This window comes from Massilia sp. UMI-21, from assembly GCA_015277795.1.
Classification (GTDB): domain Bacteria; phylum Pseudomonadota; class Gammaproteobacteria; order Burkholderiales; family Burkholderiaceae_D; genus Telluria.
This window is the reverse complement of record CP063848.1, coordinates 3,328,702-3,444,044: the sequence shown is the minus strand read 5'-3', so window position 1 is coordinate 3,444,044 and position 115,343 is coordinate 3,328,702. Positions and strand designations below refer to the sequence as shown.

General features: G+C 65.7%; 95 protein-coding genes, 1 tRNA gene, 2 pseudogenes and 2 riboswitches (2 of these 100 only partly in view). Of the genes and pseudogenes, 61 read left to right on the top strand and 37 right to left on the bottom strand.

The annotated features are described in order from the left end of the window. Window positions 1-46, top strand: the 3' portion of a protein-coding gene (locus IM543_15155) for a transporter substrate-binding domain-containing protein (GenBank protein ID QOY92929.1). 767 nt of this gene lie to the left of the window's left edge; only the last 46 of its 813 coding nucleotides appear in the window; its start codon lies beyond the left edge, outside the window; it ends in the stop codon at window positions 44-46. Window positions 47-95: 49 nt separating this feature from the next. After that, window positions 96-758 (top strand): amino acid ABC transporter permease, encoded by a 663-nt coding sequence (locus IM543_15150; protein QOY92928.1) that lies wholly within the window; start codon window positions 96-98, stop codon window positions 756-758. 37 nt (window positions 759-795) lie between these two features. On the opposite strand, the gene IM543_15145 is transcribed toward IM543_15150, so the two are convergent. The 5 genes from IM543_15145 to IM543_15125 form a co-directional block, all read right to left on the bottom strand. Next, on the bottom strand, window positions 796-1,146 hold the full coding sequence (locus IM543_15145; GenBank protein ID QOY92927.1) for a hypothetical protein: 351 nt from the start codon (window positions 1,144-1,146) through the stop codon (window positions 796-798). Between the two features lie 200 nt (window positions 1,147-1,346). Next, the gene (locus IM543_15140; protein ID QOY92926.1) at window positions 1,347-1,637 is read right to left on the bottom strand and encodes a hypothetical protein; all 291 of its coding nucleotides are present in this window, start codon (window positions 1,635-1,637) and stop codon (window positions 1,347-1,349) included. Window positions 1,638-1,921: 284 nt separating this feature from the next. Continuing rightward, entirely contained in the window at window positions 1,922-2,098 is a 177-nt protein-coding gene (locus IM543_15135) for a hypothetical protein (GenBank protein ID QOY92925.1), read from the bottom strand. 98 nt (window positions 2,099-2,196) lie between these two features. Then, complete coding sequence (locus IM543_15130) at window positions 2,197-3,162, bottom strand: alpha/beta hydrolase (protein QOY92924.1); 966 nt, start codon at window positions 3,160-3,162, stop codon at window positions 2,197-2,199. Window positions 3,163-3,167: 5 nt separating this feature from the next. Then, a complete protein-coding gene (locus IM543_15125) occupies window positions 3,168-4,844 on the bottom strand; it encodes an electron transfer flavoprotein-ubiquinone oxidoreductase (protein ID QOY92923.1) in 1,677 nt (558 codons plus the stop codon). 164 nt (window positions 4,845-5,008) lie between these two features. On the opposite strand from IM543_15125, the gene IM543_15120 reads away from it, so the two are divergent. After that, window positions 5,009-5,785, top strand: coding sequence for an SDR family oxidoreductase (locus IM543_15120; protein QOY92922.1), 777 nt, complete (start codon window positions 5,009-5,011; stop codon window positions 5,783-5,785). Window positions 5,786-5,813: 28 nt separating this feature from the next. Beyond that, window positions 5,814-6,254, top strand: a complete 441-nt coding sequence (locus IM543_15115) for an acyl-CoA thioesterase (protein QOY92921.1) — start codon at window positions 5,814-5,816, stop codon at window positions 6,252-6,254. A gap of 13 nt (window positions 6,255-6,267) precedes the next feature. Here IM543_15115 and IM543_15110 read toward each other — a convergent pair whose 3' ends face one another. Next, the gene (locus tag IM543_15110; protein QOY92920.1) at window positions 6,268-6,864 is read right to left on the bottom strand and encodes a PAS and helix-turn-helix domain-containing protein; all 597 of its coding nucleotides are present in this window, start codon (window positions 6,862-6,864) and stop codon (window positions 6,268-6,270) included. A 156-nt stretch (window positions 6,865-7,020) separates the two neighbouring features. Between IM543_15110 and IM543_15105 the strand changes: the two genes are divergently transcribed. Beyond that, a complete protein-coding gene (locus IM543_15105; GenBank protein ID QOY92919.1) occupies window positions 7,021-7,719 on the top strand; it encodes a CoA transferase subunit A in 699 nt (232 codons plus the stop codon). Between the two features lie 20 nt (window positions 7,720-7,739). Continuing rightward, window positions 7,740-8,390: a CoA transferase subunit B gene (locus IM543_15100; protein ID QOY92918.1), complete on the top strand. Its 651-nt coding sequence runs from the start codon at window positions 7,740-7,742 to the stop codon at window positions 8,388-8,390. A gap of 66 nt (window positions 8,391-8,456) precedes the next feature. Here the strand turns inward: IM543_15100 and IM543_15095 are convergent, their stop codons facing one another. From IM543_15095 to IM543_15080, 4 genes are all read right to left on the bottom strand, one after another. Then, window positions 8,457-9,509 (bottom strand): S41 family peptidase, encoded by a 1,053-nt coding sequence (locus tag IM543_15095; GenBank protein QOY92917.1) that lies wholly within the window; start codon window positions 9,507-9,509, stop codon window positions 8,457-8,459. A 75-nt stretch (window positions 9,510-9,584) separates the two neighbouring features. Continuing rightward, window positions 9,585-10,847, bottom strand: coding sequence for a M56 family metallopeptidase (locus tag IM543_15090; protein ID QOY92916.1), 1,263 nt, complete (start codon window positions 10,845-10,847; stop codon window positions 9,585-9,587). Then, window positions 10,844-11,251 (bottom strand): BlaI/MecI/CopY family transcriptional regulator, encoded by a 408-nt coding sequence (locus IM543_15085; GenBank protein ID QOY92915.1) that lies wholly within the window; start codon window positions 11,249-11,251, stop codon window positions 10,844-10,846. The genes IM543_15090 and IM543_15085 overlap by 4 nt, the downstream gene beginning before the upstream one ends. A 187-nt stretch (window positions 11,252-11,438) precedes the next feature. Continuing rightward, window positions 11,439-18,716, bottom strand: coding sequence for a DUF4347 domain-containing protein (locus IM543_15080; protein QOY92914.1), 7,278 nt, complete (start codon window positions 18,714-18,716; stop codon window positions 11,439-11,441). A 229-nt stretch (window positions 18,717-18,945) separates the two neighbouring features. Between IM543_15080 and IM543_15075 the strand changes: the two are divergent. Then, window positions 18,946-19,461, top strand: a pseudogene (locus IM543_15075) (IS1 family transposase). Window positions 19,462-19,523: 62 nt separating this feature from the next. Here IM543_15075 and IM543_15070 read toward each other — a convergent pair. The 5 genes from IM543_15070 to IM543_15050 all read right to left on the bottom strand — a co-directional run bounded on the left by IM543_15070 (window position 19,524) and on the right by IM543_15050 (window position 24,470). Continuing rightward, window positions 19,524-20,837: a dicarboxylate/amino acid:cation symporter gene (locus IM543_15070; GenBank protein QOY92913.1), complete on the bottom strand. Its 1,314-nt coding sequence runs from the start codon at window positions 20,835-20,837 to the stop codon at window positions 19,524-19,526. 139 nt (window positions 20,838-20,976) lie between these two features. Next, entirely contained in the window at window positions 20,977-22,290 is a 1,314-nt protein-coding gene (locus IM543_15065) for an amidohydrolase family protein (GenBank protein QOY92912.1), read from the bottom strand. 107 nt (window positions 22,291-22,397) lie between these two features. Continuing rightward, window positions 22,398-23,045, bottom strand: coding sequence for a PEP-CTERM sorting domain-containing protein (locus IM543_15060; GenBank protein QOY92911.1), 648 nt, complete (start codon window positions 23,043-23,045; stop codon window positions 22,398-22,400). Between the two features lie 241 nt (window positions 23,046-23,286). Next, a complete protein-coding gene (locus tag IM543_15055; GenBank protein QOY92910.1) occupies window positions 23,287-23,667 on the bottom strand; it encodes a hypothetical protein in 381 nt (126 codons plus the stop codon). A gap of 8 nt (window positions 23,668-23,675) precedes the next feature. After that, window positions 23,676-24,470, bottom strand: a complete 795-nt coding sequence (locus IM543_15050) for a 3-hydroxybutyrate dehydrogenase (GenBank protein QOY92909.1) — start codon at window positions 24,468-24,470, stop codon at window positions 23,676-23,678. 138 nt (window positions 24,471-24,608) lie between these two features. Between IM543_15050 and IM543_15045 the strand changes: the two genes are divergently transcribed. The 7 genes from IM543_15045 to IM543_15015 all read left to right on the top strand — a co-directional run bounded on the left by IM543_15045 (window position 24,609) and on the right by IM543_15015 (window position 31,671). Then, window positions 24,609-25,490 (top strand): alpha/beta hydrolase, encoded by an 882-nt coding sequence (locus IM543_15045; protein ID QOY92908.1) that lies wholly within the window; start codon window positions 24,609-24,611, stop codon window positions 25,488-25,490. A gap of 31 nt (window positions 25,491-25,521) precedes the next feature. After that, window positions 25,522-25,872, top strand: a complete 351-nt coding sequence (locus IM543_15040) for a RidA family protein (protein QOY92907.1) — start codon at window positions 25,522-25,524, stop codon at window positions 25,870-25,872. Window positions 25,873-25,891: 19 nt separating this feature from the next. Beyond that, the gene (locus IM543_15035) at window positions 25,892-28,144 is read left to right on the top strand and encodes a bifunctional (p)ppGpp synthetase/guanosine-3',5'-bis(diphosphate) 3'-pyrophosphohydrolase (GenBank protein QOY92906.1); all 2,253 of its coding nucleotides are present in this window, start codon (window positions 25,892-25,894) and stop codon (window positions 28,142-28,144) included. Between the two features lie 90 nt (window positions 28,145-28,234). Beyond that, the gene (locus IM543_15030) at window positions 28,235-29,041 is read left to right on the top strand and encodes an ABC transporter permease (protein ID QOY92905.1); all 807 of its coding nucleotides are present in this window, start codon (window positions 28,235-28,237) and stop codon (window positions 29,039-29,041) included. 25 nt (window positions 29,042-29,066) lie between these two features. Further along, entirely contained in the window at window positions 29,067-29,999 is a 933-nt protein-coding gene (locus IM543_15025; GenBank protein QOY92904.1) for an MCE family protein, read from the top strand. Further along, window positions 29,996-30,622 (top strand): hypothetical protein, encoded by a 627-nt coding sequence (locus tag IM543_15020; protein ID QOY92903.1) that lies wholly within the window; start codon window positions 29,996-29,998, stop codon window positions 30,620-30,622. The genes IM543_15025 and IM543_15020 overlap by 4 nt, the downstream gene beginning before the upstream one ends. A gap of 98 nt (window positions 30,623-30,720) precedes the next feature. Beyond that, window positions 30,721-31,671 (top strand): sensor domain-containing diguanylate cyclase, encoded by a 951-nt coding sequence (locus IM543_15015; protein ID QOY92902.1) that lies wholly within the window; start codon window positions 30,721-30,723, stop codon window positions 31,669-31,671. On the opposite strand, the gene IM543_15010 is transcribed toward IM543_15015, so the two are convergent. Both IM543_15010 and IM543_15005 read right to left on the bottom strand, forming a co-directional pair. Continuing rightward, complete coding sequence (locus IM543_15010) at window positions 31,647-32,612, bottom strand: NAD(P)/FAD-dependent oxidoreductase (GenBank protein QOY92901.1); 966 nt, start codon at window positions 32,610-32,612, stop codon at window positions 31,647-31,649. The two genes, IM543_15015 and IM543_15010, sit on opposite strands and share 25 nt — an antisense overlap. Before the next feature lie 89 nt (window positions 32,613-32,701). Next, complete coding sequence (locus IM543_15005; GenBank protein ID QOY92900.1) at window positions 32,702-33,622, bottom strand: cation transporter; 921 nt, start codon at window positions 33,620-33,622, stop codon at window positions 32,702-32,704. 131 nt (window positions 33,623-33,753) lie between these two features. Here IM543_15005 and IM543_15000 point away from each other — a divergent pair. The 11 genes from IM543_15000 to IM543_14950 all read left to right on the top strand — a co-directional run bounded on the left by IM543_15000 (window position 33,754) and on the right by IM543_14950 (window position 44,933). Then, window positions 33,754-33,830, top strand: a tRNA-Val gene (locus IM543_15000). A 260-nt stretch (window positions 33,831-34,090) separates the two neighbouring features. Further along, entirely contained in the window at window positions 34,091-36,001 is a 1,911-nt protein-coding gene (thrS, locus tag IM543_14995; protein ID QOY92899.1) for a threonine--tRNA ligase, read from the top strand. 47 nt (window positions 36,002-36,048) lie between these two features. After that, window positions 36,049-36,570: a translation initiation factor IF-3 gene (gene infC / locus IM543_14990; protein ID QOY96702.1), complete on the top strand. Its 522-nt coding sequence runs from the start codon at window positions 36,049-36,051 to the stop codon at window positions 36,568-36,570. Window positions 36,571-36,888: 318 nt separating this feature from the next. Continuing rightward, a complete protein-coding gene (gene rpmI, locus IM543_14985; GenBank protein ID QOY92898.1) occupies window positions 36,889-37,086 on the top strand; it encodes a 50S ribosomal protein L35 in 198 nt (65 codons plus the stop codon). 30 nt (window positions 37,087-37,116) lie between these two features. Then, complete coding sequence (gene rplT / locus IM543_14980) at window positions 37,117-37,476, top strand: 50S ribosomal protein L20 (GenBank protein ID QOY92897.1); 360 nt, start codon at window positions 37,117-37,119, stop codon at window positions 37,474-37,476. Window positions 37,477-37,665: 189 nt separating this feature from the next. Then, window positions 37,666-38,682, top strand: coding sequence for a phenylalanine--tRNA ligase subunit alpha (pheS, locus tag IM543_14975; protein QOY92896.1), 1,017 nt, complete (start codon window positions 37,666-37,668; stop codon window positions 38,680-38,682). A gap of 68 nt (window positions 38,683-38,750) precedes the next feature. Continuing rightward, the gene (locus IM543_14970; GenBank protein ID QOY92895.1) at window positions 38,751-41,192 is read left to right on the top strand and encodes a phenylalanine--tRNA ligase subunit beta; all 2,442 of its coding nucleotides are present in this window, start codon (window positions 38,751-38,753) and stop codon (window positions 41,190-41,192) included. Window positions 41,193-41,307: 115 nt separating this feature from the next. Next, complete coding sequence (locus tag IM543_14965) at window positions 41,308-41,733, top strand: integration host factor subunit alpha (protein ID QOY96701.1); 426 nt, start codon at window positions 41,308-41,310, stop codon at window positions 41,731-41,733. A gap of 7 nt (window positions 41,734-41,740) precedes the next feature. Then, window positions 41,741-42,151: a MerR family transcriptional regulator gene (locus IM543_14960; GenBank protein ID QOY92894.1), complete on the top strand. Its 411-nt coding sequence runs from the start codon at window positions 41,741-41,743 to the stop codon at window positions 42,149-42,151. A gap of 262 nt (window positions 42,152-42,413) precedes the next feature. Next, window positions 42,414-43,046, top strand: coding sequence for a response regulator transcription factor (locus tag IM543_14955; GenBank protein ID QOY92893.1), 633 nt, complete (start codon window positions 42,414-42,416; stop codon window positions 43,044-43,046). Window positions 43,047-43,391: 345 nt separating this feature from the next. Beyond that, a complete protein-coding gene (locus IM543_14950; protein QOY92892.1) occupies window positions 43,392-44,933 on the top strand; it encodes a CHASE3 domain-containing protein in 1,542 nt (513 codons plus the stop codon). Here the strand turns inward: IM543_14950 and IM543_14945 are convergent. Then, entirely contained in the window at window positions 44,930-45,730 is an 801-nt protein-coding gene (locus IM543_14945) for a Crp/Fnr family transcriptional regulator (GenBank protein ID QOY92891.1), read from the bottom strand. The two genes, IM543_14950 and IM543_14945, sit on opposite strands and share 4 nt — an antisense overlap. Window positions 45,731-45,988: 258 nt before the next feature. Between IM543_14945 and IM543_14940 the strand changes: the two genes are divergently transcribed. The 9 genes from IM543_14940 to IM543_14900 all read left to right on the top strand — a co-directional run bounded on the left by IM543_14940 (window position 45,989) and on the right by IM543_14900 (window position 57,903). After that, the gene (locus IM543_14940; protein ID QOY92890.1) at window positions 45,989-46,660 is read left to right on the top strand and encodes a response regulator transcription factor; all 672 of its coding nucleotides are present in this window, start codon (window positions 45,989-45,991) and stop codon (window positions 46,658-46,660) included. 21 nt (window positions 46,661-46,681) lie between these two features. Then, entirely contained in the window at window positions 46,682-48,043 is a 1,362-nt protein-coding gene (locus IM543_14935) for a sensor histidine kinase (protein ID QOY92889.1), read from the top strand. 111 nt (window positions 48,044-48,154) lie between these two features. Continuing rightward, on the top strand, window positions 48,155-48,586 hold the full coding sequence (locus tag IM543_14930) for a prepilin-type N-terminal cleavage/methylation domain-containing protein (protein QOY92888.1): 432 nt from the start codon (window positions 48,155-48,157) through the stop codon (window positions 48,584-48,586). Further along, on the top strand, window positions 48,574-49,215 hold the full coding sequence (locus IM543_14925) for a type II secretion system protein (GenBank protein QOY92887.1): 642 nt from the start codon (window positions 48,574-48,576) through the stop codon (window positions 49,213-49,215). The genes IM543_14930 and IM543_14925 overlap by 13 nt, the downstream gene beginning before the upstream one ends. Next, the gene (locus tag IM543_14920) at window positions 49,212-49,646 is read left to right on the top strand and encodes a hypothetical protein (protein ID QOY92886.1); all 435 of its coding nucleotides are present in this window, start codon (window positions 49,212-49,214) and stop codon (window positions 49,644-49,646) included. Before IM543_14925 ends, IM543_14920 begins: the two co-directional genes overlap by 4 nt. Then, complete coding sequence (locus tag IM543_14915; protein QOY92885.1) at window positions 49,643-50,827, top strand: PilW family protein; 1,185 nt, start codon at window positions 49,643-49,645, stop codon at window positions 50,825-50,827. Before IM543_14920 ends, IM543_14915 begins: the two co-directional genes overlap by 4 nt. Beyond that, window positions 50,824-51,423, top strand: coding sequence for a hypothetical protein (locus IM543_14910; protein ID QOY92884.1), 600 nt, complete (start codon window positions 50,824-50,826; stop codon window positions 51,421-51,423). Before IM543_14915 ends, IM543_14910 begins: the two co-directional genes overlap by 4 nt. Window positions 51,424-51,515: 92 nt before the next feature. Next, window positions 51,516-56,084, top strand: coding sequence for a PQQ-binding-like beta-propeller repeat protein (locus tag IM543_14905; GenBank protein QOY96700.1), 4,569 nt, complete (start codon window positions 51,516-51,518; stop codon window positions 56,082-56,084). A gap of 154 nt (window positions 56,085-56,238) precedes the next feature. After that, a complete protein-coding gene (locus tag IM543_14900) occupies window positions 56,239-57,903 on the top strand; it encodes a peptide chain release factor 3 (GenBank protein ID QOY92883.1) in 1,665 nt (554 codons plus the stop codon). 18 nt (window positions 57,904-57,921) lie between these two features. Here the strand turns inward: IM543_14900 and IM543_14895 are convergent, their stop codons facing one another. From IM543_14895 to IM543_14885, 3 genes are all read right to left on the bottom strand, one after another. After that, complete coding sequence (locus IM543_14895) at window positions 57,922-58,890, bottom strand: IS1595 family transposase (protein QOY92882.1); 969 nt, start codon at window positions 58,888-58,890, stop codon at window positions 57,922-57,924. Window positions 58,891-59,000: 110 nt separating this feature from the next. Continuing rightward, the gene (locus IM543_14890; protein QOY92881.1) at window positions 59,001-59,975 is read right to left on the bottom strand and encodes a DUF3108 domain-containing protein; all 975 of its coding nucleotides are present in this window, start codon (window positions 59,973-59,975) and stop codon (window positions 59,001-59,003) included. A gap of 48 nt (window positions 59,976-60,023) precedes the next feature. Further along, on the bottom strand, window positions 60,024-60,713 hold the full coding sequence (locus tag IM543_14885; GenBank protein QOY92880.1) for a porin family protein: 690 nt from the start codon (window positions 60,711-60,713) through the stop codon (window positions 60,024-60,026). A 309-nt stretch (window positions 60,714-61,022) separates the two neighbouring features. Between IM543_14885 and IM543_14880 the strand changes: the two genes are divergently transcribed. Beyond that, on the top strand, window positions 61,023-62,702 hold the full coding sequence (locus IM543_14880) for an MCP four helix bundle domain-containing protein (protein ID QOY92879.1): 1,680 nt from the start codon (window positions 61,023-61,025) through the stop codon (window positions 62,700-62,702). A gap of 61 nt (window positions 62,703-62,763) precedes the next feature. Here the strand turns inward: IM543_14880 and gcvP are convergent, their stop codons facing one another. The 3 genes from gcvP to gcvT all read right to left on the bottom strand — a co-directional run bounded on the left by gcvP (window position 62,764) and on the right by gcvT (window position 67,384). Continuing rightward, complete coding sequence (gene gcvP / locus IM543_14875; protein QOY92878.1) at window positions 62,764-65,643, bottom strand: aminomethyl-transferring glycine dehydrogenase; 2,880 nt, start codon at window positions 65,641-65,643, stop codon at window positions 62,764-62,766. Between the two features lie 184 nt (window positions 65,644-65,827). Next, entirely contained in the window at window positions 65,828-66,208 is a 381-nt protein-coding gene (gene gcvH / locus IM543_14870; GenBank protein ID QOY92877.1) for a glycine cleavage system protein GcvH, read from the bottom strand. Window positions 66,209-66,265: 57 nt separating this feature from the next. Beyond that, entirely contained in the window at window positions 66,266-67,384 is a 1,119-nt protein-coding gene (gene gcvT / locus IM543_14865) for a glycine cleavage system aminomethyltransferase GcvT (GenBank protein ID QOY92876.1), read from the bottom strand. Window positions 67,385-67,430: 46 nt separating this feature from the next. After that, window positions 67,431-67,530, bottom strand: a riboswitch (glycine riboswitch). A 19-nt stretch (window positions 67,531-67,549) separates the two neighbouring features. After that, window positions 67,550-67,635, bottom strand: a riboswitch (glycine riboswitch). A 169-nt stretch (window positions 67,636-67,804) separates the two neighbouring features. Between gcvT and IM543_14860 the strand changes: the two genes are divergently transcribed. Next, window positions 67,805-68,365 (top strand): ATP-dependent Clp protease proteolytic subunit, encoded by a 561-nt coding sequence (locus IM543_14860; GenBank protein ID QOY92875.1) that lies wholly within the window; start codon window positions 67,805-67,807, stop codon window positions 68,363-68,365. 105 nt (window positions 68,366-68,470) lie between these two features. Here IM543_14860 and IM543_14855 read toward each other — a convergent pair whose 3' ends face one another. Continuing rightward, a complete protein-coding gene (locus IM543_14855; GenBank protein ID QOY92874.1) occupies window positions 68,471-68,680 on the bottom strand; it encodes a hypothetical protein in 210 nt (69 codons plus the stop codon). Window positions 68,681-68,962: 282 nt separating this feature from the next. Here IM543_14855 and IM543_14850 point away from each other — a divergent pair, with 282 nt between their 5' ends. The 7 genes from IM543_14850 to IM543_14820 all read left to right on the top strand — a co-directional run bounded on the left by IM543_14850 (window position 68,963) and on the right by IM543_14820 (window position 80,492). Continuing rightward, window positions 68,963-71,257, top strand: coding sequence for a DUF1631 family protein (locus IM543_14850; protein ID QOY92873.1), 2,295 nt, complete (start codon window positions 68,963-68,965; stop codon window positions 71,255-71,257). Window positions 71,258-71,461: 204 nt separating this feature from the next. Continuing rightward, window positions 71,462-74,989 carry a chromosome segregation protein SMC gene (gene smc, locus IM543_14845; GenBank protein QOY92872.1) on the top strand — a complete coding sequence of 1,176 codons (3,528 nt, stop codon included), beginning with the start codon at window positions 71,462-71,464 and terminating at the stop codon, window positions 74,987-74,989. Continuing rightward, a complete protein-coding gene (locus IM543_14840) occupies window positions 74,986-76,218 on the top strand; it encodes a cell division protein (protein QOY92871.1) in 1,233 nt (410 codons plus the stop codon). The genes smc and IM543_14840 overlap by 4 nt, the downstream gene beginning before the upstream one ends. 9 nt (window positions 76,219-76,227) lie before the next feature. Further along, the gene (gene ligA / locus IM543_14835; protein ID QOY92870.1) at window positions 76,228-78,567 is read left to right on the top strand and encodes an NAD-dependent DNA ligase LigA; all 2,340 of its coding nucleotides are present in this window, start codon (window positions 76,228-76,230) and stop codon (window positions 78,565-78,567) included. Between the two features lie 10 nt (window positions 78,568-78,577). Further along, the gene (gene galU, locus IM543_14830; GenBank protein ID QOY92869.1) at window positions 78,578-79,477 is read left to right on the top strand and encodes a UTP--glucose-1-phosphate uridylyltransferase GalU; all 900 of its coding nucleotides are present in this window, start codon (window positions 78,578-78,580) and stop codon (window positions 79,475-79,477) included. Window positions 79,478-79,479: 2 nt separating this feature from the next. Beyond that, the gene (locus IM543_14825; GenBank protein ID QOY96699.1) at window positions 79,480-80,016 is read left to right on the top strand and encodes a peptide deformylase; all 537 of its coding nucleotides are present in this window, start codon (window positions 79,480-79,482) and stop codon (window positions 80,014-80,016) included. After that, complete coding sequence (locus tag IM543_14820; protein QOY92868.1) at window positions 80,016-80,492, top strand: hypothetical protein; 477 nt, start codon at window positions 80,016-80,018, stop codon at window positions 80,490-80,492. Before IM543_14825 ends, IM543_14820 begins: the two co-directional genes overlap by 1 nt. Before the next feature lie 30 nt (window positions 80,493-80,522). Here IM543_14820 and IM543_14815 read toward each other — a convergent pair whose 3' ends face one another. Continuing rightward, window positions 80,523-82,280: a DUF885 family protein gene (locus IM543_14815; GenBank protein ID QOY92867.1), complete on the bottom strand. Its 1,758-nt coding sequence runs from the start codon at window positions 82,278-82,280 to the stop codon at window positions 80,523-80,525. 241 nt (window positions 82,281-82,521) lie between these two features. On the opposite strand from IM543_14815, the gene IM543_14810 reads away from it, so the two are divergent. Genes IM543_14810 through IM543_14800 form a run of 3 tightly spaced genes read left to right on the top strand, consistent with a single transcriptional unit; the run spans window position 82,522 to window position 85,813 of the window. Further along, the gene (locus tag IM543_14810; protein QOY96698.1) at window positions 82,522-82,920 is read left to right on the top strand and encodes a hypothetical protein; all 399 of its coding nucleotides are present in this window, start codon (window positions 82,522-82,524) and stop codon (window positions 82,918-82,920) included. Then, window positions 82,921-84,390: an AAA family ATPase gene (locus IM543_14805; GenBank protein QOY92866.1), complete on the top strand. Its 1,470-nt coding sequence runs from the start codon at window positions 82,921-82,923 to the stop codon at window positions 84,388-84,390. It abuts the gene before it with no gap. A 7-nt stretch (window positions 84,391-84,397) separates the two neighbouring features. Beyond that, window positions 84,398-85,813 (top strand): response regulator, encoded by a 1,416-nt coding sequence (locus IM543_14800; protein QOY92865.1) that lies wholly within the window; start codon window positions 84,398-84,400, stop codon window positions 85,811-85,813. A 16-nt stretch (window positions 85,814-85,829) separates the two neighbouring features. On the opposite strand, the gene IM543_14795 is transcribed toward IM543_14800, so the two are convergent. Both IM543_14795 and IM543_14790 read right to left on the bottom strand, forming a co-directional pair. Next, complete coding sequence (locus IM543_14795) at window positions 85,830-87,047, bottom strand: pyridoxal phosphate-dependent aminotransferase (protein ID QOY92864.1); 1,218 nt, start codon at window positions 87,045-87,047, stop codon at window positions 85,830-85,832. Window positions 87,048-87,117: 70 nt separating this feature from the next. Then, window positions 87,118-88,608, bottom strand: a complete 1,491-nt coding sequence (locus IM543_14790) for an MFS transporter (GenBank protein ID QOY96697.1) — start codon at window positions 88,606-88,608, stop codon at window positions 87,118-87,120. A gap of 216 nt (window positions 88,609-88,824) precedes the next feature. On the opposite strand from IM543_14790, the gene IM543_14785 reads away from it, so the two are divergent. Both IM543_14785 and IM543_14780 read left to right on the top strand, forming a co-directional pair. Continuing rightward, window positions 88,825-89,763 (top strand): amidohydrolase family protein, encoded by a 939-nt coding sequence (locus tag IM543_14785; protein ID QOY92863.1) that lies wholly within the window; start codon window positions 88,825-88,827, stop codon window positions 89,761-89,763. A 215-nt stretch (window positions 89,764-89,978) separates the two neighbouring features. Next, the gene (locus IM543_14780) at window positions 89,979-92,384 is read left to right on the top strand and encodes a DUF5110 domain-containing protein (protein ID QOY92862.1); all 2,406 of its coding nucleotides are present in this window, start codon (window positions 89,979-89,981) and stop codon (window positions 92,382-92,384) included. Between the two features lie 16 nt (window positions 92,385-92,400). Here the strand turns inward: IM543_14780 and IM543_14775 are convergent, their stop codons facing one another. Both IM543_14775 and xth read right to left on the bottom strand, forming a co-directional pair. After that, window positions 92,401-93,036, bottom strand: coding sequence for a LysE family translocator (locus tag IM543_14775; protein ID QOY92861.1), 636 nt, complete (start codon window positions 93,034-93,036; stop codon window positions 92,401-92,403). A 66-nt stretch (window positions 93,037-93,102) separates the two neighbouring features. Next, complete coding sequence (gene xth / locus IM543_14770; GenBank protein ID QOY92860.1) at window positions 93,103-93,906, bottom strand: exodeoxyribonuclease III; 804 nt, start codon at window positions 93,904-93,906, stop codon at window positions 93,103-93,105. Window positions 93,907-94,099: 193 nt separating this feature from the next. Between xth and IM543_14765 the strand changes: the two genes are divergently transcribed. Genes IM543_14765 through IM543_14750 form a run of 4 tightly spaced genes read left to right on the top strand, consistent with a single transcriptional unit; the run spans window position 94,100 to window position 97,122 of the window. Further along, window positions 94,100-94,930: an ABC transporter substrate-binding protein gene (locus IM543_14765; protein QOY92859.1), complete on the top strand. Its 831-nt coding sequence runs from the start codon at window positions 94,100-94,102 to the stop codon at window positions 94,928-94,930. Window positions 94,931-94,949: 19 nt separating this feature from the next. After that, entirely contained in the window at window positions 94,950-95,645 is a 696-nt protein-coding gene (locus IM543_14760; protein QOY92858.1) for an amino acid ABC transporter permease, read from the top strand. A 28-nt stretch (window positions 95,646-95,673) separates the two neighbouring features. Continuing rightward, window positions 95,674-96,366, top strand: a complete 693-nt coding sequence (locus tag IM543_14755; protein ID QOY96696.1) for an amino acid ABC transporter permease — start codon at window positions 95,674-95,676, stop codon at window positions 96,364-96,366. Between the two features lie 15 nt (window positions 96,367-96,381). Further along, complete coding sequence (locus IM543_14750; GenBank protein QOY92857.1) at window positions 96,382-97,122, top strand: amino acid ABC transporter ATP-binding protein; 741 nt, start codon at window positions 96,382-96,384, stop codon at window positions 97,120-97,122. 394 nt (window positions 97,123-97,516) lie between these two features. On the opposite strand, the pseudogene IM543_14745 reads toward IM543_14750, so the two are convergent. After that, window positions 97,517-98,938: pseudogene (locus IM543_14745) on the bottom strand (IS1182 family transposase). Between the two features lie 31 nt (window positions 98,939-98,969). Between IM543_14745 and IM543_14740 the strand changes: the two are divergent. Both IM543_14740 and IM543_14735 read left to right on the top strand, forming a co-directional pair. Further along, window positions 98,970-100,049, top strand: a complete 1,080-nt coding sequence (locus IM543_14740) for an IS21 family transposase (GenBank protein ID QOY92856.1) — start codon at window positions 98,970-98,972, stop codon at window positions 100,047-100,049. Next, on the top strand, window positions 100,046-100,831 hold the full coding sequence (locus tag IM543_14735; protein ID QOY92855.1) for an AAA family ATPase: 786 nt from the start codon (window positions 100,046-100,048) through the stop codon (window positions 100,829-100,831). The genes IM543_14740 and IM543_14735 overlap by 4 nt, the downstream gene beginning before the upstream one ends. A gap of 686 nt (window positions 100,832-101,517) precedes the next feature. Here the strand turns inward: IM543_14735 and IM543_14730 are convergent. Both IM543_14730 and IM543_14725 read right to left on the bottom strand, forming a co-directional pair. Further along, on the bottom strand, window positions 101,518-102,903 hold the full coding sequence (locus tag IM543_14730) for a family 43 glycosylhydrolase (protein ID QOY92854.1): 1,386 nt from the start codon (window positions 102,901-102,903) through the stop codon (window positions 101,518-101,520). Between the two features lie 123 nt (window positions 102,904-103,026). Then, window positions 103,027-103,569, bottom strand: coding sequence for a DUF488 domain-containing protein (locus IM543_14725; GenBank protein ID QOY92853.1), 543 nt, complete (start codon window positions 103,567-103,569; stop codon window positions 103,027-103,029). A 675-nt stretch (window positions 103,570-104,244) separates the two neighbouring features. Between IM543_14725 and IM543_14720 the strand changes: the two genes are divergently transcribed. Next, a complete protein-coding gene (locus IM543_14720; protein ID QOY92852.1) occupies window positions 104,245-104,955 on the top strand; it encodes an RNA-directed DNA polymerase in 711 nt (236 codons plus the stop codon). Window position 104,956: 1 nt separating this feature from the next. Here the strand turns inward: IM543_14720 and IM543_14715 are convergent, their stop codons facing one another. The 4 genes from IM543_14715 to map all read right to left on the bottom strand — a co-directional run bounded on the left by IM543_14715 (window position 104,957) and on the right by map (window position 110,353). Further along, the gene (locus IM543_14715; protein QOY92851.1) at window positions 104,957-106,054 is read right to left on the bottom strand and encodes a hypothetical protein; all 1,098 of its coding nucleotides are present in this window, start codon (window positions 106,052-106,054) and stop codon (window positions 104,957-104,959) included. A gap of 64 nt (window positions 106,055-106,118) precedes the next feature. Then, window positions 106,119-106,865, bottom strand: a complete 747-nt coding sequence (locus IM543_14710; protein ID QOY92850.1) for an rRNA pseudouridine synthase — start codon at window positions 106,863-106,865, stop codon at window positions 106,119-106,121. Between the two features lie 33 nt (window positions 106,866-106,898). Next, window positions 106,899-109,493, bottom strand: a complete 2,595-nt coding sequence (locus tag IM543_14705) for a [protein-PII] uridylyltransferase (protein QOY92849.1) — start codon at window positions 109,491-109,493, stop codon at window positions 106,899-106,901. A 23-nt stretch (window positions 109,494-109,516) separates the two neighbouring features. Further along, window positions 109,517-110,353, bottom strand: a complete 837-nt coding sequence (gene map / locus IM543_14700) for a type I methionyl aminopeptidase (protein ID QOY92848.1) — start codon at window positions 110,351-110,353, stop codon at window positions 109,517-109,519. Between the two features lie 331 nt (window positions 110,354-110,684). Between map and rpsB the strand changes: the two genes are divergently transcribed. The 6 genes from rpsB to IM543_14670 all read left to right on the top strand — a co-directional run. Then, the gene (gene rpsB / locus IM543_14695; GenBank protein QOY92847.1) at window positions 110,685-111,434 is read left to right on the top strand and encodes a 30S ribosomal protein S2; all 750 of its coding nucleotides are present in this window, start codon (window positions 110,685-110,687) and stop codon (window positions 111,432-111,434) included. Window positions 111,435-111,584: 150 nt separating this feature from the next. Continuing rightward, entirely contained in the window at window positions 111,585-112,490 is a 906-nt protein-coding gene (locus IM543_14690; protein QOY92846.1) for an elongation factor Ts, read from the top strand. A gap of 142 nt (window positions 112,491-112,632) precedes the next feature. Then, the gene (locus IM543_14685) at window positions 112,633-113,349 is read left to right on the top strand and encodes a UMP kinase (protein QOY92845.1); all 717 of its coding nucleotides are present in this window, start codon (window positions 112,633-112,635) and stop codon (window positions 113,347-113,349) included. A 72-nt stretch (window positions 113,350-113,421) separates the two neighbouring features. After that, complete coding sequence (frr, locus tag IM543_14680) at window positions 113,422-113,982, top strand: ribosome recycling factor (GenBank protein QOY92844.1); 561 nt, start codon at window positions 113,422-113,424, stop codon at window positions 113,980-113,982. 158 nt (window positions 113,983-114,140) lie between these two features. Next, window positions 114,141-114,905, top strand: coding sequence for a di-trans,poly-cis-decaprenylcistransferase (gene uppS, locus IM543_14675; GenBank protein ID QOY92843.1), 765 nt, complete (start codon window positions 114,141-114,143; stop codon window positions 114,903-114,905). 44 nt (window positions 114,906-114,949) lie between these two features. Further along, window positions 114,950-115,343 carry the 5' portion of a phosphatidate cytidylyltransferase gene (locus IM543_14670; GenBank protein QOY92842.1) on the top strand. Its footprint extends 437 nt past the window's final position, so only the first 394 of its 831 coding nucleotides appear in the window; the start codon lies at window positions 114,950-114,952; its stop codon lies off the right edge, out of view.

Sequence of the window (115,343 nt, the reverse complement as noted above, 5' to 3'; positions counted from 1 at the left end):
GTCGCTCAAGTGGTTCGGCACCGACGCCAGCCGGCCGGCGCCATGATGGCGGCCGCGCCTATGACAGCGACGAGGGCGGCGGGCAAGGCGGCTACGTGGAGCTGATCGCGCTGCTGCGCGACGCGGCCCCGGTCCTGCTCACCGGGGCGGGCTACACCCTGCTGTTCGCGGTGGCCTCGATGATCGGCGGCCTGGCGATCGGCGTGCCGGTGGCCTTGATGCGTATTTCGCCATGGGCGGCGATCCGCCTGCCGGCCAGCCTGTATGTGAGCCTCATGCGCGGCACGCCGCTGCTGGTGCAGATCTTCGTCATCTATTATGGCTTGCCGAGCGTGGGAATCGAATTCACGCCGGTGACCGCGGGCGTACTGGCGCTGTCGCTGAATGCGGGCGCCTATCTGTCCGAAAGCCTGCGTGGTGCGATTCGGGCGGTGAGCGCAGGGCAGTGGCGCGCCAGTTTCAGCCTGGGCCTGGGCTATTGGCAGACCCTGCACCACATCGTCCTGCCGCAGGCGCTGCGCATCGCCGTGCCTTCGATGAGCAATACGCTCATCAGCCTGATCAAGGATACCTCGCTGGTGTCGGTGATCACGATGACCGAGCTGATGCTGGCGACCAAGGAAGTGATCGCGGTAAGCTTCCAGCCGCTGCCCTTGTACCTCGCGGCGGCCGCCATCTACTGGCTGCTCAGCCTGTTTTTCGAGGCGATCCAGCGGCGCGCGGAGCGCCGCCTGAACCGGGCGCACGCCGCGTCCTGAGCGGCGCGGCGCCTGGCCGTCAGCGGCTCGGGCTCGACTAGCGCTTGCCGCCCTGGTCGTCCTGCTGCTTGAAGGCTTCCGATGCTTGCCGGGCGCTTTCGCCCCGCTGCTGGTGATCCAGGTCGTCCAGTGCCGGCGTGCCACCGGAAGCGTGCTGGCCACCGTGCTGCTGGCTACCTTGCTGCTGGCCTTGTTGCTGGCTGCCGGATCGCTGGCCCGATTGCTGTCCGGATTGCTGGCTGCCCGATTGCTGGCTGCCCGACTGGCGGCTGCCCGACTGCTGGTTACCCTCGCGCTGGCCCTGGCCGGCGGCAGGGACCAGCTCCTGGCCCTGGTCGGCCTGCGAATTGTCCGCTTTCGACTGCTTCTGGTTCGGCTGCTTGTTCATTATCGTCTCCTCGTCGAAGATTGGTGAGCCACCATCTTAGTCCTCCTGCTGACCGCGGCAATCGGAATCCGTGCGGCGCGGACGTAGGACGGCTCGCACGAGATTGCACCAAGGAAGGAAGCGGTTCGTGCGGCGCAAGGAAAACGCGCACCGCGGCAAGCCTGCTGGCTGCCCCGGTGCGCGCCGATGCCGCTTGAACACTAACGATTGCCGCGCCCCTGGTCGCCGTCGTTTTGGCTCCAGGCCTGCGAAGCATCCTGGGCGGACTCGCCCTGGCGCGCACCCAGGCCGTCGAGCGCCGGGGTGCCGCCGGAAGCGTGTTGCCCTCCCGATTGCTTGTTACCTTGTTGCTGCTGTCCCGCCTGCGGCCTGTCGCCCTGGGCGCTCTTGCCGCTCGCGGTGTTGGTGGTGTTCGTGGTGTATATGCCGAACTCGTCTACGTCATTGTCGTGACGCGGACCCTTGATGCCATGTCCCTTGTTTTCACCCATACCTGTCTCCTTGCGCAAGTGTCGATGGTCCGATGATAGACCTCCCGCCGCAAGCGGCAATCGGAATCGGCGCGGAGCTGCCGTAGGACGGCTCGTACAAAGTCATCGGTAAAAACCGGGAGACGGCTAGTAATGCCGTTCAGTTAAGCGTAGGGTGGCCGGGTTTCCCGGCCGCGCGTTCAACTACATTGTGCTCTGCCACAGTGCATTGGTGACTTGAATGCGCGGTCGGCGAAGCCGACCACCCTACATTTTTACGCTAACTGAACGGCATTAGGAGTCGGCTAGTGCTTTTCTTGCTTCTGCGATGGCTCAGCGGATTGTTGCGAGCCGGTCTGCCGGTCCGATTGCAGGTGGTCCGGCCGGCTGTGTTCCAGCCGGTCGCGCTGGCGCTTGACGTCGAAGTCGTCGAGCTGGATGTCGCTCAGGCTTTTGTCCCCGGAATCCTTGTTTTCGGGCATGACTGCCTCCTTGCGTCGAAAGTGATGGAAACCACATCTTAGGCGCTTCGAACGAAAGGCGGCGCGGCTGCCGGCGTGCGCCGGCAGCCTTCAGTGGATCAGGGCTGGACCGGTGCGATGCCGAGACCGCGCAGGAAGCCGTGCACCGCTTCATAGGCGCCCACGTGCTGCTCGGCGGTGAATCCGCCATGGCCGCCGCCCCTGACGGTATGAAGCACGTTGTTGACCCCGGCCTTGTCGAGTGCGGACTGCAGGCGCAGGCCGTGTGCGTAGGGAACCAGGGGATCGGCATCACCGTGGATCGTCAACACGGCCGGCCCGCCGGGGCGCACGTGGTTCAGCGGCGAGACCGAGCGCGCGAGCGCGAGTCGGTCCGGGTCGCGCATGCCGCCGAACCAGGCCACTGCATACGAGCGGATGTTCGGGCCCTGCAGCATGTCGGCCACGTCGGTGATGCCGTACCAGTTGACCACGGCGGCCACCTTCGGCGCCGCGTTCCGGTACGGACCGCTCCAGCCGGGCTCGTTGGCCGCGCACTGATGGGTGAGCGGCGAATCGGCGGGGACCATGGCCGTCGCCAGCGCCAGGTGGCCACCCGCCGAATCGCCGGTCGTCACGACCTTCGACAGGTCGAAGTTGTATTTCTTCGCATTGCGGCCGATCCACTGCAGTGCGCACAGCGTGTCCTCGAGCGCCGCGGGGGCGGGCGCCACCTTGGCCAGGCGGTAGCTGACGTTGACGAACGCAAAGCCCATTTCCATGTAAGGCATGGCGGACAGCGCTGCGCCCTCGCGGCTCCCCGCCACCCAGCCGCCGCCGTGGAAGTACATCACCACCGGCAGCGGCTGAGCGCTCTTTTTCACCGGCAGGTAGACATCGAGCTTGAGGTCCTGGCCGCTGGCGGTCAGGTAGGTGACGTTCGCGTCGATCCACCAGCCATGGTCGAGCAGGGCGGCACTGCGCAGGCCCGCGTCGGCCGCGGCCGCGGCGAACGGCAGGGCGAGGGCAGCGCCCACGGCGCAGGACATCGCGGCGGCGCGCAGCCGCCAGGCAAGGGGCCGCATCCCGATCACATGTTCGGGTAGTTGGGTCCGCCGCCACCTTCCGGCGTCACCCAGACGATGTTCTGGGTCGGGTCCTTGATGTCGCAGGTCTTGCAGTGCACGCAGTTCTGCGCGTTGATCTGCAGGCGATCCTGGCCTTCGTCGGTCTTGACGAACTCGTACACGCCGGCCGGGCAGTAGCGCTGTTCCGGGCCCGCGTACTTGGCCAGGTTGACCTCCACCGGGATGGCCGGATTCTTCAGCGTCAGGTGCACCGGCTGGTCTTCGGTGTGGTTGGTGTTCGAGATGAACACCGAGGACAGGCGGTCGAAGGTCAGCTTGCCGTCCGGTTTCGGGTAGGCGATCGGCTTGAACTGCGCGGCCGGTTTCAGGCACTCGTGGTCGGCGTGCTTGTGGTGCAGCGTCCACGGCGCCTTGCCGCGGAAGATCATCTGGTCGATACCGGTCATGATGGTGCCGAGATACAGGCCCTTGCTCATCCACGGCTTGAAGTTACGGGCCACGTGCAGTTCCTCGTGCAGCCAGGACTGTTCGAAAGCGGCCGGGTAGGCCGCCAGTTCGTCGTGCTGGCGGCCTTCGCCCAGCGCCGCAAAGGCGGCGTCCGCGGCCAGCATGCCGGTCTTGATCGCGGCGTGGCTGCCCTTGATGCGGCTGGTGTTCAGGAAGCCGGCGTCGCAGCCGATCAGGGCGCCGCCCGGGAACACGGTCTTCGGCAAGGATTGCAGGCCGCCCGCGGTAATCGCGCGCGCGCCGTAGGAAATGCGCTTGCCGCCTTCGAAGAACTTGCGGATTTCCGGGTGCGTCTTGTAGCGCTGGAATTCCTCGTAGGGCGACAGGTAGGGGTTCTGGTAGGCCAGGCCCACCACGAAGCCGACCGCGACCTGGTTGTTCTCCAGGTGGTACAGGAAGGAGCCGCCGTAGGTGTCCTTGTCCAGCGGCCAGCCGGCGGTGTGGATCACCAGGCCCGGCTTGTGCAGGGCCGGGTCGATCTCCCACAGTTCCTTGATGCCGATGCCGTAGGTTTGCGGGTCCTTGCCCTTGTTCAGGTCGTACTTGGCCATCAGCTCCTTGCCGAGATGGCCGCGCGAGCCTTCCGCGAAGAAGGTGTACTTGGCATGCAATTCCATGCCGAGCTGGAAATCGCCGCCCGCCTCGCCGTCGCGCTTGACGCCCATGTTGCCGGTGGCGACACCCTTGACCGAGCCGTCCTCGTGGTACAGCACTTCGGCGGCCGGGAAGCCCGGGAAGATCTCGACGCCCAGGCTTTCGGCCTGCGTACCCATCCAGCGCACCACGTTGGCCAGCGAGACGATGTAGTTGCCGTGGTTGGTCAGCATCTTCGGAACCATGAAGTTCGGCGTGGCCATGGCCTTTGTCTCAGTCAGGAACAGCACGCGGTCTTCCGTCACGGGCGTGTTCAGCGGCGCGCCTTTTTCCTTCCAGTCCGGCATCAGCTCGTCGAGGGCGATCGGGTCCATGACCGCGCCGGACAGGATGTGCGCACCCAGCTCGCCGCCTTTTTCGAGCACGCAGACCGACACTTCCCGGCCTTTTTCCGTGGCCAGCTGCTTGAGCCGGATCGCTGCCGCCAGGCCGGCAGGGCCGCCGCCGACGATGACCACGTCGTACTCCATGGCTTCACGCGGTCCGTATTGTTCGAGAAGTTTGCTTGGCTCAGTCATGGTTTTTTTAATATAGTTGGAAAATTTAAGCACGAGTGTGCACTTTTTCACTGCCGAATGCAATGTTGGCCGCCATTTTACGGACATTATTAGATGGGGCAATCTAATACTGGTGATTTGTGTAATCATGCACACTTCGCAATTGGACAAGGAAGGGGAGCCGCGTGGGCATCGAAGTCAATTACGAAGGAAAAATCGCCATGGTCACCGGCGCGTCCAGCGGGCTCGGCGCGCGCTTCGCCAAGGCGCTGGCCGGCGCCGGCGCCCAGGTGGTGCTGGCCTCGCGCCGGGTCGAACGGCTCAAGGAGCTGCGCGCCGAGATCGAGGCCGACGGCGGCGCCGCCCATGTGGTGCGGCTGGACGTCACCGACCTGGGGTCGATCAAGGCAGCCATCGCGCACGCCGAGACCGAGGCCGGCCCGATCGACATCCTGGTCAACAACTCGGGCGTCTCGAATACCCAGCGCCTGCTGGACGTCACCGAGGACGACTACAACTACATCATGGACACCAACCTGCGCGGCGCCTTCTTCGTCGCGCAGCAGACCGCCAAGCGCATGATCCAGCGCGCCAAGGGCGACCCGCGCAAGCAGCACCGCATCATCAACATCGCCTCGGTCGCCGGCCTGCGCGTGCTGCCCCAGATCGCCGTGTATTGCATGAGCAAGGCCGGCGTGATCCAGATGACCAAGGCGATGGCGGTGGAGTGGGGCAAGTACGGCATCAACGTCAATGCCATCTGCCCGGGCTACATCGCCACCGAAATGAACGAGGACTATTTCGACACCGAGCAGGGGCGCAAGCTGATCGACATGCTGCCTCGCAAGCGTCCGGGCCGCCCGGAAGACCTCGACGGCCTGCTCCTGCTGCTGGCGGCGGAGGAAGCCCATTTCATCAACGGCGCCATCATCACGGCCGACGACGGCATGACGGCGCAGTAGTGTTTTTGTTTGTCACAGTAAGGAAGCAATGAGCAGCAAGCAGTCGATCCCGCAACCGGTCCATACGATGAGAATTCCCATCCGCTGGGGCGACATGGACGCGATGGGACACGTCAACAACACCGTCTATTTCCGCTACATCGAGTCGGCCCGCATCGCCTGGCTGGAGCAGGCCGGCGCGCTGCCCGACCCGGATCTTCCCGGCGAAGGGCCGGTCGTCGTCAACGCCTATTGCAGCTTTCTCAAGCAGCTGACCTATCCAGGCGAGATCGAAGTCACGACCTTCGTCGGTCCGCCGGGGCGCTCGAGCATCGAGGTCACGCACCAGATCCGCCTGGTCGACCCGGACGGGCAGGCCGGCGCGCTGCATGCCGAAGGCGGCGCGAAGGTAGTTTGGATCGATTTCAAGGCCGAGAAGTCGCGGCCGCTGCCGGCCAAGTTGCGCGCGCTGTTGCCCGCGGCAAGCTGATCCCGGTGCGGCTTCAGCCCGCCCCCACCAGCTTGTGCACCAGTTCCGACGAGGTCGACGCGGCGAACTTGCGCATCAGGCTGGCCCGGTGCATCTCCACGGTGCGCGGACTCAGGCCGGTGTCGCGCGCGATCATCTTGCTGGTCTTGCCCTCGACCAGCAGGGCGGCGATCTCGCGCTCGCGCGGGGTCAGTTGGGCCGACACCGGCCGCTTCTCGCTGACGTCCTCGAAGGTCCATACGCCGGCCCCCAGCGGTTGCGATGGATCGAGCGCGCGCCCGGTCACGTGGCACCAGAACAGCTCGCCGTCGGCGCGGCGCATGATGCGTTCGTCCGAATAACGTCCCCTGGCGTTCATGATCGGCACGATGCGGTCGCCGGTGCGCAGGAATTCGTCCATGGTCGGGTAGAGTACGCTGAACGACTGCCCGTTCAGCGCGCCTTCGGCATGGCCGAACATCGCCGCCAGCGCCCGGTTGCAGGACCGGATCACGCGATCCGAGGACACGCACATTCCCACCGGCGCCTGCTGGAATATCATTTCGTAGTCGATGGCGGGGGCTGGCACTGCGCTTGGGCTCACTTGACTTGGATCGACTGCTCGGTTCATGGACGGGCCGGCCCGTATTTCTACGGTATTGTTATTCGGTTCAGCGTATTTTATGCTGAGAATCGACTCTTGGAGGAAACATCGGCGCCGCTGCGGCAGCGCGCCGGTTCTGGAAGTGAAAAAAGCTTTTCGGCTTAACCTATAAAAGGGACGGGTATGAACAAAGTGTATCCTGATGCGAAGTCGGCGCTGGCCGGCATCGTGGCAGATGGCCAGACCATCGCGGTGGGCGGCTTCGGCCTGTGCGGCATTCCGGAGGCGCTGATCGCGGCGCTGCGCGATTCCGGCGTCAAGAACCTGACGGCCATTTCGAACAATGCGGGCGTGGACGGCTTCGGCCTGGGCCAGTTGCTGGAAACCCGCCAGATCAAGAAGATGATCTCGTCCTACGTCGGCGAAAACAAGGAATTCGCGCGCCAGTTCCTGGCCGGCGAACTCGAACTCGAATTCACCCCGCAGGGCACGCTGGCCGAGAAGCTGCGCGCCGGCGGCGCCGGCATCCCGGCCTTCTACACCAAGACCGGTTACGGCACCATCGTCGCCGAGGGCAAGGAAACCCGCGAATTCGACGGCGAGCACTACGTGATGGAACACGCGCTGCTGCCCGACGTCTCCCTGGTCAAGGCGTGGAAGGCCGACCGGGCCGGCAACCTCCTGTACCGCAAGACCGCGCGCAACTTCAACCCGAACGTCGCCACCGCCGGCAAGATCTGCATCGTGGAAGTCGAAGAGCTGGTCGAGATCGGCGAGATCGATCCCGACCAGGTGCATACCCCGAGCATCTTCGTGCACCGCATCGTCCACAACCCGACGCCGGAAAAGCGCATCGAGCAGCGCACCGTGCGCGCCAATTAAGATCAGACCGGAGACAGAACATGGCATGGACTCGTGATGAAATGGCCGCGCGTGCGGCGAAGGAACTGCAGGACGGTTTCTATGTGAACCTGGGCATCGGCCTGCCGACCCTGGTGGCGAACTACGTCCCGAACGATATCGAGGTCTTCCTGCAGTCCGAAAACGGCCTGCTGGGCATCGGCCCGTTCCCGACGGACGACGCGGTGGACGCAGACCTGATCAACGCCGGCAAGCAGACCGTGACCGCGCTGCCGGGCGCGGCCTACTTCAGCTCGGCCGATTCCTTCGGCATGATCCGCGGCGGCAAGATCAACCTGGCGATCCTGGGCGCGATGCAGGTGTCGCAGCAGGGCGACCTGGCCAACTGGATGATTCCGGGCAAGATGGTCAAGGGCATGGGCGGCGCGATGGACCTGGTGGCCGGCGTCAAGCGCGTGGTCGTGGTGATGGAACATGTCGCCACCGCCAAGGACGGCACGACCAGCCACAAGATCCTGAAGAAATGCGACCTGCCGCTGACCGGCGTGGGCGTGGTCGACCGCATCATCACCGACCTGGGCGTCATGGACGTGACCGACACCGGTCTGAAGCTGGTGGAGCTGGCGCCGGGTGCGAGCGTCGAGCAGGTCTTGAGCGCGACTGGCTGCGAGCTGGACGTCTCGGCGGTGTAAGAAACGCGGGGCGGCGTTCCTGCCCCGCGTTGTACACAAAGGCCCGCAGATCGTCTGTGGGCTTTTTTATTTCAGCGCGGCCAGGCGCTTGCGCAGCACTTGCGCATGCTCGTCGTCGCGCGGCGACTTCAGCAACGCCGTCAGGGCCAGGCGCTCGGCGGTGCGCAGCGCATGCGCCGCCTTTACCCGCACGTCGGGCACGACGCCGCTACCTTCCCAGTTGGTCTTGCTGACCGGGTTGATTGCCCTGCCGGCCGGGACGAACACCTGCAATTGAGGATGGATCCGGTGAGGCTGGCCGGGATGGGCACCGCCGCCAGTGATCTCGCCGACGATGACGCCGCGCCGCAATTGCTGCAGTTCGTAGCTGAATCCCTCGGCGCCCGAAAAAGTGTCCTTGCTGGTCAGGACGTAGACGTTCTTTTCGCCGCCGAATTTTTTTCCGGGGACCTCCTCTTCGGTCCAGAATGCTTCCGTACGATCGCCCTTGCGCCAAACCATGTCGTTGACGTGGGTGCGTTTGTCGAACAGGTAGCTCTCCAGGTAGGCGACGGTGTAAGGGTCGCCACCACCATTGTTGCGCAGGTCGACGATGAGCGCATCGGTATCGGCAACCAGTGTCATCAGCGCGTCGAGCGCCGGTTTGGAAAACCGGGCGGAAGGGAAGCTGCGCAAGTCGATGTAGCCGATATTCCCAGGCAGGGTTTCCACTTTGCGAATGCCGTAATTGTTCGACTTGAGATAATTGACGATCATGCGATCCATCTCGGGCGACTGCACCGGGCCGCCGGCGGGCTCCGGCTCCGGCTTTGCGCTGTACCAGATGCCGAGATGCTTGTCCCCGGTCGGCTGGCGAAGGTCGGCCGTGAGCATGGTGGCGAACTGCTGGAGGTCTTTTGCCTTCCGGTAGGCGCCACGTTTTTCCTGTGCATTCAGGCGCTCGACGATCAATTTGGCCTTGTCCGGGAAGACGTATGCTTCGCTGACTTTTGCGCTGAGTTCGGTGAGCACCTGTTGACGTGTCGCTTCGTCGAGCCCGCCCTGGTCGCCCGCGCTGGCGTCGAAGGCCAGGACGGCGAGCATGGCTGGTGCAAACAGCAGAGTCTGAAGAATGTTCATTGTTATCCGTGCTGGTGGAATACAGGGCAGCGAGAGGACGTCTCCACCCGCCGCCCGACATGGGGTCCGGTCAGCTTACTCGAGCGTCCAGACGTACTGGACGGCGGTCCAGGCCTCGACCGGTTTGCCCTTGGTGGTGGCCGGCTTGAACGTGCACTTCGCCAGCGCCGTGCGGGCCGCTTCGTCGAGCGCGACGTGGCCGGACGAGTTTGTGATCTTGGTGTTCTTCACCTCGCCGTTCTTCGCCACCAGGAAGCCGAGGCTGACGGTGCCAGTATGATGTTGCTTGAGCGATTCGGCCGGGTAGTGGGGGCGCTTGCAGGTCTCGAAATTGGCAATGGCAGGTTTTTCGGGTTTCACCAGCGCGGCAGCCGGCGCCGCATGCGCGAATGCCGCGGCGCCGATGGCGGCCAGTCCCAGGACGGGAATCGCCGCCTTCCAGTTCAAGGTTTGTGTGTCAGGGCGAATCAAGCGTTTGATGCGTGACATAAGATCTCCTCCGTTGGCCGCCTGGGCCAGGTGGTGGTTGGAAAACTGGCGTTTCTCCAGCTCGGAAAGGGCCAGGGCCAGGCGCCGCGGTTCGCCTAGTATCCGTGCCGCGAAATCGTCGGCGATCTGTTCCCGTTCGACGCGGACGCGTCGCGAGATCCACCAGACCGCCGGGTGGTAGAAGAACAGGGTCTCGACCAGGTTCTGGCCGAGGTTCACCACATAGTCGTGACGCTTGATGTGGGCCAGTTCATGGGCCAGCAGCGCCTCCAGCAGCTGGGCCGGCATCCCCGCGACCAGCGCGGCCGGCACCAGCACTACGGGACGCCACCAGCCGGCCGTGACCGGGCTGCCGAGGCGTTCCACCACACGCAGGCGCACGCTGCGGTCGATGCCGAACCGGGCGGCCAGGCCGTCGACGCGTGCCTGCCAGGCCGGATCGATGCGTTCCTGCGCGGCGGCGCGGCCGATCCAGAGCAGGCCGAGCACCATGCGCCCGGCCATCGCCAGTGCGCAGACGGCCCAGGTGGCGACGATCGGCGTCAGCTGGTCGGCGAGCAGGGCGCCCCAGCTCTCGTCTACCGGCGTACCGGCCACCAGGCCGGCGGCGAACAGCATCATCGCGTCGCCGCCGGTGCCGCTGCCGTCCATCAGGCGCAAGCACAGTTCGGTTGCCGGCCAGGCCAGGCACAGGAACAGTCCGGAACAGGCGACCAGGTAGCGCGCTTCCGGCCGCGCATTGCGCAGTATCGTCAGCAGCACGGCGGTGGCGCAGCCGATCAGCGCACCCTGCCACAGGAAATGCACCAGGGTCCAGCCGATGCTGGCGATCAGGTCGGCGGCGTTCATTGTTTCCCTCCGTGCTTGTCCGCAGGCGTGTCCTCGCGCAGGAGCTGCTCGATCTCTTCGCGTTCCTTCTTCGAGATGCCGCTCTTGAGCGCGGCCAGCACCAGCGCCTTGGCGGAGCCGGCGAAGGCACGCTGCATCAGGTCCTTGAGCAGATTGGTCTCGACCGAATCCTGGGCGTGGGCCGGGGCGTAGACATGCGAACGCTCGCTCTCGTCGCGCACCAGCAAACCTTTGCCGTGCATGATCTGCATCAGGCGCAGCACGGTGGCGTAGGTGACCTCCGGCTTGATCTTCTGCATTTCCTGGTGCACCTGCTTGGCGGTGCCGGAGGCCAGCGGCCACAGGACCTGCAGCAGTTCGAGTTCGGCCGGGGTCGGCTTGGGGGTATCGGGTTTGCGCGGCATGAGCGTCCTCGAGGTTGGCGATATCGTAGGTCTAGAATAGTATGTCTAGACACGCATGTCTACGGCTTTCGGGTGCAGTGCGTGCTTTATGTGTCCTGGGTAGGGTCTGTGCCGCGCTGGCTGGTGGCGGCAGGTCGAAAAAAAACCGGGCGCGGGGCCCGGTCTTTCAGTACATCCGATCTGCAGCTCAGAGCGTCGGCGCACCATCGAGGCTGGTGCCGACGACCCCGACCAGGCTCACCTTCTCGTTCGATTCGGCGAACTGCAGCAGCACGTCGCCGCGGTCCAGGCTGCCGTTGTCGAGCAGGCCGGTCCAGTACGACACTTCCACATCGCTGCCGCTGCGGTGCATCGACTGCTGGTACAGGGCGGCGGTGAAGGCCCGGTTATCCAGGGCGCCATAGGCCGCCACGGCTTCGTCCGAGGCCAGGAAGTGGTCGGCGATGCGATCGAGCGAGACGCCGGCTTCCGACAGCGACAGCCAGTGGTTGATGCCGGCGCTGTCCGGCGCGCGGTCGAACAGCGTGGCGTACAGGCGCACCAGGGTGCCGATGTCGGTGTCGCCGACCTCGATGTCCAGGCTCACCGGCTTGGCCAGCTTCTCGGCCGATTCGGCAACCAGCAGCGTCAACCCTGCACGGCTGACCGTGCCTGCCGCCAGGGCGTCGGTCCAGTACTGCAGGCCGCCGGCGTCCACGCTGCGCTCCAGGCTGCGGCTGTAGAGCGCCGTCACGAAGTCGGCATCGCCGCCAGCCTGCAACTGCGCTTCGCCGCTGGCCAGCATGTCGGCCGCCACGTCCAGCAGCGAGGCGCCCTTGCCGACCGCGGCCAGCCAGGCGTCCACGCCGGCCGTGTCGGCGTCGCGCCCGAGGACCGCTTCATACAGGCGTTCGATGCTGCCGCGCACGGAGGTGTCGGCCGCCGCGTTGGTGAAGCGCAGCGCTTCGACGTTGGCGACGATATCGGTGCCGTCCGCGCCGCCGCCATCCTTGCCGTGGGCCAGCACCAGGTGGCCATCGACGAAGCGCGCCGTGTAGTCGGCCCGCCCGCTGCCCACCAGCTGCACGGTGTCGAACCCGCTGCCGCCATCGACCAGGTCGTCGCCCAGGCCGCCGAACACGATGTCGTCGCCTTCGTCGCCATAGACCTTGTCGTTGCCGCCGGCGCTGCCGACGCTGTCGTTGCCGGCGCCGCCGTGCAGGACGTCGTCATCCTCGCCCAGCATGATGGTCTGGCTGGCGCCGTCGCCCCACACGGTCTGCGCGCCGGCGCCGCCGGTCACGGTGACGCTGCCCACGATCGCCGCGAAGTCGACGTTCTGCAGCAGGATGGTCGAGCCGGCCGGCAGGCCCTTGGCGTCGATCACCAGGGCCGACAGCGGGCCGCCGGTGCCGGGGACGGCGCCCTGGATCACCAGTGGGCCGGCGGCGCCGGCGCCCGGCGCCACGGTCGGCACCACGGTCTGCACCAGCAGGTTGGCATCCTGCGGGAGGCTCGACAGGAAGCCGGAACCGCCGCCCGTCATCTGGGCCTGGTCATGCGAGCCGGCCGCGGTCACGCCCTTGATCTCGCGGATCAGGTTGGTGATCGCGTCGGCCACGCCGCCCGGCGCCGCCGAACCGCTGACCTGCAGGCCGACGCCGGTCGGCACCTGGGCGCTGAGGACGGTGCCGCCGCCGCTGCTCACCAGCGGGATGTCGGCCACCGTGTTGTTGCCGACGGTCTCGTTACGGTTCTGCTCGACCACCGGGATGGTGATCACCTGGCTGGTGCTGCCGTCCGCGTTGTCGCGGGTGCTGGTGTCGACCTTGACGCCGTCGATCACGGTCGGCGGCGCCGGCGGGGCGGCGGTCACGCGCACCGCCAGCGCCTGGGTGTCGCTGCCGAAGGCGTCGCTCGCCGTGACCTGCACGTCGTAGACATTGTCGCCGCCCGCATCCTTGGGAGCGCCGTACGCCGGGGCGGACACGAAGCGCAGGGTGCCGGTGCCGGCATCGATCTGGAACAGCGCCGCATCGAGACCGCCGCTGATCGCGTAGCGCGCTCCCTGGTTTGCTTGCACGGTGGTGACGCCGGTGGCGCCTTCTTCCACCTCGACGCTGGCGTTGACGGCGCCGCCGTTGCTGGTGATGGCCGGGGCGATGGTCACCAGGCCGCCCGGGTCGCTGATGCTGCCGTTGACCAGGCCGTCGCTGTCGAAGATGCCGCCGTCGGTCAGCGAGAAGCTGAGCTTGGTCTTGCTTCCCACCGTCAGCACCGAGGTGGCCAGGTTGACCCAGTTGTTGCCGGCGTCCAGCTTGTAGTAGCCGTTGACCTTGTAGCTGCTGTCGACGTAGATGCTGACTTCGGCGGTGGCGCCGGGCGCCACGCCGCCGATGGTGAAGTCGAACTGGCCGACCGGCATCTTGACGTTGCGCGGCAGGCCACCCGCGGCCGGAAGGCTGCCCACCGAAGTCAGGCTCAGGCCGGCGGCCACTTCCAGGGTCGCGAACGGCGCGCCCTGCACGACCGTCGGCAGCGAGGCCACGTTCAGCTGGGCGCTGTCGGGTACGCCGTCGCCGTTGCCGTCGCCAGTCACGCCGTACGCACCGGGCACCGGGTCTTCCATGCTGTTCGGGCGGCCGTCGTTGTCGATGTCGCTGTCGCTCGTGTCGGGAATGCCGTCGCCGTCGAGGTCGCCCAGCACCGTGACCCGCAGGGTCTGGCTGTCCTGGGCGCCATGGCCGTCATCGACGCTGACGGTCAGGTCATAGATGTTGTCGTGGTCGCTGTCGAGCGGATCGGCGTGCAGCGGCGTGGCCTTGAAGCGCAGCACGCCGGTGGCAGGATCGATCTCGAACAGCGCCGCATCAGCGCCGCCGATGCTGTAGCCGAGCGCGTGGCCGTCGGCGTCCAGCGCCGCAACGGTGGTCACGGCGCGCTGCTTCTCGGCGATGCCGAAGGCAGCGTCCGCGCCGCCGCCATTGCTGGTGATGACCGGCGCAGCGTTGAACGCAACAGTGTGCGCGGCGCCTTCGGCGTAGCCGGCGAGCAGCAGGTTGCCGGCATCGTCGGCGATGCCGGTGCCGCCGGCGTTCAGCGTGAGCGCGAGGCTGCCGTTGCCGCCGATCCCGGCGACGCTCACGGTCCAGACCTTGCCGGCGCCGCTGATGCCCGCCAGGATGCCGGTCGCGCTGCCGGTGGCGGACAGGCCGAAGTCTGCCAGGTCGACCCCGGTCACGGCATCGTCGAACACCACCGTGTAGTCGATGCCGGTGGCGTTCGCCGCCGGCGCGCCGGCGACGCTGATGTCGGTCACCCGCGGCAGGACCGTATCGACCGACACGTTGCCGGCGCCGCCGCGCAGCGTCGCCTGGCCGGCGTCATCGGTCACCGAGACGATGACGTTTCGGTTGGCCAGGTCGATGTTCCCGGCCGCGATGGTGTAGCTGGCGCTCCAGACATTGCCGCTTGCGCTGGCGGCCACGGTGCTGCCACCGAACTGGCTGAAGTCGACGGACACGGCGGCGACGTCGAGGTTGCCGTCCTGGCCGTTGTTCCAGGTGGCGGTGACGACGTCGCCGACGCGGTAGGCGCCGCCGATGCCGCTGGCGCCGCTCAGGACGATCGCGCCGCTGCTGACCGCCGGCGCCTGGGTGTCGGCGGCGGCATTGCTGTCGTCGGCGCGGGTTCCGGTGTTGCCGGCGGCGTCGCGCGCGGTGACCGAGACCGTCAGTCCCGAGGCATCGAGCGTGCCCGCTGCAAGAAGCCAGCCGGCGCTCCATACGCCGTCGGCAAGGGTGGCCGCGACCGCCGCCGGGCCGCCGAAGCTGCTGAAGTCGACGCTGGCGCCGGCGGTGTCGCCGTTGTCGTCGCCCGTCGCACCGTCGTTCCAGCTGACGGTGACGGTGTCGCCGGCCACGAAAGTGCCGTTTGCGCCGCTGGCGCCGGAAACGGCAATGTGCGCCTCGCTGACGACCGGGGCGCGGGTGTCGCCGCCGATCGCCAGTTCAGCCGCGTCGCTGCCGGCGTTGCCGTAGGCGTCGGCGAAGCCGGCGCCGGCCACCGCGATGGCGCCCGACAGGCTGTCGAGGCCGGCGCTCGGGGTGAAGCTCGCGGTGTACACCTTGCTGTCGGCGGTGGCGGCCAGGCCGCCGAGGCTGCCGCCGCTGGTGACGATGTCGGCCGCGTCGAAGCCGACCGGCGCCTCGCTGAAGCTGAAGGTGACGGTGGCGCTCTGGCCGGCCTTGAAGCTGGTACGGTCGGCCGTGATGCTCAGGCTCGGCGCCAGGGTATCGCCGCCGATGGCGACATTGACCGTGCTGGCGACGTTGACCAGGCCATCGGCGTCGGCGAACTTGCCGGCGCCGACCGAGATCGCGGCGGCCAGGTTCTGCTGGTCAGGCGCCGGGGTGAAGGTGGCGGTATACACCTTGTCGTTCTGCGGGTCGACCGCCAGGGCGCCCAGGCTGCCGCCGCTGACGGTGATGTCTGCCGCGTCGAAGCCGTGCGGGGTCTTGCTGAAGGTGAAGGTGACCAGGGCGGCGCCGCCTGCGCCGAGCGTGGCCTGGCTGGCGCTGATCGCCACCGTCGGCGGCGAGCTGACCGCGATCGAGAAGGCTTCTTCGTAGGTGTTGCCGGCTGCATCGGTGGTGCGCACGCGTACCGACCTGGCGCCGTCGCCGAGGGTGGCGGCATCGAGCGCGCGCAGCACGCCGCCGGCGATCTCGAAGGCGGCGTTGTCGGTCGCGCCGGCGCCGCTCACCAGGCTGTAGCTGAAGCTGTCCTGGGCGTTGGCGTCGACGCTGCTCAGCGTGCCGACCACGGCGTGGGCGCCGTCCAGGGTGGTGATCGCGGCATTGCTGAGGGCGATGTCGGTCGGAGCCGCACCGTCGACCGCGATCGCCTTGTTGGCGCCGAGCGAGCCGGCGGTGCCGGGGGCGGGCAGGGTCAGGTTGGCGGTGTTGCCGGCAGCATCTTGGATGCTGCCGCCGTTGAGCTGGAGCGCGCCGGTTCCGGCGACGTCGAGATCGGGCGAGATCTGGCCCGCTTGCACGGTGTAGCTGAACACCAGGGTGTCGCCGCTGCCGCCGACGTGGGTGGCGACGCCGCCGTTATCGAGCAGCAGGGTCGGCGCGCCGGTGACCAGGACCGCTTCCGAGAACTGCACCTGGATCAGGATGGCGGCGCCGGCCTTGTAGACGCCGTTCGCGGTGCTCGAGCTGATGTCGGTGACGGCCGGCGCCACGACGTCGCGTCCGGTCATGGCGAAACTGGCCGGAACGGAAACGCCGCCCGCGCCGTCGTCGACCGTCAGCGAGAACACACGCTGGCCGGCGCTCGGCGCGGTGAACATCATGAACTTGATCAGTTCTTCGGCCGCGGCCGGGGTGGCATTTGCGCCGCTGAAGTGGATCACGAGGTCGCGCCCGGCCTGGCCGTCGCGGAGGGCGTCGACCTGGCCGATCTCGATCCAGACTCCGCCGACGTCCAGGAACAGCTTGTCGCCGGCGTGGATCGTGCCGTCCGCGCTATTGCTGTCGCTGCCGAAGGCGAGCAGGCCGCTGCCGACGAAGTCGAACACGAAGCTGCCGTCGGCGGTGCCCGAGCTGCGGCTGATCGTCAGGGCGCCGCCGTCGAAGTCGCTGCTGTCGGCATCGGTGACGGCGACCGGATCGCCGATCATCTGGTCGTCGATGTAGGCGCCGTCGAGCATCGGGTCGGCGCCCGGCGTGAAGGCGGTCGTGTCGCCGTGCAGGTCGCTCACGACCGGCGCGGCATTGCTGACCAGGCCGAAGTCGCTGGAGCTGCCGGCGGTGAAGTAGATGTTGCGCAGGTTCGGCGTGCCGCCGTCTTCCGCAACCACCATGATGGTCCCGTCTTCCTTGACCAGGAAGCTGCGTTCCGCGAAGTACTGGCTGCTGGACTCGGTGCTGAGCGCGGGCAAGACCGCTTCGCCCTGGTAGCCTTTCTGCCAGGTGCCGGCATCCTCGCGCATCACGTAGATTTCGGTTGCCGAGCGGTCCAGGGTGCGCGAATTGACCAGCATGTGGAGTTTGCCGTCGGCCAGTTGCAGGCCGCCGATGGAGTTCGTGCGCGCATCCTGCAGCGCCGTTTCGGTCGACCAGCTGCCGGACGCGTTGCTCAGGATGTTCAGCTTGGAGCCCGTCGTGACGTTCTGGTCGTTCGTGGTGCGCAGCGAATAGCCGATGTGGAAGTGGCCGGCGCCGTCGGTCGCCATGGTGAAGGCCGAGGTGAGCGCGTCGGCGATTTTCGTGGAAGCCGACCAGGTGCTGCTGCCGGCGGCCTTGGTGGCGTAGTAGAGGTTGCCGTAGTAGGTATTCTGGTTGTCCTCGCGGATGTAGAACAGGTGGACGTTGCCGGCGCCGTCGACCTCCACGGTCGGGTCCTTGAGTTCGTCGACGCCGTCGATGGTGGTCTTCAGGACGGTCGAGGTGGCCCAGCTGGCGCCGCCGTCGGCGCTGGTCGCGTACCTGATGTAGTAGTCGTGGACCGATGCGTCGTCGAAGTTGTACACCACGTGCAGCCTGCCGGCGGCGTCGATCGTCATGCTCGGGTCGTCGTAGTTCAGCCAGCCGCTCGGGTGCGAGGACTGCTCGACCAGGGTGGTTGTCCAGGTCCGGGTACCCATGTCGAACTCGCCGAATTTGATGCCGCGCAGCGAGTCGATGCCGCTGGTCACGTTTTTCGCGTGCCGGAACATCAGGTCGAGGTTGCCGTCGGCGTCGACCTTCAGGTCCAGGTCGTCGGAGAACGAGGTGTCGCCGGTCATCGCCGTGGTCAGTTGGGTCAGCTCGGTCCATGCGCTGCCGTTCCACTGCTTGAGCGAGATCGCCGTCGAGTCCAGCTTGTGGGCGAGGTAGATGTTGCCGGCCGCGTCCTGCGCCAGGCTGCTGAAGGCCCAGGTGTTCTCGCCATAGGTATGGACGGTGCCCGCGCTCAGCGCCAGGATCGGCGACCAGGCGGCGCCGTCCGCGATGGCCGCGGCGCTGTCGACTTGGCCGGCAGTGACTTCGAGTTTCCAATCGCCGCCCGCGGCAGCGCCGCCGGTGGCGTCGTCGGAAGCGGCGACATCGGCGCCCGTGGCCTGGGCCAGGGTTTGCAGGAATTGCGCGCCGGCGCTGCCGGCGCCGGTGTCGCAGCCATACAGCAGGATGTCGCCGTCCTCGGCCAGCGCGGCGCCGATATCGGCCAGCACGTCGGCATGCTGCTTCAGGTAGGCGGCATCGAGCGTGAGGTCGCCGAGTGCGAGCAGGCCGGATGCGCCGTGGCCGATCAGATGGATCGCATCGAGGTCCGCGCGGCCGGCCAGGGTGCGCGCGATCTGCGCCAGGCCGTCTCCGGCGGGGTCCAGCAAGATGATCTCGATGTCCGGACGCATGCCTGCAATGAGCGTCTGCAGGTCCGCCAGGTTGCCGTTGACGAAGGCGATTTCCTGGCGGGGGGCGGTGGATTGTTCAGGCATGGCGTGTCCTAGTAATGGTTGTGCTTGCGGAAGCATTTTTTCTATGTGGCAAGCATTTTACGGGGACATAGGGAGGTGTTCAAAATGATGTTAATGAAAAATCAAGGCTTTTCGGTCACATTTGAAAACAGTTGTTTGCAGAATGCCGGCATTTGCCGCGATTGGGTAGCGTGCCCTGGACAAAAAAAGGCTCTGTCAGCGTTAACTATGGATGAGGCATGAACTGCTGAGGCACGGCCATGCCAACGGCCTGCAGCGCTACCGCTGCAGGGAATGCGGCCGCAGCTTCAACGACCTGAGCGGCACGCCTTTTGCGCGGCTGCGGCTGCGCGAAAAATGGCTCGACTACCTGGACGCGTTGATGGAGGTCAAATCGGTGCGCCGCGCCGCGCTTGACGTGGGCGTGCACCGCAACACCGCGTTTCGCTGGCGCCACCGCTTCGTCGACCGGGTCAAGCACGACCAGCCAGAGCAACTGAACGGCATCGTCGAGGCCGATGAAATGTTCATCCTGGAATCGCAAAAAGGCGCGCGCAAGCTGGACCGGGCGCCGAGAAAGCGAGGCGGCGCGGCACGTCAGCGCGGCATCTCGAACGAGCTCGACTGCATTCTGGTGGCACGCGACCGCGGCGTGGCATCGCGCTACCTGCCGAACTACCTGGGTTGGCACCGGGCGCTTGACGGCGCACGGGTAATTACTGCGGAACAGTTGTTGCGCATCGCGATCGGCGTCATCAACAGATAAAGAGGACAGCGCCAAAAAAAACCGCATCCGGAGATGCGGTTTTCGGGTCGGACCGGGTGAGATCAGGCGGCCACGCGCACCGGCTCCAGCTCCGGGGTCGGCGCGACGCCGCCCTCGACCGGCACGCGGCCGTGCAGCACGTCGTCCATGCGCTGCACGTCGAGCTCCTTTTCCCACTTCGACACCACCACCGTGGCCACGCCGTTGCCGACGAAGTTGGTCAGCGCGCGCGCCTCGCTCATGAAGCGGTCGATGCCGAGGATCAGGGCCATGCCGGCCACCGGGATGGTCGGGACCACGGCCAGGGTGGCGGCCAGGGTGATGAAGCCGGCGCCGGTGATGCCCGAGGCGCCTTTCGAGGTCAGCATCGCCACCGCCAGGATGGTCAATTCCTGCATCAGGGTCAACTCGGTGTTGGTGGCCTGGGCCACGAACAGGGCCGCCATCGTCATGTAGATGTTGGTGCCGTCCAGGTTGAACGAGTAGCCGGTCGGGACCACCAGGCCGACCACCGGCTTGGAGCAGCCGAGGCGCTCGAGTTTACGCATCAGGGCCGGCAGGGCGCTTTCCGACGAGCTGGTGCCGAGCACGATCAGCAGTTCTTCCTTGATGTACCGGATGAAGCGGAACACCGAGAAGCCGGTCATTTTGGCGATGAAGCCCAGCACCACGCCGACGAACAGGAAGCAGGTCAGGTAGAAGGAGCCCATCAGCTTGGCCAGCGGCAGCAGCGAGGCCAGGCCGTATTTGCCGATGGTGAAGGCCATGGCGCCGAAGGCGCCGATCGGGGCGGCTTTCATGACGATGTTCACGACGCCGAAGATGACGTGCGAGAAGTCGTCGATCAGCTTGGTCACCGGGCGGCCGCGCTCGCCCAGCATCGACAGCGAGAAGCCGAACAGCAGCGCGATCAGCAAGACCTGCAGGATGTCGCCCTTGGCGAAGGCATCCACGAAGGTGTTCGGGATGATGTTCATCACGAAGTCGATCGTGCTCTGGTCCTTGGCCTTCTCGGTGTACTTGGCGATCGACGAGGCGTCCAGGTGGGCCGGGTCGACGTTGAAGCCGGCGCCGGGTTTCAGTACGTTGGCGACCACCAGGCCGATGGCCAGCGCGAAGGTCGAGACCACTTCGAAGTAGAGCAGTGCCTTGCCGCCGACGCGGCCGATCTTCTTCATGTCCTGCATGCCGGCGATGCCGGCAACCACGGTACAGAAGATCACCGGCGCGATGATCATCTTGATAAGCTTGATGAAGCCGTCTCCCAAGGGCTTCATCTTGGCGCCCAGTTCGGGGTAGAACACCCCGAGCAGCACGCCAAGCACGATGGCGAACAGCACCTGGACATACAGGACTTTATAAAAAGGCTTTTTCATGGCAACTCTTCAAAGAGAAGTTTATGGTGTTGCCATCATCATGGAAGCCTGTCGCCGCATCTATTGTGGATATCCGCAGGCCTTATAACTTGTTATCCGATATGCGGATGCCTTGGCCCGTGGTATTTTCGGCACGGGCTCAAGGCCGCCTGAATACCTCGCCGCCTTTCATCACGAAGCCCACCCGGGATGCCGCGCCGATGTCCCGGGTCGGGTCGCCGTCCAGCGCCACCACGTCCGCCAGCGCGCCTGGCTTGAGCTGCCCCAGGTCCGGCCTGCCGAGGATCTCCGCCGCCACCACGGTCGCCGCCCGCATCGCTTCCAGCGGCGACATGCCCAGCTTGACCATCCATGCCAGTTCGCGCGCATTGGTCCCGTGGGCGAACACGCCGACGTCGCTGCCGTTGCCGATCGTGACTCCCAGCTTGCGCGCCAGCGCGAAGGCGCGGTGGGCCTGCCGCATGGCGGGCGTCGGGGCGCCGCCGCGCACGTGCTTCTGGAAATATTCGCCGGTCGCTTCCGGCGCGGTCAAGGTCGGAATATAGGCCGTGCCGCGCTCCTTCATCAGGCGGAAAGTCGCCTCGAGGGCGCCATAGCCATGCTCGATGGTGTCGGCTCCGGCCAGCACCGCCATGCGGATCGCGTCGTCGCTGCTGGCGTGCACCGCGACCTTGCGGCCGGTGACGTGGGTGGCGGCGACCATCGCCTTCATCTCTTCCATCGTGAAGGTCGGGCGCGCGGTGCCGTCGATGCCGGTGCGGTAGTCGCCGTAGATCTTGATCCAGTCCGCGCCGCGCGCCGACTGCTCGCGCACGGCCTTGGTGACCTCGTCGATGCCGGTGGCTGCTTGCGCGCCGTAGGGAATCTCCATGTCGGGCCGGTAGCTGCGTTCGGCCGGGCCGTAGCTGTAGCTGGCCACGATGGCTTTGGTGGCGATCGCCAGGCGCGGCCCCGGCGCCACCCCTTCGTCGATGGCGCGCTTGATGCCGACGTCGGCGTAGCCGGCGCCCTCGGTGCCGAGGTCGCGCAGGGTGGTAAAACCAGCCTGCAAAGTAGCCGCCGCATGGCGGCCGGCCAGCATGATGCGATAGGCGACCGGCTCCTTGATCACCTGGTCGTCCCAGGTCGTCTCGTTGTAGGGGTGCAGCAGCACGTGCGAGTGCAGGTCGATCATGCCCGGGGTCAGGGTCTTGCCGGGTAGGCTGATGCGTTCGGCGTCGGCCGGCACCGTCATCGTCGCCAGCGGGCCGACTGCCTGGATGCGGCCCTGGGCGACCAGCACGCCCCAGCCGGGGTGCGGAGCGCCTTCGCCGGTCCAGACCTGTTCCGCCGTGATCAGGACCGGGCGGGGCGGGGCGACCTGCTGCGCGGCCTGCGACTGAGCAAAGGCCGGGGCAAGGGCGGCCAGGGCCGTGGACATGGAAAGGGCAAGCTGCCTGGCGCGGATTCGCATGGGTGTTTTCCTCTTGTCTTTCTGGATTGGAAAAACGCCATCATAGCGGAGTCTTGCGCCTTTACTCCTCCGTGCGCCCGGCCGGCCCGTGGAACCCCGACGTATCCTTAAATGCGCTTGCTTGACACGCGCAGCCTGCGCGCCGCGCCCAGTCCGAGTACGCCCAGGCCGAGGAGCAGGAAGCTGCCCGGTTCCGGTACCGCGCCGTCCGGCCCGTTGGACATCAGGAGGGTGCGATTAGTGATGTACTGCCAGCCGTCGCCATTGTTGAAGCCCCAGCCGCCGCTCATGGTGTTGTTGTAGGTATGCCAGCAGGCGCCGACCGTGCTGGATCCACCATTCCAGCCAGCCAGATTGGTATCGCAGGAATTGCGCACGACCGTATTGCCCAGTGCGGTAAAGCCCATCGACCAGCTGGTGCTGAAGTACCACTCCGCGCCGTTGGCGGTGTGGGTCACGTTATTGTAGTTGCCGGTATCGAAGAACACATCCTCGCGCAAGGCGGCGGCCAGGATGCCGAAGGTATCGGCATCCGTTTTGCTGGCCATCATCACGTATTTGCCCGAGCAGGCCGACTTGACGCTGTCGATCGACGCGTTGCTGGAGCCGGCGTCTTCGTAGCAGGTGGTCCAGCCCCAGTTCGCGACCTGTGCAGTCGACACCTTGGTCTGGATGCCGGATGGGATAAATGCGGCCTGGGCTGCCGCCGCGGTCGACATGGCGGCGATGGCGAAGATGGTTTTCATGGAGCGCATGTTCAGGATTCCTGGTTATTGGTTATTGGTTATTGGTTATATGTGAATATCAGTTGCCATTCCCACATAAGCAAAACGCGTACCAATACATTCCAGGTGGCAATTATCTTTATTCAAATCAATAACTTATCCCCAGCGTAAGCGCTGTCATCCGTTGCGGGCATCCCGGAATGTAAAGTTTACCAACAGACCGCTGCACTGTGTGGACGTCCCGGCACGCCTATCCGCTTCGGTGGCGGGCTCAGCCCTCCAGGTCTCCGAGCGACTGCTCGACCCCCAACTGCACGTCACGCAGGAAGGCGCCGCCCTTATCGGATAGCGCAATACTGGGCGTCGCCAACTCCACCAGGCACACCAGGGTCTGGCGGAACCATTCCATGTCGGTGCCCATGAGGGGCAGGGCGTGGGCGTCGATCAGGTAGTACACCGCGCGTGTCAAGAGGTTGGGGTCGCGCCCGGCACGGGCGATGCCGGGCGCGAAATCGAGCACTTCGCGCTGGAAGCGGTCGGCCAGCGTCTCGAGGATGTCGTTCGACACCTGCGGCTGGCCGGCGGCCAGCACGAGCCGGGCCAGGTCCAGGCAGGCGGTTTGCAGTTCCTGTTCGTCGAGGCGCTGGCTCATGGGGGACCTTATTGCGCGGCCCAGCCGCCGTCCATGTTCCAGGCCACGCCGCGCACCTGGTCGCCGGCCGGGCTGCAGAAGAACACGGCCAGCGCGCCCAGTTCGGCCGGGGTGACGAAGTCGCCGGAGGGCTGCTTCTCGCTCAGCAGCGCTTTCTTGGCCGCGTCGTTGCTCAGGCCGTCGCGCGCGGCGCGGTCGTCCACCTGCTTCTGCACCAGCGGCGTCAGCACCCAACCCGGGCAGATCGCGTTGCAGGTCACGCCGGTTTGCGCCGTCTCGAGCGCGGTGACCTTGGTGAAGCCCACCAGGCCGTGCTTGGCGGCCACGTAGGCCGACTTGCCGCTCGACCCCACCAGGCCGTGCACCGAGGCCAGGTTGATGATGCGGCCCCAGTTCTTCTTCTTCATGCCGGGCAGGGCCAGGCGGGTGGTGTGGAAGGCCGAGCTCAGGTTGATCGCGATGATCGCATCCCACTTTTCGGGCGGGAATTCGTCGACGCTGGCCACGTGCTGGATGCCGGCGTTGTTGACCAGGATGTCGACGCCGCCGAACTTCTCGGTGGCGAAGCCGATCATGGCCTCGATCTCGGCCGGCTTGCTCATGTCGGCGTTGTGGTAGGCCGTCTGCACGCCGAACTCGGCGCCGACGTCGACGTAGAGCTTCTCGATCTGCTGGGCGTCGCCGAAGCCGTTGAAGACGATGTTGGCGCCTTGTTCGGCCAGCGAGCGGGCGATCCCCAGGCCGATGCCCGAGGTCGAACCGGTGACGAGAGCTGTTTTACCGCTGAGCATACTGGATTTCATTGCGTCCTCTAGTTTTGGGGGTAATCGGGCTTGCTTCCTCAGAATTGGTAGAATTCTAATCGCAACGCCCGGTAGAATGGTGAACTGCGTGGCGCTGTGCGATGCGAGAACAAAGAATATAGCCATGACGGAGCGGAGATGAGCGAAGCCAGATTAAAAAGCGTGCAGTGCAGTTCGCCCGCCGGCCTGCACCGCATGGCCTACAAGGAGTGGGGCGACCCGCTCAATCCGAAGGTGCTGGTCTGCGTGCATGGCGTCACCCGCGTGGCCGACGATTTCGACCACCTGGCGCGCGCGCTGTGCGACGCGTACCGGGTGGTCTGTCCGGACGTGGTCGGGCGCGGCCGCTCCGGCCGCCTGCGCGATCCGGAACACTACACGGTGCCGCAGTACGTCGCCGACATGGTCACGCTGATCGCGCGCGTCACCCGCGACGACGCGCTGGGCGTGCACTGGTTCGGCACCTCGATGGGCGGGCTGATCGGCATGATGCTGGCCTCGCTGGAGGACACCCCGGTGCGCAAGCTTGTGCTCAACGATATCGGTCCGGTACTCGACCAGGGCGCGATCGCCCGCATCGGCGAATACATCGGGCAGGACATCCGCTTCCCCGACTTCGACACCGGCGCCGCCTACGTCAAGGCGGTGTCGATGTCCTTCGGCCCGCACACCGAGGAAGAATGGTTCAAGCTGGCCAGCGACGTGCTGCGCCAGGAGCCGGGCGGCGAGTGGGTGCGCCACTACGACCTCGGCCTGGCCCAGCCCTTCCGCGCCATCACGCCGGAGCAGGCGGCCGGCGACGAGGCGGCCTTGTGGTCGGCCTGGGACGCGATCCGCTGCCCGACGCTCCTGGTGCGCGGCGAGCAGTCCGACCTGCTGTCGCGCGAGACGGCGCGGGAAATGTGTACGCGCGGGCCGACACCGTGGCTGGTGGAAATCCCGGGCGTCGGCCATGCGCCCACCTTCGTGCGCCCCGACCAGATCGCGATAGCACGAGAATTTTTAATCGGCGCGGCATGAGGCCTGCGCCACGTTTTATAAGAAAGCAGCTATGGAAATCAAACGACTCCACGTAGGCAAGCGCCTGTCCGAAATCGCCATCCACAACGATACCGTCTACCTGGCCGGCCAGATCGCCGAAGACACCACCCAGGGGATCGATGGCCAGATGCGCGAGGTGCTGGGCCACGTCGACCGTCTGCTTGGCGAAGCCGGCAGCGACAAGTCGTGCATCCTGACGTGCCAGATCTTCATTGCCGACATGGCGCATTTCGCCGGCATGAACGGCGTCTGGGACGAGTGGGTCGCCCAGGGCCACACCCCGCCGCGCGCCACCGTGGAGGCCAAGCTGGCCAATCCCGCATGCCTGGTCGAGGTCTGCGTCACCGCCGCACTGCGTTAACGAGGGACAGGCAAGCTAGATGGTATCAACCGCTTTACTGGGTGACGCCGGCACCCAGCTGGTCCAGGGACTCAGCGTCGAAGACTGCGCGCGGGTCCAGGCCGCGCTCGACTACGCCAGCGATGCGTACGGCGAGCGCAGCGCCGGCACGGGCCAGGACGCGCTCGAGTTCTCGCTCGGCGTGGCCGGCACCCTGTCCTACCTGCGCACCGACGCCGAGACCCGCATCGCCGGCCTGCTGTTCGAACTGGCGATGATGGACCCGCAGGTCGCCGGCGCGCTCGAGGAGCGCTTCGGCAAGGAAGTGTCGAACCTGGTGCAGGGCGTCTACCAGCTGGTCAGGCTGCGTGATCTCACGGCCGGCAAGGAGCCCGTCGCCGGCGGGAAAAATGCGGGCAAGAACGCCGCCCAGCAAGCCGCGGCCCAGGTCGAGACCCTGCGCAAGATGCTGCTGGCGATGGCTTCCGACATGCGCGTGGTGCTGATGCGCCTGGCGTCCTGCGCCACCACGCTGCGTTACTTCGCCGAGCAGAAGCGCTTCGACGAAGTCACCCGCGCCTACGGCCGCGAAGTGCTGGATTTCTATGCGCCACTGGCCAACCGGCTCGGCATCTGGCAGCTCAAGTGGGAACTCGAAGACCTGTCGTTCCGCTTCATCGAGCCCGACACCTACAAGCAGATCGCCAGGATGCTCGAAGAAAAGCGCATGCAGCGCGAGGGCTTCGTGCAGTCGTCGATCGAGGGCCTGGAGCGGGAACTGGCGGCGGCCGGCATCAAGGCCGAGGTGTCGGGGCGGCCCAAGCACATCTACAGCATCTGGAAGAAGATGCGCGGCAAGGAGCTCGACTTTTCATCGCTCTACGACGTGCGCGCGTTCCGCGTGATCGTGGCCGACGTCAAGACCTGCTACACGGTGCTCGGCATCGTGCACAACATCTGGACCCCGATCCCGAAGGAATTCGACGACTACATCTCGCGGCCCAAGCCGAACGGCTACCAGTCGCTGCACACGGTCGTCACCGCCGGGGACGGGCGGCCGCTGGAGGTGCAGATCCGCACCCAGGAGATGCACAACTTCGCCGAGTACGGCGTGGCCGCGCACTGGCGCTACAAGGAAGAGGGCGGCTCGAACTTCAAGAGCCAGCAGTACGACGAGAAGATCGCCTGGCTGCGCCAGCTGCTGGCCTGGAAGAGCGACGTGGCCGACGTGGTCACCGGCCAGGAAGACCTGCAGAAGGAATGGGTCGAGAAGCTCAAGGCCGCGACCCTGGATGACCGCATTTTCGTGCTGACCCCGCAGGCGCGGGTGCTCGAACTGCCGCAGGGCGCCACCCCGATCGACTTCGCCTACCACCTGCACAGCGAGGTCGGTCACCGCTGCCGCGGCGCCAAGGTCGACGGGGTGATGGTGCCGCTCAACACGCCGCTGCGCAACGGCCAGACCTGCGAGATCATCACCGCCAAGGGGGCGAGCGGCAATCAGGGGCCCTCGCGCGACTGGCTCAGCCCCGGCTATACGGTCAGCAGCCGGACCCGATCGAAGATTCGCGCCTGGTTCCACGCGCAGGAACAGGCCGAGACGCTGGCCCAGGGCCGGGCGCTGGTGGAAAAATCGCTGCAGCGCGAGGGCAAGACCGCGGTCAACCTGGAAGCGCTGGCGCACAAGCTGGGCTTCGCCAAGGTCGACGAGCTGTTCGTCCAGGTCGGCAAGGAGAAGTTCAGCCTGCGCCACGTGGAAGCGGCCCTGCACGACGCGCCGGAAGCGCCGCCACCTGTCGACGAAGCGGTGGTCAACAAGAGCCGCGCCTCGAGCGTGGAGCAGGGCGCCAAGTCGGGCGTGCTGGTGGTCGGCACCGAAGGCCTGATGACCATGCTGGCCCGCTGCTGCAAGCCGGCGCCGCCGGACCCGATCTGCGGCTTCGTCACGCGCGGCAAGGGCGTGTCGATCCATCGCCTGAGCTGCAAGAACTTCGCCCAGATGCGCGCCAAGGCGCCGGAACGGGTGATCCAGACCGAGTGGGGTTCGGCCGGGATGGAAACGGTGTATCCGGTCGACCTGTTCATCCTGGCGATGGACCGCCAGGGCCTGCTGCGCGATATCTCCGACGTGTTCATGCGCGAGAAGATCAACGTGACCGGCGTGAATACCCAAAGCAGCAAGGGGCAGGCGCGGATGGTGTTCACGGCCGAGATCGGATCGACCGGGCAGCTGCAGAAGGCGCTGGCGGCGATCACGGAGGTGCAAGGCGTGATGGAGGCGCGGCGCCAGTAAGCGCGCCGTTGCAGGGCATGCGGGGCCCGGCAGTATCGATACGATACAAAAACCGGGCACAACCATAAAAATTTGTATCATATCGACACCATGCGCCGCACCCTCGACCTCTACGCCCGTCCCAGCCTGTGGGGCCTCGCCCTGGCGCGCTACCTGCGCAGCTGGTGGTACATGGTGCACCTGGGCGCGGTCGCGCTGGTGATGGCGCTCTCGCCCTCGACCTACACCCGCGCCAACCGCCTCGCCGCGGCGCGCTACATCTACGCCTCCACGTGGCAGGTGCTGCCCTGGTTCTCGCTGGCCACGACCCTGGTCGGCCTGGTCATCATCCGCATCGTGCTGGTCACGGCGAGAAGCTACGGCCTGTCGCACTTCGCGCTCGAGATGGTGGTGCGGGTGCTGGTGCTGGAGCTCATTCCGCTGTCCGCCGCGATGTTCGTGGCCCTGCGCGCCAGCATGGCGTTCGACGCCTCGGCCCTCGGCCTGGCGCGCGCCGGCATGTCGCCGAAGGCCGCCAACGACGAGGCCTTGCGCCGCCTGCGGCGCGACATCGTGCCGCAACTGCTGGCCAATTCGGTGGCGGTCCTGAGCCTGGCCATGGTCACCAGCGTGATCGTGCTGGTGCTGGCCTACCTGAACGTGTACGGCCTGCTGCCCTGGGGCGTGCAGGACTACACCCGCACCGTCGGCCGCGTCTTCACCCCGGCCGTGACCATCGGCTTCGTGCTCAAGACCGTCTTCTTCGGCCTGGCCGTGGCCCTGATCCCGACCGCCGCCATCCTCGAGCTGCAACGCTACCCGCGCCGCCTCCAGTCCACCGTGCAGCCGGGCGCGGTGCGCCTGCTGTTCGTGCTGCTGGTGATCGAAGCCGCGTCGCTGGCCCTGAAATACATCTGAACATCGAAGAACAAGCAAGGAAACCATGAGCGAAGCTTTGCCGGACGAACCGAAACATGTCGAACTCAAGGCGATGATCCTGCTGGTGGCGATCGGCATCCTGGTCGTCGCCTTCATCGGCTACGTGATGCATGCGCGCGGCGTGTTCGAGCCGACCCAGCGCCTGATCCTGGTGGCCGATGACTCGTCCGGCGTGATGCCCGGCATGGACATGACCTTCGCCGGCTTCCCGATCGGGCGCGTCAGCCAGGTCGAACTTTCGCCCGAAGGCAAGGTGCGCATCCTGGTCGACGTGCAGAGCAAGGACGCCAAGTGGCTGCGCACCTCGAGCGTGTTCACGCTGGAATCGAGCATCGTCGGCGAGACCCGCCTGCGCGCCTTCACCGGACTGCTGAACGACCCGCCCCTGCCGCCGGGCGCGGTGCGCCCGGTCCTGCGCGGCGACGTCGCCGCCGAAATCCCCCGCATGGTCGCCACCGCGCGCGCGCTGCTCGAGAACCTGGAAAACATGACCGCGACCGGTTCCGACATCAATGCCAGCCTGGCCAACATCAACACGCTCACCGAACGCATGTCGGGTCCGGCCGGGGTGCTGGGCGGCGTGATGGGCGGCGATGCCGAGGCGCGCAAGCTGCGCGAGGCGCTCGACCGCATCAATTCGCTGCTCGGCAAGACCGAACGGCGCGTGTACGGCAAGGATGGCGTGATGGACGACACCCAGGCCGCGATCCGCCAGCTGCACGTGGTCCTTCAGGACGCCAGCACCACCCTCAAGAAGGCCGATGCGGTGCTGGTCGAGGCCCAGGCCGTGGGCAAGAACGCGCGCGTGGCCACCGAAGACCTGAGCGTGCTGCGCGGCGAGGTCGACGCCAGCCTGCGCAAGGTCAACCGCCTGGTCGACGAGATCAACCGCAAGTGGCCGTTCGCCCGCAAGAACCAGGAGATCACGCTGCCATGAGAATTCCCGCCATCCTCGCAGTCGCCTTGCTTGCGGGCTGCGCCAGCAAGCCCTTGCCTCCCGACTGGCAGCTTGACGCCAAAGGCGCCCTCGACGCCTCCGTGGAAGACTACCTGAAGGGCCACGGCGCGGCGGCCGCCGCCGAATTCCGGTCTGCGCGCAGCGCCACCACCAGCACCGGCCGCGCGGATCTCGTGGCCCAGGTCGAACTGGTGCGCTGCGCCGCCCAGGTGGCCAGCCTCGACTTCGACGATTGCCCCGGCTATGCGGCCCTGGCCAGCGAGGCCACGCCGGCCCAGCGCGCCTATGCCGACTACCTGTATGGCCGCTGGCAGGGGCTCGACGCGGCAGCGCTGCCCGGTCAGCATCGGCCGGTCGTCGCCACCGGCCAGGTCGCGGGTGTCGCCGATCCGCTGGCGCGCCTGGTTGCGGCCGGGGCGGCGTTCAAGGCCGGACGCATCACCCCGGAAGGCATCACGCAGGCCATCGATACCGCCTCCAGCCAGGGCTGGCGCCGGCCGCTGCTGGCCTGGCTGGGTGTGCAGGCGCGGCGCGCGGAGGCGGCGGGCGACACGCAGGAAGTGCAGCGCATCCGGCGCCGGATCGCATTGGCATCGGGCTGAACCGGCTATGTGGCGGCGCCAACAAATAAGATCGGCCGGCTGGCGCAAATGATAATTTCCAGTGCACAATGTGAGCGTATCCACCATGCATACGCTCCATGACTGCTCCCGCTCTCCACCCGGTCGCCTGCGACGACCCCGGCGTCTATCGCACCCTGCTTGAATCGACCAAGGCCATCCCCTGGCGGATCGACTGGGCCAGCATGCGCTTTACCTATATCGGACCGCAGATCGAGGCGCTGCTCGGCTGGAGCCCGTCCAGCTGGCAGACCGTGAACGACTGGGCCGACCGGATCCTTCTCGAGGACCGCGAGAAGACCGTGAACTTCTGTGTCGCCCAGTCGCAGCAGGGCGTGGACCACGAGGCCGACTACCGGGCGTTGACGGCGGATGGCGACTACGTCTGGATCCGCGACGTGGTGCACGTGGTGCGCCGCCCCGATGGCAGCGTCGATTCGCTGGTCGGCTTCATGTTCGACATCACGCAGCGCAAGCAGGCGGAGGACAAGATCGTGCAGCTGCAGCGCGAACTGGAGGTGCTTTCCTACCGCGACAGCCTGACCGGCGTGGCCAACCGCCGCATGTTCGACGCGCTGTATCCGGTCGAGTGGGCCAAGGCGCGCGCCACCGGCGAGCCGCTCTCGGTGCTGATCGTCGATATCGACTACTTCAAGCAGTACAACGACCATTACGGCCACATGCGCGGCGACGACTGCCTGCGCCAGGTGGCGGCGGCGCTGGACGCCGGCGCCTCACGCTCGCGCGACCTGTGTGCGCGCCTGGGCGGCGAGGAATTCGTGCTGCTGTTGCCGGCCACCGATGCCGAGGCGGCGTACAACGTGGCCGAGCGCTGCCGCAAGCTGCTGGCGCAGAAGGAACTGGCGCACGCGCGCTCGGGCGTGGGCCGCCTGGTGACGGTAAGTATCGGTGCCGGCACCATCGTGCCCGAATTCAAGGATGACCCTGCCGTGTTCCTGGACCGGATCGACCGTCGCCTGTACCAGGCCAAGTCGGCCGGACGCGATCAGGTCTGCGACGCCGGGGCCTGATCCGGCGCCGGCCGCAAGGCCCAGGGCAGGGTGTTATGAATGGTGGTGGCGGCCAGCGCCGCCTGGCCGGTGGCCACCGCGATCTGGTTCAGGCCGCGCGTGACGTCGCCCACCGCGAACAGGCCCGGCACCGAGGTGCGGCAGTGCTCGTCCACCAGCAGCTTGCTGCATTCGACCGTCTCGGCGCCCAGGCTGCTTGCCAGGTCGGAGCGCGCGGTCTCGCCCAGCATCGGGTAGAACACGTCGCAGGTGTAGTCCTCGCCATCCCTGGTGTGCAGGACCGGCTTCATGTCCTCGCCCATGGTCACGCCCGCCAGCGGCGAATCGATGGTGCGCACATTGGCCGCCGCCAGGCGCTGGCGGTCCTCGTCGTTCAGGGTCGATTCCGGGCCGCGCTCGAACAGCAGCACGTCGGCGCTGAAGGTGCGCATGAACAGGGCGTGGCCGACCGGGTTGGTGCTTGACGTGACCACGCCGATGCGCTTGTCGATCACATCCCAGCCGTCGCACACCGGGCACAGGCGCACGGCGCCGCAGCGCACCGCCTCGTCCCAGCGCTCGACCGGCATGCCGGCATCGGCCACGCCGGTGGCCAGCAGCACGGTGTGGGCGCGCAGCTGGCAGGGCTCGCCGCCGCTTGCCGGCGCATAGTCGGCGACGAACATGCCGTCTTCCAGGCGCAGGTCGAGGATCTCGCCCGGCATCACGCTGCCGCCGTAGTTGGCGAGCTGGGCGCGCAGGTTCTCGAGCAGTTGCACGCCGTTGATGCCTTCCGGGAAACCCGGGTAGTTGTGCGAGACCGGAATCCAGGACAGGCGGCTGTTGCCCTTGTCGACCAGGGCGACGTGGCGCGTGAAGCGGCGCAGGTAGACCGCGGCGGTCAGGCCGGCCGGGCCGCCGCCGATGATGAGGGTGTCGAATACTGTGCGGGAGCAATCCATGGGAGGATTATGCGGGCCGCGCAGCCCCGCGCGTATCGGCGTGCCTGCCAGCCGCAGGTAAGAACGGACTTACAAGGACCGGCAATCGGCTACAGCGACTTGCCGCCGGCCGCCTCCGGCTGCAGGGTCACATGGTCGATCCCGTGCCGTTCGCGCAGCATGGCGCGTACCGCGTCGAGCACTGCCGGCCATTGTTCCAGGTTGGCGATCTCCAGGTGGCCGATGAGGGCCGGATGCCCCGGGGACATATCCCACACATGCAGGTCATGCACGTCGAGCACGCCGTCGACCCCCTTCAGGTCGGCGCCGACCGCCAGGTAGTCGATCGCGCTCGGGACGCCTTCCATCAGGAAGTGGTAGGACTCGCGCAGGATGCCGGATGTCGAGCGCAGGATCAGCAGGGCAACGAAGATCGACAGGATCGGGTCGACCCGCAGCCAGCCGGTGAAGTAGATGATGGCGCCCGAGGCGATCGCGGCGATCGAGCCGAGCAGGTCGCCCATGACGTTCACCAGCGCAGCGCGGGTGTTGATGCTCTGGTTGTCGCGCGACAGCACCCAGGCCACCAGCAGGTTGATGGCGGCGCCGATGGCCGCCACCACCAGCACCACGCCGCCCTGGACCGGTTCCGGGTGCAGCAGGCGTTGCCCGGCTTCCCACATGATCCAGGCGACCAGCAGCAACATCGCCAGGCTGTTCACGAAAGCGGCCAGCGCCTCGGCGCGCACGAAGCCGAAGGAGTGGCGCGCCGACGGCGGGCGCGCGGCGATGGCCTGGGCCATCAGGGCCAGGCCGAGCGCGGCGGCGTCGGTCACCATATGGCCGGCGTCCGAGATCAGGGCCAGCGAGTTGGAGATGAAACCGGTCACGGCTTCGATGATGGCGAACAGCAGGGTCAGGCCGAGCGCCATCGACAGGGCCAGCTGGCTGCGGCCCTCGATCACGTGGGCGTGGCTGGCGTCGCCGTCGAGGTGGGCGTGCAGGTGTTCGGAAGGAGGGTGGACGGACATGGCGGCGTGGCGATTTGATCAAGCCCTAGTGTAAAGCAAAGCCCTGCCGCCATTGCAGGCAAGCTCGCCAGGAAACTTTTTCTGTGACAAGCCTTGCCTAGGACGCGCGCGCTCCCTATAATAGCGGCATCGGGCGGTTAGTTCAGCTGGTTAGAATACTTGGTCGACATCCAAGGGGTCGCAGATTCGAATTCTGCACCGCCCACCAGAATATCTCAGACAGTGCGGGGAACTCCGGTTTTCCGCTCTTGTCGTCAGTAAGAGCGAGAAAGGCATCATCGGTTATGACACCGCGAACTACAACCTGGTTGTGGGGGAATCGCTAGACGCGGTACGGTGGCCTTTTGTTCGAAAGAAACTCGACAACACTGAAGAAAACGCGCCTGGTGCGCGTTTTTTTTCGCCCCGAATTTTCAAGTTTCAAATTTATCAATCTTAGCGGGCGCCCGGCGCCGATTGGAGATCAACATGTTGAACGTACGACTTCCGGACGGCTCCAGCCGTCAGTTCGAAGGTCCGGTGACCGTTGCCCAGGTTGCCCAGAACATTGCGCCGAGCCTGGCCAAGGCCGCGCTGGCCGGCAAGGTCGACGGCAAGGTCGTCGACACCTCCTTCCTGATCGAATCCGACGCCGACCTGGCGATCGTCACCGACCGCGACCCCGACGGCCTGGACGTCATCCGCCATTCGACCGCCCACCTGCTGGCCCATGCCGTCAAGGAGCTGTTCCCGGACGCCCAGGTCACCATCGGCCCGGTCATCGAGAACGGCTTCTACTACGACTTCTCGTACAAGCGCCCGTTCACCCCGGACGACCTGGCCGCGATCGAGAAGAAGATGCAGGAGCTGGCCAAGAAGGACCAGCCGGTCGCCCGCAAGGTGCTGCCGCGCGACGAGGCCGTGGCCTACTTCAAGTCGATCGGCGAAGACTACAAGGCCGAGATCATCGCCTCGATCCCGGCGGGCGAGGACGTGTCGCTGTACGAGCAGGGCGGTTTCACCGACCTGTGCCGCGGCCCGCACGTGCCCTCGACCGGCAAGTTGAAGGTCTTCAAGCTGATGAAGCTGGCCGGCGCCTACTGGCGCGGCGACTCCAAGAACGAGATGCTGCAGCGCGTCTACGGCACCGCCTGGACCAAGAAGGAAGACCAGGAGCAATACCTGCACATGCTGGAAGAAGCCGAAAAGCGCGACCACCGCAAGCTCGGCAAGCAACTGGACTTCTTCCACTTCCAGGACGAGGCCCCGGGCCTGATCTTCTGGCACCCGAAGGGCTGGACCATCTGGCAGCAGGTCGAGCAGTACATGCGCAAGACTTACCAGAACACCGGCTACAACGAAGTCAAGGCGCCGCAGATCATCGACGTGTCGCTGTGGCAGAAGACCGGCCACTGGGACAACTATCGTGAAAACATGTTCACGACCGAGTCGGAAAGCCGTACCTATGCGCTCAAGCCGATGAACTGCCCGGGCCACGTGCAGATCTATAACGCCGGCCTGCGCTCCTACCGCGACCTGCCGCTGCGCTACGGCGAGTTCGGCCAGTGCCACCGCAACGAGTCCTCGGGCGCGCTGCACGGCCTGATGCGCGTGCGCGGCTTCACCCAGGACGACGGCCACGTCTTTTGCACTGAAGACCAGATTGCGCCGGAAGTCGTGGCCTTCCACGCCCAGGCGATGCAGGTGTACGAGGACTTCGGTTTCGAGAACATCGACGTCAAGATCGCCCTGCGCCCGGAAAACCGCATCGGCTCCGACGAGGTGTGGGACCAGGCCGAGGCGGCGCTGCGTTCGGCGCTGCGCAACTGCGGCGTGGAGTGGACCGAACTGCCGGGCGAGGGCGCCTTCTACGGCCCCAAGATCGAGTACCACCTGAAGGACAGCCTGGGTCGCCCATGGCAGGTCGGCACCATGCAGGTCGACTTCTCGATGCCGGGCCGCCTTGGCGCCGAGTACGTGGCGGAAGACAACACCCGCAAGGTGCCGGTCATGCTGCACCGCGCGATCGTCGGTTCGATGGAGCGCTTCATCGGCATCCTGATCGAAAACTACGCCGGCGCGCTGCCGCTGTGGCTGGCGCCGGTGCAGGTCGCGGTCTTGAATATTTCGGATGCGCAAGCAGATTATGTGAAGCAGGTCGAGGCGAAACTGCGCGCGGCAGGACTGCGCGTTCACGCTGATTTGCGGAACGAGAAGATTACTTATAAAATTCGCGAGCATTCCGTCCAAAAACTGCCGTACATTCTGGTTGTTGGCGACAAGGAACGTGAAGCGAATACGGTGGCCGTGCGAGCACGCGGCAATGTCGACCTCGGCGTCATGCCGGTCGACGCGCTCGTGGAGCGCCTGGTGGCAGAAGTTGCCGCCAAGGCAAAATAAATGTGCAAATGCGCGCGGCCGATTAACATACTTTCAAAGGAAACAACATAGCTACTGACAAACAGAATCGCATCAACGGCGAGATCACCCATCCCGAAATGCGCCTGAACGGTGTGGACAACGAACCGCTGGGCATCGTGACCCTGGCGGAAGCGTTCCGCCTGGCCGAAGAAAAGAACGTCGACCTGGTCGAAATCGCGCCGAACGCGGTTCCGCCGGTCTGCCGCCTGATGGATTACGGCAAGTTCAAGTATTCGGAGCAGAAGAAGGCGCACGAAGCCAAGCTGAAGCAGAAGATCATCCAGGTCAAGGAAGTCAAGTTCCGTCCAGGTACCGATGAAGGCGACTACAGCATCAAGCTGCGTAACCTCATCAAGTTCCTGGAAGAAGGCGACAAGACCAAGATCACGCTGCGCTTCCGCGGCCGCGAAATGGCGCACCAGGACATCGGTATGCGCATGCTCGAGCGCCTGCGCGGCGACCTCGAGGAAGTCGGCCAGGTCGAGCAGTTCCCGAAGCTCGAGGGTCGCCAGATGATCATGATCGTTGCGCCGAAGAAGAAGAAGTAATACCCCGGGGTTTCTTCGCGAAGGTCAGGATTGCCGGCCGGGACCGGGTGCCAGTGCAAGCTGCGCCCGGGCCCGGCCTGCGGTCGTTTGTGCGATCCGCACATCGTTTGCCCGCAAAAGGCCTGGCTCGGCCATCGCACCCCAACAATTTCCCCAGAAGCTGTGCTATCATCTGCGGTTCCTGTTTTTAACAAGCAGGTTGTAGTCGGCAGGTAGTGGCGCCGGCTGCAAGACAAGTGAAAGCAGGCATCCAAGAGCAGCGTTGCCGCCACCTGCAATCCTGTCGTATAGAGGCTGTCCATAAAAGGGCAGATGACTATGCCAAAAATGAAAACCAAAAGCTCCGCGAAGAAGCGTTTTCGCGTGCGTCCGGGCGGTACCGTGAAGTCGGGTATGGCGTTCAAGCGTCACATCCTGACCAAGAAGACCACCAAGAACAAGCGTCAGCTGCGCGGCACCCGTAACATCAATGCGTCGGACGTGACCAGCGTCTACCGCATGATGCCTTCCGCTTAATCTCACTAATCATCTACTAAGGGAGCTACCATGCCTCGAGTAAAACGTGGGGTTACTGCACGTGCCCGTCACAAGAAAGTCCTTGAACTTGCAAAAGGCTACCGTGGTCGCCGCAGCAAGGTATTCCGTATTGCCAAGCAAGCAGTCATGCGCGCCGGCCAGTACGCATACCGCGACCGCCGCAACAAGAAGCGCGTTTTCCGCGCACTGTGGATCACCCGTATCAACGCGGCATCGCGTTCGCACGGCATGACCTACAGCGCCTTCATGAACGGCCTGAAGAAGTCCGGGATTGAACTGGACCGTAAAGTCCTGGCCGACATGGCAGTGCACGACAAGCCGGCATTCGCCGCGATTGTCACCGCCGCCAAGGCCAAGCTGGCTGCCTGATCAGGCAAGTCTGCTAGCAAGACCAGCGTCAGGGCAACCTGACGCGAAGAGAGCGGGGCACGGTTGCAGAACCTGTGCCCCGTTTTTGATTGTGGTGGGTCCTTGCCGAAGCGACTGCGCGTTGCACCGCCGCGCGCTACGCTTCTGCATGCCCTGAAGCGCTGCCACTCAAAACAGGAATAGAACAAGATGCAATCGCTGGAAGATCTCGTCTCCGCCGCACAGGCTGATTTCGCTGGCGCGCCCGACGCCGCCGCACTCGAAAATGCCAAAGCCAGATACCTGGGCAAGACCGGGCAAATCACCGACCTGATGAAGGGCCTGGGCAAGCTCGACCCGGAACAGCGCAAGGCGCAGGGCGCCCTGATCAATGCCGCCAAAGAAAAAATCGAAGGGGCACTGACCGGCCGCCGCGACGCCCTGGCGAATGCCCAGCTCGAAGCGCGCCTGAACCTGGAGGCGATCGACGTCACGCTGCCCGGCCGCGGCCGCGCCAAGGGCGGCATCCATCCGGTGATGCGCACCTGGGAACGCGTCGAGCAGATCTTCCGCTCGATCGGCTTCGACGTGGCCGACGGCCCCGAGATCGAAACCGACTGGACCAACTTCACCGCACTGAACAGCCCGGAAAACCACCCGGCCCGTTCGATGCAGGACACCTTCTATATCGAGGGCAATGACAGCAGCGGCAAGCCGCTGCTGCTGCGCACCCACACCAGCCCGATGCAGGTGCGCTACGCGCGCACCCACACGCCGCCGATCAAGGTGATCGCGCCGGGCCGCACCTACCGCGTCGACAGCGACGCCACCCACTCGCCGATGTTCCACCAGGTCGAAGGCCTGTGGATCGGCGAGGACATCAGCTTCGCCGACCTCAAGGGCGTGTACCTCAACTTCGTCAAGGCCTTCTTCGAGACCGACGACCTGCAGGTGCGCTTCCGTCCGTCCTACTTCCCGTTCACCGAACCGTCGGCCGAAATCGACATCGCGTTCGGTTCCGGTCCGCTCAAGGGGCGCTGGCTCGAGGTCTCGGGCGCCGGCCAGGTGCATCCGACCGTGGTGCGCAACTTCGGCCTGGATCCGGAAAAATTCATCGGTTTCGCGTTCGGCTCCGGCCTCGAGCGCCTGACCATGCTGCGCTACGGGATCAACGACCTGCGCCTGTTCTACGAGGGCGACCTGCGATTCCTGAAGCAATTCAATTAATTCGGGCGCTGATTCAGTCGATTCAGTCATAAAAACACATAGTCACGCGCTGACGAGGTAAAACGAATATGCAATTCTCCGAAAACTGGCTCCGTTCCCTGGTGAACCCGCAGCTGAGCTCCGACGAACTGTCGCACCTCCTGACCATGTCCGGCCTCGAAGTCGAGGAAGTCGAGCCGGTTGCGCCGCCGTTCACGAACGTGGTGGTGGCCGAGGTCAAGGAAGTCGCCAAGCACCCGGACGCCGACCGCCTCAACGTCTGCCAGGTGGACGTCGGCACCGGCACCCTCCTGAACATCGTCTGCGGCGCACCGAACGTGCGCGCCGGCATGAAGGCGATCTGCGCCAAGGCCGGCGCCGTGCTGCCGCCGGGCGCCGACGGCAAGCCCTTCGCGATCAAGGTCGGTAAACTCCGCGGCGTCGAATCGCAGGGCATGATGTGCTCGGCCAAGGAACTCAAGATCTCGGAAGAGAGCGCCGGCCTGATGGAACTGCCGCCTGACGCACCGGTGGGCGCCGACATCCGCGACTACCTCGGCCTGGACGACCTGAAGTTCACCATCAAGCTCACCCCGAACAAGGCCGATTGCCTGTCGGTGCTGGGCGTGGCACGCGAAGTGTCGGCCCTGACCGGCGCCCCGCTGCACGTGCCGACCACCGAGCAGCTTGCCGTCACGCTTGACGACATCCTGCCGGTGACCATCTCCGCCCCGGACCTGTGCGGCCGTTTCACGGGACGCGTCATCCGCGGCCTGAATGCGCGCGCAGCCACCCCCGACTGGATGAAGCAGCGCCTCGAGCGCAGCGGCCAGCGCTCGGTGTCGGCCCTGGTCGACATCTCGAACTACGTGATGCTCGAAGTCGGCCGTCCGTCGCACGTGTTCGACCTGAGCAAGATCCACGGCGGCCTGGACGTCCGCTGGGGCAAGCGGGGCGAGTCGCTCAAGCTCCTCAACGGCAACACCGTCGCGGTCGACGAGTGGGTCGGCGTGATCGCCGACGACAGGCAGATCGAATCGCTGGCCGGCATCATGGGTGGCGACGCCACCGCCGTCAGCCTGGACACCACCGACATCTACCTGGAAGCGGCGTTCTGGTGGCCGAACGCGATCCAGGGCCGCGCCCGCAAGTACAACTTCTCGACCGATGCCGCGCACCGCTTCGAGCGCGGCGTGGACTACGCGACCACCGCCGAGCACATCGAGCGCATCACCGCGCTGATCGTCGAGATCTGCGGCACCCCGGATACCCGGGTCGGTCCGGTCGACGACCAGGCCGTGAACCTGCCGCAGCGACAGCCGGTCGCCATGCGCACCGCGCGCGCCGCAAAAGTGATCGGCGTGCCGCTGACCGACGAACTGGTGGCCGACATCTTTACCCGCCTGCAACTGCCGTTCACCTTCGACGCCGGTAGCGATGGGCCGGGCGTGTTCCACGTGAGCTCGCCGTCCTACCGTTTCGACATCGAGATCGAGGAAGACCTGATCGAGGAAGTCGCGCGCGTGTACGGCTTCGAGAACATCCCGACCCGCCCTCCGGTCGCCCCGACCGCCATGCTGGTCGAGCCGGAAGACACCCGCTCGCTGTTCGCGATCCGCCACCAGCTGGCCGACCTCGGTTACCAGGAAGTGGTGAACATGAGCTTCGTGGAAGCTCAGTGGGAGCAGGATTTCGCCGCGAACAGCGCGCCGATCCGCCTGCAGAACCCGATCGCCAGCCAGCTGAGCGTGATGCGCTCGAACCTGGTGGGCAGCCTGGTGGCGAACGTGCGCTACAACGTCAACCGCAAGGCCGGCCGCGTGCGCGCGTTCGAAGTCGGCGCCGTCTTCGCGCGCAACCCGCAGGTAGAGGACGGCCCGCTGTCGATCGCCGGTTTCGACCAGCCGAAACGGGTCGCGGCGATCGCCTACGGCCCGGTCAATGACGAGCAGTGGGGCGAGAAGACCCGCCCGGTCGACTTCTTCGACGTCAAGGCCGACCTCGAGGCGCTGTTCGCCCCGGCGACCCTGCGCTTCGTGAAAGGCGAGCACCCGGCGCTGCATCCGGGCCGCAGCGCCCTGGTGGAGCTCGACGGCAAGCACATCGGTTTCATCGGCGAACTGCATCCACGCTGGCTGCAGAAATACGACCTGCCGCAGGCGCCGGTCCTGTTCGAAGTCGATGCCGAGGCGCTGCGCCGGCGCGCCGTGCCGGCCTATGCCGAGATTTCGAAGTTCCCGGGCGCGACGCGCGACCTGGCGCTGGTGGTGAAGCAGGGCGTGTCGGCCCAGGAAGTGCTCGATACCTTCCATGCCGAAATTGCATCGAATCCTGGCGGCAAGATCGTGCAAGCCGTTGTTTTGTTTGATGAATACCGCGGCAAGGGGCTGGAGACGGATGAAAAAAGCCTTGCTTTCCGCTTTGGCTTGCAAGATACTCAATCGACGCTGCAGGACGACGCGGTGGACGCCCTCATGGCGGCCGTGGCGCGTGCGGCACAAGAAAAAGTCGGCGCAAAGCTGCGTGCATGAGGTGAACACCGCGGTGAGCACTGCGGTGCTTCACCGTGGGGGGCTTCAGGGATTCACGTCGCTGAAGCGCCTCACATCGTTCCAAAACATCGTTTCTTGAAGGTAGGGCTTCAAAATTAATAACAACGACGTTGACTCGGTCGTATTCCAGGAAGCACTGGCGGCCGATCTGCATCGCGCGACGCAAGTGGCGCGCATGCGGAAGGAAGCAGAGCAGGCATTACCGACCTTGACCAAGGCCGAGCTGGCCGAGCTGCTGTTCGAGCAGGTCGGCCTGAACAAGCGCGAAGCCAAGGACATGGTCGAGACCTTCTTTGACGAAATCCGCAACGCGCTCGAGCGCGGCGAAGCGGTCAAGCTGTCCGGCTTCGGCAACTTCCAGTTGCGCGACAAACCGCAGCGGCCGGGTCGCAATCCGAAAACCGGGGAAGAGATTCCCATCACGGCGCGGCGCGTCGTGACCTTCCACGCCAGCCAGAAGCTTAAGGGAATGGTCGAGGAGACCAGTCCTTCGAGTAACTCGCTGGCCCGAGCTGCCTGAGTGCTAGATGAGCGAACGACCGAACAAGCCTGAATCCATTGTCCTGCCGCCGATCCCGGCGAAGCGTTACTTCACGATCGGTGAAGTGAGCGATTTGTGCGGTGTCAAACCGCACGTTCTGCGTTACTGGGAACAGGAATTTACCCAGCTTAAGCCGGTCAAACGCCGAGGTAACCGTCGTTATTACCAGCACCACGAAGTGCTGCTGATCCGCCGTATCCGCGAATTGCTCTACGAACAGGGCTTTACCATCAGCGGTGCGCGCAACCGCCTCGACGGCCGCGGCCACGAACTGCTCAGCGCGGACGAAACCGAGCTGCCTGCGGCGCCCGGCATCGACGTCGAAGCGGTGCGGGCCGAACTGCTCGACATCCTCGCGTTCCTCAAGCACGGCAGCAGCCCCGGCAGCGCCGCCTGAGCTGCCGGCGCGACGGGCGCCGGCCTTCGCCCTGCGGATGCGCGGCGGTGCGGTAGGTCCTGGTGCTCACCACATCCGTCGATTCGACCTTGGCGCGACCTGTCTTCACAGGCCGCGCATAACTCAGCAAGTGTGTGCTGTTGATGCCCCGCCCCGTAGTGATAGAATGTCACCTGCGGTCATGCTGACATCAACGCATGCAAGCCGGGGCGTCTGCACGGACCTGGCACTTTCCTGACAAGGGAAAATTTAAGGGAAGACAATGATACGCGTTGCCATTTGTGACGATCACCAAATAGTTCGAGCTGGATTCAAACAGATTTTCTCGTCGTCGGGCGAATTCGAAGTCGTCGCCGAAGGCGCTACCGGGCGTGAGGCCCTCGACATCGCCCGTCGCGAAATCTGCGACGTGCTTCTGCTCGACATCGCGATGCCCGACCAGAGCGGCATCGATATCCTGCGTACCATCCGCCAGGGCCAGCCCAACCTGCCGGTACTGATCCTGTCCGGCTATCCGGCGCAGCAGTATGCACTGAACCTGTTCAAGATGGGCGCCAACGGCTACCTGAACAAGGAGTGCGAGGCGGACGAGCTCAAGACCGCGGTGCGTACCGTGTTCCAGGGCCGCCGCTACGTGAGCTCGACCGTGGGCGAGTTGCTGGCGCAGAGCTTCGACCGCGATCCGAATACGGCGCTGCACACCGAGTTGTCGGACCGCGAGTTCCAGGTCTTCCTGCGACTGGCGAAAGGCGCGACCGTGTCGGACATCGGCAATGCCCTGTCCCTGTCGATCAAGACCGTGTCGACCTACCGCACCCGCATCATGGAAAAAATGGGCCTGCAGTCCAACAGCGACCTGACCTATTACGCCATGAAGAACAACCTGCTCGACTAGATTGCCCCCCTCGAAAGCGCCGGCCTGCCGGCGCGTTCGGTTTCCGCACCTCCCGCACCTCCCGCACCTCCCGCACCTCCCGCACCTCCCGCACCGGTTCCGGCTTCTCCGCCGCGCTTCCAAGATTGTTTCCAAACCTTACAAAGATTTCGCCGCTGTGCAACATTCGTATTGCATACAGCCCGGTATGCGGGCACACTTGCAGGCGTCGGCCACCCAGCATTTCCGCATCTACCCGAGGCTGGCGTCCGCATAGCATTCGCTACCTGACCGTCTCGCACCGCACCGTCGCGCTAAGGCGACTATCATCGGCGCGGACGGCTTGAGTTGCGCGAAAGGAAGCCCATGTATTTTTCCACCGCCTTCGAAGGCAAGCGCTTGCACGGCCTGCCGCTTTCCAAGACCCTGTTGTGTGTCGCCTGCGTCGTGATCCTGGTCATCAACGCGATCTTCCTGATCCGCAACCTCGACGACCTGCGTTCCGCCAACGCCCTGCAGGCCCAGACCGCACGCGTGTCGGACGAGCTCCAGCTGCTCAACCTGCTGGTGACCGATGCCGAAAGCGGACTGCGCGGCTACTTCCTGTCCGGCTCGGAAGTGAATCTCGGGCCCCTGCACGCGGCGCCGCAGCAGATCGACAAGCAGCTACGCGCGCTCGGCGTGCTGGTGGCCGATAATCCATCCCAGACCAGGAATCTGGCCCAGCTGCGCAGCCTGGTGCAGCGCAAGCTCGGCCTGATGCACCAGTCGCTCGAGGTCTATCGCCAGGGCGGGCTGGTCGATATCGTCGCGATCTCGGCGGCGGCCGACGAGCGCGGGCAGATGGACGAGATCCGCCTGCAAGTCGTGATCATGACGCGCGAACAGAATGAACTGCTGGCGGCCCGCACCGGGGCGTTCTACCAACAGTCGCGCCGTACCGTGCTGTTCGGGGTCGGCATCAATGCCGTGGCGATCCTTGTCATCCTGCTGTTCCATAACCTGGTGCAGCGCAGTTTCGGCCTGCGCCTGGAGGCCGAAGCCGCGCTGCAGCAGACCAACGACAGCCTGGAAGCCATCGTCGCCGAGCGCACCGCGCAGCTGTCGGTGCTGTCGCGCCACCTGATCAAGGTGTCGGAAGAAGAAAAGTCGCGCCTGGCGCGCGAACTGCACGACGAGATGGGCGCCAACCTGACGGCCATCGGCATGGACATGAGCACGGTCAGCGAGCAGCTCAAGGGAAGCCATCCGGAACTGGTGTCCATGCTGGGCCGGGCGCGCAGGACCCTGGTCGACACCGTCCAGCTGAAGCGCCGCATCATCGAGAACCTGCGTCCAAGCCTGCTCGACAACATGGGCCTCTCGGCGGCGCTGCAGAGCTATTGCGCCGACTACGCGCGCGTGACCGCGCTCGAATGCGACGTCCTGGTCGATGTCGAGGTCGACAGCGCCGGCCCGATGCAGGCGATTGCACTGTTCCGCATCACCCAGGAAGCCCTGAACAACATCGCCAAGTACGCCCAGGCGCGCACGGTGATCGTCAACCTGACGCGCGAGCCCGACGGCTGGGAGCTGGAAATCACGGACGACGGCATCGGTATTCCCATGGATGCGATGGCCCGGTCGAAGTCGCACGGCCTGCTGGGCATGCGGGAGCGCGCGCTGCTGTTGGGCGGCAGCCTGCACGTGGAACGCGGCGTGAATGGGATCGGCACCTGCGTACGCGCCTCGCTTCCGGCGGCGGCGCCGGGCGGAGAGGGTGAAGAGGGCGCTGGACGGAGTGGCATTGCGCCGCAGTTGGCGCGCGCCCAAATGAAAGCGCCGTCCCAGTTGCCTGGAACGGCGCTCGAGGATCAGCACCAGGGGCAGCCGGGCAAGACACCCGACGGCACCCGCGTCAGTTCTTAACGCGCCACGTCGGACAGCAGGCGGTCGTATTCCGATTTGGCGACCTTGTAGCATTCGCCGGCGTATTCTTCCAGGCCCGCACGGTCGAGCACCGTGATGTTGCCGCGGCGGTACTGGATCAGGCCTTCGTCCTGCAGCTTGCCGGCGGCGGCGGTGATGCTCTCGCGGCGCACGCCCAGCATGATCGAGATGAGTTCCTGGGTCACTTTCAGTTCCATGCTGGCCGAACGGTCCAGGCGGTCGAGCAGCCAGCGGCACAGTTTCTGCTCGATCGAGCTGTGGCGGCCGCCGACGGCGTTCTGGGCCATCTGGGCGAACAGGGCGTTGGTGTAGCGCATCAGGAGCTGGGGCAGGGCGCCGCCCTTGTTGAAGGCATCGCGCAGGAACTGGGTCTTCAGGCGGTAGCCGTAGCCGGCGCTTTGCACCACGGCGCTGCAGGTGGCGCGCTCACCCATGAACAGCGACACGCCGACCGCGCCTTCGTGGCCGACCACCGCGATTTCGGTGGTCGCGCCATCTTCCATCACGTACAGCAGCGACACGATTGCCGTGGTGGGAAAATACACGTATTCCAATTTGCTGCCATACTCGAACAACTCTTTGCCGAATGGCAGGGGGACGAGCTCCAGGTGCTCGAACAGGCTTTCCAGGTCTTGGCGGGGCAGGGCGCCGAGCAGTTCGTTCTGCTGGGTGCCGCTATAGCTGACAACGGGGCGGGACGCGGCTTTCACAGGCTCACTCGTGGCTGGGATCTTGTGTTGCGCTTTGTGCATACCACCAAGTTGAGTGTTGTTCATTTTTTGTCCTCTTATCTGTAACGTGCGTCGGTTTGCGATTGTTTGAGGTCTTGTTTTCGTTTCCTCATCGCGATGTGTGAACATTAAAGCTATAGTCTGTTGGCGAACATAAGACTGGCAGTCGCCCCTGTGTAGGCTTGGCGCAGGCCATTTTGTCAGTCCAGTCCTACTGGGGAAATATCGTTCTCTCGTCGGCTTTTCTTCTGCCATGGAAACGAAATCACGCATAATGTGATTTTCCTTTTTCCCTGACACGACATGGTCCTGCCCCTGCTGCTGGTCGAAGACGACGCCGTGCTGGCCGACGGTCTGGTGCGCACCCTGCAGGCCCAGGACATCCAGGTCGAACTGCTGCGCGACGGCCTCGCCGCCGACGCCCGGCTGCAGGGCAGCCTGCCCGCGGTCGTGGTGCTCGACATCGGCCTGCCCGGCATCGACGGCTTCGAAGTCCTACGCCGCCTGCGGGCCCGTGGCGCCACCACGCCGGTGCTGCTGCTGACCGCGCGCGACGCCGTCGAGGACCGGGTGCGCGGCCTGGAAACCGGCGCCGACGACTACCTGGTCAAGCCCTTCGCCAGCGCCGAACTGGTCGCGCGCATCCGCGCTCTGGCGCGGCGGGTGGCGCCCGCGCCGGTCCAGGTCGGCCTCGGCCGCCTCAGTCTCGACAGTGCAAGTCGCCGCGCGCGTGTCGGAGAGCGCGCCCTCGATCTGTCGGCGCGCGAGTGGGGCGTGCTCGAATACCTGCTGCAGCACGCCGGCCGGGTGGTGTCCAAGCAGCAGATCATCGACGCCATTGCGCCCTGGGGCGACGACCTGACCCTGAATGCGGTCGAGGTCTATGTCTCGCGCCTGCGCCTGAAGCTCGACGGGGCCGGGGTGGCGATCCGCACCATCCGCGGCTTCGGCTACCTGCTCGAAAGCCAACCTTGAAGCGCGGCCACTGAAGCGCCCATGACGAGCATCCGCCTGCGCCTGATCAAGTGGCTGGTCGCCCCGATCCTGGTCTTCAACCTGCTGGCCGCCAGCCTGACCTACCTGCTGGCCTGGACCCCGGCCCAGCTGGCGTTCGACCAGGGCCTGCTGGACGCCGCCGCCGGCCTGGCGGCGCGCCTGCGGCCCGGCAGCCCGGCCATGGGCCTGGAACCGCCGGCCCTGCGTGCGCTGGATGCGGACGCGCCCGACGCCAGCTGGTTCGTGGTGCGGGCGGCGGACGGCCGGGTGCTGGCCGGCGACCCGGCCTTCCCGCGCCGCCGCGACGGCGAGGCGGTGCGCGACGCGCGCCTGCACGGACAGCCGGTACGGATCGCCAGCCTGCTGGCGCCGGGCAGCGGCGGCCCGGTCGAGGTCGGCGTGGCGCGCACCCTGAGCCAGCGCCTGCAGGTCCGCTCGGCCATCGTGCGGGCCCTGGTGCTGCTCGAAGTCCTGTTCAGCCTGGCGTTGGTGGGACTGGTCTGGTTCTCGGTCGGCAACGGGCTGGCGCCGCTGGCACGGCTGCGCGCCCGTCTCGATGCGCGCGGCAGCCACGACCTGGCCCCGCTCAGCGACAGCGGCATGCCGCGCGAGCTGGCGCCGCTGGTCAGCGCCTTCAATGCCTTGCTGGGGCGGATCGCCGCCGGGGCGCGCGCCCAGGACGATTTTCGCGCCAACGTCGCGCACCAGCTGCGTACCCCGCTGGCCGGGCTGCGCCTGCAGCTGGAATGGCTGGCCGGCCGCCACCGCGACGATCCGGACACGGCGCGCACGGTCGAACTGCTGCTGCAGGCCAACGAACGCATGATCCGCCAGGCCAACCAGCTGCTGTCGCTCGAGCGCGCCGCCCCCGACCGCTTCGAGCGGGCGCACCTGGCGCCGCTCGATCTGTCCACGGTCGTCGGCGAGGCGGTCCAGGCCTTCGTCGAGCAGGCGCTGCGCAAGGAGATCGACCTCGGCTTCGACCTCGCGCCCACGCACGTGCAGGGCGAGCGTCACATGCTGCGCGACCTGGTCGACAACCTGATCGACAATGCCCTGCGCTATACGCCGGAACGCGGCCGCGTCACGGTCTATTGCCGCCCCGCGCCGGACGGTGCGCTGTTCGCGGTCGAGGATTCGGGGCCGGGCATCGCCCCGGACCAGCACGCGCGGGTATTCCAGCGCTTCGTGCGCCTGGACGAGCACAGCAGCGGTAGCGGCCTCGGCCTGGCGATCGTGCGCGACATTGCCGTCGCCCACGGCGCCGATGTGCGGCTCGCGGGCGGGCGCGGCGGCGGCTCGGTCTTCACGGTGCGTTTTCCATCTGTCGAGCCGGTCCCGAGCCCCCCTCAGCCAGTTTGAGTGATTGTCAGGAATCTGTCAGCTTTTCCTCAGGGAAATGCAAGCTTCGTCGGTTATGATTCCACATGGAAACACTTCGGCGATCCGCCGGGGGCATGCGGAGACCCATCCATGAACAAGCGCCAGGCCGGTTTTACCCTCATCGAGATCATGATCGCGGTGGCCGTCATCGGCATCCTGACGGCGATCGCCCTGCCTTCCTACAACGGCTACCTGACACGGGCGCGCCTGACCGAGGCCTTCACCGGCCTGGCCGGGGCGCAGCCGCGGCTGGAGCAGCACTGGTCGAACACCCGCAGCTACGCCGGTTTCGATGCGGATGAACTCGCGCTGATGCCGAAGGATTCCGAGCATTTCACCTTTACCCTGACCAGCGCGACCGAAGGCGCCTATCTGCTGACCGCGACCGGCAGGGGGGGAGCCAGCGGCTTCGCCTACACGATCGACCAGAACGGGAACCGCGCCACGACCGCGTTGCCCGACGGCTGGACCGGTTCCGACACGTGCTGGGTCGACCGCAAGGAGGGCAAGTGCGCGGAGTAAGCGCCATCCAGGCGTCGCGCCGGGCCGGCTTCACGCTGGTGGAGGCGATGATCGCGCTCGCGGTGTTCGCGGTACTGCTCGCGCTCGGCGTGCCGCGCATGGCCGACTGGCTTGCCGCCACCAGGGCTGCCGCCGCGACGCAGTTCTACGCCGAAGGTTTCGGCATGGCGCGCGCCAAGGCGCTGGCCCACAACAGCGCCAGCCGGCTGGTACTGAGCCCCAACGCGGCCAGCGGCCAGTACGATTGGCAAGTCGACCTGTGTTTCCCGACGCCGGAAGCGCCCTGCGACGCCGACGCCGGCGACTGGTCCACCGCGACGCATGCGGTCAAGCCGGAAGGCGACGAGGGCGCCGGCTTCACTTCGGTGGTGCGCAGGGCCGATGCCCTGCCTGACACCGGCCGCCTGAGCGTCACTACCGGTCCGGACGAGGCCAGCACCGTTCACTTCACGCCGCTGGGCTGGGTCGATACCCGCATCGGGCAGCGCCTGATGCGGATCGATCTCGCGCCCGCCGCCGGCGCGGCGGACCTGTTCCCGGCGGCCAGCGTGGTGCTGACCCTGGCCGGCGTCGCGGCCCGCTGCGACCCGGATGCGGCCGACAACGATTCGCGCAGGTGCCCGCAATGATGACGCATCCGACAGCGCGCCGGGCGCAAGGCGGCATCGCGCTGCTCGAGGCATTGCTGGCCATCGTGTTGCTGGCAATCGGTTTACTCGGCACCATCGGCCTGCAGGCGCGCTCCTATGCCGCGCTGTCCGACGCCGGCATGCGTGCCGAGGCGACGGTCGCCGCCAACAAGCTGCTCGGCATCATGAACACCGACCTCGATCACCTCGCCGACTACCAGCTCGACGCCGGCGACGATCCCTCGGCCCGTCTGGCGCAATGGCATGCGGAGACTGTCCGCCTGATTCCGGGCGCGAGCGTGGTCGTCGCGGTCACGGCGGCGGCCGGCACGGCGCCCGCCGTGGTCGACATCACCATCAACTGGCGCCGCAAGGCCGACACGCCGGTCAACACGCACCGCATCACTTCCTATTTCGCGGGGTCGACATGAGCAAGCTGGCACGCAGGGCCAGCGGCGGCTTCTCGCTGGTTGAACTGATGGTAAGCGTCGTGATCGGCCTGCTGGCGGTGCTGTTCGCCACCCGCCTGATGACCGACGCCGAACGCAACAAGGAGGCGGCGCTCGGCGGCTCCGATTCGATGCAGAACGGGATGCTGGCGATGTTCTCGATCAGCGGCGATGCCGAGCACGCCGGCTTCGGCCTGAACGACCCGCTGATCGTGGGTTGCGACACCGTGATGACCGACAGCGAGGGCTACCAGCTGGCGCCGGCCGCGCGCGGCGGCGCCAATGTACGGCCGCTGGCCGCGGTCGTCATCGAACCGGGCGGCGCCGCATCCGACCGGGTGAGCCTGTATGCCGGCAGTTCACTCAGCGGCACCGGCACGCTGCGCATCACCAGCAACTACATCGGCGGCACCCGCATCGACGTCGACCGCGTTCCCTATGGCTTCGCGCGCGGCGACGTGATCCTGGTGGCGCCGGAACAGCAGGGCGGCCGCTGTTCGCTGGCCCAGATCTCGTCCGATCCCGGCAGCCTGGCGCCGCCTCCCTCGCAGCAGTACGTGATGATCGCCGGCGCCGGCAAGCGCTTCAACAGCGGTGGCCTCGGCGCCCAGTACACGGGCGGCGCGTCGCGGGTGTTCAATCTCGGTCCGGATGCCGGCCTGGCGTTTCGCACCTGGTCGGTCGAGGACGGGTTCCTGCGCCTGCGCTCGACCGACCTGGCCGGCGCCGGCGCCGCTTCGCAGCCGGTCGCCGAAAACATCGTGTCGCTCAAGGCGCAGTATGGCTTCGATACCCGCGCCGGCGCCCAGTTCGCGCCGGAGCAGGGGCTGCAGCTGAGCGAATGGTCGAGCAGCATGATCGATGCCGACGGCGACGGGGTGGCGGGCAGCGCGGGCGACTACCAGCGCATCGCCGCGCTGCGTATCGCGGTGGTGGCGCGCGCCAGGAATCCCGAGCGTCCGGACCCGGGCACCGGGGAGTGCAGCGCCAGCACCGAGCTCCCGACCGTGTTCGCCAGCCAGGACGCCAGGGACGGCGCCGCCGTTCCGGTCGAGGTCGAGGTGGCGGTGGCCGGTGACCCGGTCGACTGGCGCTGCTACCGCTACCGCGTGTTCGAAACCATCGTCCCTTTGCGTAACGCAGGCTGGAGGCCAAGCGCATGAAGCATCCCGCCACATCCTTCCGCCGCGCCGAGCGGGGCATCGCGCTGCCGGTCATGCTGATCATGTTGCTGGTCCTGCTGGTGTCGAGCATCTACCTGCTCCGTTCCAGCAATTCGACCACCTTGACCGCCGCCAATCTCGCCTACGACTCGGCGCTGGCGCGCGCCGCCGACTTCGGCCTGCACAGCGGCTTTCAGTGGCTGAGCGAGACCGCAAGGACCAACAAGGCGCAGCTCGACAGCCACGTCTCCGACCAGGGCTATCGCGCCACCCTCGACACCACCCAGACCGTGCGCTCGAGCGGCTTCTGGGACGGCTCGCGCGTGGTCGACGACGGCAAGGGCAACCAGGTCCGCTACGTGATCCACCGCATGTGCAAGCTCGACGTCGCCTACAGCCACCAGGACAATGCTTGCGTACAGACCGCGGCCAACACCTCAACGCTCGGCAACACCGTGCGCCTCGGCGACAGCCTGGCCTCGGACTCGCCCGTGTATGCAGGCGTGCCGCAACTGCATTACGTGATCACCGCGCGCATCGACGGCCCGCGCGGCGGCAACGTGCTTACCCAGATGGTGGTCCTGATCGGTGCCTGAGCCACCGCGCCCGGCCCCGCAACCCGAACAAGGCAACACGTATGAACATCCTGTCCTTCCGCCTCCGGGCTCTTTCGGCACCGTTCGCGGCGATGGTGCTGGTCCTGGCATCCACGCTGGCGCTGGCGCCGCAAGGGGCGCAGGCCGAACCCACTGCCATCGCCCAGTTGCCATTGCTGAATATTACCGGCAGCGGGACGGTCAAGCCGAACCTGATGCTCCTGTACGATAACTCGGGTTCGATGTCGAGCAATTTCACGCCCGACTACGTCGACGACAGCGGCACCTGCCGCGCGCGCGCGACCCTGGCCGGCGGGACCCGCGGCTGCCGCATCGGCGATCCCCCCTTCGCCAGTCCGGATTTCAACCGCCAGTACTACGATCCGCGGGTAAGCTACGCCCCGCCGGTCCGGGCCGACGGCAGCAGCTATCCCAGCATGAACGCCGCCGCCACCGCCAACTGGACCCAGGTCGGCACGGACGGCTTCAACGTGAACAACACCGACATGCGCGGCGCCGGCGCCACCAGCACCAACCTGGCGACGGGCTTTCCCGACCTGCGCTGGTGCAACGACAGCGATTGCGGCTACAACCGTAACGGCTACAGCTTCCCCAGCGACGAGCGCTACGAGGCCCAGACCTTCTACGCCAACCCGTACTATTACCTGATCAACGTCGCGGAGTACTGCACCGACGCCAGCATGACCAACTGCCGCAGCACGGCGGTCAACGCGGCCGCACCCACCGGCTATCCGGTGCCGGCCCGGGTGCGCTGGTGCGACACGCGCGCGCTGACCAACTGCCAGGCCAAGTATGTGGGCAATTTCAGGTACCCGCGCTATTCCGACCCGAATCGCTCGCCGGAGTGGTATGGCACCGTCACCATCGGCGCCTCGTCCGGCAGCGGCGCGATGACGCTCAACAGCGTCACCGCGACCAGCAGCGCAGGCAGCTTCGTGATCACGAACACGGCGGTGACGGCGAACGCGGGCACCGACACCGCCGCCAAGCGCCAGGCCGTGGCCAATGCGCTGGCCGCCTCGATCATCGCGAAAGCCGGCCTGGCCCAGCCCTTCACCGCCTGCGTCAAGACGCCGACCGGCGGCGGCGTGCCGGCCTGCTCGAGCTTCGGCATCAAGCTCGAGAGCACCGACGTCGTGGCGGTCCTGCCGATCGCCTGTCCGGCCGGCTCCACCAGCAAGTCGGTGGGCCCGTGCGCGCTGGCGTCCGATGGCAGCCGCGCCGGGACCGAACTCACGGTGTCGAGCGGCACCGGATCCACGGCGCTGCTCTATATCGGAGGCACCACGCACAAGAGCAAGACCCAGGTGCTGTCGCAGCTCAGCCTGGGCGGCGTCAACCTGTTCTCCAGCAGCCTGAGCTTCGGCAGGAACGTGAATGCCGCCGCGGTGGCGATCGCTATCCGCGACAAGATCGGCACGCGCGGGACGGTGCGCGCCTACGTCGGCGGCGCCGCCGGCAGCGGGGCAATTTGTTCGGCGGCGCCGAACACCGCGGTCTGCCTGGTCGACACGGCCGCCGATTCCGACGGTCGCAACATTACCCTCGGTTCTCTCAGCAACAATGGCAGCAGCAGGGACCCCAACCTGCGCTTCGCCACCGCGGCCGCCGTCGGCGACGGCATTCCGGCGAGCGCGACCGAACTGGGCGCCTCGGTGTTCGTCCGTACCGACATCGTCCCGACCCGCGCCAGCTATCCGAAGGCAACCGGCCGCATCGACTGCGCGGGCGCCACCTGCACCTATGCGGAAGAAATGACCAACTTCGCCAACTGGCATGCGTACTACAAGACCCGCAACCAGATGATGAAGACCGCGGTGGGGCATGCCTTCCAGCCGATCACCGACAACTACAACGTCGGCCTGGTATCGCTGTCGACCGCGGCGGCGGAAGGCACGATGAACCGTCCCAAGCCGTTCTCGGGCAGCAATCGCAGTACCTGGTACGCCTCGCTCTACGCAATGAACGGCAGCAACTCCACGCCGATCCGCCAGGCGCTGCACGCGATCGGCAAGATGTACGCCAACCAGGCCCCGTATAACTATGCGAGCGGCTCGGAGGTGGTGCGCTTCCCGTGCCAGCAGAACTTCACCTTCGTCACCACCGACGGCTACTGGAACGGCTATGCGGCGGGAGATGTGGTCAACAACGACAATACCGAGAACGCGCGCCGCTTCTGCCTGCGCTCGAAAGGCTGCGTCGACCCCAGCAACCAGGCCGCGAACTCCTTGGCCGACATTTCGCTGTACTGGTACAACGGCGGCTCGAACGACGACACGACCTCGCTGCGCCCGGGCCTCGAAGACTGGAGCAAGCCGGGTCTGGTGCCCGCAGCGGCGGGCGAGAATACCCGCCTGCACATGAAGACCTATACCCTCGGCCTGGGTGTGGACGGCGTCATGACCTACGAGCCGAACTACGACACGGCGGCGACGGTCGGCGGCGACTTCTACAAGCTGATCACGGGCGTGAGCAGCGGCTGCCCATGGAACGGCGGCGGCCCTTACATATGGCCGGAACCGAAGACCGGCGACAACGGCGGCTCGGCCGCCTACCAGTCGCGGGTCGACGACCTGTGGCACGCGGCCATCAACGGCCACGGCAAGTACTTCTCGGCCTCGGACCCGCGCCAGGTGGTCGACGGACTGCGCGAAGCGCTGGCGAACATCGAGGTCAAGGTCGGCGCCGCCGCGGCTTCCGCGACCTCGACCCCGAACATCTCGCAGTTCGATAACGACATCTTCTCGGCCACCTTCACCACGGTGAAGTGGTACGGCCAGCTGACCAAGCGCAAGATCGATACCGTCACCGGCATCGTCGGCAATACCGACATCTGGAACTCGTCCATGATCGTCGGCCGCAAGGTGGCCGCGGCCAGCGATACCCGCCGCATCCTGATGCTCGACACCGGCGCCGGCAACCTCAAGGACTTCGACTACGCCGACATGAGCGACCAGGAGCGTGGCTGGTTCGACAACAAGTGCGGCGCGATGTCGCAATGCGCGAATCTCTCGACCGAGAACCGCGTCGTGGTCAACAGCGGCGCCAACATCGTGAACTGGCTGCGCGGGCAGCAGCAACACGCCAACGATACGGTGCTGCGCGCCTATACGCGGACCGAAACGATACCGGCAGGGATGAGCGCCACGGTGCCGGTCGTGCTGGGGGACATCGCCTCGGCCAAGCCGGCCTTCAGCCGCGACCCGCGCAAGAACTACCAGCGCGCCGGCTACAACGACTTCAAGGTCGAGCATTCGACCCGTTCGGGCACCGTGTTCGCGGCAGCCAACGACGGCATGCTGCACGCCTTCGACGCGGCCAACGGCGAGGAATTGTGGGCCTACGTGCCGCGTATTACGATGAAAAAGCTGCACCTGCAGGCCAGCGTCACCTACGGCACCAACCACCAGTACACGGTGGACGGCTCGCCGGAAATCGGGGACGTCGAGATCGACGGCGAGTGGCGTACGGTGCTGGTCGCCGGCCTGAATGCCGGCGGCCGCGGCTATTACGCGCTCGATGTCACCGACCCGGAACAGCCGCGCGCCCTGTGGGAACTGTGCGCCGACGCGAACGTCTGCAGCGGCATCAACCATGAGCCGGAAATCGGCCTGAGCTTCGGCAATCCGCAGTTCGGCACCTGGAAGAACGCCGCCGGCACCGAACGCTGGGTGGTATTCCTGACCTCGGGCTACAACAATATCCCGGGCGCGGACGGGGTCGGCGGCGGCAGCGGCCAGGGCTACCTGTTCGTGGTCGACGTCGCGACCGGCCAGGTACTGGACCGGATCTCGACAGGCTCCGGCAGCACCGCGACACCGTCCGGCCTGGCGAAGATCACCGCGATCACCGACAATCCAAGCACCGACCCGCTGGTGACCTACGTGTACGGCGGCGACAACCTGGGCCAGATGTGGCGCTTCGACTTCACCAGCCCGGGCACCGTGCGCACCCTGAAGATGGGGGACGCCGGCCCGAACCAGCCGATCACGACGCGTCCCGACGTGGCCTTGTGCCGGCGCGATGCGACCAACGAGGACGGCGTGCAGGTGCCGGGAACCCAGCGCATGGTGGCGTTCGGCACCGGACGCCTGCTCGACATCACCGATGTCGGCAACACGGCGGTGCAGTCGGCCTATGTGCTGAAGGACAGCGGCATCGCGATCGCTGCGTCGGAATGGCGCGGCGCATCGATGGCGCGGCAATCCCTGACCAGGATCCCGAACGCCGGCGGCGACACCTACACGATCGACGGCCAGGCGGTGAACCTGGCAACCCAGGCCGGCTGGTATGTGGACTTCGACCGCAACACCGGCGAACGCGTCAATCTCGACCCGAAGATCGTGCTCGGCACCCTCACCACCGTCACCAATTTGCCGAGCTCTTCGTCGGCATGCTCGGTTGGCGGCACCAGCAACATCTACGAGCTCGACCTGTGCACCGCGCTGCCGGTGCGCGAAGTGGCCGGCTCGACGCTGTCGAACAACTCGGCGGTGGTCGGCTTCATCAACATCGGCTTGCCGAACGGCGAAACCAAGACCATCGCGACGACGGCGGACGGCAAGACGGTGACCAAGGACCACAATCCGGCCTCGACCATGCCGACCCGGCGCGCCGGCTGGCGCCGCGTGCGCGACTGAAGCCCTGGCGGTGGCGGGCGGCGGCCGCCACCGCGGCGCGGCGCCCGCGCAGTCGCCAGGACCGGGCGCACAGCGCCATTCTCTTCACACGGAACGGGCCGGAATCGGTAAAATCGAGGGTTTTCTTCCAAGGGCCGCTTTGCAAGGCTCGACTATGGCCAACGACACCGATCTCCACGCCGACGACGGCATTCCCGCCGCCGGCAACACGACCACCCGCCTGGCAGGCACGATCCCGCGCGAAGTCGCGCGGCGCCGCACCTTCGGCATCATTTCCCACCCCGATGCGGGCAAGACGACGCTGACCGAGAAGCTGCTGCTGTTCTCGGGCGCGATCCAGCTCGCCGGTACCGTCAAGGGCCGCAAGAGCGGCCGCCATGCGACCTCGGACTGGATGGACATCGAGAAGCAGCGCGGCATCTCGGTCGCCTCCTCGGTGATGCAGTTCGAGTTCCGCGACCACGTGGTCAACCTGCTCGATACCCCGGGCCACCAGGACTTCTCCGAAGACACCTACCGCGTGCTGACCGCGGTCGACTCGGCGCTGATGGTGATCGACGCGGCCAAGGGCGTGGAGGCGCAGACCATCAAGCTGCTCGATGTCTGCCGCATGCGCGCCACGCCGATCGTCACCTTCATGAACAAGATGGACCGCGAGACCCGCGATCCGCTGGAACTGCTCGACGAAGTCGAGTCGGTGCTGAAGATCGAGTGCGCGCCGGTGACCTGGCCGATCGGCATGGGCAAGAACTTCCGCGGCGTGTACCACCTGCTGCGCGACGAGATCATGCTGTTCAAGGCCGGCGAGGAAAAGGCCGACGGCGCCTTCGAAATCGTCAAGGGCATCGACAACCCGAAGCTGGCCGAGATGTTCCCGCTCGAGATCGAGCAGCTCAAGATGGAAGTGGAACTGGTGCACGGCGCCTCGCACGTGTTCGATCTCGAGCGCTTCCTGGCGGGCGTGCAGACCCCGGTGTTCTTCGGCTCGGCGATCAACAACTTCGGTGTGCGCGAGATCCTGTCGGCGCTGGTCGACTGGGCTCCGGCCCCGCGCGAGCGCGACGCTACCGTGCGCGCGGTCAAACCGGAAGAGGAGCGGTTTTCCGGCTTCGTCTTCAAGATCCAGGCCAACATGGACCCGGCCCACCGCGACCGAATCGCTTTCCTGCGCGTTTGCTCGGGCCGCTTCGAGAAGGGCATGAAGGTCAAGCACCTGCGGCTGGGCAGGGAGGTCAAGCTGTCCTCGGTGGTGACCTTCATGGCGTCCAGCCGAGAGCAGGTGGAAGAAGCCTACGCCGGCGACATCATCGGCCTGCCGAACCACGGCAACATGCAGATCGGCGACAGTTTCTCGGAAGGCGAGCTGCTGACCTTCACCGGTATCCCGTATTTCGCCCCGGACCTGTTCCGTACTGTGCGCATCCGCAATCCGCTGAAGATGAAGCAGCTCCACAAGGGCCTGCAGCAGCTGGGCGAAGAGGGCGCGGTGCAGGTCTTCAAGCCGGTGCTGGGCTCGGACCTGATCCTGGGTGCGGTCGGCGTGCTGCAGTTCGAAGTCGTCGCCAGCCGCCTGCTGAACGAGTACGGGGTCGACGCCGTGTTCGAGAGCAGCAGCATCAGCAGCGCGCGCTGGGTGTCGAGCGATGACAAGAAGTCCTTGTCCGACTTCGAGAACCAGCTCGGCCACCAGGTCGCCTACGACGCCGCCGGCAACCTGGCGTTCCTGGCCACCTCGGGGGTCAACCTGCGCCTGACGCAGGAACGCTGGCCCAAGCTGACCTTCCATGCGACCCGCGAACACGCGGCCAAGCTGGCATAGGAAAAGGCGCTGTTACCTTTATCTATTGATGACCCCGATTGCGATGCGTAAGAACTGTTCCGCAGTAATTACCCGTGCGCGGTCGAGCACCCGGTGCCAGCCGAGGTAATTCGGCAGGTAGCGCGATGCCACGCCGCGAAAGCGGGCCAGCCAGTCGCGCAGACGCTGGTGGAAAGCGTTGACGTTCTGGACGTGGAGGGCGCCGCCAGCCTGGCGGCGCACCCGCACGCCTGCGCGCAAGTTGACCGCCTGGTGGGCGATCCCATGTTTGCGTGAAAACGCCCGGTAGGCAGCGTTGGCGTCGCTGACCAGGAGTGCTTGCCGGTCGAGCCTGGGCAGCAGGTGGCGTTCCAGGTGCGCCGCCTTCAAGGCCCCGCGCCCGACCAGCGCGCCGATGGTCTGCCTGGCGCGGTCGCGTGCCACCAGGATACAGTCGAGCTCGTTTGAGATGCCGCGTTTGCGCGCCGCGCCGCCACGCTTTCTCGGCGCCCGGTCCAGCTTGCGCGCGCCCTTTTGCGATTCCAGGATAAACATTTCATCGGCCTCGACGATGCCGCTCAATTGCTCTGGCTGGTCGTGCTTGACCCGGTCGACGAAGCGGTGGCGCCAGCGAAACGCGGTGTTGCGGTGCACGCCCACGTCAAGGGCGGCGCGGCGCACTGATGTGGCCGCGATCAATGCGTCCAGGTAGTCGAGCCATTTTTCGCGCAGCCGCAGCCGTGCCAAAGGCGTGCCGCTCAGGTCGTTGAAGCTGCGGCCGCATTCCCGGCAGCGGTAGCGCTGCAGGCCGTTGGCATGGCCGTGCCGGTGGCAGCGCTGGGAGGCGCAGCGCGGGCAGGCGCGTTGGGGTGCGCGGATCTGCTCGATGAGGGCGACGATCCGGTCCAGCCCTGCGGCCGGATGCAATGCCGCCAGTGTTTGTTGGCGCTGCGCCCCGTTCAGTGCGGGCAGCCGCGCGAACCATTTCTTGAAGCTGGGTGTTTTCACGGCCGCTTCCTGTCGATGGAGACAGGTGTTCGACCAGGGAGGTGCTCAGCAGTTCAGCCCTCATCCATAGTTAACGCTGACAGAGCCTTAGAAAATGGCCGCGGCGCCGCCTAACCGGGCGGCGCCGCGCCGATCTCCTTCACCACCTGCGTGCGCGCGCTGCCGTCCGGCGCCGTGACGCGCAGTTGCACCGGCAGCCAGCCGCGCTGCGGCGCCAGCCAGACTTCCAGGCGGATCGCGCCGCCGCGCGCCAGGTGCAGGGTTTCCATCGTGCCGATGGGCGTTGCCAGCTGTTCCTTCCCCACTACCCGATAGCGTTCGACCGCAGCATGGTCGGCCCGCCCGACATGGATGTCGACCGCGTCCTGCATCTGGTCCGGATCGGCTAGCCCGATGCCGGCCAGTTGCATCAACACCGTGGCGCCGTCCTGACTGCCCGGCCTGTCTTGCTGGCTGCGCCCGAAAGCCTCGAAGACGATCGCTCCGCGTTCACGTTCGAACGCGACGGCGACGCTTCCCGCGCCGAGCCCGTAGCTGGCACGCTGCGGGGCGATGCCGGCATCGTCGGTGCCTCCCTCGCTGTCGATCCGGCCCGTCACGCCGTCGAACGCCATCCGGTAGCGCACCCCGTCGGTCTCCCAGCGCAGGCTTGCCGCTCCGGTCTGGCCTGAGGCGTCGCGCACGGCGTACGCGAGTGTGACCGAGGGCGGCATGGAGACGCGGTAGCGGCTCGGCATCTGGATCGCTTCGGCATCGCCGGCGGACGGCGTCGGATCCGGTGGCGCGGACGGAGCGGCGGGCGGTGGGGGCGGGCGCGGCCCCGGGCGCGCGCCGGAGGCGGCGGGTACGGCAGGCGCGTCGGCTGTGACGGCGGCAGGCCGGCCGGGCGCCTCCGGCGCGGAACGCTGGGGCGCGAGCGCGGCGAGCCGTACCGTCAGCGCGCCCCCGCCGGGCGTGGGCGGCGGGGGCACCCGCACCGTGATGCAAGCAAGAACGAGCAGGTGCAGCAGGAGCGAGAATGCGCAGAGTGCGGGCAGGCGGCCGAGCCGGTCGAGGAAAGTGGTCGATTGCCTGCTGTTGTTCATCCCGGTAGTGTAACCGGATGGGAAGCCCGCGGAGCAGGCCCGGGGCGATCAGAAGCCGATTCCCACGCTGCCGTGCACGCCGCTGGCGTTCGCTGCGCTGCCAAACTTGCGGGCGCTGCCGTTCAGCCGGGCCTCGCCTTTCAACGTGGCCCTGTCGTTCAGCTTGTACCTGGCGCCGACCGCGCCGTATGCACCCGTGGCCGATTCGCCGCCATAGCCCTGTCCGGCAATATGGCTGCGGACCCGCTCGGGGGTGACCAGATTGTCGCTTGCCTTCACTTCGCTCTGCGCGATACCGAACTTCCCGTAGGCGGTCAGGCGGTCGCTGACCGGCACCGTGATCGTGGCGGCGACGTAGGTGGTATGGCTTCTGGCGGTGATGTCGCCCGCCGCGAGGGCGGCTTCCGTGGCCGCGTCCCGAGGATGGAAGGTGTCGATCTTGTGGAAACCTTTGTCTTGCAGGTAGGAAAATCCGGTTTCGATCGCAAGGTAGGGGTTGAAGGCATAGCCGAGCACCAGCCTGGGATCGGTGCGGAAGCCCTTGAACTCGCGGTCGTTGGGATTCGCGGTTTCGTTGCCGCCATAGACGGGCTGATAGCGCTTGAAACCCTTGGCCAGTGGCCCGACGGGTCCAGTCGGCTCGGCTTCCAGGCGCGGTGCCGGGGTATCGGCCAGCTGCGCCTGGGCGCTGCCGACGACAAGGAGTGATACGGCAAGAACGATGCCGGTGGCCTTCATGCGAGTCCTCTTCGTGACGTGGTTGATCAGGTCGAGCGCAAGGATACAAGCTGCGTGACTGTCAACTATATCAAATTGGTAAGTGATTGTTTCACAATGCATATGTCTGTTGGTTCCTCGCCAATCTGGCGGGCGATCTGAGCCGGCGCAAACTCCCCTGATATTGAAGCGCGTAGATTCATTGAATGCGTCTAGGAAATTGCGCGCGTTTGATAGGAGGGAGGCCTCATGCACGCCACCATGCACACCACCATGCCCGCCCGCCGGCGTCCTTTCCACGCCGGCATCCCGTTTCGCAGCGCCTGAGCCATGCTGTCGCGACTGAAGATCGGTCCCAAGCTGCTGCTCGCGCCCGGCGTCGTCCTGTTGCTGCTGGTGCTGCTCTCGAGCGGCGCCTACTATGCCATGGTGCGCCAGCACCAGTCACTGCAGGCCATCGTCGGTCCGCGCGCAGTACAGATGCGCAGCGCCACCGAACTGGTGGCCCAGGCCCAACGCGTGCACGCCGACACCTACAAGCTGCTCACCTGGCTCGGCAGCAGCTTTTCGCGTTCCCGCATCGACATCCTGATCGCCGACATCCATCGTCAGCATGGTGCGATCGCGCGCGCGTTCGCCGAGTTGGCGCTCCAGACCGAATCCGGGAGCCTGGAGCGGCGCCATGTCGAGGGGGCGGTGCAGGCGCATCGGCTGTACGTGCGGGCGGCGCGCGAGGTGGTCGAGCTGGCGCATGCCGACCAGACCATCGGCGCAAATGCCATGATCAAGCCCGAAGCCGCGTTCTCCACGCTGGTCGAGCGCATGACGATGCTGGCCAGGCTCGAGCGCGAGCTGTCCGAGGAGGCGTCGAACGGCGCCGCTGCCGACTTCCGGCTCACGTCCGGCCTGATGCCCTTCGTGGTGCTGCTGGCGGTCGGGGTGTCGCTGGCCATCACGATGGCGGTGCGGCGCGCACTGTTGCAGCAGATCCGGGGCATCGGCGCTGCCGCCCTGGGGCTGGCGAGCGGCGACCTGACCGTCGGCGAGCGCAGCTACGGCGGCGACGAGATCGGAGAGACCTCGCGTGCGCTGGACGCCGGCATCCGCAACCTGAACGGAACCCTGCGCACGGTGCTGGAATCGGCGCGCACCATCGGCAGCGCCTCGCGCGAGATCACGCTGGGCAACCTGAGCATGCACAGCCGCGCCGTGTTCCGCAGCCGGTCGCTGGAAGACACCGCCGCCAGCATGCAGCAACTGGCGGAAACCGTGACCGTGACCGCCACCGGCGCGCTGGCCGCGAATCGACTGGCACAGGCCGCATCGCATAGCGTCCGCGCGGGCGGCCAGACCGTGGAGCGCATGGCGACAACGCTGGCCGCGGTAAAGGAAGGCGCGGCGCGGGCGGCCGAGGCGGCGGGCGCGATCGACGCTTTCGCCAGCGAAGCCGGGACGCTGGCGCTGAACGCCGCGCTGGCCTCGGCGCGAGACGGCGAAGGCGGCAGCGAGTTCGCCGACGCCGCCAACGAGGTGCGGGCGCTGGCCCAGCGCGCGGCCGGCGCGGCGCGCGAGGTGCGCGAGCTGGCGGCGCGTTCGATCGCCGAGATCGACGGCTGCACGGCCTGGGCGCGCCAGGCCGGCGACAGCATCGACGATGCGGCCGGCGCGACGCGCGCGATGGAAGAGGTGGTCGGCGAGATCGGCAGCGCCAGTGCCGGGCAGGCGGGCAGCCTGGCCAACGTCAACCAGGCCATCGTGCGGATGGACGAGGTAACCCGGCAGAACTGCACGCTGGTCGAGGAAGCGGCCGCGGCGGCGCGGACCCTGCAGATGCAGGCACTGGCGCTGTCGCGCACGGTGGCCGCGTTCCGCCTCGGCGAACCGGAAACGGAAGCGGAACCCGCGCCCGCGCAGGCCGAACAAAAAGAAAGCGGCGCTACCCGGGATCTACCCAGGGAACGCCGCCGTCACGAGCGGTCGCACTTGCGGCTCGCGTCGAGCCGCAAGTGACGCGTAGGGCGGCCGCCAAAGCGGCTGCGCGCCCCGGACCGCCCTACGCCATTGTCGCAGATTACTCGTAGTCGCTGATCGGCGCGCAGCCGCAGAACAGGTTACGGTCGCCGTACACGTTGTCGGCGCGGCCGACCGGCGGCCAGTACTTCTTCTTGCGCAGCGAGGCCACCGGGAAGGCCGCCACTTCGCGCGAGTAGCCATGGGCCCATTCGTCGGCGGTCACCACCTCGGCGGTGTGCGGCGCGCCCTTGAGCGGATTGTCCATCTTGTCGTACTCGCCGCGCTCGACCTTCACGATCTCGGCGTGGATGGCGATCATGGCCTCGATGAAGCGGTCCAGCTCGGCCTTCGACTCCGACTCGGTCGGCTCGATCATGAGGGTGCCCGGCACCGGGAAGCTCATGGTCGGGGCGTGGAAGCCGAAGTCCATCAGGCGCTTGGCCACGTCTTCGTTCGAGATGCCGGTCTTGTCCTGCAGCGGGCGCAGGTCGATGATGCACTCGTGCGCGACCAGGCCGTCGTGGCCGGTGTACAGCACCGGGTAGTGCGGGGCCAGGCGGCGCGCGATGTAGTTGGCGTTCAGGATCGCCACTTCGGTGGCCGCGGTCAGGCCAGACGCACCCATCATCGCGATGTACATCCACGAGATCGGCAGGATCGAGGCCGAGCCGTAGGCCGCCGCGCTGACCGCGCCGATGCCCGCTTCGTTACGCACGTAGCCGGTCGACAGCTGGTTTGGCAGGAACGGCGCCAGGTGCGCGCCGACGCCGATCGGGCCGACGCCCGGGCCGCCGCCGCCGTGCGGGATGCAGAAGGTCTTGTGCAGGTTCAGGTGGCTGACGTCGCCCCCAAAAGCGCCCGGCGCGGCCACGCCGACCATCGCGTTCATGTTGGCGCCGTCCACGTAGACCTGGCCGCCGTGCTGGTGCACGATCTCGCACAGTTCCTTGATGCCTTCCTCGAACACGCCGTGGGTCGACGGGTAGGTGACCATCACGCAGGCCAGGTCACGGCTGTACTGCTCGGCCTTGGCCTTCAGGTCGCCGAGATCGACGTTGCCGTTCTCGTCGCAGGCGGTGACCACGACCTTCATGCCGACCATGCTGGCCGACGCCGGGTTGGTGCCGTGCGCGGACGATGGAATCAGGCAGATGTTGCGGTGGCCTTCGCCGCGCGCCTGGTGGTACTTCTGGATCACCAAGAGGCCGGCATACTCGCCCTGCGAGCCGGCGTTCGGCTGCAGCGAGATCGCGGCATAGCCGGTGGCGGCGCACAGCATGGCTTCCAGCTGGTCGATCATCTCGCGGTAGCCGACGGTCTGGTCGTTGGGGGCGAACGGGTGGATGTTCGAGAACTCCGGCCAGGTGACCGGGATCATCTCCGAGGTCGCGTTCAGCTTCATGGTGCAGGAACCGAGCGGGATCATGGTGCGGTCCAGCGCCAGGTCCTTGTCGGCCAGCGAGCGCAGGTAGCGCAGCATCTCGTGCTCGGCGTGGTAGCGGTTGAAGGTCGGGTGGCTCAGGTAGGCGCTGGTGCGCGCCAGCTCGGCCGGGTAGGCGTCGGCCACGTCCTCGTCGAGGGCGTCGATATCGACGGTTCGACCGCCGCCGAAGACGGCGAACAGGCTTGCGAGGTCGTCGCGGGTGGTGGTTTCGTCCAGCGACACGCCCACGTGGCCGTCGTCGACGCGGCGCAGGTTGATGCCGGCATCAAGCGCGGCGGCGTGCAGCGCTGCCGCGTCGCCCTTGACGGTCAGGGTGTCGAAGTAGGTGGTGTTGAGCACCTCGAGGCCGAGCTGTTGCAGGCCGCGCGCCAGGATCGCGGTCTGGCGGTGCACGCGCTGGGCGATGCGCTTCAGGCCTTGCGGGCCGTGGTAGACCGCGTACATGCCGGCCATCACGGCCAGCAGCACCTGGGCGGTACAGATGTTCGAGGTCGCCTTTTCGCGGCGGATGTGCTGCTCGCGGGTCTGCAGCGCCAGGCGGTAGGCCTGGTTGCCCTGGGCGTCGACGGTGACGCCGACCAGGCGGCCGGCCATGCTGCGCTTGTATTCGTCGCGGGTGGCCAGATAGCCGGCGTGCGGGCCGCCGAAACCGAGCGGCACGCCGAAGCGCTGGCTGTTGCCGACCACCACGTCGGCGCCCCAGTCGCCCGGCGCGGCCAGCATCGTCAAGGCCAGCAGGTCGGCGGCCACGACCACCATCGCGCCGGCCGCGTGCAGGTGCTCCACCGCGGCGCGGTAGTCGCGCACTTCGCCGTTCACGCCCGGGTACTGCAGCAGCACGCCGAAGCAGGTCTCTTCAAGCTTTTCGATGTCGCCCGCGGCGATCACGCGCACTTCGACGCCGATCGGCTCGGCGCGGGTGCGCACCACTTCCAGGGTCTGCGGCAGCACGTCGTCGGCCACGTAGAAGACCTTCGAGCTTGATTTGCCGACGCGCTGCAGCAGGGTCATGGCTTCGGCGGCGGCGGTGCCTTCGTCCAGCATCGACGAGTTGGCGATGCCCATGCCGGTGAGATCGGTGATCATCTGCTGGAAGTTCAGGATCGCTTCCAGGCGGCCCTGCGAGATCTCCGGCTGGTATGGGGTATAGGCGGTGTACCAGGCCGGGTTCTCGAAGATGTTGCGCAGGACGACCTTCGGGGTGTGGGTGCCGTAGTAGCCCTGGCCGATCATCGACTTCATGACCTTGTTCTTCGACGCCAGCGCACGCAGGGTTTCAAGCGCCTGCTCCTCGCTGCGCGGTTCGACGAACTGGCCCAGGTCCATCGTGTCCTTGCGGCGGATGTTCGCGGGCACGACCGCGTCGATCAGGGCGGCGCGCGAGGCGTAGCCCAGGGTCGACAGCATGGCTGCCTGTTCGGATTCGGACGGGCCGATGTGGCGCGGGATGAACGAATCGCGCGCTTCGAGTTGGGTGAGGCTGGTGCGGGTCATGGTAATGGCCAGGAGAAGGGGAGAATGGGGGGTGAAGCCGGTGAAACGGGCCGCGCAGGCGGCGAAAAGTTCATACCGTAGGGTGGGCAAGTTCTTGCCCACGCGTTCAAGGAAAACATGCATTGGCACGGTGCGTCCGTGCGCTGGACGCGTGGGCGGCACAGCCGCCCACCCTACGAACATCTCAGGCGCCGGTGGTCTTGCCGTAGGCGTCGGCGTCCAGCAGCTTGTCGAAGGCGCCGGCGTCGCTCGGGGCCAGCTTGAACAGCCAGGCGCCGTAGGCGTCCTGGTTGATCGAATCCGGGGCGTCGGCGACCGGCTGGTTGAAGGCGGTGACGGTGCCCGACACCGGGGCGTAGATGTCGCTGGCGGCCTTGACCGACTCGACCACCGCGGCGTCGTCGCCGGCGGTGAATGCCTTGCCGACCTGCGGCAGCTCGACGAACACGATGTCGCCCAGCGCGTCCTGTGCGTACTCGGTGATGCCGACGGTCAGGCTGCCGTCGGCTTCGCGGCGCACCCACTCGTGGGACTCGGTGTATTTCAGGTCGGTTGGGATGTTCATGTAAGGCTCCAATAGGGATGAGGCGGTAGTATAAAGCTTGTTGTTGGTTTTTCTTGGTCAGACTGCGAGAACTTTGCCGTTACGCACGAACGGCAGCTTCACCACGCTGGCAGCCAGTTTCTTGTCGCGGATCTCGACGTGCACGGTGTCGCCGACGGCCACGTCGAGCGGCACGCGCGCCAGCGCGATCGCCTGCTGCATGCTCGGGCTGAAGGTGCCGCTGGTGATCTCGCCTGCATTGCCGGAAGCCGCGACCACCTTCTGGTGGGCGCGCAGGATGCCGCCTTTCTCGCGCAGGATCAGGCCGACGAAATTGGCCTGCTGGCCTTTCGCCTGCAGCGCCGCCTTGCCGATGAAGTCGCGCTCCGAGACCAGGTCGACGGTCCAGGCCAGGCCGGCGTCGAGCGGGTTCACGCTATCGTCCATGTCCTGGCCGTACAGGTTCATGCCCGCTTCCAGGCGCAGGGTGTCGCGCGCGCCCAGGCCGGCCGGCGTGATGCCGGCAGCGGCGAAGGCCTTCCACAGGGCTTCGACCTGGCTGGCAGCGACGCCGATTTCGAAGCCGTCTTCGCCGGTGTAGCCGGTGCGCGCCACCATGACTTCGCCGAACGGGGTATCGGGGACGATCACGACATTGAACGGCTTGAGCGGTTCGGAAGCGGCCTGGGTAGCCGGCAGCACCTGCCACACCTTGGCGCGGGCGTTCGGGCCCTGCACCGCGATCAGGGCGATCGGGTCGTTGCCATCGCGGCGCTGGGTAATGGTGACGCCGGAATCGGTGGCCGCGTTCTGCTGCTGCATCCAGGCCACGTCCTTCTCGGCGGTGCCGGCGTTGACGACCAGGCGGAACCAGTCTTCGCTGAAGTAGTAGACGATCAGGTCGTCGATCACGCCGCCCTCGGGGTTGAGCATGCAGGAGTAGAGCGCCTTGCCGGGAATTTGCAGCTTGTCGACGTTGTTGGCCAGCAGGCCGCGCAGGAAAGCGCGCACGTTCGCGCCCTTCAGGTCCACCACGCACATGTGCGAGACGTCGAACATGCCGGCATCGAGGCGGACGGCATTGTGCTCCTCGATCTGGGAGCCGTAGTTGACCGGCATGTCCCAGCCGCCGAAGTCGACCATCTTGGCTCCCAGGGAGCGGTGTGCGGAATTGAGCGGGGTCGCTTTGAGCGTCATGGGGTCCTCGGGCAGTGAATAGGGGTGCGTGCGCCATGTGGGCGCCTGTATCCCCTCTGTCCTTGGTACCTGAGAGATAGCGGCATTGCCGCCTGCCCCTTCGGTGGGCTCCGTGTGTCGCGGGGCCGCTCTCCAGAGTGTGAGCGGGCCGCGCCGTGCGCTGCCGCTCCCTGACCAGTCCTTTTGCCTGAGAGTTTGTGGGTAGTGCCCCTTCGGCGGCAGGTGTTCCTGCGCTCTCCCGGTCAAGACTGTGGAGGATATGCCAGCATTGGATTGGTGTCAACCAAATGGGCCTCGCCCAGGGGCAAGATTGGCGATTTCCAAAAAGAATTGCCGCGCACTATTGGCGGGCCGACCGGAAATGGCTTTCGGGCGCGTTTTTGCTACACTTATTCCACACACTTTGCAGTGGGAAAAACTATGAGCGAAGAGAAAGCACAGCAGGTCAAGGAAGCCTGGTTCACACTGTCGGGCGACGTCAACAGCGACATGGTGCACCGGGTGTTCGAAGCAGTGTCGATGATGACCGAGGACGGCATCGAGACGGCCCATGTGCTGGTGCAGTCGAACGGCGGCTATGTCAGCGACGGCCTGTGCCTGCACAACTTCCTGGCCAATTCGCCGATCAAGTTCGTCATGTACAACGGCGGGGCGGTGGCGTCGATCGCGGTCATCCTCTACCTGGCGGGCAGCGAGCGCTATTGCAGCGAGACCGCGCGCTTCATGGTGCACAAGTCGCACGCGACGGCCTCGCCCGGCTCGCGCCCGGATGCGCTGAACATCATTGTCGAAGGCCTGCGCGCGGACGATGCGCGCACCGAATCGATCCTGCGCAAGTGTGTCGAACTGACGCCGGAGCAATGGGCCATCCACCAGTACTCCGATCTGCACCTGAATGCGCGCGACGCCAAGATTGCCGGGCTGGTGAACGACGTCCGCGACTTCCGTCCGCCGAAGGGCGGCATGCTGCGCAATATCTGATGTCGTGCCGGCCGGGCGCCTGTCTTGCGCCCGAAAAAAAGCCCACCGCATGCGGTGGGCCGACGACAGTCGCCATGCAGGAGGCAGGCCGGGCCTGCCGCCGGATCAGCGGTTCTTGTCGTTCTTGTGGCTTTGGCGGCCGGCTTCGGCGTGCTGCTCCGGGGTGCCGCCGCGGGTGCCGCTGCTGCTGCCGGAGCGCGAGCCCGAGCCCGAACCCGACTGCTTGTTGCCGTCATTCTTGTGGCTCTGGCGGCCCGCTTCCGCGTGCTGTTGCGGGGTGCCGCCGCGGTTCGATTTTCCTTGATTCGAGGCCATGATCATTTCCTTTCCAGTAGGGGAAAAATGTCCTGCTTGCCGAGCTGTGGAGCGTTACCGCAGCAATTCCGGTCGAGCCATCATGCTTTCCGTGCAGATGACCCGGTATCGGAACACCGCGTGATCCAGTGTAGGACAGCCTCCGACGTTCTCAAGGCGTTATTTCCGGTCGAGTAGGGCACAACATGCGCAGCGCAGGGCTGGGCCAGGCGACATATGCACTTTCTCATTGCCTTGTGGAAATAATGTGGCACAATGGAATAATCGATCCGCCTCACCACCATGGCCGTGAACACTGCCCAGACACCCGCCGCCCGCAAGGCCGCCAGCGCGCAACAGGCGACGCTGGACGCGCTCGTCTCCGTCGCGACGACGCAGGCAGGCGACGGGCTGATGGACGTGGCCAAACGCATGAGCGCTGTGCTGCTGGACATGACGACGGCCGGTCCCGATCCCCAGCAGGCCGCGCGCCGCATCCGGTCCGGCAATCTTCTCAAGGACAATGCCTACGCCTTCGTGCACCTGGCCTCGACCGGCATCGAACTGGCGCTGCGCAAGGAAGTCGCACTGCTGGCGCCCGGCTTGACCCCAGCCGCGCCCGCCCCCTTGACCCTGAGCCTGGTGCCGCTCGAGGAAATGGATAATCAGTTGGCGTTCGCGGCCGTCAGTCGGCCCTTCGATATCCAGCATTCGGAACGCCTGGCCAGCCTGGGGGTGCGCCTGGGCGTGTTGCTCGGGCGCGAACTGGTGCGCGCCAGCCACAATCCCTTCCGTCCGGAAGTCTTCCTGCGCGCGCTGCAGGAAGCCTGGTGCGAATTCGAGCCCGATCAAGCCTCGCACGAGCTGGTGCTGCCCTTGCTGCGTCCGGGGATCGTGTTCGATCTCGGGCCGCTGCTCGACGCGCTGAACGACAAGCTCAAGCCGGCGCGGGCGCGCGGGCAGGACGCGCGCTTCGCCAAGACCGACGACAGCGCCGCCGCCAGGGCCGCACGGGCGCGCCGCGATACGGCCGTGACCCGGCAGTTGCGTCAGCTGTTCGGCGCGGCCGAGGCAGCGGCGGGCGCCGACCTCGCTATCCCCGAGATTCCCGACCTGCCGCAGGGCAGCGGCGGCTGGCGCCCGAGCGCGGCGGCCGGCTTCGCGGCCGGCCCGGCAGCCCGGGGCAGCGCGGGGCAGCCGGGCGCCGGGACGGTGACGCCCAATGCCGGGCCCGCACCGGTGGCCGGCGTTCCGGTCCCGCATGCGGCGGGATTGGCGGCGGCAATGTCGGCGCCGCTGATCGAGGTGCTCGACAAGCTGGGTGGCGCGCCGCCTGCCGCGGGCTCGGGCATGCTTGCGCAAGCGTCCGGCGCGCACGAGGTGTTCTACCTGCCGCGCCTGAAACAGAGCCTGCCCCAGGGCAGCCTGTCGCGCGGCGACGAGACCACGCTCGACCTGCTGTCGCGCATTTTCGAGACCGTGCTGCTGGACGAATCGATCCCGCACGAGACGCGCGAACTGATCGCCTTCCTGCAGGTGCCGGTGTTGAAGGCGGCCCTCAAGGACCGCAGCTTCTTCTTCGAAGAGGCGCATCCGGCCCGGCGCATGCTCGACCTGTTGTCGAGTGCCGGCTGGGAGCAGGGCGCCAACCCGGACGATCCGGTCTACCGCGCGATGCAGCGGGGCGTCGACAAGCTGCGCCTGGAAGCGCAGCCGGAAGTCTTCGCCGCCGCGGTGGCCGACCTCGAAGCGAGCATCGCCGCGCGCGAACAGGCCGCGCAGGCGGCCATCGCGGGGCCGATCGCGCAGGCCACGCGCCAGGAAAAACAGGCCGCCGCCAGCCGCTCGGCGCGCAAGGCGGTCTCGCTGCGCCTGGCCGGGGAGCAGGTGGTGGCGCTGGTCGGCACGTTCCTGGAACAGCGCTGGACGCCGGTGTTGACACTGGCCTATACCATCGAGGACAGCAAGCCGGGCGCGGTGGACAACGCCACCCGCGCCATGGACGACCTGATCTGGAGCGTCAAGCCGAAGGCCACCCAGGAACAGCGCAAGGCGCTCATCAAGCGGCTGCCGGCGCTGCTCGCCACCTTGAATAAATGGCTCGACGCCGTCCAATGGCAGGATGCCGAGCGCTTGCAGTTCTTTGCCGAACTGGCCGACTGCCACGCCACCATCGTGCGCGCGCCGATCGAGCTGTCGCCGGAACGGCAGTTGGAACTGGCGGTGGAGGCAGCCCAGCAGGACGCGCTGCGCCGCATCGCCCAGGAGCAGGCGGCGGCCGCCGACGAGGAAGCGTCCACCGACCCGGCGGCGACCGCCCTGGCCGGGCTGGAGCGCGGCATGCGCGTCGAATTCAGCGGCGCGGCCGGGGTGCGCAAGCTGCGACTGGCCTGGGTCAGCCCCTTGCGCACGCTGTTCATCTTTTCCGGCGCCAACCGGAAAGAAGCCTTCTCGCTGCCGGCCGAACGTTTGGCCGACGCCTTCCGCAGCGGCAGCATCCGGGTGCTGGCGCTCGACGGCGTGGTCGGACGCGTGCTGGGCGAGGCGGTCGGGCGCGCCGCCGAAAACGACGCCGGACCGTCCGCCGCGCACACCTGATACTCGGCAGCAGTTTGTCGGTGCGGGCAAGATGGCACCGCCCGCGCAGCCCCCATGCACCTTACTCTCCAGAAATGCCTGCCCGTGGATGGGCGGCGGCAGGGAAGGCAGGTTCGCCGCTTCATGGATGTTCCTTAGCCGTTAGGCAAGCAACAGATGGTATGATTGGGCCTTTGACGACTCTCTAGCCCAAGCCGAAGCAACGTGCGCCTTTCCTCCATCAAATTGTCGGGATTCAAGTCTTTCGTCGATCCCACCAATTTCCAGGTGCCCGGCCAGCTCGTCGGCGTGGTCGGCCCGAACGGCTGCGGCAAGTCGAACATCATCGACGCCGTGCGCTGGGTGCTGGGCGAATCCAAGGCTTCCGAGCTGCGCGGCGAGTCGATGCAGGACGTGATCTTCAATGGCTCCACCCACCGCAAGCCGGCCGGGCGCGCCTCGGTCGAACTGGTATTCGACAACAGCATGGGCAAGGCGGCGGGGCAGTGGGGCCAATACGCCGAGATCGCGGTCAAGCGCACCCTCACGCGCGACGGCACCTCCACCTACTACATCAACGGCCAGCCGGTGCGCCGGCGCGACATCCAGGACATCTTCCTCGGCACCGGCCTGGGCCCGCGCGCCTACGCCATCATCGGCCAGGGCATGATCGCGCGGATCATCGAATCGCGTCCGGAAGAGCTGCGCGTGTTCCTCGAGGAAGCCGCCGGCGTCTCCAAGTACAAGGAACGCCGCCGCGAGACCGAGAACCGGCTCTCCGACACGCGCGAGAACCTGCTGCGGGTCGAGGACATCCTGCGCGAACTGAATGCCAACCTCGACAAGCTGGAGGGACAGGCCGCGGTGGCCAATCGCTTCCACCAGCTGCAGGCCGACCAGGAAGAAAAGCAGAAGCTGCTCTGGCTGCTGCGCAAGAACGAAGCCAAGGCCGAGCAGCTGCGCTACTTCCGCGAAGTCGAAGAAGCGCAGACCGCCCTCGAAGCGCAGACCGCCAAGCTGCGCAACGTCGAGCTCGAGCTGGAAAACATGCGCCAGGCGCACTTCAGCATCGGCGACCGCCTGCACACGGCGCAAGGGGCCCTGTACCAGACCAATTCCGAGATCGGCAGCCTGGAAGCCCAGATCAAGTTCGTGGTCGAGTCGCGCACCCGCCTGCAGAACCAGCTCGGCACCCTGGGCGCGCAGAGGGACGGGTGGCTGGCCCAGCGCCAGGAGTACGAAGAGCAGCTGCAAGAGGCCGAGATCACGCTGGAAGAACTCGGCGCGCGTGCCGAAGGCGCCCAGATCGCGCTCGAAAGCCATGGCGAACGGGTGCCTGAACTGGAAGCCGCCTGGCGCCAGGCCCAGGAGGCTGCTAGCGAGTCGCGCGCCCGCATCATGCAGGTGCAGCAGCGCATCGAGCTGGCCAGTGCCCACCAGCGCAACGCGGCCAATATCCTGACCGGCCTTGCCGGCCGGCGCGAACGCCTGCAACAGGAGCGTAACGGCCTGAACCTGCCGGACAGCGCCACCCTCGACAATCTGCGCCTGCAACTCGAAGAAACGCAGCTGGCGCTGGAAGAGCAGGGCATGCTGCTCGACGAAGCGACGGCGCGCCAGGACGCGGTCGAGCAGGAACGCCGGGACGCGCACGCGCTGGTGGCACGGGAAGGCAGCGCGAACGCCCAGCTGGAAGCCCGCCTGGCCGCACTGCGCCAGTTGCAGGACCGGGTGCAAACCCAGGGCAAGGTCCAGCCCTGGCTGGACAAGCACGAACTGGGCGGCCTGCCGCGCCTGTGGCAGAGGCTCGACATCGAGCCGGGCTGGGAGACCGCACTGGAAGCGGTGCTGCGCGAACGCTCCGGCGCGCTCGAGGTGTCGAATCTCGACTGGGCCAAGGCCTTCTTCGGCGACGCGCCGCCAGCCCGCCTGGCGCTGTACTCGCCGGCCGCCGCGGCGGATGGCCTGGCGCATGGCCCCGACGGCCTGAAGCCGCTCGCCAGCCTGCTGCGCCTGAACGAGCCGGGCCTGCGCGGCGTACTGGCCGACTGGCTGCATGGGGTCTACGTGGCGCAGGACGCCGCCGAGGCCTTCGCCAACCGTGCCCGCCTGCCGCAGGGCGGCAGCTTCGTCACCCGCCAGGGTCACCTGGTCGGCCAGTCCAGCGTGCGCTTCCACGCGCCCGACGCGGAGCAGGACGGCATGCTGGCGCGCCAGCACGAGATCGAGAATACGGCCCGGCAGCTGCGCGCCCAGACCCTGCTGGCGGATGAAGCGAAGAGCCGCGCCGCCCGCGCCGACGCCGCCGTCGCCGACCTGACCCGGCGTTTGCAGGATGCGCGCCAGCGCTGCGCCACCTTGCAGCGCGAAGTGCATGCGCTGCAGATCGACGTGCTCAAGCAGAGCGAGATCGAGGCCCGTTTCAATCAGCGCAGCGGCCAGATCGGCGCCGACCTGCTCGAAATCGCCGCCCAGGAAGCCGAGCAGCGGCAAGCCGCCGCGGAAGCCGAGCAGGAATTCGAGCAGCTCGACATGGAACTGGCCGAACTGCAGGGCGGCCACGAGGACGGCCAGGCCGCCTTCATGGAAAAGGAACAGCTGCTCGCCGACGCGCGCCAGAAGCTGCGCGACCTCGAGCGCGGCGCCCAGGAGGCGCAGTTCGCCGAGCGTTCGCAGCGCAGCAAGATCGAGGAGCTGCGCCGCAACATCGGCACCGCTACCAGCCAGGCCGAGCAGGTCGGCGCCAGCCTCGGCGCCGGCAGGCTGGAGCTCGAGGCGCTCGAAGCCGGCACCGCCCACGAGGGCCTGCAGGTGCTGCTGGACAGGCGCAGCACCCAGGAACGCGCGCTGGCCGACGCCCGCCATGAGCTCGACCAGATCACCCAGCAACTGCGCCAGTTCGAGGAAATGCGCATGGGGAACGAGCGCAGCCTGCAGCCACAGCGCGACCGCATCACCGAGCTGCAACTGAAGGAACAGGCCGCGCGCCTGAACCAGGAACAGTTCGCCGAGGCGCTGGCCGGCACCGGCGCAGTCGAATCCGAGCTGCTCGACAAACTCACGCCGGACATGAAGCCGCAATACCTGCAGGGCGAAGTCACGCGCCTGACCAATGCCATCGGCGCGCTTGGCGCGGTGAACCTGGCGGCGGTGGACGAGCTGGCCCAGGCGACCGAGCGCAAGCGCTACCTCGATTCGCAGTACAACGACTTGCAGGAAGCGATCGCCACGCTGGAAGACGCGATCCACCGCATCGATCGCGAGACCCGCGACCTGCTGCAGGATACGTTCGACCGCGTGAATACCCACTTCTCGGAGCTGTTCCCGATCCTGTTCGGAGGCGGCCAGGCCAAGCTGGTGATGACCGGCGACGAGATCCTCGATGCCGGCGTGCAGGTGATGGCCCAGCCGCCGGGCAAGAAGAACGCCACCATCCACCTGCTCTCGGGTGGCGAGAAGGCGCTGACGGCGACCGCGCTGGTATTCTCGATGTTCCGCCTGAACCCGGCGCCGTTCTGCCTGCTGGACGAGGTGGACGCCCCGCTGGACGACGCCAATACCGAGCGCTTCTGCCGCATGGTCAAGCGCATGTCGGACCATACCCAATTCCTCTTCATCTCGCACAACAAGATCGCGATGGAGATGGCCAACCAACTGATCGGTGTGACGATGCAGGAGCAGGGCGTATCGCGCATCGTGGCGGTGGACATGGAGTCCGCCGCGAATTTCGCAACTGAGGCACAAGCAGCATGACTGATTTCCAAATGAGCCTGATCGCAGCCGCCGGCGTGTTTGTCGCCGGTGTCTTCTCTTACAACAAGTGGCAGGAGTACAAGGCCCGCAAGAGCGTCGAGCGCGCATTCGCATCGGACCATGACGATGTCCTGATGCACAGCGGCGAAACCGCCGTCGAGCGCCAGGAACCGGTGCTCGACATCGGGGCGGAATCCTCGCTGGCGCCGCTGGACGTGGAGCCGCTGGACGTGGAGCCGGGCGTGTCGACGCCCGATGCCGCCGTGCCGGCGGACGAACCGGCGGCCCCGGTCCCGCCCACACCCGAGCCTGCACCGGCGCCGGCCGTGGCCCCGGCCACGCCAGGCGCTGCGCGCACGCCGACCACGGTCGCTTCGCTCGCGCCGGCCGCGCCGCCGCCGGGCGCCACGCCGCACGCGCCGCCTTCCGAGCTGGCCGAGAGCCTGGTCGACCCGCTGATCGACTGCATCATTCCGCTCAATTTCGAAGGCGCGCTGCGCGGCGACAAGATCCTGCCGGCGCTGCAGACCCTGCGCCGCGTCGGCAACAAACCGATCCACTACGTGGGCTTCGCCGTCAGCGGCGAGTGGGAGCCGATCGTGCACGGCGGCGTTTACACCAAGCTGCAGGCCGGCGTGCAGCTGGCCACCCGTACCACGGCCCTCAACGAGATCGAATACTCGGAACTGGTGACGCGCCTGCGCGCGGTGGCCGACGAGATCGGCGCCGAGCCGGAAGTGCCGGACATGATCGAAGTGATGAGCGAAGCGCGCACGCTGCACCGTTTCGTGGCCGGCCACGACGCCCAGCTGGGCGTGAACCTGGCCGCCAACGGCGCCCCATGGGCGATCTCGACCCTCATCGGGGCGCTGGAAAACCAGGGCTTCGACGTGCGTCCGGACGGCAGGTTCTCGATGCCCGACGGGGCGGGTGGCGTGCTGTTTACGCTGTCGACCAATGTCACCCTGGGCGCCGACACCACCAACCGCCTGACCCTGCTGCTCGATGTGCCCTGCGTGGCCCCGAGCCGCGACGGCTTCGGCGCCATGGTCAAGTGCGCCAAGGAACTGACCCTGCGCCTGGACGCGACCATCGTCGACGACTTCGAGCAGCCGCTGCTCGACCCGGCGCTGGAAGAAATCAAGGGCCAGGTCGCCGAGTTCTACCAGGAGATGGAAGCCTCCGACATCCCGGCCGGCTCCACCCGCGCGCTGCGCCTGTTCGTTTGAGGACGCGGCATGACGGTCCCACAGGATGCCCAGCAGCGCATGGACTGGCTGGTCGAGGAACTCAACCGCCACATCTATAACTACCATGTGCTCGACGCGCCGACCATTCCGGACGCCGAGTACGACCGCCTGTTCCGGGAACTGCAGGAGCTCGAAGGCGCCTACCCCCAGGCCGTCAAGAACGATTCCCCGACCTCGCGCGTCGGCGCCGCGCCGATTCCCGAATTCAAGCAGGTCACGCACTCGGTGCCGATGCTTTCGCTGAACAACGGCTTTGCCGACGAAGACGTGGAAAACTTCGACCGCCGCGTGCGCGACGGGCTGGATGCGCAGCAGGTGGCCTACTCGAGCGAACTGAAGTTCGACGGCCTGGCGATCAGCCTGCGCTACGAAAACGGCGTGTTCGTGCAGGCCGCCACGCGCGGCGACGGCTATACCGGCGAGGACGTCACCGCCAACATCCGCACCGTCCGGGTGATTCCGCTGCGCCTGCATGGCAGCGCCGTGCCCGCCGTTCTGGAAGTGCGCGGCGAAGTCCTGATGTTCAAGGACGATTTCGCGCGCCTGAACGAACGCCAGCGCGCGGCCGGGCAGAAGGAATTCGCGAACCCGCGCAACGCGGCCGCGGGCAGCCTGCGCCAGCTCGATGCGCGCATCACGGCCCAGCGCAAGCTGCGCTTCTTCGCCTACGGCATCGGCCGCCTCGAAGGGGCCGCGCTGCCCGATTCGCACTCGGCGGTGCTCGACTGGTTCGAGCGCCTCGGCCTGCCGGTATCGAAAGAACGCGAGGTCGTCACCGGCTGCGAAGGATTGCTGGGCTACTACCGCGCCATTGGCCAGAAGCGCGCCACGCTGCCGTATGAGATCGACGGCGTGGTCTACAAGGTCGACCAGGTCGCCGACCAGGCCCGGCTCGGCTTCGTGTCGCGCGCGCCGCGCTTCGCGCTGGCGCACAAGTTCCCGGCCGAGGAGGCGCTCACCACGGTCTCGGCGATCGACGTGCAGGTCGGCCGGACCGGCGCCATCACGCCGGTGGCGCGTCTGCACCCGGTGTCGGTCGGCGGCGTCACCGTCACCAACGCCACCCTGCACAACGAGGACGAAGTGCTGCGCAAGGACGTGCGCGTGGGCGACACCGTGATCGTGCGCCGGGCCGGCGACGTCATCCCCGAAGTGCTGTCGGTGGTGCTGGAGCGCCGCCCGTCGCCCGAACCGGTGCGCTACAAGCTGCCCGACACCTGCCCGGTGTGCGGCTCGCACGTGGTGCGCGAAGAAGGCGAGGCGATCGCGCGCTGCTCCGGCGGCCTGGCCTGCGCGGCCCAGCGCAAGGAAGCGATCCGCCACTTCGCCGGGCGCCGCATGATGGACATCGAAGGTCTGGGCGACCGCTACATCGACAGCCTGGTCGAGTGCGACCTGGTCCGCGGCGTGGCCGACCTGTACCGGCTCACCCTTGACGACCTGCTCGCCATGAAGCGCATGGCCGACGAGCGCGAGGGCACGACCCCCGAGACCGTCAAGCAGGGTAAAGTGGCCACCAAATGGGCCGACAATCTGCTCGATGCCATCCAGGCCAGCAAGAACCCGCCGCTGGAGCGCCTGCTGTTCGCGCTCGGCATCCGCCATGTGGGCGAGTCGACCGCCAAGACCCTGGCCGACTGGCTCGGGCGCTTCGAGCTGGTGCGCCAGGCGCCGGAGGCGCTGCTGCGCGTGCTGCCCGACATCGGCGGCACCGTGGCCGAGGCCATCGCCGAATTCTTCGCGGAAGAGCAGAATCAGCGCGAGATCGACGCGCTGCTGGCGGCCGGCGTCACCCCGCGCGGCGAGCACGCGCCCAAGGCGCAGTTGCGCGAGAAGCTCGAAGAAGTGAACCTGCTGGCGGCGCTCGGCATCCCGAAGCTCACCGAGCCGCGCGCTCGCCAGCTGCTGGCGGCCGGCCAGAGCCTGGCATCGCTGGCCCACCTGAACGTGTTCGGCGTGTTCGGCTTGCCAGGCAACGTGGCCGCCGCGCTGGAAGAGTGGATGCAAATCCCGGGCAATCGCGAGCAGGTCGCCGCGCTGGCCGGGCTGCGCGCCGAGCTGCTGGCCCAGCTGCCGCAAGCAGCACCGGCCACCGAAGGCGTTTTCTCCGGCAAGACCTTCGTGCTCACCGGGACCCTGCCGACCATGAGCCGCGATGCTGCCGGAGCGCTGATCGAAGCCGCGGGCGGCAAGGTGTCCGGTTCGGTATCGAAGAAAACCTCGTACGTCGTCGCCGGCGCCGAGGCCGGCAGCAAGCTCGCCAAGGCCGAGGAACTCGGCGTCACCGTCCTCGACGAAGCGGGGCTGCTGGCCCTGCTCGGGCAATAAAGGAAACAGCATGACCCTGATTCGCAAAGCGGTATTCCCCGTGGCCGGCCTCGGCAGCCGCTTCCTGCCGGCCACCAAGGCGCAGCCGAAAGAAATGCTGCCCATCGTCGACAAGCCGCTGATCCAGTATGCGGTCGAAGAAGCGGTGGCGGCCGGCATCACCGAAATGGTCTTCATCACCGGGCGCAACAAGCGCGCCATCGAAGACCATTTCGACAAGGCCTACGAACTCGAGGCCGAGCTGGAGGCGCATGGCAAGCAGGCCCTGCTCGACGTCGTGCGCAACGTCATTCCGAAGAACGTCAATTGCATCTACATCCGCCAGTCGGCGCCGCTGGGCCTGGGCCACGCGGTGCTGTGCGCGCGTCCGGTGATCGGCGAGGAGCCCTTCGCGGTGCTGCTGGCGGACGACTTCATGGACACCGACCCGCCTACCCGCCCGGTGCTGGCCCAGATGACCGACCTGTATGCCTACGAGCGCTCGAGCATCCTGGCGGTGCAGGACGTCGCGCGCGAGAACACGCGCCAGTACGGGATCGTCAGCGCCTCGAGCTACCGCCCGGACCTGGAACTGGTGTCCGGCATCGTCGAGAAGCCGGCGCCGGAAGTGGCGCCATCCACGCTGGCGGTGGTCGGCCGCTACGTGCTCTCCGGCTCGATCTTCGCCTATCTCGAGAACCTGGGCACCGGCGCCGGCGGCGAGATCCAGCTCACCGACGGCATCGCCGCGCTGATGCGCGACGAACGCGTGCTGGCCTACCGCTACCAGGGCCAGCGCTACGACTGCGGCTCCAAGCTCGGCTACCTGCAGGCCACCGCGGCGATCGGCCTGAAGCACCCCGAGACCGCGGAAGGCTTCCGCGCCAGCCTGGCCGGCTTGCTGGAAGCCGAACAGATGCGAGGGAAGTGAGCATGGCCGTCCGCGAGATCCTGCGCATGGGCGATCCGCGCCTGCTGCGCGTGGCCGACAAGGTCGAGGCATTCGACACGCCCGCGCTGCACGCCCTGATCGCCGACATGTTCGAGACCATGCACGCAGCCAATGGCGCGGGGCTGGCGGCGCCGCAGATCGGCGTCAACCTGCAACTGGTGATTTTCGGATTCGCCAGGAACGGGCGCTACCCGGAGGCGCCGCCGGTGCCGGAGACGGTGCTGATCAATCCCGTGCTCAGGCCCTTATCGGAACAGATGGAAGAGGGCTTCGAGGGCTGCCTGTCTGTGCCGGGCCTGCGCGGCAGCGTGCCGCGCCACACCAGGCTGCACTACGAGGGCGTCGACCAGTTCGGCAATCCGATCGTGCGTGATGCCGATGGCTTCCATGCGCGCGTGGTCCAGCACGAGGTGGACCACCTGCACGGCATCCTGTACCCGATGCGGATCCGCGACTTTTCCCGCTTCGGCTTCACCGAAGTGATGTTCCCGGATCTCGATCCGAAGGCCGACGACTGATGCGTTGCTTACTCCTTGCGCTGCTGCTGGCAGCGCTGCCGGCGCGGGCCGGCGACCTGTTCACCAGCATCGATGCCGCGCCGACAAGCGAAATTTGGCTCGACACCGGTTTCGCCACCGCCCACTTCGATAGCAGCAAGGACCTGAACGGCGCCAACAAGGGCCTGAGCGCCGAGTACCGCTTCAGCGGCAGCATGGCCGCCACCGCCGGACGTTTCCACAACAGCGACCGCCGGTGGTCGAACTATGCGGGCCTGATCTGGCAGCCGTATGCGCTGGGACCGGTGCGCCTGGGGCTGGCCGTGGCGGCCTTCGACGGCTATCCGCACATGCGCGACGGCGGCTGGTTTCCGGCGGCGATCCCGACCCTGACCTACGAGTACCGGCGGGTGGGGCTGAATGTGGGGATCATCCCGACCTACAAGGACCGCCTGTATGGCGGGGTGTCGTTCCAGCTCAAGTTCCGCTTGCTGTAGGGTGGGCGGCGTGGCCGCCCACCCGGGGCATCACGATTCCTTCGGATACGGACTCGGCCCGCCGTCCGCGATGAACGCGTCGATCCGCTGCTGCAGCACCGGCAGCGGCACCGAGCCCAGTTGCAGCACGGTGTCGTGGAAGTGGCGGATATCGAACTTCGGCCCCAGCGCCTGTTCCGCCCGCGCGCGCGCTTCCTGAATCGCCATCTGGCCCAGATAATAGGACAGCGCCTGGCCCGGCCACGAGATGTAACGGTCGACTTCGGTTTCCACTTCGTGCTTGGCCAGCGCCGTGTTTTCCATCAGGTAGGCCAGGGCCTGCGCGCGGGTCCAGCCCTTGGCATGGATGCCGGTGTCGACCACCAGGCGCGCGGCGCGCCAGGCCTGGTAGCTCAGCATGCCGAAGTGCTCGTAGGGTGTCTCGTAGATGCCCATCTCCACGCCCAGGCGCTCCGCGTACAGGGCCCAGCCTTCGCCGAAGGCCGAGATGTAGGCGCGCCGGAAGGGCGGGACGTTTTTCTGTTCCTGGGCCACCGGCATCTGGAAGGCGTGCCCGGGAGCCGACTCGTGCAGGGTCAGCGCCGGCAGGCTGTAGAGCGCGCGCGCCGGCAGGTTCCAGGTGTTGACCCAGTACGAACCCGGGCCGCCGCGGCCGGCGGTGTAGAAGGGCGCCTGGTCGTCGGGTACGGGAATGATCGCGAAGCGGCGGCGCGGCAGGTAGCCGAAGTACTGGTCGGCCTTGGCGTCGAACTTCTTGGCGGTCCAGGCGGCCTGCATCAGGAGTTCTTTCGGCGTCTTCGCATAGAACTGCGGATCGCTGCGCAGGAAGGCCAGGAAGGCCGGCAGGTCTCCCTTGAAATCGACCTGCTTCATCACCGCGTGCATCTCGGCGCGGATCTTCGCCATCTCGGCCAGGCCAATCGCGTGGATCTGCTGCGCCGTCAGGTTCGTGGTGGTGAACTCGACGATCTTCGACTGGTAGTAGGCCTTTCCGCCGGGCATACTCTCAGCCGCCAGGGTGGTGCGCGCTCCTGGCAGGTATTCGGTGCGGAAGAAGGCCAGCACCCTGGCGTAGGCCGGCTGTACCGCGTCCCGGATGACGCGCGCGGCCTGTTCGCGCAGTGCTTCCTGCTCGGCGGGCGGCAGCGTGGCGGGCATGTTCTTGAAGGGCAGGAACAACACCGTTTCCTGCGGCGTCTTCGCTTCGGCGATCGGCACCAGGGCCACGTCGCGCCCCTTCAGGCTCACCTGCGGCGGCGTGAAGCCGCGCGCCAGGCCGGCGCGCATGTTAACGGTCTCCTGGGCAAAATAGTCGGGCAGGGCAGCCAGCTGCTTCAGGTAGTTCCGGTAATCCTCGGCCGTCCTGAACGGGCGGCGCGCGGTGAAGGTAAGATTGGTCCAGAACGCGCTGTCGGCATTCACCGGCTGCTCGTATTCGCGGAAGCGCTGGGCGTCCAGCAGTGCGGCGATCTGGGCCCGGTACACGGCAAAGTTCACCTGCTCGGCAGGCGAGAGCTCGGACTCCTTGACGCCGTCGAGCTCCTTCAGGATGTCTTCCCAGTACCGGCGGCGCGCTTCCTGCGCCGGAGCGTCCACCCGGGCCAGGACCGGGCTCACGCCGCGATCGGTGTCGGCGCGGGCAAGGTGTTCCGAAACGCGCCATTTCCATTCTTTGGTGTAGATTGTCTTGAAGCGCGCATCGGCGCTCGTGGCGGCCGCCGCCGGCGCGATCGCGCACATCAGCACAATACATGCGGCCGACAGGACGGCACCCAGCTTGTTTTCCATGGTTCCCCGCGAATGATGATGAGCAGAATTGCTCGGTGACACAATCTTAGCCGGGATCGGCCTGTGTGACACTAAGAGAAATGTTTCTGAAGAAGGATGGAGGATTGATCAGTTCGACGTTACGACAAGTTATAATGCGCGCTGCTCCGGGAGTTCGGTTCATTTCCCTCCGCTGCCAGACAGCGTGAGCCCAGTAGCTCGACACCACCACCAGCGGCATTCATTGTTGAACGACGAAGACATGACGAATAGTACGGATGCGCCGGATCCCTCCGAGGGGAGCGGGCGGCTGATGCACGCATGGCGGCACATCGCACAGCATCTGTGCCCCCTGATCGGGGAAAGCGGCTTTTGCGCCTTGTTCGGCCGTGCCCTCCACGTGATCGAACCCGAACATGCCTGGCTCGCGCCGGAGCAGCCGTGCCGCGCGCCGGAGCAGCTCTTTACCTCGCTGGAGGAACGCCTGGTGCTGGTGGACGCGGACCGCGCCGCCGCCGCCAATGACGCACTGCTGCGGACCTTCACGCAATTACTTGCCACACTTATCGGGGAAAGACTGACCCAGCGCCTGCTGGCGTCGGCCACAGCCGCCGCCGACGCGATGCAAGGCCAGCAGAAGAATGCACAGGAGCACAAATAAATGACCGACAAAGTAAGCTTGGGAAAATTGGCCAGCGGGGTAGCGGGGCTCGATATTCTCTTGGGCGGTGGACTGAACGAGTTCTCCTTCAACCTGATCACCGGCGCGCCCGGCTGTGGCAAGACCACGCTGGCGCACCAGATCATGTTCTCGCTGGCCGATTCGGAGCATCGGGCCCTGTTCTTCACGGTGCTGGGCGAGCCGCCCCTGAAAATGCTGCGCTACCAGCAGCAATATTCCTTCTTCGACGCCGACAAGATCGGCAGCGCGATCCGCTACATCAACCTGGCTGCCGACCTGCGCGCCGGCGACTTCAGCGGCGTGCTCGAACGCATTACCCAGGAAGTCGAGGATTTTGCCCCGAGCCTGGTGTTCGTGGACTCCTTCCGTTCCGTGATCCAGACCGGCAAGGGCGGTTTCGAGGGCATGACCGACCTGCAATTCTTTGTCCAGGAACTCGGCACCCGCATGACCAGCTGGTTGGCCACCACCTTCCTGATCGGCGAGTACCAGCACAACGAGGTCGAAGCCAACCCGGTCACCACCGTCGCCGACGGCATGATCGCGCTGAGCCAGACGCATGACGATAACGCCGTGGTACGCAAGATGCGGATCGTCAAGATGCGCGGCCAGGCGCACATGACGGGTTCGCACACTTTCCGCATCACGAACGATGGCGTGCGCGTCTACCCGCGCCTGCTGCCGCCGCTGGCGGACGACCGCGAGCCGGGCGTTCCGGTGGACCGCGAGCCGCGCCGCATCGCCACCGGCGTGCCGGGGCTGGACGAGATGCTGCACGGCGGCCTGCCGCAGGGGCACTCGCTGCTCGCGGTCGGCCCGACCGGCTGCGGCAAGACCATCCTGGGCTCGAAATTCCTGCGCGCCGGCGTCGAGCGTGGCGAGAAGGGCGTGATCATGTGCTTCGAAAAAGGCACGGCGCGCCTGCGCAACGCCGAGATGGCGGCGATGATCCAGGCCGGACAGGTGGCCGTGGTCGAAAGCCGCCAGATCGACATGACCGCCGAGGAGTTCGAGGACGAGCTCATGTCCGCCATCGAGCGCACCGGCGCGGCCCGCGTCGTGATCGACTCGCTGTCCGAATTCAGGATGTACCTCGCGCCGGAAGGGCGGCGCGACCTGCGCGAAGGCGTGTTCCGCATCCTCAGCAGCCTGGCCAAGCGCGGCGTCTCAACCGTGGTGACGGTGGGCCTGGACGACCGCGCGGTCGACATGAACTACGCCCAGGCCGAGATGGCCTACCTGACCGACGCCATCGTGGCGATGCGCTATGCCGAGAGCGATGGCCACGTCCGGCGTTTCATCTCGGTGGTCAAGGTGCGCGGGTCCGACCACAGTCACGATGTGCGCGAGTACCGCATCACGGACGACGGGATCGACATCGACACGATCCCGGCGCAGGTGAACGGGGTGCTCTACGGCCGGGTCGACGGCGTAAAGACCGACGAATGAGCCCCACATGGGAACGTTTGATGAATCGCGCACCGACTCCGAGCAACGTTCCCTGATGAGCGAGAACAATCAATTCGACGACACGCTGCGCGAGCACGCGCTGCAGCAACGGATCGCCGTGCTCGAGGCCGAGCTGTCCCATGCCCGTGTCCTGGCGCGGGAGCACACCCGGCTCGAAGCCCAGATCGAGCAACTGCGCGAGGCGAACGAGCACCTGGTGATGGCCACCGTGAGCGCACAGTCGCTGCGCGACCTGGCCGAAGCCACCAACCGCCGCCAGACCGAATTCCTGGCCATGCTGGCGCACGAACTGCGCAATCCGCTCGCGCCGCTGAGCATGTCGGCCAGCCTGCTGCAGGCCCTGGCCGGCAGCGCCGGCGCCGCCGCCCAGGGCGCCCAGGGCGCCCAGCTGACCCAGGTGGCCGGCGTGGTGCGGCGCCAGGTCGACCAGATGGCGCGCCTGCTCGACGACCTGCTCGACGCCGCCCGTATCAGCAGCGGCAAGATCACCCTGTCGGTGCGGCCCCTGCTGCTGGCGGGCGCGCTCGACCAGGCCGTGGAAACGGTCGCGCCGCGCATCCGCGAGCGTGGCCAGTCTCTGCACGTCGAATTCCCCGCCGAGCCGCTGACGATCGAGGGCGATCCGGTGCGCCTGACCCAGGTCTTCGCCAACCTGCTCGGCAACGCCTCCAAATACACGGGTGACGGTGGATGCATCCACCTGCGCGCCTGGCGCGCGGACCAGGAAGTGGTGGTCGAGGTGCGCGATAACGGCGCGGGTATCGCGCCCGAGATGCTGCCGCGGATTTTCGACCTGTTCATCCAGGGACCGCGCTCGCTGGCACGCTCCGAGGGCGGCCTGGGCATCGGCCTGAACGTGGTGCGCAACCTGGTCGGCATGCATGGCGGCGTGGTCAGCGCCGAGAGCCATGGCGAGGGCCAGGGCAGCAGCTTTACCGTCCGCCTGCCGCTTTCGGGCGGAGCGGCGCCGGTCGCCGAAGTCCCGGCAGGCCCCAGCACGGCCGAAGACGCCTGCCGGATCCTGCTGGTCGAAGACAATGTCGACGCCTGCGACACCTTGCGGGCACTGCTCGAGCTTGCCGGCCACGACGTCGCGGTGGCCTACGACGGCCGCGCCGGCCTGGAAGCGGCGCAGACGCGCCACTACGACATCGTGGTCTGCGACATCGGACTGCCCGGCATCGACGGACTGGAAATCGTCCGGCAACTGCGGCGCACGCAGTCCGCCGAACCGCCTGCGCGGCGCTCGTTTATCATCGCGCTGTCGGGCTATGGCCAGCTGGAGGACCGCGAGCGCGCCCTCGGCGCCGGATTCGACCGCTACCTGGTGAAACCGGCCGCGCCGGACATCCTGCTCGACCTGGTCGGCCAGGCGCGCGCCTTCTTCCGGCAGCGCGCCTGACCGGGCAGCGGGCGCTTCAGGCCCCGCTGCGCAGGACGCGCTCCAGGCGCGCCACGGCTTCTTCGATGCGCTCCAGGCGGGTCGCGTACGAGAAGCGCACGTGCCGGCTCGGCGCGGCGAACCCGAAATCGTCCCCCGGCACGATCGCCACATGGGCCTCGCGCAGCACCGACCAGGCAAAGGCGCTGCTGTCGCCGCTGTCGCGGTGCGCCAGCGCCGCGATGTCCGCGTACACGTAGAAGGCCCCGTCCGGCATCACCGGCACCCGGAAGCCGAGTGCGCGCAGGGCCGGGACCAGGTAGTCGCGGCGGCGCTGGAATTCGCGGCGGCGCTCCTCATAGATGCCGAGCGCTTCCGGGGTGAAGCAGGCCAGCGCGGCCTGCTGGGCCACGGTGGGGGCGCAGATGAACAGGTTCTGGGCCAGTTTCTCGAAGGTCGGCACCAGGCTATCCGGCACCACCAGCCAGCCCAGGCGCCAGCCGGTCATGCTGAAATACTTCGAGAAGCTGTTGACGGTGATGACGTCCGGATCCAGCGCCAGCGCGCTGACCGGCTGGTGGTCGTAGGACAGGCCCTGGTAGATCTCGTCGATGATGGCAAAGCCGCCGCGTGCGCGCACGGCGCCGAGCATGTCGCGCAGTTGCGCGGGCGTCATCGAGGTCCCGGTCGGGTTCGAGGGCGAAGCCACCAGCACGCCGCGGGTGCGGTCGCGCCAGTTGCCGTCCACGTGCGCCGCGCTGAGCTGGTAACGGTCTTCGCTGGACGCCGGCACCAGCACCGGCTTGCCGCCGAAGGCGGAAACGAAATGACGGTTGCAGGGGTAGCAGGGGTCGGGCATCAGGACCTCGTCGCCCTCGGCCACCAGGGCGGCGCAGGCCAGCAGCAGGCCGGCCGACGCGCCGGCGGTGACCACGATGCGGCGCGGATCGATGTCGAGGCCGTGCACCTGCGCGTAATGGCCGGCGATCGCCTCGCGCAGTTCGCGCAGGCCAAGCGAATCGGTGTACTGGGTGGTGCCGGCCTTGATGGCTTGCATCGCCGCATGGGCGACGATGTCGGGCGCGGTGAAGTCCGGCTCGCCGACGCTCATGCTGATGACGTCGATGCCGCCGCGTTTCATTTCGCCGGCCGCTTTCACCATTTCCATGACGCGGAAGGGTTCGATGGCGTGGACGCGCTGGGCGACCTGCAGGGCGCGCGTGGCCCGGGTGTCGGAGGAAGTAGGGATGCTCATGCCGGAATCCGTCAAATCGGATCCGCCATGATACCGTAGCGCGGTCGGCAGAGCCGACCGCGCCACAGGTTTACTGGTGCGCGTTGTGGGTCGCCGTCAGGCGCCGCATCAGAGGCAGCGCCGCCAGCGCAATCAGGGTGCAGACGATCGCCGCCATCCCCAGCTTGTTGAACAGGCTGGTATACACCGGCAGCGTCTGCAGCGGATCGGTCATGCCCTCCGGCACCGCGGCCAGGTTGGCCACCACGCCGCCCAGGTATTGCGAGATGCCGACCCCGACGTAGTAGGCGCCCATCATGAAGCCGCCCATGCGCGCCGGCACGTATCGGGCGATCATGGCCAGGCCCAGGCCGCTCACCAGCAATTCGCCCAGCGAATACAGGCCGTAGCCGGCGATCATGATCCAGGACGAAGTCAGGCCGTTCACGGCGAAGGCGCCCGCCACCCCGTAGGTGAAGAAGCCGGCCGCCACCACCGCGAAGCCGAGCGCGAACTTGGCGGCGATCGAGATGTCCTTGCCGCTGCTGCCGGCGCGGGTGTAGATCACGGCCAACACCGGGCTCAGGACCATGATCCAGATCGCGTTCAGTGCCTGGAACTGCGCCGGCGACCAGGTCCACAGGTGGGCGCCCAGCACGGTGAAATCGAGGTCGACGTTACGCAGCGCGAACAGCGACAGCGAGGTCGACATCTGCTGGTAGAAGATGAAGAAGAACACGGTCTGCAAGGTCAGTACCAGCGCCGCGATCAAGCCCGCCCGCTCGCTCGGCTGGCTGGTGCGGATCAGGTGGGCGAAGATGCCCAGCACCACGATGCCGGCCACATAGACGAAGGCGCGCGCGAGTTCGCGGTTTTCGAGGATGACGGCCGATGCCGCCACCGCCACCACACCGCCCGCCAGCACCGCCAGCAGGCGTTTCATGCGCAGCGGTTCGGCGTCCGGCGGCGAGCCGATATGCCCGATGGTCTTGCGCAGCACGCCCACCGTCAGCAGGCCGACCGTCAGGCCGACGCTGCACACGGCAAAGGCGACGTGCCAGCCCAGGTTGCCGCCGTAGCTCGCGTTGACGTAGTCCTTGATCCAGGGCGTGGCCAGCATCGAGAAGGTCGAGCCGACATTCACCGCCATGTAGTAGATGGTGAAGGCGCTGTCGATCTTCGAATCGTCGCCTTCGTAGATCTTGCGCACCAGGTTGGCCGTGTTCGGCTTGAACAGGCCGTTACCGACCACGATCACGCCGAGCGCCGAGAAGGTCATCCAGGTATTGGTGGTCGGCACCGCCATCAGCGCGTAGCCGAGGGTCAGGATCAGCGCCCCCAGGATCATGCAGCGGCGGGTGCCGAGCACCTTGTCGCCGATCCAGCCGCCGATGGCCGGGGCCACGTAGATCAGGGCCGCCGCGGCGCCCCAGACCAGGTTGGCGCGGCTATCCGCGAAGCCCAGGCGCTGCACCATGAAATACACGATCAGCGCCTGCATGCCGTAGTAGCCGAAGCGCTCCCACAGTTCGATCAGCGCCACCGTGAGGAAGGAGCGGGTCTGGCTCATGGGCTGGCTCATGGGATGGCCCAGCTGCGGCGAAAAGTCGTTCTTCATGTGTCTCCTTGCTGTTGTTATCGGTTCGCCGCGCTCGGGCTGCGGCCGGCGGACATCCGGCGATCGTACGCGAGCGGCATGCAAGATGCAATCTTGACAGGCGTTGGTGCCGATGCGATAACATGCCCCTTCGGCCGGCCGCAAACCGGCCTGCCGGTCCACTCCCTGCAAGGTGTATGTATGCGATGTCTTTCCGTTCTCCTGTGCGCCGCCCTGGCCGCGCCAGCCGTTTGCGCCGCCCCTGTCGTGACGGCGCCGCTGGCGGACCACCACCAATACGTCTACAGTCCGGCCGCGGCGGCCTACATGTCCTCGGCCACAACGCTGCTGCGGCCGGTGTCGGCGCAAGACCTGATCCCGCAGCTCGACGCCGCCGGCATCGAACGCGCCGCGCTGCTGTCGGTGGCCCATGTCTATGGACAGCTGCTGCGCTCGCAGCGCGAGGAGTACGCGCGGGTGCGCGCCGAGAACGACTGGGCGGCGCGCCAGGCCGCTGAATTCCCCGAGCGGCTGGTGGCGCTGTGCAGCGTCGATCCGCTCAAGGAGTACGCGCTGGCCGAGCTGGCGCGCTGCGCCGCCAGCCCCGGGTTCGGGCGCGGCATCAAGCTGCAGCCGGCCGCCGGCGGCGTCCAGCTGGACGACCCGCAACAGGTCGAGCGCCTGGCCCGCGTGTTCCGCGCGGCCAATGCGCGCGGCATGGCCATCGTGCTGCAACTGGGCCGGACCGGCGCCCGCGAAGCGCGCCTGCTGGTCGACCGGCTGCTGGCGCAGGCGCCCGACGTGCCGGTGCAGGTGGCCTATTCCGGCCGGGACGAAGCCGCGCTGCAGCTGGCCGCGCTGGCGGTGCTGGCCGATGCCGCCGCGCGCCACGACCCGCGCATGCGCCAGGTATGGATCGACGCCACCTCGCTGGCGCGTCCGGGCCTGTCGGCAGCCGACGCGCGCAGGCTGATGCGGCGCCTGCGCCAGGTCGGCATGGAGCGGGTGCTCTACGGTTCCGACGCTGCGGTCGGCGTGGACGTCCGGCCGCGCGACGCCTGGGCCAGCTTCCGCAGCCTGCCGCTCACCGAGGCCGAGGCGGCGCGGGTGGCGGGCAATGTGATGTCCTATCTGCGCTGAGGGCGCGGCGAAGTCCGGTTACATCGACGCCCACGCCCGACGCGATGCCGACCCGGCCGGCCTCGCACGCGCGAAGGAGGCGCGAAGGGGGCGCATGGCGTCGCATCCCGCGATGTGGCGGACTCATCGTGTAATTTAATTACATTGCCACTTTTTCAGGGCGCGATTTTCTGTCATGCTCTGGCTTGAGCTCAACAACCACCATCGCCCCTCCCATGACGAAAACCACGATCGCCCGGCTCCTCCTGTGCCTCATGGCCAGTCCGCTTGCTGTCGCCAACGCCGCCGAGCGCCAGCTGCAAGGCGTCACCCGCAACCAGAACACCCTGGAGCTGGCCACCAGCGACGGCCGCTACCTGATCAAGCCGTATTCGGCGCATGTGGTCGAGACCACCTTCATTCCGAACGGCCAGCAGTTCGAGCCGGCCTCGCACGCGGTGGTGCTGGCGCCTGGCGACGTGGGCGCCACCCTCAAGGTCGAGGGGAACCGCATCGAATTCGCCACGCCGGGCATCAGCGTGGTGGTCGACCGGCAGCCCTTCCGCATCAGCTACCTGTACAAGGGCAAGCCGCTGGTGGCGGAGAAGGGTGGCTACGAAAAAGCCGGGAAGTTCGAGAGCATCGAATTCGCGCTGGACGGGGACGAGGCCCTGTATGGGGCGGGCGCGCGCGCGGTCGGCATGAACCGGCGCGGCCAGCGCTTCCAGCTGTACAACAAGGCCGACTACGGTTACGGCGAGCGCTCGCAGCTGCTCAACTTCACGATCCCGGTCGCGCTGTCCTCGAAGAAGTATGCGATCCACTTCGACAATCCGCAGGTGGGCTACCTCGATTTCGACAGCCGCAAGGACGGCACGCTGCGCTATGAAGTGATCGGCGGGCGCAAGACCTACCAGGTGGTGGCCGGCGACAGCTGGGCCGAGGTGATGGCCAATTACACTGGCCTGACCGGTCGCCAGCCGCTGCCGCCGCGCTGGGCCTTCGGCAATTTCGCCAGCCGTTTCGGCTACAAGACCGAGGCCCAGACCCGGGCCGTGGTCGACAAGTTCGCGCAAGAGAAGATTCCGCTGGATGCGGTGGTGCTCGACCTGTACTGGTTCGGCAAGGAGGTCAAGGGCACGATGGGCAACCTGGCCTGGGACCGCGACAGCTTCCCGCACCCCGAGCAGATGATGGCGGACTTCCGGAAGCAGGGCGTGAAGACCATCGTCATCACCGAACCCTTCGTCCTGACCACCTCGAAGCGCTGGCAGGAGGCGGTGGACCGCAAGGTGCTCGCGCTGGACGGCGCCGGCAAGCCGGCCACCTACGATTTCTACTTCGGGAACACCGGCATCGTCGACCTGTACACCGAACGGGGACGCGACTGGTTCTGGAACGTCTACAAGGACTTGAAGAAAGGCGGCGTCGCCGGCTGGTGGGGCGACCTGGGCGAGCCCGAAGTGCATCCGTCCTGGGTGCGGCACGGCGAAGGCGGCGCGCTTGGCGCGGACCAGGTACACAACATCTACGGCCACGACTGGGCGCGCCTGATCGCCGAGGGCTACAAGAAAGACTTCCCGAACCAGCGTCCGTTCATCCTGATGCGCGCCGGCTACTCGGGCTCGCAGCGCTTCGGCATGATCCCATGGTCGGGCGACGTCAGCCGCGGCTGGGGCGGCCTGCAATCGCAGCTGGAGATCTCGCTCCAGATGGGCATGCAGGGACTGGCCTACATGCACTCGGACCTCGGAGGGTTTGCAGGATCCGTGCTGGACGACGAACTGTACGTGCGCTGGCTGCAGTACGGCGTGTTCCAGCCGGTGTTCCGCCCGCATGCGCAGGACGAGGTGGCGCCGGAGCCGGTGTTCCGCGCCGAGCGCACCAAGGTGCTGGCGCGCGAGGCCGTATGGCTGCGCTATGCCATGCTGCCGTATAACTACACGCTGGCCTTCGAGAACAGCCAGACCGGCATGCCCCTGATGCGTCCGGTGCTGTTCGAAGAAGACGGCGCGACCGGCCTGTCGTCCACCTACCTGTGGGGCCGCGACTTCCTGGTGGCGCCGGTGGTGGAGCCGGGCGCGACGCGCAAGGAAGTCCACTTCCCGGGCAAGGACAGCGTCTGGTTCGACTTCCACACCGGCGAGAAGCACCGCGGCGGCATTACCGAGGTGGTCAAGCCGGTCGAGGCCAGCATCCCGGTGTTTGTGCGCGCCGGCGCCTTCATCCCCATGGCGAAGGTGGTGCAGACCACGCGCGACTACAGCACCCGTCACATCGACCTGCACTACTACCACGACGCCGGCGTGACCGGCGCCGCAGGCCAAATGTACGACGACGACGGCGAGACCGTCGATGCCTATGCCAAGGGCCAGTACGAGATCGTGCGCTTCAGCAGCCGTTTCATCGGCAATAGCGCCGACGGCCGGCTGGAGATCGGCCTGCGGACCGAGACCGGCAAGGCGCAGGCGCCGGGCGAGCGCGGTTTCGCGCTCAAGGTCCACAATGTGGAGCGCAAGCCGCGCGCGGTGACGGTCGATGGGCGTGCCGTCGCCTTCAGCTGGAACGGCAAGCACAAGCTGCTCGAGGTGCCGGTGGCGGCCCGCAGGCAGCCCTCCGGCAAGGTGGTGATCAGGCTGTGATGAAAGGGGCGCGCTGTCAGCGCGCCACGATCAGGCGCAAGCCCAGTCCGACGAAAATCGCGCCCGCCATCCGGTCCAGCCACAGCCCGGCGCGCGGGGTGCGCTTGAGCCACTGCCCGATCGCGCCGGAAAAATAGCCCAGCAGGCCGAACAGCAGTGCGGCCTGCAGCGTAAACGCCAGGCCCAGCCAGCCGATCTGCCAGTTCGCATCGCCGCGCGCGGCGACCACGAACTGCGGCAGGAAGGACAGGAAGAACAGCACGACTTTCGGATTGATGGCATTGGCCAGCAGTCCCTTGAAGAACAGCTGGCGCGCCGATTCGTCGGGGACCGCGCGCGCCACCTGATCGGTGTCCTGCACCGCGCCGCGGCTGCGCAGCGCACCGATGCCCATCCAGATCAGGTACAGGCCGCCGGCAATCTTCAGGGCCGTGAAGGCCGTCGGCGAGGCGGCGATCAGGGCGCTCACCCCGATCACGGCCAGCAGCGTGTGGTTCAGGCAGCCCAGCGCGCAGCCCAGGCCGAAGGCAATGCCGCGCGCCCGTCCCTTGGCGATGCCGACCCCCAGCACCATCATGTTGTCGGGGCCGGGCGACAGGGTGATCAGGATGGCGGCGGTCAGGAATCCAAGGAACTGTTCGGGCGTGAGCATGACGAAAACCGGTCGGGAAACGGACCAGTATGGTAGCGCAAAGTGTGCGCCCGGATACTACCCGGCTCAGCCCTTGGCGGTCGGCTGGATGACTGCATCCATGTCGAGTTCGACCCAGGTCGGCGCGTGGTCGCTCGGCTTCTCCTTGGCGCGCTGGAACTTGTCGACGCCGGCGGCGCGCAGGGCGGGCGCCAGCGCGGGGCTGAGCAGCAGGTGGTCGATGCGGATGCCGGCGTCGCGCCCGAAGGCGTTGCGGAAGTAATCCCAGAAGGTGTAGATCACCTCGTCCGGGTGCATGGTGCGCAAGGCGTCAAGCCAGCCCTGCGCCATCAGGCGTCCGAAGGCTGCGCGCGACTCCGGCCGGAACAGGGCGTCGTCGACCCAGCGCTCGGGCTTGTAGACATCGAGTTCGGTCGGGATCACGTTGAAGTCGCCGCACATGAGCACCGGCGCCTCCGTTTCCATCAGTTCGGCGCCGCGCGCGATCAAGCGCTCGAACCAGGCCAGCTTGTAGTCGAACTTCGGCCCCGGCGCCGGATTCCCGTTCGGCAGGTACAGGCCGCAGACGACGATGCCCTGGTAGACCGCCTCGATATAGCGGCTCTGCTCATCCGACGGATCGCCCGGCAGGCCGCGCTGCAGTTCCTGGGCCGGGCCGTCGCGGGTGAGGATGGCCACGCCGTTCCAGCTCTTCTGGCCATGCCAGAGCGCGTGGTAGCCGGCATCGAGAATCGCCGCTTCCGGGAATTTCTCCTGCGGCGCCTTGAGTTCCTGCAGGCAGACCACATCGGGCTTGCGTTCGTCGAGGTACTCGAGCAGGGCGCCCAGGCGGGCGCCGATTCCGTTGACGTTGTAAGTGACGATCAGCATCTTGTCTCCTGCGGTTCATGATCTGCCCGCTACTCTAGCATGCGCGAACGGCAACACGCCGTGCTTGTCATATTGAACATTATCCGGCGCTTATAGTCCAGAGCACATTTTCTTATGGCTAATTGATCGTTCGGCCATGGAAGATCATGCCCTATACTGGCGTGATCAAATTTTTAGCAGTCTGGAGAAGAACATGTTCACCCGCCGTCACATCCTCATCGCGACGCTCGCCCTGAGCGCCAACCTCGCCGCCGGCGCCGCGCATGCCGACCAGCTGGCCGACATCCGCAAGAAGGGCGAGATGGTGTTCGGCGTGCTGGGCACCGACGAGCCGAACAGCTTCATCGACCCGAAGAACCGCCAGCTGATCGGCTACGAGATCGACATCGCCACCGCGGTCGCAAAGAAGATCGGCGTCACCCCCAGGTTCAGGCAGATGTCGGTGTCGAGCCGCATCCCCGCGCTGCAGCAGGGCCACGTCGACGTGCTGGCCGCCACGCTGACCCACAACAAGGAACGCGAATCGCAGGTGGACTTCGCGCTGACCCACTTCGTCACCGGCTCGAAGGTCATGGTGCGCGCCGGAAGCGGCGTGAGCGCGCTGCCCCAGTTGGCGGGCAAGAAGGTGGTCACTGTGCGCGGCGGCACCCAGGAATCCAACATCCGCAAGGCCGTACCCAGCGCCGAGGTGGTGACCTTCGAGAACACCCAGCAAGCCTTCCAGGCCCTGCGCCAGGGCAAGGGCGTCGCCTACGTCAACGACGAATCCTCGCTGTTGGCCGACTATGGCAAGCTGGGCCCGGCCGCCAAGGGCTTTACCATCCTGCCGACCAGCATCGGCATCGAGTCGATCGCGCTCGGCCTGCGCAAGGGCGAGAAGAACCTGAAGGCCGTGGTCGACGAGACCCTGCGCGCCCTGGAAGCCAGCGGCGAAGCCGAGAAGCTGTTCAACAAGTGGTACGGCCCGGGCACCCGCGCCAATATCGCCAAGCGCAGCTTCAAGATCAGCACCGACAAGATCTGAGTCGCACCGGGTCTTTACCTTGCCGTCTTTCGATTTATCCATCCTGCAATCCGGCCAGTACCATGACTGGCTGGTGCAGGGACTCATCCTGTCGCTGCAGCTGACAGCCGCGAGTTTCGTCTTCGCCCTGCCGTTCGGCGCGCTGCTGGCCGTCATGCGCAGCTTCGGCCCGGCGCCCCTGCGCGCGCTGGGCGCCTCGATTGTCGAGGGCATCCGCAACGTGCCGCTGCTGGTGCACCTGCTGTTCTGGTACTTCGCCTTCCCCGAATTGCTGCCCGAGGGGGCGCGAGAATTGCTGTACGCACACAACCCGGAAGCCGTCTGCGCCGTGATCGCGCTGGCGCTGTACAGCGGCGTGCACATGGCCGAGGACATCCGCAGCGGCATCCGCGCCGTGCCGGGCAGCCAGCTCGAGGCCGCGCGTTCGCTCGGCCTGGGCCGCGTCGCCAGCCTGCGTTTGGTGCTGCTGCCGCAGGCCTTGCGCGCATCGATTCCGCCGCTGCTGTCGCAGACCGTCAACCTGTGGAAGGACAGCAGCGTGGCCACCGTCATCGGCGCCGCCGAACTGATGTACCAGGCCGCGCGGGTGGAGACCAGCAGCTTTCGCAGCGTCGAAGCGTTTACTTTCGCAACGCTGGCCTACCTGACGGTGTCGCTCCTGATCTCCTTCGCCGCCTGGCTGTTCCAGCGGCGCTACCCGGTCCGGCCGGCCTGAGGATCGCTCCATTACCATGCTGAATTCCATCCTTGCGCTCATCGACACCTACTGGCTGTACTTCCTGGTCGGCCAGTATCCCGACGGCCCGCTGGGCGGCCTGGCGCTGACCGTGCTGCTGTCCGGCGGCGCCCTGTTGCTGGCCATGCCGCTCGGCCTGCTGCTGGGGGTGGCGCGCGTGAGCAGCCGGCGCGCGCTGCGCTGGCCGGTGGCAAGCCTGGTGCAGCTGGTGCGCGCGGTGCCGCTGCTGCTGGTGGTGTTCTGGGTCTATTTTTTCCTGCCGGCCGTCACCGGCGTCAAGACGGGCCAGGCCACCACCATGCTGATGGTGCTGGTGCTGTTCGACGGCATCTACCTGGCCGAGATCGTGGCCGCCGGCATGCGCGCGCTGCCGAAAGGGCAGCTCGAGAGCGCCCGCGCGCTCGGCCTGTCCTACCCGCAGGCGCTGCGCCTGGTGGTGCTGCCGCAGACCTTGCGCAATGGGCTGCCCTCGATCGTCAGCCAGTTGGTCTCGACCATCAAGGCAACCTCGCTCGGCTACATCATCGGCCTGTCGGAAGTGTCCTTCATCGCGACCCAGATCAATACCCTGGTGTTCACCCAGGCGGTCGAGGTCTACCTGATCCTGGCGCTGAGCTATTTTGTTCTCTGTTTTGGCCTGTCGCGCCTGGCCTTCCTGTTCGAGCGCCGGCTGCAGCGCCGCGTCGTCCAGGCATCGTAAAAGGAAGCACAATCGATGATCGTTCTCGATCAAGTCAACAAGTGGTACGGCCAAGGGCCGACCAGATACCACGCCCTCGTGGATGTCAGCGAAGAGGTGAAGCAGAACGAGGTGGTGGTCGTGTGCGGCCCCTCCGGTTCCGGCAAGTCGACCCTGATCCGCACCCTCAACCGGCTCGAGGAAATCGACGGAGGCCGCATCGAGATCGATGGCCGCGACATCCATGCCAAGGGCGTGGACGTGAACGCCCTGCGCGCCGGCATCGGTTTCGTGTTCCAGCACTTCAACCTGTTCCCGCACCTGACGGTGCTGGAGAACTGCACGCTGGCCCCGGTCAACCTGAAGCGCGCCAGCGAGCCGGAAGCGCGCGCCTACGCCATGGAATTGCTCGAGCAGGTGGGCCTGGCGCACAAGCGCGATGCCTACCCCAACGCGCTCTCGGGCGGCCAGCAGCAACGCGTGGCGATCGCCCGCAGCCTGGCGATGCGTCCGCCCGTGATGCTGTTCGACGAACCCACCAGCGCCCTCGACCCGGAAATGGTGGGCGAGGTGCTGGGCGTGATGCGCTCGCTGGCGGGGCAGGGCATGACCATGGTCTGCGTGACCCACGAGATGGGTTTCGCGCGCGAGGTCGCGGACCGGATCCTGTTCATGAGCGAAGGCCGCATTCTGGAGCGCGCCAGCCCCGAGGACTTCTTCACCCGTCCGCAGCACCCGCGCGCGCAGCAGTTCCTGGCCGACCGCCGGGGCGGCTAGGAACGCCTGGCAAGACCACTGGATAGACCGTCAACAGATGAGCGAGCAGCCAGGCGAAAGGAAGGCCTGATGGATGTCTACCGGACTGGGACAGTCCACCCTTGTAGCTCGCAACATGACGTGAACAATAGGGCCCTGTTCACAGCGAGGACAGATATCTCGAATTTCCGGAATGCTCGCATCACGATCCCTCTTTAGAACTCATAAGGTTTGCTCCTGGCCCAGCCTGTGTAAAAACTCATTAACTGGATCCGTAAGCCGAATAGTACGGCTCACGGCCTATCCAAAAGCTTATAGAAGCGCCATAGCCTTGGCCGCCCCGTTTTCCAGTCCTCGGCAAGACCAGCAGCAAGAACGCTCCAAACAGCCCGATTGGCGGCAGAAAACGGGCATACGCCCTAATCGCCGCCAGCATTCCCTGCATGCCAAGCAGCGCGAGCAAACGACTAAAGTTGTAAGCCAGCACATGCAAGCTCATTTCGATCTTCACACGTTCCAGGCCTTTCGTTAGAAAGTGTGTGGATCCCATCCATGCCTTGATCGTGGCATAGGGATGCTCGACGGTTGAACGCCGGATGCGCATGGCGTCGGGCGTCTGTTCAAGACGTGCCTGCATGTCGTCGAGCACATCCTGATGTTCCCAGCGCGTCACGCGCCGCTGAGTGCTCGGCGTGCACTTGTCCTTGAGCGGGCAGCCCTTGCAGTTCGAGCTCCAGTAGCGGTGATTCGTCATGCCTTTTTCGACGCTGGAAAATCGCCATATCAAGGCTTCGCCAGCCGGGCAGCGGTACTCGTTCTTTTCGGGATCGTAAATGAAGTCGGCCTTGTCGAACCGGCCATCGGCCTTGGCCCCAGAAGTCTTCGTAGTTGGCACCAAAGCACGTATGCCCGCCTCATGACAGGCCAGGATTTCCTCGCCCTTGAAGTAGCCTCGGTCGGCAATCGCTGTCAATGTCGCCGTACCGATCGCTGCGCGGGCCTTCTTGGCCATGCCAGACAATTGATCGCGGTCGCTGCCATTGTTAGTGACCTCGTGCTCGACGATCAAATGGTGTTTGGCATCGACCGCTGTTTGCACGTTATAGCCAACGATGCCTGAGCCGCGCGTCATCATCGAGCGAGAATCCGGATCGGTGAGCGAGATCTGCGTTTCTCCAGTCTTTTCCAGCTTCGCTTCGATTTCCTTGAGCGTAGCCATTTGTGATTTCAACGCTGCGATCTTGTCGTTCAGGCGAACGCTTTTCGCTTGTGCAGTAGCCAGCTCCTGCCGGTCTGCCGTGTCGAGTTCTGTCAGGTAGCGGCTGATGTTCGCTTCGATCTCCGTCATCCTGCGCTTGAGCTTGGCGTCAGTGAAGTTGCGGGCGCTGCTGTTGACGGCCTTGAACTTGCTGCCGTCGATCGCCACCACTGCATCCGAGAACAGATCCAGCTGCTGGCACAAGACGACGAACTGCCTGCAGACATTACGAATGGCTTTGCCGTTGTCCTTGCGGAAGTTCGCTATCGTCTTGAAGTCCGGGGTCAGGCGCCTGGTCAGCCACATCAGCTCGACGTTGCGCTGCGCTTCGCGCTCGAGCCTGCGGCTCGACTGGATGCGGTTCAGGTAGCCGTAGATGTAGAGCTTGAGTAGTACAGCCGGGTGGTACGCTGGCCTGCCAGTCTTTGCAGGTATCACCCGCGCAAAACCCAGACTGGCCAGGTCAAGCTCATCGACGAATACGTCGACCACCCGAACCGGGTTGTTTTCGGTGACGTAGTCATCTGTCAGCAGCGGTTGTAAACTGATACAGGCAGCGATTGAAAACTGATACACCATTTTGAGAAGATGGCCGCTTTGCGGAGCGGCCTTGAAACCCAAAGAGGTGTACGTGGAAATTCAACTCCTGAAGAGGCATGGGTTAAGCCTTCGGCAGATCGCCGCCGAGGTAGGCTGCGCAGTGAACACGGTACGCCGGCATCTGGCCCTGGAGGCCGTGCCGAAGTACGAACGCAAGGTCAAACGCCAGACGAAGCTGGCGCAATTCGAGCAGTACCTGAGAGATCGGCAGCAAGCCGCTCAGCCCGACGTGATTCCGGCCACCGTGCTGTACCGCGAGATCGCCGCTCGCGGCTACGAGGGCGGCATGAGCCAGTTGAGGGCCTTTCTGCGCACCTTGCGCCCGGCGCCTCCAGCCGACCCGGTGGTGCGTTTCGAGACGGCGATGGGCGAGCAGCTGCAGGTGGACTGGGTCGAATTCCGTAAAGGCAGCGCACCCTTGCACGCGTTCTGCGCGACGCTCGGCTTTAGCCGGGCGAGCTACGTGGAGTTCGTCAGCAACATGAAGGTGGAGACCCTGATCGCTTGCCACGAGCGCGCCTTTGCGGCGTTCGGTGGCGTGACGCGGCGGGTCCTGTACGACAACATGAAGACGGTGGTGCTGGAACGCGATGCGTACGGCGAAGGCGAGCACCGCTTCCACGCCGGCTTCCTGGACTACGCCAGGCATAGCGGTTTCGTGATCAAGCTGTGCCAGCCGTACCGGGCCAAGACCAAGGGCAAGGTCGAACGATTCAACGGCTACCTGCGTCGTTCGTTCTACGTGCCGCTGGCGAGCCGGCTCGCGCAGAGCGGCCAGAAGCTCGACGTCGTGACGGCCAACGTGGAAGTGGCCCACTGGTTGCGCGACGTGGCCAATGCGCGCATCCACGGAACAACCGGAGAGCCGCCAGCCGAAGCATTGAAGCGGGAGGTGGAGCACCTGCAAGCGCTACCGGCACCGTGGCGGGCGGACATCGCGGCAGCCAGGCCGCAAACGAGTACTGCAGCACCTGCGGCGCCGCGGCCGGCGGCGGTGGTGGAGCGGATCGCGCAACCGTCTCCAGTACAGCATCCGCTACAGGTGTACGACGCGCTGCTGGTGCGGGTTACTGAAGGGGTGGCGGCATGAACCTGCAGCATGAGCGTATCGCGGCGTTGTGCGAGAGCCTGAACCTGCCGTTCGTGGCACAGGGCTATGGCGCCGCAACCCAGAAGGCGGCGAAGCAGGAGATGGCCTACAGCGACTTCCTGGAGGGGCTCTTGAGGGAAGAAGCCGCCGGACGCAACGTACGCAAGCAGAGCATGATGACCAGGCTGGCCGGGTTCCCGGCAGTGAAGACGCTGGACGAGTTCAACTATGACTTCGCCAAAGGCGTCAAGCGCAGCCAGGTCGAGGAACTGGCCGGCCTGGGCTTCGTTGAACGGCATGAAAACGTGGTGCTGGTCGGGCCCAGCGGCGTAGGCAAGACGCACCTGGCAATGGCACTGGGCTACAAGGCCACGCAGGCAGGCATCAAGACGCGCTTCACGACGGCGGCCGACTTGATGTTGGCGTTGTCGACGGCGCATACGCAGAACAATCTGAAAGCGGTGATGCACCGCGCGATCAAGGCGTATCGGCTCTTGATCATCGACGAGATCGGCTATTTACCGATGAACCGGGAACAGGCCAACCTGTTCTTCCAGGTGATCGCGGCCCTGTATGAGCGTAGCAGCCTGATCGTGACCAGCAACCTGCCGTTCGGGCAGTGGGACACGACCTTCGCGCAGGACACGACGCTGACCGCGGCCCTGCTCGACCGGCTGCTGCACCACGCGCACATCGTGCCGATTGCAGGGGAAAGCTACCGGCTGAAGCACCAGCGCCAGGCCGGGATGATGAGGGGGAGCGATGTTGCAGAAGTTGGCTGAACGCGGACGGTGTTCGGCAACGGCGGTGTATCAGTTTTAAATCGCTGGCACGACGAAATCTGTATCAGTTTTCAATCGCCGTTGACATCATCCAGGTGCTCTGGCAGTAGCGTGCCTTGCCCACGGTCTTCGCCTTCGATAAAGCGCTTCATTTGGCACCCCGGTGATGAGATACTCCCTCAACGTTAACCCAGCCGGGTTCGTGTACACGGTCCTGCGTTTTTACACAGGCTGGACCCAGGGCGGACGGTCAACTAGCCGAAACACGCACAGGATGATTGGCGGGGACTACGGACATTGGTACATCTGAGATTGGTCGTAACGGGGTGTTCAGAGCCCGGTCAACGAGTTCCTCGTCTGACATAGGCTCCAGACATTCCACAACGAGCCAGCGAGCGCGAACCGGGTCCGGGCACCCAGCACAGAAGTCGATAAGCGTCTGGTCTAACGCCTCCTGGGTGAGCCCGTGTGCTTTGGGCTGACTCATTATTTTCAGCTTTCCCAGCAAGTCGCCTTTGTCAAATCTTCGGTCCATAGTCGTTGATGATGAGCTGAATTTGGTGTACGAGGCACACGAGAACGACCGCTTTTGGCGCCGAAAGCGGACGGTCTGAATCGTTCAGTGTACGAACTTGCTGCTCTCACAGCAAGTATGAGGTTTTGTCAGGCGTTCCAGGCCCCTCGGCCTACCTGCGGATCAGCGACCACTGCTGGTTGGCGGCGCCGCTCGCGGGCCACTGGATCACCTGGGCGCCGTCGGCCGTGCTGCGGGCGTTCACGTCCAGCACCATGCCGCTCAGCTGGTTCGCCACCGTGACATAGCCGGCAGCCGGGCTGGCGAAGCGCCAGCGCTGGCCGCCGCCCGCCCAGTAGCCCCACTGCGCGATATCCGTGCCCGCGCTGGTCGAGTTGCCATAGTTGTCCAGGCTGCGCAGGCTGTGGGCGTTGATGATGCTGTAGTAGCCGTCGCCCTGGCCGATCACATGCCACTGCTGGTGGCGGGCGTTGGTATCAGTGAATTGCTGGACCAGGGCGCCGTCCGCCGTGGACGCATTCGCCACCGTCAGCGCCTTGCCGCTGTGGCGCGCGCGCAAGCTGTAGACGCCGTCGCTGATGCCGCCGCAGCCGGCGAAGTTGGTGAAATTGCGCGTCAGGACCGGCCAGCCGCCGCTGTAGCTCATGCGCAGGATGTCGAGCTTGGCGTTGCCATTGTCCTGCAGGTCGTAGTAGTGGGTCGAGACGAAATGGCAGCCGTCCTGCTTGAGTAGGCCGATATGGCCCGGGCCGCGGTACTTGCCGTCGCTGACCGGCAGCACGGTGCGGGTGCCGGAATAGGGGCCGCGGATATTCGTGGCCCGCTGTACTTCCACATAGTACGTGCTGTCGCTGCCCTTGCAGCAGCTGCCGCGGTTGACGAACAGGTAGTAGTCGTTGCCGTTGCGGGTGATGTAGGGCGCCTCGATGTCGCGGTGGCCGCCGCCGAGAATCGTGCTCACGCTGCTCGCCAGCTTGCCGCTGGACTGGTTGATCTCGGCCAGGCCGATCCCGCCGAAGAACGAACCCCAGGACATGTACACCTTGCCGTCATGGTCGCGAAACAGCGCCGGGTCGATCGCATTGATTTCGCCGGCGCCGCCGAATGATTCGACCACGATGCCGAGGTCGGTCCAGGCCGGGTTCTTCAGCGAGGGCGAACGCGCCACGCCGATGGCCGAGGACGAGGTGCCGAAGCTCGACACCGAGTAGTACAGGTAGTATTGCCCGTTCATCTGGATCACGTCCGGCGCCCAGAACGCGCCGGCGAAGTTCGGGATCTTGTTCTTGATCCAGGCAGGGTAGGTGCTGAACACCGGGGCCGGCCCGCCGGTCCAGGTGAGCAGGTCCTTCGAGGTGGAATACCAGATCCCGGTCCCGGTCGTGAAGTTGAAGTAGGTGTCGCCGTCTTTCGTGATGGTGCCCGGGTCGTGCGCGTTCTTCAGGCCCGCCAGTTCGATGGCGCGAGCGTCAGGAACAGGGCCAAGGCTGGAGGCAAGCCCCAGCGCCAGGCAGCAAAGTGCCAGCAGTTTGTTCATCGTGTCGTCTCCGGTATCGTGTTATTGGATACTGCCCGGCCAGCATAGGTACATACGCTGGAAGTCACTGATGAAATTTTCTGGCAACGCGATGCGTGTTTCGGTATCGCGGGCAATGGCTGATCAGGCCGACGCCGATTCCGGCGGATAGAGGATCTGGGTGCCGTCGACCCGGGCAAACGGCGTGAGCGTATGCGGCCTGGTCTTGCCCCGGTTTATGATGTGCTCGACCGGCACCCCGCGTACCGCCAGCGCATCGGCCACCAGCGAACGGTGGCAGCGCCAGGGCACCGCTTCAGCGCACATCAGGGCGAAGCGCACGCTGCCCGCCAGGCGCACCAGCAGGTCGATCTGCTCGTTGAATTCGCTGCTCTGCATATGGTCGGCATAGCCGCGGAACGAGGCGTTGCGCCAGGCGCCGTTCGGGGCGCTGTTGGGCGGATAGTTGCGCGCCTTACGCAGGCCGCCCAGTTCGCGGATGTACTCGTAGCCGATGCCGGCACCGGCGAGCGAGCCGGGCAGCTGGTCCTGCCCGAACTGCGGGTTGTGGCGCGACTTGGCGACCGTGCGGATGTCGAGCACGCGTTCGATGCCGTGCTCGCGCAGCAATGCCAGGAATTCTTCGATCGGCCGGTTCGAGTGGCCGATGGTGTAGACCGGTTCCATGCTCGTTGTGGCTCCGGGAGGCGGGAGCGCCATTTTCGCCCCCAGGCGGTCGGCTGTGTCGCCAGCTTGGGTCACGCGGCAAGCCTAACGAAATCCGTCGCTATGGCGCGAAACGAAATGCCGACCGATTTTCAGCAGAAAACTGTGAATTACTGCGTGCAAATGTTTAACTTCTCACGATCGCTTTTATGGCGCTCCCCTTGACAACTCATCCGTTTATGATAAATTAGCGCTATGTCAGCGACTAGGAGCAGCTCCAGTCAAATAGCTGACCTCTACGGCGTTTCGTTAAGTTGCGATCGCGCATCCTCAGGTGAGGGTGCGCGATTTGTAATTGTTTTCCCTTCACTGTTCCTCCGTGTTTAGACAGTTTTGGACTGCGCTGACGCAGTCTTGGCTACGCTAATTCCTTAGTTTGTCTCTAACTTTTGTCTTTTCGGTATGGCACACTCGCTCGAAAGCTTGTTTGATAATAAATTCCGCGGGTCACATAGTTTTCAGCAGTTCTTGAGGTGTAATACCCTTCAGAATTCAATCAAGCATGTTGGAAGAGGTCGCGAAGTTATTGAGGCTACTAGCGTGCTTCGGGCTTATCACCTATTTTTACTGTCCACTATAATTGAGAAGTTGCATGTCAATGAAGGGGTAGTATTTTCATACCGTAAAGGCTATAGCGTGCTTGATGCAGTGCGGCCGCATGCGGAAAAGAAGAACATAATTAAAATAGATCTACTAAATTTCTTTCCATCGGTTGATAGGGATCTTGTTGCGGCTTGTATAAGAAATAGCGCTATTGATGAAATCTCCGACTTAGACCTGTATTTGACGAATGTTGCTGAGTTGGTGACTGTGAATGGCTATCTGCCGCCGGGGTTTGCAACTTCCCCGCCTTTGAGTAATGCGTGCTTGATTGATTTTGACAATATCTTGCAGGACTATTGCTCGGCTCGCCAGCTCGTTTATACGCGATATAGCGATGATATTGTTATATCGGGTGATGTAAAAGAGGAAGTGGTGGCTATGCCCAGCATTGTTTTCGGCTTCTTGAATGATTTGTACGCGGGACGTTTCACAATTAATGCGGATAAAATCAAACTGATGCACCGAGGGTGCCGCATAGCTTTACTAGGTCTCCAAATTCTTCCAAATGGTCGAGTGACTTTGGGGCGTGATTTGAAAAATAAAATCGAGTCACTTCTTTATTTCTACTGGAGCAATCAGCTAAAACTGATCGATATCTTAGGTGCCGATGCCAAGAAGAATGAAAGAACGTTAGTCGGATACCTCAATCACGCTAGAGTTATTGACACAGATTATTTCGCAAAATTAGAAGGTAAATTTGGAGCGAGTGCAGTCGAGGCGCTCATGAATTCTAGCGATAAGTAAACTATTTCTGAGCCTCTGGTTTTGTCGAGGGTAACTTTGAGATTAAGGCTAAGACTAGTTCATTGAGGTTTAGGGGATAAGAATCCGTCGTTTGCGAGTTTACGTGGGCGGCACCGAATATCTTGTTTGCAACGTCGATCTTTAGTTTATTTTGCTCATCTGGTGGTAGTGAGGCCAAATAAGGCGTAATCGCTTGCAGATCTAGTGAGATTCTCAAATGTGAATAGTGCTGTTCGCGATGTTTCGCTGACTCGCGTGCCAAGTACGCTGCGGGGACAGAAAGCGCCAGCGAAAAGAAAAATCGAAGTATGGAGGTTTGCCATTTGAAATCTGGTTTTGCCATTTCAAAAAGCGAATAGGCGATAATACCGACGATTAGCAGCATAAGCCCAACTGATGCATTCCGCATGCTATTAGCCATTGTTCGTTCTTGTTCTGCTGATTTAGAGTAGCTTCCTGCAATTGCTTTGCCGCTGACCAATCCAACAAGATTGTCGACATCTTTTTGTTTTTCAAGCAACTCTTCAACGATTTGTCGAGTGGATTGCGATGCTTCAGTTAATGAGGCGTTTAACTGATCCTCATACGAGGATATCAATGCGCTTGTCTCACTTGCCTGTCGCTTTGTCTCTTCGACCAGTTGGCGCGTCTTGTTTGCATCCTTCTGAATTCCCAGAAACTGACTGCGCATTATGTCGAGGCCAGCGGACAATTTTTGCGTTTCCGTGGAAATTGTGCTGAGTACGGGTTCGTTATTTTTTGGTCTGCTAGTATCTAGCCACTCCGTGATGTCGTTCGCGACTTCGTATAGGTCTTGAGTTGCTACTTGTATCTGAGTGTTATTCGATGTAAGTTGGGCTAGTTCATACAGTTTATGAGCCCGATCAATTACCGTAAGTATGTGGCGAAGTAAATCTGATTCTATTGTATCGGGTTTGCTATGTTCGGTCTGTACAATTTCTAAATAATGTTCGACGCTACGAAGCCTGCCTTGGATATTTTTTGGAGTATTTTGGGATAATAATGTCCACAGTCCGTCAATCTGGGATTTTAAATCACTTATCCATTGATCAATATTATTGGAGGAATTATTTTTCATATTAATTGATTGACGTGCAATGAAGGGTGATGCTTTAAACGTCTTGCAAGAATATTCGATCCAGTTAGAACTGCTCGTCCGGCCGCAGGTAACGCCACTGCCCCGGCGGCAGGTCGCCCAGTTTCACCCGGCCGATGCGTACGCGCTTCAGGCCGATCACCTTCAGGCCCACCATGTCGCACATGCGGCGGATCTGGCGCTTGCGGCCTTCCTTCAGGGTGAAGCTGAGCTGGTCCTCGTTCTGCCAGCGCACCTTGGCCGGCAGCAAGGGTTTGCCGTCCATCCACAGGCCGTGGTTGAGCTTTTTCAGCTCGCTGTCCGGCAGGGTGCCCGGCTTGCTGTACTGCACCCGCACCAGGTATTCCTTCTCGATCGCCGTGTTCTCGCCGATCAGCTGCTTGGCGATGCGGCCGTCCTGGGTCAGCACCAGCAGGCCCACCGAGTCGATGTCAAGGCGCCCGGCCGGCACCAGGCTGCGCAGCTGGGTCGGGTGGAACTGCTCGGGCGAAGGGTCGTCCGGCCAGCGGTTTTCCGGCTTGACCAGGGTGACGGCCGGCTTGTAGCCGTCCTCGGCCTGGCCGCTGACGTAGCCGACCGGCTTGTTGATCAGGACCGTGACGCGCTTGGACTGCTCGGCCGCGGCCTGGCGCTCGACGGTGATGCGCTGGTGCGGCAGCACCTTGCTGCCCAGCTCCGAGACCACCTTGCCGTCCACCCGCACCCAGCCCTTGGCGATCCAGTCATCGGCTTCGCGGCGCGAGGACAGGCCGAGTTCGGACATACGTTTGGAGAGGCGGACAGGTTCGGTCATCGGGAAACAGGGTAAAAGGTTAAGTCTTGTGGATCAGATCTTGAGCGCATCCAGCAGCTCGGTCTCGAGCTGCACCTGGGTGCGCGGATTGTTCAGGGCCGGGCCATCGATCAGGAATACGTCCTCGACGCGCTCGCCCAGGGTCATGATCTTGGCGGTGTGCAGGTTGATGCGGTAGCGGGTCAGCACGTTGGCGATCGCGTACAGCAGGCCTGGACGGTCGTTGGCGGCCACCGACAGCACGTGGAACTGGCCGCGCTCGTCCGGACGCAAATCCACGGTGGGCTTGACCGGGAAGGTGCGCGACAGGCGCGACAGGCGCCCGCGGGTCGGCGCCGGCAGGGGCTCGGGCGAGGCCAGCAGGCGGCACAGCTCGTGCTCGATCAGGTTGATGATGTCGCGGTAGCTGCCGACGAAATTCTCTTCGGTGGCGAGGAAGGAGTCGAGCGCGTAGCCGTGGCGCGTGGTGTGGATCTTGGCGTCCAGGATGCTGAAATTCTTGCGTTCGAAGTAGCCGCAGATGCGTGCGAACAGGTCCGGCTGGTCCTTCACGTAGACCGCCACCTGCAGGCCTTCGCCGATCGGCGCCAGGCGCGCCTTGACCACCGGCTTGTCGCTGTTCACCTTGTCGTGCAGGGCGCGGGTCTGCCAGGCGATGTCGGAGGCGTCATGGCGCAGGAAGTACGCGACGTCGAGCTGCTGCCACAGCGCCTCGTGGGCGGTGGCCGACAGGCCGTACAGGCGCAGCGTGGCCAGGGCTTCCTTCTGGCGCGCGCGCAGTTCGCGGTCGGCGCTGTGCGGCTCGCCGCCCAGCACGCGCAGGGTCACCCGGTACAGGTCTTCCAGCAGTTTGGCCTTCCAGGCATTCCACACCTTCGGGCTGGTGCCGCGGATGTCGGCCACGGTCAGCAGGTAGAGCGCGGTCAGGTGGCGCTCGTCCTTGACCAGCGCGGCGAAATGCGCGATCACGTCCGGGTCGGACAGGTCCTGCTTCTGGGCCACCGTCGACATGGTCAGATGCTGCTGGACCAGGAACACCACCAGCTCGGTGTCTTCGTCGCGCAGGCCATGGCTGCGGCAAAAATCGGCCGCATCCTGCATGCCGAGTACGGAATGGTCGCCGCCGCGGCCCTTGGCGATGTCGTGGAACAGGGCGGCCACGTACAGCAGCCAGCGGTCGTGGAAGTCGGCGATCAGCTGGCTGCAGAACGGGTATTCGTGGGCGTGCTCCGGCATCGTGAAGCGGCGCAGGTTGCGCACCACCATCATGATGTGCTGGTCCACCGTGTAGACGTGGAACAGGTCATGCTGCATCTGGCCGGTGATGTTGCGGAAGGCCGGCAGGTAGCGGCCCAGCACGCCCATGTCGTTCATGCGGCGCAGCGCGTGCAGCAGGCCGACCGGCGCTTTCAGGACGCGCAGGAACAGCGCCTTGTTGGCCGGGTCGGCGCGGAAGGCGTCGTCGATGAGATTGCGCGCGTGCCACAGGGCGCGCATGGTGCGCGCGGTCATGCCCTTGATGTCGGGGCGCTCGGTCATGGCCACGAAGATCGCCAGCACCGTGGACGGGAAACGCTCGAAGGTATCGTTCGCCGCGATGTCGATGAAGCCGCCCACTTCGTTGAAATGGCGGCCGAAGTCGCCGCCGATCGGCACCGGCGTGGCGCGCCGCGGGAACAGCTGGGCCTCGATGTTCTGCAGCATGATGGTGTTCATCTGGGTGACCACCTTGGCCGCCCAGTAGTAGCGCTGCATCAGGAGTTCGCTGGCGCGGCGGCCCTTGGCGTTCTCCAGGCCGAAGGTCCGGGCGATCGGGGTCTGGACGTCGAACACCAGCCGGTCTTCGCGGCGCTTCGTCTGCAGGTGCAGGCGCACGCGGATGTCCTTGAAGGCGTATTCCTTTTCCATGAGCTGGCGCGCCTCGGCGCGCGTGATCAGCTTGGCGCGCGCCAGCTGGCTCCAGGATTCGGCCAGGCCGGCCGCCTTGGCCACCCACATGATCACCTGCAGGTCGCGCAGCGCGCCCGGGCTTTCCTTGACATTGGGTTCGAGCGCGAAGGCCGTGTATTCGTACTTGGCGTGGCGCACGCGCATCTCGGCGGTCTTGGCCTGGAAGAAGGCCTGCGGATCGAGGGCCTCGCGATAGCGCCGGCGCAACTCGTCGAAGAGCTGCTGGTCGCCCGTGACCAGCCGCGCTTCGAGCAGGCTGGTCTGGACGGTGATGTCGGCTTTCGACTCCAGCAGGCACTCGTCGACGGTGCGGATGCTGTGGCCGATCTCCAGGCCCAGGTCCCAGAACAGCTGCACCAGCCCCTCCAGCTTGGCCTGGGTGAGGGCATCGGCCGGCTGGCCGAGCAGGACCAGCAGGTCGACGTCGGAGTAGGGGAACAGTTCGCCGCGGCCGTAGCCGCCGACGCCCACCAGCGCGGTATGGGCGGGCAGGCCGGCCGCGTCCCAGGCCTCGCCCAGGATGCCGTCGACGCAGGTGCGCAGGCCGCGCAGCAGCTTTTCGGGCTTGCCGTCCGCGTCGAAGGCGTCGATCAGGGCCTGGCGCTCGGCCTTCAGCCGCGCCTTGAGGCGCTGGCGCAGTTCGTCGCGCGCGCTGTCGAGGAGTGCGGGCTGGCCCATGGCGCCGTCCTGCCGCTGGCCGCTCAGGCCGGAACGGCCGCGCCCTGGTCCAGCAGGGGCAGCACGATGGCCGGCGGCGGCGGGCTGCCGGCCGACATGGTCAGCACTTCGACGCCGGTCTCGGTGACCAGCACGGTGTGCTCCCACTGCGCCGACAGGCTGCGGTCCTTGGTCTTGATGGTCCAGCCGTCCGGCATCTCGCGGATGTCGCGGCGGCCGGCGTTGATCATCGGCTCGATGGTGAAGATCATGCCGGGCTTGAGCTCTTCGCCGGTACCCGGGCGACCGTAGTGCAGCACCTGCGGCTCTTCGTGGAACACGCGCCCCACGCCGTGGCCGCAGAACTCGCGCACCACGCTGTAGCCGTGCTTCTCGGCGTGCTGCTGGATCGCATGGCCGATATCGCCCAGGCGGTTGCCCGGCTTGACCTTGGCGATGCCCAGCCACATGCATTCAAACGTGACCTCGGACAGGCGGCGCGCCAGGATCGAGGGCTCGCCGACCAGGAACATGCGGCTGTTGTCGCCGTGGAAGCCTTCCTTGGTGATCGGGGTGATGTCGATGTTCAGCGCGTCGCCGCTCTTGAGCACGCGATCGCCCGGGATCCCGTGGCAGATCACGTCGTTGACCGAGGCGCAGATCGAGCCGGGGAAGGGCGGGTAGCCCGGCGGCGCGTAGTTCAGCGTTGCCGGCACCGTGCCCTGCACATTGATCATGTAGTCCTTGGCCAGCCGGTCGAGCTCGCCGGTGGTGACGCCTGGCTTGACGAAGGGCGTGATGTAGTCGAGCACTTCCGAACCGAGCCGGCAGGCGACGCGCATGCCTTCGATTTCTTCAAGGGTCTTGGGGGTGGAAGTCATGTTCTTATCCTGCGAATGAGTTGGCCCGCGTGGCGGGCGATATTGCGACATTATAAGGGTTTTCGTAGGGTGGGCGGGTGCTTCCGCCCACGCGGCGATAGGTGGCGCCCGGATCATCCGGTCCGCGAGCGGAGCGCGAATCCAACGCCAAGCCTGTGCAGCCCTTGAAAACAAAGCCAAATCCCGCTAGAATCTCGGGTTGCTCGTATTCGCATCGAGCAATGTTGTAAAAATCATCTTTTAATGAAATCGCGAACGTGGCCTTACAAGGGTGCCTACAGGTAACTGGGAGGTGACTGGCTACGTTCAAGACCCAACCCTGGAGAATTACATGTCCGTTACTATGCGTGAAATGCTGGAAGCCGGTATCCACTTTGGCCACCAGACCCGTTTCTGGAACCCGAAAATGGCGCCGTTCATCTTCGGTCATCGCAACAAGATCCACATCATCAACCTGGAAAAGACCATGGCGATGTACCAGGATGCGATGAAGACCATCAAGCAGATCTCGGCCAACCGCGGCACCATCCTGATGGTCGGCACCAAGCGCCAGGCGCGCGACATCATCGCCGCCGAAGCGCAGCGCGCAGGCGTGCCTTACGTCGACCAGCGCTGGCTGGGCGGCATGCTGACCAACTTCAAGACCATCAAGACCTCGATCAAGCGCCTGAAGGACATGGAAGCGCAAGTGGAAGACGGTTCGGTCGAGAAGCTGTCGAAGAAAGAAGCGCTGATGTTCTCGCGCGAAATGGAAAAGCTGCAGAAGTCGATCGGCGGCATCAAGGAGCTGGGCGGCGTGCCTGACGCGATCTTCGTCGTCGACGTCGGCTACCACAAGGGCGCCATCACCGAAGCCGGCAAGCTGGGCATCCCGGTCATCGGCGTGGTCGATACCAACCACTCGCCGGAAGGCGTCACCCACGTGATCCCGGGTAACGACGACTCGTCGAAGGCGATCACCCTGTACGCACGCGGCGTCGCCGATGCGATCCTGGAAGGCCGCGCCAACGCCACCAACGAAGTGGTCGAGATGGTCAAGGCCGGCGGCGACGACTTCGTCGAAGTCTCCGAGCAGGCATAATTTCGCGGCAGGCGCCAGCCTGCCCGAATAGAAGAGGGGGCGCCGTACCACGAGCCCCCCTTTTTTTAAGCACAAGATTTAGCAAGAAGATATCGTGCCCTGTCCCTGGCGACAGGGCGCTCTCTGGATCAAACATTTAGGAGAAACGACATGGCAGCAATTACCGCAGCGATGGTGGGTGAACTGCGCGCGAAGACCGACGCGCCGATGATGGAATGCAAGAAAGCACTGACCGAAGCCGAAGGCGACATGGGTCGTGCCGAAGAGATCCTGCGCGTCAAGCTGGGCGGCAAGGCATCGAAGGCCGCATCGCGCATCACCGCCGAAGGCGTGGTCGCCGCTTACATCTCCGGCAACATCGGCGCGCTGGTGGAAATCAACAGCGAAACCGACTTCGTCGCCAAGAACGACGACTTCCTGGCCATGGCCAACCTGGCAGCCAAGCTGGTCGCCGAGCAGAACCCGGCCGACGTCGCCGCCCTGGCCGCACTGTCGCACGAAGGCAAGACCTTCGACGACGTGCGTACGGCACTGATCGGCAAAATCGGCGAGAATATGACCGTGCGCCGCTTCCAGCGCTTCGAAACCACCGCCAAGCTGGCTTCCTACCTGCACGGTGCCCGCATCGGCGTGATGGTCGAGTTCGAAGGCGACGAGCAAGTCGGCAAGGACGTGGCCATGCACATCGCTGCAATGAAGCCGGTCTCGCTGTCGGCAGAGCAAGTGCCTGCTGAACTGATCGAAAAAGAGCGTTCGGTTGCCCAGCTGAAAGCCCAGGAAGACGCCGACAAGGCCGTCGCCGAAGGCAAGCAGCCGCAGTCGGCCGACATCGTCGCCAAGCGTATCGACGGCTCGGTGCAGAAGTACCTGAAGGAAGTCTCGCTGCTGAACCAGGCATTCGTGAAGAACGACAAGCAGTCGATCGAGCAGATGCTGAAGGCCTCGAACGCCAGCGTGAAGGCATTCACGATGTACGTCGTCGGCGAAGGCATCGAGAAGAAGGTGGACGACTTCGCAGCAGAAGTCGCAGCCCAGATGGCTGCCAACAAGCAGTAATCGACAAAGCGGGCCGTAAGGCCCGTTTTTGCAGGGTGGTGCCGCGCGCGCCGCGCCACCCGCCATCTGTCGTTGCAGATGAGATCGCGACAATTGCGCGGTCGGACCCGAATTCGAAACACAACTTAGGAGCCGCTTCATCATGACAAAACCAGCCTACCAACGAGTCCTCCTCAAACTGTCTGGCGAAGCGCTGATGGGTGACGACCAGTTCGGCATCAATCGCGCCACCATCGACCGCATGGTCGCCGACGTGGCGGAAGTGGCCAAGCTGGGGGTGCAGGTGGCGGTCGTGATCGGCGGCGGCAACATCTTCCGCGGCGTGGCCCCTGGCGCCCAGGGCATGGACCGCGCCACCGCGGACTACATGGGCATGCTCGCCACCGTCATGAACGCCCTGGCACTGGCCGATTCGATGCGCCACGTGGGCATCACCGCGCGCGTGATGTCGGCCATCAGCATCGAGCAGGTGGTCGAGCCTTACGTGCGCCCGAAGGCCCTGCAGTACCTGGAAGAGGGCAAGGTCGTGGTGTTCGCCGCCGGTACCGGCAATCCTTTCTTCACCACCGACACCGCCGCCGCGCTGCGCGGCGCCGAGATCTCGGCCGAGATCGTCCTGAAGGCCACCAAGGTCGACGGCGTGTACACCGCCGATCCGAAGAAGGACCCGCACGCCACCCGCTACAATTCGATCACCTTCGACGAGGCGATCGCCAAGAACCTGCAAGTGATGGACGCTACCGCGTTCGCACTGTGCCGTGACCAGAAGCTGCCGATCAAGGTCTTCTCCATCGTCAAGCCCGGCGCCATGAAAGCCGTGATCATGGGCGAAGACGAAGGTACACTGGTACACGTTTGAATCTCGTTTAGGAATCCCGAGATTCCCGTATCGGGAATCTCGCATCAACATCTACAAGAATAGGAGTGCAGCATGTCCCTAGCTGACGTCAAGAAGAACGCCCAGGATCGCATGACCAAGTCGATCGAGACCCTGCGGGCCAACCTGGCCAAGGTCCGTACCGGCCGCGCCCACGCCGGCATCCTCGATTCCGTGATGGTCGAATACTACGGTTCGCCGGTCCCGCTGTCGCAGGTGGCCAACCTGACCCTGATCGACGCGCGCACCATCGGCGTGGCGCCGTTCGAGAAGAAAATGGCGGGCACCATCGAAAAGGCGATCCGCGACTCCGACCTGGGCCTGAACCCGTCCTCGCAGGGCGACACCATCCGCGTGCCGACCCCGGCGCTGACCGAAGAGCGCCGCAAGGAAATGGTCAAGCTGACCAAGTCGGAAGGTGAAGACGCCAAGATTGCCGTGCGTAACATCCGTCGCGACGCCAACGAAGCGGTGAAAAAGATGGTCAAGGACAAGACCGCCTCGGAAGACGACGAGCGCCGTTCCAGCGACGAGATCCAGAAGCTGACCGACAAGTTCGTTGCCGAGATCGACAAGCTGCTGGTCGAGAAAGAAAAAGACATCATGACCGTGTAAGCGCGCATAGCGCTCCAAGGCTGGTGCTGCGGGCTGTGGAGCCCGCGCCCAGGCGGACCGGTCCCGGCTTGCCAAGCCGCGGCCGGTCCGACTCCCTTCAAGACCGGCTGTTGGCGTATCGGCATGACGATGCGGCAGTGGCCCTGCTGGAAACCAAGATGTTCAAAAGTTCGACCACTGCCATTCCCGAAGCGCTTGCCGTGCCGCGCCACATCGCCATCATTATGGATGGCAATGGCCGCTGGGCCACTAAGCGCCTTCTGCCGCGCGTGGCCGGCCACGTCAAGGGCGTCGAGGCGGTGCGCGGCGTCGTCGAGGCCTGCGCCCTGCGCGGCGTCGAATACCTGACGCTGTTCGCCTTTTCGTCCGAAAACTGGCGTCGTCCGGCCGAGGAAGTCTCGCTGCTGATGCGCCTGTTCGTCACCGCGCTCGAGCGCGAAGTGGCGAAAATGCATGCCAATAACATCCGCCTGAAAGTCGTGGGCGACCTGAGCCGCTTCGATGCCAAGCTGCAGGACATGATCACGGCGGCCGAGCGCCGCACCGCCAACAACAGCCGCCTGACGGTCAGCGTCTGCGCCAACTATGGCGGCCGCTGGGACATCATGCAGGCCACCAGCAAGATGGTGGCGGCCAACCCGGGCGTCGTCGACTACACCGAAGAGATGCTGGCGCCGCACCTGGCCATGGCCTACGCGCCCGAGCCCGACCTGTTCATCCGTACCGGCGGCGAAGAGCGCATTTCGAACTTCCTGTTGTGGCAGCTGGCATACTCCGAGCTGTACTTCACCAAGACCTTCTGGCCCGATTTCTCGAAGGCGTCGCTGGACGAGGCAATCGCTTCCTTCCAGCAGCGCGAGCGCCGCTTCGGCCAGACCGGCGACCAGGTCGCCAAGAAGCCGGACACATCGTCCAAGGCCTGATCAACGTAGCAGAAGACGTCGCCACAAGACCCTGAGATAGATCAATGCTGAAAACCCGGATCCTTACCGCGCTCGTGCTGCTGGCAGTCCTGCTGCCGGTCCTGTACTTCAACAACTACACGGCGTTCGCGGTGGTCGCCTCCGCTTTCTTCGGGGCGGCGATCTGGGAGTGCTTCCGCCTGTTCAACCCGGGAACCGCCCGGGCGCCGCTGATCGCGGCCTTCTGGACCGCGGCCTTCGTGTACGCCTTCTTCGTTTCGCCGAGCCCGAATCCGGTGTTCTGGTTCGCCATCAGCGTGCTGGTGTGGGCGCTGCGCTTCGCGCCCTCGCTCAAGCTCGGCCTGCCGCCGCTGAACAGCAGCGCCAACACCTTCCTGAGCCTGGTCTACGCCATCGCCGTGGTCGGCTGTTTCGCGGCCATCGTCGAGATGTACCGCC

Coding starts and splice junctions, on each gene's coding strand:
- IM543_15145 (QOY92927.1), bottom strand. CDS start 1,146: ATGAACAAGCAGCCGAACCAGAAGCAGTCGAAAGCGGACAATTCGCAG.
- IM543_15140 (QOY92926.1), bottom strand. CDS start 1,637: ATGGGTGAAAACAAGGGACATGGCATCAAGGGTCCGCGTCACGACAAT.
- IM543_15135 (QOY92925.1), bottom strand. CDS start 2,098: ATGCCCGAAAACAAGGATTCCGGGGACAAAAGCCTGAGCGACATCCAG.
- IM543_15130 (QOY92924.1), bottom strand. CDS start 3,162: ATGCGGCCCCTTGCCTGGCGGCTGCGCGCCGCCGCGATGTCCTGCGCC.
- IM543_15125 (QOY92923.1), bottom strand. CDS start 4,844: ATGACTGAGCCAAGCAAACTTCTCGAACAATACGGACCGCGTGAAGCC.
- IM543_15115 (QOY92921.1), top strand. CDS start 5,814: ATGAGCAGCAAGCAGTCGATCCCGCAACCGGTCCATACGATGAGAATT.
- IM543_15110 (QOY92920.1), bottom strand. CDS start 6,864: ATGAACCGAGCAGTCGATCCAAGTCAAGTGAGCCCAAGCGCAGTGCCA.
- IM543_15105 (QOY92919.1), top strand. CDS start 7,021: ATGAACAAAGTGTATCCTGATGCGAAGTCGGCGCTGGCCGGCATCGTG.
- IM543_15100 (QOY92918.1), top strand. CDS start 7,740: ATGGCATGGACTCGTGATGAAATGGCCGCGCGTGCGGCGAAGGAACTG.
- IM543_15095 (QOY92917.1), bottom strand. CDS start 9,509: ATGAACATTCTTCAGACTCTGCTGTTTGCACCAGCCATGCTCGCCGTC.
- IM543_15090 (QOY92916.1), bottom strand. CDS start 10,847: ATGAACGCCGCCGACCTGATCGCCAGCATCGGCTGGACCCTGGTGCAT.
- IM543_15085 (QOY92915.1), bottom strand. CDS start 11,251: ATGCCGCGCAAACCCGATACCCCCAAGCCGACCCCGGCCGAACTCGAA.
- IM543_15080 (QOY92914.1), bottom strand. CDS start 18,716: ATGCCTGAACAATCCACCGCCCCCCGCCAGGAAATCGCCTTCGTCAAC.
- IM543_15070 (QOY92913.1), bottom strand. CDS start 20,837: ATGAAAAAGCCTTTTTATAAAGTCCTGTATGTCCAGGTGCTGTTCGCC.
- IM543_15065 (QOY92912.1), bottom strand. CDS start 22,290: ATGCGAATCCGCGCCAGGCAGCTTGCCCTTTCCATGTCCACGGCCCTG.
- IM543_15060 (QOY92911.1), bottom strand. CDS start 23,045: ATGCGCTCCATGAAAACCATCTTCGCCATCGCCGCCATGTCGACCGCG.
- IM543_15055 (QOY92910.1), bottom strand. CDS start 23,667: ATGAGCCAGCGCCTCGACGAACAGGAACTGCAAACCGCCTGCCTGGAC.
- IM543_15050 (QOY92909.1), bottom strand. CDS start 24,470: ATGAAATCCAGTATGCTCAGCGGTAAAACAGCTCTCGTCACCGGTTCG.
- IM543_15045 (QOY92908.1), top strand. CDS start 24,609: ATGAGCGAAGCCAGATTAAAAAGCGTGCAGTGCAGTTCGCCCGCCGGC.
- IM543_15040 (QOY92907.1), top strand. CDS start 25,522: ATGGAAATCAAACGACTCCACGTAGGCAAGCGCCTGTCCGAAATCGCC.
- IM543_15035 (QOY92906.1), top strand. CDS start 25,892: ATGGTATCAACCGCTTTACTGGGTGACGCCGGCACCCAGCTGGTCCAG.
- IM543_15030 (QOY92905.1), top strand. CDS start 28,235: ATGCGCCGCACCCTCGACCTCTACGCCCGTCCCAGCCTGTGGGGCCTC.
- IM543_15025 (QOY92904.1), top strand. CDS start 29,067: ATGAGCGAAGCTTTGCCGGACGAACCGAAACATGTCGAACTCAAGGCG.
- IM543_15020 (QOY92903.1), top strand. CDS start 29,996: ATGAGAATTCCCGCCATCCTCGCAGTCGCCTTGCTTGCGGGCTGCGCC.
- IM543_15015 (QOY92902.1), top strand. CDS start 30,721: ATGACTGCTCCCGCTCTCCACCCGGTCGCCTGCGACGACCCCGGCGTC.
- IM543_15010 (QOY92901.1), bottom strand. CDS start 32,612: ATGGATTGCTCCCGCACAGTATTCGACACCCTCATCATCGGCGGCGGC.
- IM543_15005 (QOY92900.1), bottom strand. CDS start 33,622: ATGTCCGTCCACCCTCCTTCCGAACACCTGCACGCCCACCTCGACGGC.
- thrS (QOY92899.1), top strand. CDS start 34,091: ATGTTGAACGTACGACTTCCGGACGGCTCCAGCCGTCAGTTCGAAGGT.
- rpmI (QOY92898.1), top strand. CDS start 36,889: ATGCCAAAAATGAAAACCAAAAGCTCCGCGAAGAAGCGTTTTCGCGTG.
- rplT (QOY92897.1), top strand. CDS start 37,117: ATGCCTCGAGTAAAACGTGGGGTTACTGCACGTGCCCGTCACAAGAAA.
- pheS (QOY92896.1), top strand. CDS start 37,666: ATGCAATCGCTGGAAGATCTCGTCTCCGCCGCACAGGCTGATTTCGCT.
- IM543_14970 (QOY92895.1), top strand. CDS start 38,751: ATGCAATTCTCCGAAAACTGGCTCCGTTCCCTGGTGAACCCGCAGCTG.
- IM543_14960 (QOY92894.1), top strand. CDS start 41,741: ATGAGCGAACGACCGAACAAGCCTGAATCCATTGTCCTGCCGCCGATC.
- IM543_14955 (QOY92893.1), top strand. CDS start 42,414: ATGATACGCGTTGCCATTTGTGACGATCACCAAATAGTTCGAGCTGGA.
- IM543_14950 (QOY92892.1), top strand. CDS start 43,392: ATGTATTTTTCCACCGCCTTCGAAGGCAAGCGCTTGCACGGCCTGCCG.
- IM543_14945 (QOY92891.1), bottom strand. CDS start 45,730: ATGAACAACACTCAACTTGGTGGTATGCACAAAGCGCAACACAAGATC.
- IM543_14940 (QOY92890.1), top strand. CDS start 45,989: ATGGTCCTGCCCCTGCTGCTGGTCGAAGACGACGCCGTGCTGGCCGAC.
- IM543_14935 (QOY92889.1), top strand. CDS start 46,682: ATGACGAGCATCCGCCTGCGCCTGATCAAGTGGCTGGTCGCCCCGATC.
- IM543_14930 (QOY92888.1), top strand. CDS start 48,155: ATGAACAAGCGCCAGGCCGGTTTTACCCTCATCGAGATCATGATCGCG.
- IM543_14920 (QOY92886.1), top strand. CDS start 49,212: ATGATGACGCATCCGACAGCGCGCCGGGCGCAAGGCGGCATCGCGCTG.
- IM543_14915 (QOY92885.1), top strand. CDS start 49,643: ATGAGCAAGCTGGCACGCAGGGCCAGCGGCGGCTTCTCGCTGGTTGAA.
- IM543_14910 (QOY92884.1), top strand. CDS start 50,824: ATGAAGCATCCCGCCACATCCTTCCGCCGCGCCGAGCGGGGCATCGCG.
- IM543_14905 (QOY96700.1), top strand. CDS start 51,516: ATGGTGCTGGTCCTGGCATCCACGCTGGCGCTGGCGCCGCAAGGGGCG.
- IM543_14900 (QOY92883.1), top strand. CDS start 56,239: ATGGCCAACGACACCGATCTCCACGCCGACGACGGCATTCCCGCCGCC.
- IM543_14890 (QOY92881.1), bottom strand. CDS start 59,975: ATGAACAACAGCAGGCAATCGACCACTTTCCTCGACCGGCTCGGCCGC.
- IM543_14885 (QOY92880.1), bottom strand. CDS start 60,713: ATGAAGGCCACCGGCATCGTTCTTGCCGTATCACTCCTTGTCGTCGGC.
- IM543_14880 (QOY92879.1), top strand. CDS start 61,023: ATGCTGTCGCGACTGAAGATCGGTCCCAAGCTGCTGCTCGCGCCCGGC.
- gcvP (QOY92878.1), bottom strand. CDS start 65,643: ATGACCCGCACCAGCCTCACCCAACTCGAAGCGCGCGATTCGTTCATC.
- gcvH (QOY92877.1), bottom strand. CDS start 66,208: ATGAACATCCCAACCGACCTGAAATACACCGAGTCCCACGAGTGGGTG.
- gcvT (QOY92876.1), bottom strand. CDS start 67,384: ATGACGCTCAAAGCGACCCCGCTCAATTCCGCACACCGCTCCCTGGGA.
- IM543_14860 (QOY92875.1), top strand. CDS start 67,805: ATGAGCGAAGAGAAAGCACAGCAGGTCAAGGAAGCCTGGTTCACACTG.
- IM543_14855 (QOY92874.1), bottom strand. CDS start 68,680: ATGGCCTCGAATCAAGGAAAATCGAACCGCGGCGGCACCCCGCAACAG.
- IM543_14850 (QOY92873.1), top strand. CDS start 68,963: ATGGCCGTGAACACTGCCCAGACACCCGCCGCCCGCAAGGCCGCCAGC.
- IM543_14840 (QOY92871.1), top strand. CDS start 74,986: ATGACTGATTTCCAAATGAGCCTGATCGCAGCCGCCGGCGTGTTTGTC.
- ligA (QOY92870.1), top strand. CDS start 76,228: ATGACGGTCCCACAGGATGCCCAGCAGCGCATGGACTGGCTGGTCGAG.
- galU (QOY92869.1), top strand. CDS start 78,578: ATGACCCTGATTCGCAAAGCGGTATTCCCCGTGGCCGGCCTCGGCAGC.
- IM543_14825 (QOY96699.1), top strand. CDS start 79,480: ATGGCCGTCCGCGAGATCCTGCGCATGGGCGATCCGCGCCTGCTGCGC.
- IM543_14820 (QOY92868.1), top strand. CDS start 80,016: ATGCGTTGCTTACTCCTTGCGCTGCTGCTGGCAGCGCTGCCGGCGCGG.
- IM543_14815 (QOY92867.1), bottom strand. CDS start 82,280: ATGGAAAACAAGCTGGGTGCCGTCCTGTCGGCCGCATGTATTGTGCTG.
- IM543_14810 (QOY96698.1), top strand. CDS start 82,522: ATGACGAATAGTACGGATGCGCCGGATCCCTCCGAGGGGAGCGGGCGG.
- IM543_14805 (QOY92866.1), top strand. CDS start 82,921: ATGACCGACAAAGTAAGCTTGGGAAAATTGGCCAGCGGGGTAGCGGGG.
- IM543_14800 (QOY92865.1), top strand. CDS start 84,398: ATGGGAACGTTTGATGAATCGCGCACCGACTCCGAGCAACGTTCCCTG.
- IM543_14795 (QOY92864.1), bottom strand. CDS start 87,047: ATGAGCATCCCTACTTCCTCCGACACCCGGGCCACGCGCGCCCTGCAG.
- IM543_14790 (QOY96697.1), bottom strand. CDS start 88,608: ATGAGCCAGCCCATGAGCCAGACCCGCTCCTTCCTCACGGTGGCGCTG.
- IM543_14785 (QOY92863.1), top strand. CDS start 88,825: ATGCGATGTCTTTCCGTTCTCCTGTGCGCCGCCCTGGCCGCGCCAGCC.
- IM543_14780 (QOY92862.1), top strand. CDS start 89,979: ATGACGAAAACCACGATCGCCCGGCTCCTCCTGTGCCTCATGGCCAGT.
- IM543_14775 (QOY92861.1), bottom strand. CDS start 93,036: ATGCTCACGCCCGAACAGTTCCTTGGATTCCTGACCGCCGCCATCCTG.
- xth (QOY92860.1), bottom strand. CDS start 93,906: ATGCTGATCGTCACTTACAACGTCAACGGAATCGGCGCCCGCCTGGGC.
- IM543_14765 (QOY92859.1), top strand. CDS start 94,100: ATGTTCACCCGCCGTCACATCCTCATCGCGACGCTCGCCCTGAGCGCC.
- IM543_14750 (QOY92857.1), top strand. CDS start 96,382: ATGATCGTTCTCGATCAAGTCAACAAGTGGTACGGCCAAGGGCCGACC.
- IM543_14735 (QOY92855.1), top strand. CDS start 100,046: ATGAACCTGCAGCATGAGCGTATCGCGGCGTTGTGCGAGAGCCTGAAC.
- IM543_14730 (QOY92854.1), bottom strand. CDS start 102,903: ATGAACAAACTGCTGGCACTTTGCTGCCTGGCGCTGGGGCTTGCCTCC.
- IM543_14725 (QOY92853.1), bottom strand. CDS start 103,569: ATGGAACCGGTCTACACCATCGGCCACTCGAACCGGCCGATCGAAGAA.
- IM543_14715 (QOY92851.1), bottom strand. CDS start 106,054: ATGAAAAATAATTCCTCCAATAATATTGATCAATGGATAAGTGATTTA.
- IM543_14710 (QOY92850.1), bottom strand. CDS start 106,865: ATGACCGAACCTGTCCGCCTCTCCAAACGTATGTCCGAACTCGGCCTG.
- IM543_14705 (QOY92849.1), bottom strand. CDS start 109,493: ATGGGCCAGCCCGCACTCCTCGACAGCGCGCGCGACGAACTGCGCCAG.
- map (QOY92848.1), bottom strand. CDS start 110,353: ATGACTTCCACCCCCAAGACCCTTGAAGAAATCGAAGGCATGCGCGTC.
- rpsB (QOY92847.1), top strand. CDS start 110,685: ATGTCCGTTACTATGCGTGAAATGCTGGAAGCCGGTATCCACTTTGGC.
- IM543_14690 (QOY92846.1), top strand. CDS start 111,585: ATGGCAGCAATTACCGCAGCGATGGTGGGTGAACTGCGCGCGAAGACC.
- IM543_14685 (QOY92845.1), top strand. CDS start 112,633: ATGACAAAACCAGCCTACCAACGAGTCCTCCTCAAACTGTCTGGCGAA.
- frr (QOY92844.1), top strand. CDS start 113,422: ATGTCCCTAGCTGACGTCAAGAAGAACGCCCAGGATCGCATGACCAAG.
- uppS (QOY92843.1), top strand. CDS start 114,141: ATGTTCAAAAGTTCGACCACTGCCATTCCCGAAGCGCTTGCCGTGCCG.